The organism is Caballeronia sp. INML2, assembly GCF_023631365.1.
Classification (GTDB): domain Bacteria; phylum Pseudomonadota; class Gammaproteobacteria; order Burkholderiales; family Burkholderiaceae; genus Caballeronia; species Caballeronia turbans.
Genome location: NZ_JALQDH010000057.1, coordinates 1 through 111,762, shown reverse-complemented (window position 1 = coordinate 111,762; position 111,762 = coordinate 1). Strand labels below are relative to the sequence as shown.

The 111,762-nt window shown below is 64.5% G+C and carries 103 protein-coding genes; 51 read left to right on the top strand and 52 right to left on the bottom strand.

What is annotated here, in order from left to right; translation table 11 throughout:
• Position 1: 1 nt before the first annotated feature.
• Positions 2-895, bottom strand: coding sequence for a LysR substrate-binding domain-containing protein (locus NCT32_RS20635; RefSeq protein ID WP_061120474.1), 894 nt, complete (start codon positions 893-895; stop codon positions 2-4).
• Between the two features lie 134 nt (positions 896-1,029).
• On the opposite strand from NCT32_RS20635, the gene NCT32_RS20630 reads away from it, so the two are divergent.
• From NCT32_RS20630 to NCT32_RS20615, 4 genes are all read left to right on the top strand, one after another.
• Positions 1,030-2,211: a M20 aminoacylase family protein gene (locus NCT32_RS20630; RefSeq protein ID WP_061120404.1), complete on the top strand. Its 1,182-nt coding sequence runs from the start codon at positions 1,030-1,032 to the stop codon at positions 2,209-2,211.
• A 17-nt stretch (positions 2,212-2,228) separates the two neighbouring features.
• A complete protein-coding gene (locus NCT32_RS20625; protein ID WP_061120403.1) occupies positions 2,229-3,545 on the top strand; it encodes an MFS transporter in 1,317 nt (438 codons plus the stop codon).
• 141 nt (positions 3,546-3,686) lie between these two features.
• On the top strand, positions 3,687-5,399 hold the full coding sequence (locus tag NCT32_RS20620; protein WP_061120037.1) for an IlvD/Edd family dehydratase: 1,713 nt from the start codon (positions 3,687-3,689) through the stop codon (positions 5,397-5,399).
• A 13-nt stretch (positions 5,400-5,412) separates the two neighbouring features.
• Positions 5,413-6,333, top strand: a complete 921-nt coding sequence (locus NCT32_RS20615) for a dihydrodipicolinate synthase family protein (RefSeq protein ID WP_250477530.1) — start codon at positions 5,413-5,415, stop codon at positions 6,331-6,333.
• 1 nt (position 6,334) lies between these two features.
• On the opposite strand, the gene NCT32_RS20610 is transcribed toward NCT32_RS20615, so the two are convergent.
• Positions 6,335-7,309 carry a helix-turn-helix domain-containing GNAT family N-acetyltransferase gene (locus tag NCT32_RS20610; RefSeq protein WP_061120036.1) on the bottom strand — a complete coding sequence of 325 codons (975 nt, stop codon included), beginning with the start codon at positions 7,307-7,309 and terminating at the stop codon, positions 6,335-6,337.
• Between the two features lie 336 nt (positions 7,310-7,645).
• On the bottom strand, positions 7,646-8,035 hold the full coding sequence (locus NCT32_RS20605; RefSeq protein WP_143756383.1) for a hypothetical protein: 390 nt from the start codon (positions 8,033-8,035) through the stop codon (positions 7,646-7,648).
• A gap of 198 nt (positions 8,036-8,233) precedes the next feature.
• Here NCT32_RS20605 and NCT32_RS20600 point away from each other — a divergent pair, with 198 nt between their 5' ends.
• The 4 genes from NCT32_RS20600 (at position 8,234) to NCT32_RS20585 (ending at position 11,681) form a co-directional block, all read left to right on the top strand.
• The gene (locus tag NCT32_RS20600; protein ID WP_250490500.1) at positions 8,234-8,896 is read left to right on the top strand and encodes a response regulator; all 663 of its coding nucleotides are present in this window, start codon (positions 8,234-8,236) and stop codon (positions 8,894-8,896) included.
• Positions 8,893-10,272 carry an ATP-binding protein gene (locus NCT32_RS20595; protein ID WP_061120033.1) on the top strand — a complete coding sequence of 460 codons (1,380 nt, stop codon included), beginning with the start codon at positions 8,893-8,895 and terminating at the stop codon, positions 10,270-10,272. Before NCT32_RS20600 ends, NCT32_RS20595 begins: the two co-directional genes overlap by 4 nt.
• A gap of 80 nt (positions 10,273-10,352) precedes the next feature.
• Complete coding sequence (locus NCT32_RS20590) at positions 10,353-10,571, top strand: hypothetical protein (protein ID WP_061120032.1); 219 nt, start codon at positions 10,353-10,355, stop codon at positions 10,569-10,571.
• 63 nt (positions 10,572-10,634) lie between these two features.
• A complete protein-coding gene (locus tag NCT32_RS20585; RefSeq protein ID WP_061120031.1) occupies positions 10,635-11,681 on the top strand; it encodes a Gfo/Idh/MocA family protein in 1,047 nt (348 codons plus the stop codon).
• A gap of 59 nt (positions 11,682-11,740) precedes the next feature.
• Here the strand turns inward: NCT32_RS20585 and NCT32_RS20580 are convergent, their stop codons facing one another.
• Entirely contained in the window at positions 11,741-12,592 is an 852-nt protein-coding gene (locus NCT32_RS20580) for a class I SAM-dependent methyltransferase (protein ID WP_061120030.1), read from the bottom strand.
• A 173-nt stretch (positions 12,593-12,765) separates the two neighbouring features.
• Between NCT32_RS20580 and NCT32_RS20575 the strand changes: the two genes are divergently transcribed.
• Together NCT32_RS20575 and NCT32_RS20570 are read left to right on the top strand one after the other, a co-directional pair.
• Positions 12,766-13,794 (top strand): AraC family transcriptional regulator, encoded by a 1,029-nt coding sequence (locus tag NCT32_RS20575; protein WP_061120029.1) that lies wholly within the window; start codon positions 12,766-12,768, stop codon positions 13,792-13,794.
• A gap of 32 nt (positions 13,795-13,826) precedes the next feature.
• Positions 13,827-14,711: a helix-turn-helix domain-containing GNAT family N-acetyltransferase gene (locus tag NCT32_RS20570; RefSeq protein ID WP_061120028.1), complete on the top strand. Its 885-nt coding sequence runs from the start codon at positions 13,827-13,829 to the stop codon at positions 14,709-14,711.
• Positions 14,712-14,720: 9 nt separating this feature from the next.
• On the opposite strand, the gene NCT32_RS20565 is transcribed toward NCT32_RS20570, so the two are convergent.
• On the bottom strand, positions 14,721-15,635 hold the full coding sequence (locus NCT32_RS20565) for a LysR family transcriptional regulator (RefSeq protein ID WP_061120027.1): 915 nt from the start codon (positions 15,633-15,635) through the stop codon (positions 14,721-14,723).
• Positions 15,636-15,767: 132 nt separating this feature from the next.
• A complete protein-coding gene (locus NCT32_RS20560; protein WP_061120026.1) occupies positions 15,768-17,177 on the bottom strand; it encodes an MFS transporter in 1,410 nt (469 codons plus the stop codon).
• Between the two features lie 269 nt (positions 17,178-17,446).
• Between NCT32_RS20560 and NCT32_RS20555 the strand changes: the two genes are divergently transcribed.
• On the top strand, positions 17,447-18,214 hold the full coding sequence (locus tag NCT32_RS20555) for an IclR family transcriptional regulator C-terminal domain-containing protein (RefSeq protein ID WP_061120025.1): 768 nt from the start codon (positions 17,447-17,449) through the stop codon (positions 18,212-18,214).
• A gap of 262 nt (positions 18,215-18,476) precedes the next feature.
• Positions 18,477-18,650 carry a hypothetical protein gene (locus tag NCT32_RS20550; RefSeq protein ID WP_250477529.1) on the top strand — a complete coding sequence of 58 codons (174 nt, stop codon included), beginning with the start codon at positions 18,477-18,479 and terminating at the stop codon, positions 18,648-18,650.
• A 16-nt stretch (positions 18,651-18,666) separates the two neighbouring features.
• On the opposite strand, the gene NCT32_RS20545 is transcribed toward NCT32_RS20550, so the two are convergent.
• Entirely contained in the window at positions 18,667-19,356 is a 690-nt protein-coding gene (locus NCT32_RS20545; RefSeq protein ID WP_061120024.1) for a hypothetical protein, read from the bottom strand.
• Positions 19,356-19,838, bottom strand: a complete 483-nt coding sequence (locus NCT32_RS20540; RefSeq protein WP_061120055.1) for a glycoside hydrolase family 108 protein — start codon at positions 19,836-19,838, stop codon at positions 19,356-19,358. The genes NCT32_RS20545 and NCT32_RS20540 overlap by 1 nt, the downstream gene beginning before the upstream one ends.
• 424 nt (positions 19,839-20,262) lie before the next feature.
• Between NCT32_RS20540 and NCT32_RS20535 the strand changes: the two genes are divergently transcribed.
• The 3 genes from NCT32_RS20535 to NCT32_RS20525 are packed head-to-tail and all read left to right on the top strand — an operon-like array spanning position 20,263 to position 22,842.
• Positions 20,263-20,649 carry a TerB family tellurite resistance protein gene (locus tag NCT32_RS20535; protein ID WP_061120023.1) on the top strand — a complete coding sequence of 129 codons (387 nt, stop codon included), beginning with the start codon at positions 20,263-20,265 and terminating at the stop codon, positions 20,647-20,649.
• A gap of 31 nt (positions 20,650-20,680) precedes the next feature.
• Positions 20,681-21,268: a universal stress protein gene (locus NCT32_RS20530; protein WP_061120022.1), complete on the top strand. Its 588-nt coding sequence runs from the start codon at positions 20,681-20,683 to the stop codon at positions 21,266-21,268.
• Positions 21,226-22,842 (top strand): alkaline phosphatase, encoded by a 1,617-nt coding sequence (locus NCT32_RS20525; RefSeq protein WP_061120021.1) that lies wholly within the window; start codon positions 21,226-21,228, stop codon positions 22,840-22,842. Before NCT32_RS20530 ends, NCT32_RS20525 begins: the two co-directional genes overlap by 43 nt.
• A gap of 20 nt (positions 22,843-22,862) precedes the next feature.
• Here NCT32_RS20525 and wrbA read toward each other — a convergent pair whose 3' ends face one another.
• Positions 22,863-23,465: an NAD(P)H:quinone oxidoreductase gene (wrbA, locus tag NCT32_RS20520; protein WP_061120020.1), complete on the bottom strand. Its 603-nt coding sequence runs from the start codon at positions 23,463-23,465 to the stop codon at positions 22,863-22,865.
• Between the two features lie 182 nt (positions 23,466-23,647).
• Between wrbA and NCT32_RS20515 the strand changes: the two genes are divergently transcribed.
• Together NCT32_RS20515 and NCT32_RS20510 are read left to right on the top strand one after the other, a co-directional pair.
• Entirely contained in the window at positions 23,648-24,286 is a 639-nt protein-coding gene (locus NCT32_RS20515; RefSeq protein ID WP_061120019.1) for a LysE family translocator, read from the top strand.
• Positions 24,287-24,562: 276 nt separating this feature from the next.
• Positions 24,563-25,855 (top strand): FUSC family protein, encoded by a 1,293-nt coding sequence (locus NCT32_RS20510; RefSeq protein ID WP_061120018.1) that lies wholly within the window; start codon positions 24,563-24,565, stop codon positions 25,853-25,855.
• 27 nt (positions 25,856-25,882) lie between these two features.
• On the opposite strand, the gene zwf is transcribed toward NCT32_RS20510, so the two are convergent.
• From zwf to NCT32_RS20480, 6 genes are all read right to left on the bottom strand, one after another.
• Entirely contained in the window at positions 25,883-27,358 is a 1,476-nt protein-coding gene (zwf, locus tag NCT32_RS20505) for a glucose-6-phosphate dehydrogenase (protein WP_061120017.1), read from the bottom strand.
• 176 nt (positions 27,359-27,534) lie between these two features.
• On the bottom strand, positions 27,535-28,434 hold the full coding sequence (locus NCT32_RS20500; RefSeq protein WP_061120016.1) for a LysR family transcriptional regulator: 900 nt from the start codon (positions 28,432-28,434) through the stop codon (positions 27,535-27,537).
• Between the two features lie 90 nt (positions 28,435-28,524).
• Complete coding sequence (locus tag NCT32_RS20495) at positions 28,525-30,612, bottom strand: pyridoxamine 5'-phosphate oxidase family protein (RefSeq protein WP_061120054.1); 2,088 nt, start codon at positions 30,610-30,612, stop codon at positions 28,525-28,527.
• A 70-nt stretch (positions 30,613-30,682) separates the two neighbouring features.
• Positions 30,683-31,303: a glutathione S-transferase family protein gene (locus NCT32_RS20490; protein WP_061120015.1), complete on the bottom strand. Its 621-nt coding sequence runs from the start codon at positions 31,301-31,303 to the stop codon at positions 30,683-30,685.
• A gap of 159 nt (positions 31,304-31,462) precedes the next feature.
• Positions 31,463-31,765 carry a hypothetical protein gene (locus tag NCT32_RS20485; RefSeq protein WP_250490499.1) on the bottom strand — a complete coding sequence of 101 codons (303 nt, stop codon included), beginning with the start codon at positions 31,763-31,765 and terminating at the stop codon, positions 31,463-31,465.
• Positions 31,766-31,868: 103 nt separating this feature from the next.
• A complete protein-coding gene (locus NCT32_RS20480) occupies positions 31,869-32,051 on the bottom strand; it encodes a DUF1289 domain-containing protein (protein WP_061120013.1) in 183 nt (60 codons plus the stop codon).
• Between the two features lie 321 nt (positions 32,052-32,372).
• Between NCT32_RS20480 and NCT32_RS20475 the strand changes: the two genes are divergently transcribed.
• Complete coding sequence (locus tag NCT32_RS20475; RefSeq protein ID WP_061120012.1) at positions 32,373-34,373, top strand: AI-2E family transporter; 2,001 nt, start codon at positions 32,373-32,375, stop codon at positions 34,371-34,373.
• A gap of 12 nt (positions 34,374-34,385) precedes the next feature.
• Here the strand turns inward: NCT32_RS20475 and NCT32_RS20470 are convergent, their stop codons facing one another.
• The 4 genes from NCT32_RS20470 to NCT32_RS20455 form a co-directional block, all read right to left on the bottom strand.
• Positions 34,386-34,619 (bottom strand): hypothetical protein, encoded by a 234-nt coding sequence (locus NCT32_RS20470; RefSeq protein WP_061120011.1) that lies wholly within the window; start codon positions 34,617-34,619, stop codon positions 34,386-34,388.
• A 67-nt stretch (positions 34,620-34,686) separates the two neighbouring features.
• Positions 34,687-36,246, bottom strand: a complete 1,560-nt coding sequence (locus NCT32_RS20465) for a PAS domain-containing methyl-accepting chemotaxis protein (protein WP_061120053.1) — start codon at positions 36,244-36,246, stop codon at positions 34,687-34,689.
• A gap of 153 nt (positions 36,247-36,399) precedes the next feature.
• Positions 36,400-37,194, bottom strand: coding sequence for a 3-hydroxybutyrate dehydrogenase (locus NCT32_RS20460; RefSeq protein ID WP_061120010.1), 795 nt, complete (start codon positions 37,192-37,194; stop codon positions 36,400-36,402).
• 294 nt (positions 37,195-37,488) lie between these two features.
• Complete coding sequence (locus NCT32_RS20455; RefSeq protein WP_061120009.1) at positions 37,489-38,889, bottom strand: GntP family permease; 1,401 nt, start codon at positions 38,887-38,889, stop codon at positions 37,489-37,491.
• Between the two features lie 303 nt (positions 38,890-39,192).
• Here NCT32_RS20455 and NCT32_RS20450 point away from each other — a divergent pair, with 303 nt between their 5' ends.
• Both NCT32_RS20450 and NCT32_RS20445 read left to right on the top strand, forming a co-directional pair.
• Positions 39,193-40,647, top strand: a complete 1,455-nt coding sequence (locus tag NCT32_RS20450; protein WP_061120008.1) for a sigma-54-dependent Fis family transcriptional regulator — start codon at positions 39,193-39,195, stop codon at positions 40,645-40,647.
• A gap of 103 nt (positions 40,648-40,750) precedes the next feature.
• Positions 40,751-41,005: a hypothetical protein gene (locus NCT32_RS20445; RefSeq protein WP_061120052.1), complete on the top strand. Its 255-nt coding sequence runs from the start codon at positions 40,751-40,753 to the stop codon at positions 41,003-41,005.
• 4 nt (positions 41,006-41,009) lie between these two features.
• On the opposite strand, the gene NCT32_RS20440 is transcribed toward NCT32_RS20445, so the two are convergent.
• Positions 41,010-41,579 (bottom strand): lipocalin family protein, encoded by a 570-nt coding sequence (locus NCT32_RS20440; RefSeq protein ID WP_250490506.1) that lies wholly within the window; start codon positions 41,577-41,579, stop codon positions 41,010-41,012.
• 507 nt (positions 41,580-42,086) lie between these two features.
• Between NCT32_RS20440 and NCT32_RS20435 the strand changes: the two genes are divergently transcribed.
• On the top strand, positions 42,087-43,067 hold the full coding sequence (locus tag NCT32_RS20435; protein ID WP_086961371.1) for an AEC family transporter: 981 nt from the start codon (positions 42,087-42,089) through the stop codon (positions 43,065-43,067).
• Positions 43,068-43,177: 110 nt separating this feature from the next.
• Here the strand turns inward: NCT32_RS20435 and NCT32_RS20430 are convergent, their stop codons facing one another.
• Positions 43,178-43,417: a DUF4148 domain-containing protein gene (locus NCT32_RS20430; RefSeq protein ID WP_061120007.1), complete on the bottom strand. Its 240-nt coding sequence runs from the start codon at positions 43,415-43,417 to the stop codon at positions 43,178-43,180.
• A gap of 511 nt (positions 43,418-43,928) precedes the next feature.
• On the opposite strand from NCT32_RS20430, the gene NCT32_RS20425 reads away from it, so the two are divergent.
• Positions 43,929-44,480, top strand: a complete 552-nt coding sequence (locus NCT32_RS20425) for an NADPH-dependent FMN reductase (protein ID WP_061120006.1) — start codon at positions 43,929-43,931, stop codon at positions 44,478-44,480.
• A gap of 78 nt (positions 44,481-44,558) precedes the next feature.
• Here the strand turns inward: NCT32_RS20425 and NCT32_RS20420 are convergent, their stop codons facing one another.
• Positions 44,559-45,935 (bottom strand): hypothetical protein, encoded by a 1,377-nt coding sequence (locus NCT32_RS20420; RefSeq protein ID WP_061120005.1) that lies wholly within the window; start codon positions 45,933-45,935, stop codon positions 44,559-44,561.
• A 176-nt stretch (positions 45,936-46,111) separates the two neighbouring features.
• Entirely contained in the window at positions 46,112-48,373 is a 2,262-nt protein-coding gene (locus tag NCT32_RS20415; protein ID WP_061120004.1) for a hybrid sensor histidine kinase/response regulator, read from the bottom strand.
• A gap of 817 nt (positions 48,374-49,190) precedes the next feature.
• Between NCT32_RS20415 and NCT32_RS20410 the strand changes: the two genes are divergently transcribed.
• The 8 genes from NCT32_RS20410 (at position 49,191) to NCT32_RS20375 (ending at position 56,752) form a co-directional block, all read left to right on the top strand.
• Entirely contained in the window at positions 49,191-49,559 is a 369-nt protein-coding gene (locus tag NCT32_RS20410; RefSeq protein WP_014251608.1) for a response regulator, read from the top strand.
• On the top strand, positions 49,552-50,175 hold the full coding sequence (locus NCT32_RS20405; RefSeq protein WP_061120002.1) for a chemotaxis protein CheC: 624 nt from the start codon (positions 49,552-49,554) through the stop codon (positions 50,173-50,175). The genes NCT32_RS20410 and NCT32_RS20405 overlap by 8 nt, the downstream gene beginning before the upstream one ends.
• Positions 50,176-50,194: 19 nt before the next feature.
• The gene (locus NCT32_RS20400; RefSeq protein WP_061120001.1) at positions 50,195-51,136 is read left to right on the top strand and encodes a GGDEF domain-containing protein; all 942 of its coding nucleotides are present in this window, start codon (positions 50,195-50,197) and stop codon (positions 51,134-51,136) included.
• Between the two features lie 228 nt (positions 51,137-51,364).
• The gene (gene hpnD / locus NCT32_RS20395; RefSeq protein WP_061120000.1) at positions 51,365-52,213 is read left to right on the top strand and encodes a presqualene diphosphate synthase HpnD; all 849 of its coding nucleotides are present in this window, start codon (positions 51,365-51,367) and stop codon (positions 52,211-52,213) included.
• On the top strand, positions 52,213-53,490 hold the full coding sequence (gene hpnE / locus NCT32_RS20390; RefSeq protein WP_250477524.1) for a hydroxysqualene dehydroxylase HpnE: 1,278 nt from the start codon (positions 52,213-52,215) through the stop codon (positions 53,488-53,490). The genes hpnD and hpnE overlap by 1 nt, the downstream gene beginning before the upstream one ends.
• Positions 53,490-55,469: a squalene--hopene cyclase gene (gene shc / locus NCT32_RS20385; protein WP_061119998.1), complete on the top strand. Its 1,980-nt coding sequence runs from the start codon at positions 53,490-53,492 to the stop codon at positions 55,467-55,469. Before hpnE ends, shc begins: the two co-directional genes overlap by 1 nt.
• Entirely contained in the window at positions 55,466-56,152 is a 687-nt protein-coding gene (locus NCT32_RS20380) for a phosphorylase (RefSeq protein WP_086961369.1), read from the top strand. The genes shc and NCT32_RS20380 overlap by 4 nt, the downstream gene beginning before the upstream one ends.
• Positions 56,153-56,278: 126 nt before the next feature.
• Positions 56,279-56,752, top strand: coding sequence for an acyl-CoA thioesterase (locus tag NCT32_RS20375; RefSeq protein ID WP_061119997.1), 474 nt, complete (start codon positions 56,279-56,281; stop codon positions 56,750-56,752).
• A 70-nt stretch (positions 56,753-56,822) separates the two neighbouring features.
• Here NCT32_RS20375 and NCT32_RS20370 read toward each other — a convergent pair whose 3' ends face one another.
• Both NCT32_RS20370 and NCT32_RS20365 read right to left on the bottom strand, forming a co-directional pair.
• A complete protein-coding gene (locus NCT32_RS20370; protein WP_061119996.1) occupies positions 56,823-57,770 on the bottom strand; it encodes a VacJ family lipoprotein in 948 nt (315 codons plus the stop codon).
• Positions 57,771-57,817: 47 nt separating this feature from the next.
• A complete protein-coding gene (locus NCT32_RS20365; RefSeq protein ID WP_061119995.1) occupies positions 57,818-60,478 on the bottom strand; it encodes an MMPL family transporter in 2,661 nt (886 codons plus the stop codon).
• A gap of 261 nt (positions 60,479-60,739) precedes the next feature.
• Here NCT32_RS20365 and NCT32_RS20360 point away from each other — a divergent pair, with 261 nt between their 5' ends.
• Positions 60,740-61,357, top strand: a complete 618-nt coding sequence (locus NCT32_RS20360; RefSeq protein WP_061119994.1) for a phospholipid-binding protein MlaC — start codon at positions 60,740-60,742, stop codon at positions 61,355-61,357.
• A gap of 43 nt (positions 61,358-61,400) precedes the next feature.
• Here NCT32_RS20360 and NCT32_RS20355 read toward each other — a convergent pair whose 3' ends face one another.
• Positions 61,401-62,039: a response regulator transcription factor gene (locus NCT32_RS20355; protein WP_061119993.1), complete on the bottom strand. Its 639-nt coding sequence runs from the start codon at positions 62,037-62,039 to the stop codon at positions 61,401-61,403.
• Positions 62,029-63,456 (bottom strand): cache domain-containing protein, encoded by a 1,428-nt coding sequence (locus NCT32_RS20350; RefSeq protein ID WP_061119992.1) that lies wholly within the window; start codon positions 63,454-63,456, stop codon positions 62,029-62,031. The genes NCT32_RS20355 and NCT32_RS20350 overlap by 11 nt, the downstream gene beginning before the upstream one ends.
• A 148-nt stretch (positions 63,457-63,604) precedes the next feature.
• Between NCT32_RS20350 and NCT32_RS20345 the strand changes: the two genes are divergently transcribed.
• On the top strand, positions 63,605-65,689 hold the full coding sequence (locus NCT32_RS20345) for a carbon starvation CstA family protein (protein ID WP_061119991.1): 2,085 nt from the start codon (positions 63,605-63,607) through the stop codon (positions 65,687-65,689).
• A 9-nt stretch (positions 65,690-65,698) separates the two neighbouring features.
• The gene (locus tag NCT32_RS20340; RefSeq protein WP_061119990.1) at positions 65,699-65,893 is read left to right on the top strand and encodes a YbdD/YjiX family protein; all 195 of its coding nucleotides are present in this window, start codon (positions 65,699-65,701) and stop codon (positions 65,891-65,893) included.
• A gap of 237 nt (positions 65,894-66,130) precedes the next feature.
• Here the strand turns inward: NCT32_RS20340 and hpnH are convergent, their stop codons facing one another.
• Together hpnH and ispH are read right to left on the bottom strand one after the other, a co-directional pair.
• On the bottom strand, positions 66,131-67,285 hold the full coding sequence (gene hpnH, locus NCT32_RS20335; protein WP_061119989.1) for an adenosyl-hopene transferase HpnH: 1,155 nt from the start codon (positions 67,283-67,285) through the stop codon (positions 66,131-66,133).
• Positions 67,286-67,298: 13 nt separating this feature from the next.
• Complete coding sequence (ispH, locus tag NCT32_RS20330) at positions 67,299-68,261, bottom strand: 4-hydroxy-3-methylbut-2-enyl diphosphate reductase (protein WP_061119988.1); 963 nt, start codon at positions 68,259-68,261, stop codon at positions 67,299-67,301.
• Positions 68,262-68,651: 390 nt separating this feature from the next.
• On the opposite strand from ispH, the gene NCT32_RS20325 reads away from it, so the two are divergent.
• Complete coding sequence (locus tag NCT32_RS20325; protein ID WP_061119987.1) at positions 68,652-69,854, top strand: glycosyltransferase; 1,203 nt, start codon at positions 68,652-68,654, stop codon at positions 69,852-69,854.
• Positions 69,855-69,868: 14 nt separating this feature from the next.
• Here NCT32_RS20325 and NCT32_RS20320 read toward each other — a convergent pair whose 3' ends face one another.
• The 3 genes from NCT32_RS20320 to hpnA all read right to left on the bottom strand — a co-directional run bounded on the left by NCT32_RS20320 (position 69,869) and on the right by hpnA (position 74,129).
• Positions 69,869-70,399, bottom strand: a complete 531-nt coding sequence (locus tag NCT32_RS20320) for a hypothetical protein (protein ID WP_061119986.1) — start codon at positions 70,397-70,399, stop codon at positions 69,869-69,871.
• Between the two features lie 229 nt (positions 70,400-70,628).
• Entirely contained in the window at positions 70,629-72,875 is a 2,247-nt protein-coding gene (locus NCT32_RS20315) for an NADP-dependent isocitrate dehydrogenase (RefSeq protein WP_061120048.1), read from the bottom strand.
• 243 nt (positions 72,876-73,118) lie between these two features.
• Positions 73,119-74,129, bottom strand: a complete 1,011-nt coding sequence (hpnA, locus tag NCT32_RS20310; protein WP_061119985.1) for a hopanoid-associated sugar epimerase — start codon at positions 74,127-74,129, stop codon at positions 73,119-73,121.
• 173 nt (positions 74,130-74,302) lie between these two features.
• Here hpnA and NCT32_RS20305 point away from each other — a divergent pair, with 173 nt between their 5' ends.
• The 5 genes from NCT32_RS20305 to NCT32_RS20285 are packed head-to-tail and all read left to right on the top strand — an operon-like array spanning position 74,303 to position 80,419.
• Positions 74,303-77,455 (top strand): response regulator, encoded by a 3,153-nt coding sequence (locus tag NCT32_RS20305; RefSeq protein ID WP_250477522.1) that lies wholly within the window; start codon positions 74,303-74,305, stop codon positions 77,453-77,455.
• A gap of 17 nt (positions 77,456-77,472) precedes the next feature.
• Positions 77,473-78,309, top strand: coding sequence for a protein-glutamate O-methyltransferase CheR (locus NCT32_RS20300; RefSeq protein WP_061120047.1), 837 nt, complete (start codon positions 77,473-77,475; stop codon positions 78,307-78,309).
• 2 nt (positions 78,310-78,311) lie between these two features.
• A complete protein-coding gene (locus NCT32_RS20295; protein WP_061119983.1) occupies positions 78,312-78,908 on the top strand; it encodes a chemotaxis protein CheB in 597 nt (198 codons plus the stop codon).
• A gap of 25 nt (positions 78,909-78,933) precedes the next feature.
• Positions 78,934-80,073: a hybrid sensor histidine kinase/response regulator gene (locus tag NCT32_RS20290; RefSeq protein ID WP_061119982.1), complete on the top strand. Its 1,140-nt coding sequence runs from the start codon at positions 78,934-78,936 to the stop codon at positions 80,071-80,073.
• Between the two features lie 49 nt (positions 80,074-80,122).
• On the top strand, positions 80,123-80,419 hold the full coding sequence (locus NCT32_RS20285; RefSeq protein ID WP_061119981.1) for an acylphosphatase: 297 nt from the start codon (positions 80,123-80,125) through the stop codon (positions 80,417-80,419).
• 5 nt (positions 80,420-80,424) lie between these two features.
• On the opposite strand, the gene egtD is transcribed toward NCT32_RS20285, so the two are convergent.
• Positions 80,425-81,393: an L-histidine N(alpha)-methyltransferase gene (gene egtD, locus NCT32_RS20280; protein ID WP_061119980.1), complete on the bottom strand. Its 969-nt coding sequence runs from the start codon at positions 81,391-81,393 to the stop codon at positions 80,425-80,427.
• A gap of 376 nt (positions 81,394-81,769) precedes the next feature.
• On the opposite strand from egtD, the gene rarD reads away from it, so the two are divergent.
• Positions 81,770-82,747 (top strand): EamA family transporter RarD, encoded by a 978-nt coding sequence (rarD, locus tag NCT32_RS20275; RefSeq protein WP_061119979.1) that lies wholly within the window; start codon positions 81,770-81,772, stop codon positions 82,745-82,747.
• Here rarD and NCT32_RS20270 read toward each other — a convergent pair whose 3' ends face one another.
• Together NCT32_RS20270 and NCT32_RS20265 are read right to left on the bottom strand one after the other, a co-directional pair.
• Positions 82,748-83,251: a DUF962 domain-containing protein gene (locus NCT32_RS20270; protein ID WP_061119978.1), complete on the bottom strand. Its 504-nt coding sequence runs from the start codon at positions 83,249-83,251 to the stop codon at positions 82,748-82,750. It abuts the gene before it with no gap.
• A gap of 216 nt (positions 83,252-83,467) precedes the next feature.
• Entirely contained in the window at positions 83,468-84,136 is a 669-nt protein-coding gene (locus tag NCT32_RS20265; protein WP_250490498.1) for a hypothetical protein, read from the bottom strand.
• A 213-nt stretch (positions 84,137-84,349) separates the two neighbouring features.
• On the opposite strand from NCT32_RS20265, the gene NCT32_RS20260 reads away from it, so the two are divergent.
• Together NCT32_RS20260 and NCT32_RS20255 are read left to right on the top strand one after the other, a co-directional pair.
• Entirely contained in the window at positions 84,350-84,655 is a 306-nt protein-coding gene (locus NCT32_RS20260) for a hypothetical protein (RefSeq protein ID WP_061120046.1), read from the top strand.
• A 95-nt stretch (positions 84,656-84,750) separates the two neighbouring features.
• A complete protein-coding gene (locus NCT32_RS20255) occupies positions 84,751-85,146 on the top strand; it encodes a hypothetical protein (RefSeq protein ID WP_061119976.1) in 396 nt (131 codons plus the stop codon).
• A gap of 126 nt (positions 85,147-85,272) precedes the next feature.
• On the opposite strand, the gene NCT32_RS20250 is transcribed toward NCT32_RS20255, so the two are convergent.
• Positions 85,273-85,848, bottom strand: a complete 576-nt coding sequence (locus NCT32_RS20250; protein ID WP_061119975.1) for a transglycosylase SLT domain-containing protein — start codon at positions 85,846-85,848, stop codon at positions 85,273-85,275.
• A 106-nt stretch (positions 85,849-85,954) separates the two neighbouring features.
• On the bottom strand, positions 85,955-87,364 hold the full coding sequence (locus NCT32_RS20245; protein ID WP_061119974.1) for an MFS transporter: 1,410 nt from the start codon (positions 87,362-87,364) through the stop codon (positions 85,955-85,957).
• A gap of 517 nt (positions 87,365-87,881) precedes the next feature.
• On the opposite strand from NCT32_RS20245, the gene NCT32_RS20240 reads away from it, so the two are divergent.
• Both NCT32_RS20240 and NCT32_RS20235 read left to right on the top strand, forming a co-directional pair.
• The gene (locus tag NCT32_RS20240; protein ID WP_061119972.1) at positions 87,882-88,769 is read left to right on the top strand and encodes a PilZ domain-containing protein; all 888 of its coding nucleotides are present in this window, start codon (positions 87,882-87,884) and stop codon (positions 88,767-88,769) included.
• Positions 88,770-88,786: 17 nt separating this feature from the next.
• On the top strand, positions 88,787-89,365 hold the full coding sequence (locus NCT32_RS20235) for a LysR substrate-binding domain-containing protein (RefSeq protein ID WP_061119971.1): 579 nt from the start codon (positions 88,787-88,789) through the stop codon (positions 89,363-89,365).
• A 332-nt stretch (positions 89,366-89,697) separates the two neighbouring features.
• Here the strand turns inward: NCT32_RS20235 and NCT32_RS20230 are convergent, their stop codons facing one another.
• Positions 89,698-90,273: a phosphonate degradation HD-domain oxygenase gene (locus NCT32_RS20230; RefSeq protein WP_061119970.1), complete on the bottom strand. Its 576-nt coding sequence runs from the start codon at positions 90,271-90,273 to the stop codon at positions 89,698-89,700.
• Between the two features lie 103 nt (positions 90,274-90,376).
• Between NCT32_RS20230 and NCT32_RS20225 the strand changes: the two genes are divergently transcribed.
• Both NCT32_RS20225 and NCT32_RS20220 read left to right on the top strand, forming a co-directional pair.
• Positions 90,377-90,697, top strand: a complete 321-nt coding sequence (locus NCT32_RS20225) for a hypothetical protein (RefSeq protein WP_250477520.1) — start codon at positions 90,377-90,379, stop codon at positions 90,695-90,697.
• A gap of 87 nt (positions 90,698-90,784) precedes the next feature.
• The gene (locus NCT32_RS20220; RefSeq protein WP_061120045.1) at positions 90,785-91,378 is read left to right on the top strand and encodes a J domain-containing protein; all 594 of its coding nucleotides are present in this window, start codon (positions 90,785-90,787) and stop codon (positions 91,376-91,378) included.
• A 32-nt stretch (positions 91,379-91,410) separates the two neighbouring features.
• Here NCT32_RS20220 and NCT32_RS20215 read toward each other — a convergent pair whose 3' ends face one another.
• From NCT32_RS20215 to NCT32_RS20205, 3 genes are all read right to left on the bottom strand, one after another.
• Positions 91,411-91,659 carry a hypothetical protein gene (locus NCT32_RS20215; protein ID WP_061119968.1) on the bottom strand — a complete coding sequence of 83 codons (249 nt, stop codon included), beginning with the start codon at positions 91,657-91,659 and terminating at the stop codon, positions 91,411-91,413.
• A 347-nt stretch (positions 91,660-92,006) separates the two neighbouring features.
• The gene (locus NCT32_RS20210; RefSeq protein ID WP_250477519.1) at positions 92,007-92,378 is read right to left on the bottom strand and encodes a glyoxalase/bleomycin resistance/extradiol dioxygenase family protein; all 372 of its coding nucleotides are present in this window, start codon (positions 92,376-92,378) and stop codon (positions 92,007-92,009) included.
• A gap of 11 nt (positions 92,379-92,389) precedes the next feature.
• Positions 92,390-92,713, bottom strand: a complete 324-nt coding sequence (locus NCT32_RS20205) for a hypothetical protein (RefSeq protein WP_061119966.1) — start codon at positions 92,711-92,713, stop codon at positions 92,390-92,392.
• Positions 92,714-93,017: 304 nt separating this feature from the next.
• On the opposite strand from NCT32_RS20205, the gene NCT32_RS20200 reads away from it, so the two are divergent.
• The 4 genes from NCT32_RS20200 (at position 93,018) to NCT32_RS20185 (ending at position 98,246) form a co-directional block, all read left to right on the top strand.
• The gene (locus NCT32_RS20200) at positions 93,018-95,213 is read left to right on the top strand and encodes a SulP family inorganic anion transporter (RefSeq protein ID WP_086961373.1); all 2,196 of its coding nucleotides are present in this window, start codon (positions 93,018-93,020) and stop codon (positions 95,211-95,213) included.
• A gap of 4 nt (positions 95,214-95,217) precedes the next feature.
• Entirely contained in the window at positions 95,218-95,814 is a 597-nt protein-coding gene (locus tag NCT32_RS20195) for a DUF3280 domain-containing protein (protein ID WP_409219299.1), read from the top strand.
• Positions 95,815-95,987: 173 nt separating this feature from the next.
• On the top strand, positions 95,988-97,052 hold the full coding sequence (locus NCT32_RS20190; protein ID WP_061120043.1) for a beta-propeller fold lactonase family protein: 1,065 nt from the start codon (positions 95,988-95,990) through the stop codon (positions 97,050-97,052).
• 192 nt (positions 97,053-97,244) lie between these two features.
• Positions 97,245-98,246: a glycosyltransferase gene (locus NCT32_RS20185; protein ID WP_061119964.1), complete on the top strand. Its 1,002-nt coding sequence runs from the start codon at positions 97,245-97,247 to the stop codon at positions 98,244-98,246.
• 21 nt (positions 98,247-98,267) lie between these two features.
• Here the strand turns inward: NCT32_RS20185 and NCT32_RS20180 are convergent, their stop codons facing one another.
• The gene (locus NCT32_RS20180; protein WP_061119963.1) at positions 98,268-100,613 is read right to left on the bottom strand and encodes a TonB-dependent receptor; all 2,346 of its coding nucleotides are present in this window, start codon (positions 100,611-100,613) and stop codon (positions 98,268-98,270) included.
• Positions 100,614-100,788: 175 nt separating this feature from the next.
• On the opposite strand from NCT32_RS20180, the gene NCT32_RS20175 reads away from it, so the two are divergent.
• Positions 100,789-101,811, top strand: a complete 1,023-nt coding sequence (locus NCT32_RS20175) for an ATP-binding protein (RefSeq protein WP_250490497.1) — start codon at positions 100,789-100,791, stop codon at positions 101,809-101,811.
• Here the strand turns inward: NCT32_RS20175 and NCT32_RS20170 are convergent.
• The 10 genes from NCT32_RS20170 to NCT32_RS20125 form a co-directional block, all read right to left on the bottom strand.
• Complete coding sequence (locus tag NCT32_RS20170; RefSeq protein ID WP_061119962.1) at positions 101,739-102,440, bottom strand: response regulator transcription factor; 702 nt, start codon at positions 102,438-102,440, stop codon at positions 101,739-101,741. The genes NCT32_RS20175 and NCT32_RS20170 overlap by 73 nt on opposite strands.
• Complete coding sequence (gene pqqE, locus NCT32_RS20165; RefSeq protein WP_061119961.1) at positions 102,437-103,633, bottom strand: pyrroloquinoline quinone biosynthesis protein PqqE; 1,197 nt, start codon at positions 103,631-103,633, stop codon at positions 102,437-102,439. Before pqqE ends, NCT32_RS20170 begins: the two co-directional genes overlap by 4 nt.
• 4 nt (positions 103,634-103,637) lie before the next feature.
• Positions 103,638-103,946 (bottom strand): pyrroloquinoline quinone biosynthesis peptide chaperone PqqD, encoded by a 309-nt coding sequence (gene pqqD / locus NCT32_RS20160; protein ID WP_250477517.1) that lies wholly within the window; start codon positions 103,944-103,946, stop codon positions 103,638-103,640.
• On the bottom strand, positions 103,943-104,689 hold the full coding sequence (gene pqqC, locus NCT32_RS20155) for a pyrroloquinoline-quinone synthase PqqC (protein ID WP_061120040.1): 747 nt from the start codon (positions 104,687-104,689) through the stop codon (positions 103,943-103,945). The genes pqqD and pqqC overlap by 4 nt, the downstream gene beginning before the upstream one ends.
• Positions 104,690-104,718: 29 nt before the next feature.
• Positions 104,719-105,639: a pyrroloquinoline quinone biosynthesis protein PqqB gene (pqqB, locus tag NCT32_RS20150; RefSeq protein WP_061119960.1), complete on the bottom strand. Its 921-nt coding sequence runs from the start codon at positions 105,637-105,639 to the stop codon at positions 104,719-104,721.
• Positions 105,636-106,208: a cytochrome b gene (locus tag NCT32_RS20145; protein ID WP_061119959.1), complete on the bottom strand. Its 573-nt coding sequence runs from the start codon at positions 106,206-106,208 to the stop codon at positions 105,636-105,638. The genes pqqB and NCT32_RS20145 overlap by 4 nt, the downstream gene beginning before the upstream one ends.
• A 63-nt stretch (positions 106,209-106,271) precedes the next feature.
• Positions 106,272-107,105 (bottom strand): formylmethanofuran dehydrogenase subunit C, encoded by an 834-nt coding sequence (locus NCT32_RS20140; RefSeq protein WP_061119958.1) that lies wholly within the window; start codon positions 107,103-107,105, stop codon positions 106,272-106,274.
• Positions 107,102-108,043 (bottom strand): formylmethanofuran--tetrahydromethanopterin N-formyltransferase, encoded by a 942-nt coding sequence (fhcD, locus tag NCT32_RS20135; protein ID WP_061119957.1) that lies wholly within the window; start codon positions 108,041-108,043, stop codon positions 107,102-107,104. The genes NCT32_RS20140 and fhcD overlap by 4 nt, the downstream gene beginning before the upstream one ends.
• A 3-nt stretch (positions 108,044-108,046) precedes the next feature.
• Positions 108,047-109,741, bottom strand: a complete 1,695-nt coding sequence (locus NCT32_RS20130; RefSeq protein WP_250490496.1) for a formylmethanofuran dehydrogenase subunit A — start codon at positions 109,739-109,741, stop codon at positions 108,047-108,049.
• Entirely contained in the window at positions 109,738-111,000 is a 1,263-nt protein-coding gene (locus tag NCT32_RS20125) for a hypothetical protein (protein WP_061119955.1), read from the bottom strand. The genes NCT32_RS20130 and NCT32_RS20125 overlap by 4 nt, the downstream gene beginning before the upstream one ends.
• Positions 111,001-111,762: the final 762 nt, after the last annotated feature.

Sequence of the window (111,762 nt, the reverse complement as noted above, 5' to 3'; positions counted from 1 at the left end):
GTCACAGCGAACGCGCCGCATGTTGAAGGCATTCGAGCAACACCGTCGCGGCGGGCGTCAACGGACTGTCCCGCCGCGTCACGACGCGCACCGACACCGCGGGCAACGCATCGGCGATCGGAAAAACGGCGAGTCCTTCGCTGACCCACGGGTGTTCCAGCAACGCGGCGGGCATTGCGGCCAGCGCATCCGATCCGCGCAACAAGCCATGCGCGATGATGAAGCTCGGACACTCGATCACGCGCCTCGGCACCGCCAGACCGCGCTCGGCATACGAATCGAGCAGCGCCTGCGTCGAGCTTTCCGGCGACGGATTCAGGAGCCACTCCGCATCCGAGAGTTCCGCCAGCGACGTGCAGTGCCGCAACGGATGATCCGCCCGCCCGACGATCGCCGAGCGGCTCTCATACAGTTCGATGTGGTCGAACTCCGGCGCGAGATGCTCGGGCACGACCACCGCGACGACGAAGTCGAGCGAGCCGTCGCGCAAACGCGGCATCGCGACACCCGGAAAACCCTCGATGAAACTCACGCGCGCGTTCGGCATCTGTCGCCGGAACGCGCGATACGCCTGCGGCAGTATCGATAGCGCAGCCGTGGGCGTGACGGCCGCGCTCACACTTCCCGCACCCGCGCCTTTCATTTGCGTGATGTCGTCTTCGGCGCGGCGCATCTCGCTCACGATGAGATGCGCCCGCACGCGCAACTGCTGCCCGAATGCGGTCAACTGCACGCCGCGCGCGGTGCGTAGAACCAGCGGCACGCCGAGATCCTGTTCCAGCTCCTTGATTGCCTTCGTAAGCGCCGCCTGTGACAGATGAAGGCTGCGCGCGGCTGCACGGATGCTGCCTTGCTCGGCGGTCGTCAGAAACGCGCGCAACTGATGAATCTTCATGCTCATGAGCGACATCCTAGGGTTAGCACCGACAACCGATGGTATTCACGCAATAAATTTACCGTCTTTTGGTTTGCTTTTCGGCTTTATATGCTTGGGTTCACGTTGAATCCGCATCGAGCAAGGAGTGTCACATGCTGTCAGTCGAGCCCGTCATCCCCGGCATTGCCGCCATCGCAGCGCAATTCGTCGAAGTACGCCGGCGCATCCACGCGCATCCCGAGCTTGCGTACGAAGAAACGCAAACGAGCGATCTCGTGGCGGGACTGCTCACTCAATGGGGCTACGCCGTGCATCGCGGGCTCGGCAAGACGGGCGTCGTCGGCGTGTTGAAGGAGGGCGCGGGCAGCAAGCGCATCGGCCTGCGCGCGGACATGGATGCCTTGCCCATCGAAGAAGCGACCGGCCTGCCGTACGCCAGCAAGCACGCGCGAACGATGCACGCATGCGGCCACGACGGCCATACCGCGATGCTCCTGTGCGCGGCGCGCTATCTTGCCGAGAGCCGCCAGTTTTCCGGCACGCTGATCGTCATCTTCCAGCCCGCCGAGGAAGGCGAGGCGGGCGCGCGCGCGATGATCGAAGACGGCCTCTTCGAAAAGTTTCCGTGCGATGCCGTGTTCGGCCTGCACAACATGCCCGGCCTGCCCGCGGGCGACATGTTCTTCACGCCGGGCCCGGGCATGGCTTCGTCCGACCGCGTGAACATCACCGTGCGCGGCGTCGGCGGTCATGGCGCGATGCCGCATGTCGCATGCGATCCGATGCCGGCCGTCGCGTCGATCATGCTGGGCCTGAACAGCATCGTCGCGCGCGAAGTGGATGCGCAGAAGCCTGCCGTCGTCACCGTCGGCAGCGTGCAGGCAGGCGAGGCGTGCAACGTGATTCCCGAGACCGCGCTGATGAAGCTCTCGGTGCGCGCGCTCGACGCGGGCGTGCGCAAGCAGCTCCAGGAACGCATCACGGCGCTCGCAAATGCGCAGGCGCTTGCATTCGGCTGCACGGCGCAGATCGATTACGAACTCGGCTATCCGGTGCTCGTGAATCACGAAGAGCCGACCGCCTTCGCCACCGATGTCGCGACGAAGATGCTCGGCGCGCAGCGCGTCGAGCCGGCCGCGCGGCCGCTGATGGGCAGCGAGGACTTCGCGTTCATGCTCGAAGCCTGCCCCGGCACCTATGCGTGGATCGGCAACGGCGTCGGCTCGAAGGGCGGCTGCATGGTCCACAACCCGGCCTACGATTTCAACGACGACATCCTCGCTATCGGTGCGAGCTACTGGGTGCGCCTGGCCGAAGCCTGGCTCGCCGACTGATCCCTTCGGAGCACATCATGAACGCACCCACCATCGCCCGCGCGCCGGCGAATGTATCGACGCCCACGAGCCGCGCAGCGCGCACGCGGCTTGTCATGGCGGCGGCAGTCGGCAATGCGCTCGAGTTCTACGACTTCACGGTCTATGCGTTCTTCGCGCTCGTCATCGGCAAGCTGTTCTTTCCGGTGCACGATCCGGTCGGCCAGTTGCTCCTTGCCGTGGCGAGCTTCGGCGTCGGGTTCTTCACGCGGCCCGTGGGCGGCCTGTTGATCGGCATGTACGCCGACCGCGCCGGACGCAAGAAAGCGATGCTGCTCACGCTCGGCCTGATGGCGCTCGGCACCGCGATGATCGCGGCCGCGCCGACGTTCGCGCAGATCGGCATCGCCGCGCCCGTCATCCTCGTGATCGCGCGCCTGATACAAGGCTTCTCGGCGGGCGGCGAAGTGGGCGCATCGACCACGCTGCTGCTCGAACAGGCGCCGTCGAATCGACGCGGCTTCTACGCATCGTGGCAGTTCGCGAGTCAGGGACTCTCGGCGCTCGCGGGCGCGCTGACCGGCGTCGTGCTGACGGCATCGCTCACGTCCTCGCAACTGGAGAGCTGGGGCTGGCGCGTGCCGTTCATCATCGGCACCGCGATCGTGCCGGTCGGCTGGTGGCTGCGCCGCACGATGGAAGAAGCGCCGCGCGAAAGCGTGGCCGCCGCGCCGAAAGCGCCGAAGCTCCCGCTCGTCACCGTGCTTCGCGAGCATGGCCGCGCGGTGCTCAACGGTTTGGGTCTCACGATCGGCGGCACGTCGGCGCACTTCATCATCGTGTTCTATCTGTCGATCTACGGCGTGAAGACGCTCGGCCTGCCGGGCTGGACGTCGATGCTCTCCGGCTGCGTATCGGGCGCGATTCTCTTCATCGTTGCGCCGATCGGCGGGTATCTGTCGGATCGCATCGGCCGCAACAAGCTCGCGCAGACGACGCGCATCCTGCTCATGCTCGCGATCTGGCCGGCGTTCGCGCTCCTGAACATGTCGCCGACGACCGAAACGCTGCTCGCGGTCGTCACGGCGCTCTCGATCGTGCATTCGCTCAATGTCGGCCCGACCGGCGCGATGCTCGGCGAACTGTTCCCGCGTTCCGTGCGGGCGACGGGCGCGGCGATCGTCTACAGCCTGGGCGTCGCGATCTTCGGCGGCTTTGCGCAGTTTTTCGTGACTTCGCTCATCGTCATCACGAAGAGCGTGATGGCGCCCGCGTGGTACGTGATCGGCTGCGGCGTGTTCTCCGTGATCGCCGTGGCGTGCATGCGCGACAGATCGAAGGACGCGCTCGACTGATCGTCAAATCTTGCGCCTGACGCGCGCCGGATGCGAAGCGAGGTGTATAACTCGACGTATCCGGGTTTTGAAAAAGGCCGCTCGCGCGGTCTTTTTCACTGGATCCCACACTATGAAGAAAGCGCGATAAAGGGGACATCCATGCGCAAGCTACGCTCGCAAAGCTGGTTCGGCGGCAACGACAAAGACGCCTTCATCCACCGCTCGTGGATGAAAAATCAGGGCATCCCTCACGATCAGTTCGATGGCCGGCCGGTCATCGGCATCTGCAATACATGGTCGGAACTCACGCCTTGCAACGCGCATTTCCGCGAGCTCGCCGAGTATGTGAAGCGCGGCGTGCGCGAGGCGGGCGGCCTGCCGCTCGAATTCCCGGTGATGTCGCTCGGCGAATCGAATCTGCGGCCCACGGCGATGCTGTTTCGCAACCTCGCGTCGATGGACGTCGAAGAGTCGATCCGCGGCAATCCCATCGATGGCGTCATTCTTCTCGTCGGCTGCGACAAGACCACGCCGGCCCTGCTGATGGGCGCGGCGTCGTGCAATCTGCCCGCGCTCGCGGTATCGGGCGGACCGATGCTGAACGGGCGCTTTCGCGGCGGCACGATCGGTTCGGGCACGGGCGTATGGCAGATGTCGGAGGAAGTGCGCGCGGGCAAGATGACGCAGGAGGAATTCGTCGAAGCCGAATCGTGCATGAACCGCTCGCGCGGCCATTGCATGACGATGGGCACTGCGTCCACGATGGCGTCGATGGTCGAATCGCTCGGCATGGGCCTGCCGCACAACGCCGCGATTCCCGCCGTCGACGCGCGCCGTCAGGTGCTCGCGCATATGGCGGGGCGGCGCATCGTCGGGATGGTCAAGGAGGATCTCACGATGGACAAGATCCTCACGCGCGAAGCCTTCGAGAACGCGATCCGCACGAACGCGGCCATCGGCGGATCGACGAATGCGGTCGTGCATCTGATTGCGCTGGCGAAACGCATCGGCGTCGAACTGAAGCTCGAGGACTGGGAACTCGGGTCCGACGTGCCGTGCCTCGTGAACCTGCAACCATCGGGCGAGTATCTGATGGAAGACTTCTATTACGCGGGCGGCTTGCCCGCGGTCCTGCGTCAGCTCGGCGAGCAAGGCTTGCTGCATCGCGATGCGCTCACGGTGAACGGCCGGACGATCTGGGACAACGTGAGCGAAGCGCCCAACTACGACGATAAGGTCATCACCCGGTTCGAGAAGCCGTTCAAGCCGCACGCGGGCATCGCGGTGCTGAAGGGCAATCTCGCGCCGAACGGCGCGGTCATCAAGCCATCGGCGGCGACGCAATCCTTGCTGAAGCATCGCGGGCGCGCGGTCGTGTTCGAAAACGTCGAGGACTTGCACGCGAAAGTCGACGACGATTCGCTCGATATCGACGAGCACTGCATCATGGTCCTGAAGGGCGCGGGGCCGAAGGGTTATCCGGGTTTCGCCGAAGTCGGCAACATGCCGCTGCCGAAAAAAGTGCTGCAAAAGGGCATCACCGACATGGTCCGCATTTCCGATGGCCGCATGAGCGGCACCGCATACGGCGCGGTCGTGCTGCACGTGTCACCGGAGGCCGCGGCGGGCGGCCCGCTTGCGCTCGTGCAGACAGGCGACATGATCGAGCTCGACGTCGAGGCGCGCCGTCTGCATCTCGAAGTGTCGGACGAAGAACTGGCAAAGCGCCGCGCCGCATGGCAAGCGCCCGAGCTGCCGAGGCGGGGCTATTACCGCTTGTACGTGGAGCATGTCTTGCAGGCGGATCAGGGCGCGGACCTGGATTTCCTCGTCGGTTCGAGCGGCGCGCCGGTGCCGCGCGATTCACATTGAGCGGAGACGATCGATGTCACAACATCAAACGCCGCCGTCCGGCATGTGGCCGGTGCTCTACGCCTACTTCGACGCGCTGAACCGGCTCGACGGCGACGCCACGCGCAGACAGATCGACGCGACCATCGCGGCGGGCGCGCCCGCGATCGTCACGCTCGGTCTTGCAACTGAAGTGAATCGCCTGTCCGACGCCGAAAAGCGCACGATGATCGACGACTGTGCCGCGCACATCGCGGGCCGCGTGCCGCTCGCGGTCACGATCACCGGCGACAGCATCGAGCGCCAAGTCGCGCTCGCTGACTACGCGCTCGAACGCGGCGCATCATGGCTCATCCTTCAGCCGCCATCGATACGCGGCGAGCCCGAAGCCTTCTATTACGAGTTCTTCGCATCGGTGCTCGAACGAACCGGCGCGAACGCAGGCATTCAGAACGCGCCGGAATATCTCGGCGTTGGTCTGTCCGCCGAATCGATCGCCGCGCTCGCGGCCGAGCAGCCCAACTTTCGTTTGCTGAAAGGCGAAGGCCCGGCCGGGACGATCCGCGCGACCATCGAACGCCTGCGCGCGCTCGAACAGCCTCTCGCGGTGTTCAACGGACGCGGCGGTCAGGAACTCGTCGACAACCTGCGCGCGGGCTGCGACGGCCTGATCGTCGCGCCGGATGCGTTCGATCGCCAGGTGGCGATCCATCAGGCGTTCGTCGAAGGGCACGAGCACGACGCCGAATCGCTGTATGCACAAACGCTGCCGGAAATCGTCTTCGTGATGCAGTCCCTGGAAACGCTCACCTGTTACGGCAAGCGCATCGCGGCATGGCGCATGGGCTTCGATGTCGTGCACGATCGCGGCGCGCGACCGACCCCGTTCGGCATCGAATGCGCACGGCGGTTCGCGCAACGCCTCGGGCCGGCGTCGCGCGTTTTGCGTGGATGAATCATCGAACCGGGCGGCGCGCGAAGCGCTGCTCGATCACCGACGTCCCCCATTGCGTGCCTTCGGCTTCATCGGTCAAGGTGAAGCCGAAGGATTCGTACAGATGGCGCGCGGCGTCGAGGCTCTTGAAGGTCCAGAGATACGTCTCGTCGTAGTGGGCATCGACGAAATCCATCGCGCGCGCCATCAGTTGCCGGCCCACGCCGCTGCCGCGCAATGTATCGTCGATGATGAACCAGCGCAGATGCGCGACGCGCGTCTTCGCATCGCCGTCGATGGCGAGCGAGCCGAGCGTGCGTTCGCCGTCCATGACGAGCCACAGCGCCTTGCCGGGCGCGGGCAGGCTCTCGGCGAACGCGGCCAGTTCGGTGGCGACCTTGCGCTCGAAGTAGACGCCAAAGCCCGCATGATGCGCATAGAAGCGCGCGTGCAGGCTCGTTACATCGCCGATGCAGCCCGGCCGGTATCCCTCGACGACGCGCGCATTCGGCGCCTGCGCGGCGTGCGCCGTCTTGTGGTCGTGACCGTGCGCGAGCGCATCGGCGTAGAGCGCGAGCGAGCGCACGAGCGTCTGCTGATCCTCGGGCACCATGCGGCGCAGCGCATCGGAGACCTGATCGGTCGCGAACTTGTCGATCTTTCTGCGCAGCTTCTGGCCTGCCGCCGTGAGATAGAGCTCGGACGAGCGCGCATCATCGCTGGATGTTTGCCGCGTGACGAGCCCCGCCGCTTCGAGCCGCGCAATCTGCCGGCTCGCGTTGGACTTGTCCAGTCGCAAGATCTGCGCGATGTCGCGCGCCTGAATGCCGGGTGTCGCGCCGATCTCGATGATCGCGTGCACCGCTGACGGCGGCAGGCCGCTCTCGGCGAGCGTGTTGCGCATGAAGCCCAGTTCGCGCACGAGCTTGCGCGAGAACTCGCGCAATTCGAGGATCGTTTTATCGCGGGATTGAACGGGTGTGTCGATGAAATCCATGACGGCTCCATCGGTTGCAAAGCGCAACCATGTCCGTTCAATTTAGTTGCGGCATGCAACTTTCGCAAGAAAAATCGTGCTCCCGAAAATGCTCACCTTTAGCCGCGATCGCGTGCGAATGGATCTCCACAGTTGCCTTGCACAGCGCAGTGATTCGAATGCGTGTCGAGAACCGAAGCCTGCCTTCGCAAACCTTAAGAGATGCTTAGACAAGCGAACGCATGCGCATTGAAATTGCGATGAAAGGCATGTGTATCGTCGCGTGAGGAAACTACCGTGGACGAAAAAAAAACCCGGCGGAGAGGCCGGGCGAAGGTGGTCGGGCGAGTTCCGAGTTCACGCCCGACCGCGTGGCACTCTGCAGGACGCCGCGGCGCGCGGACAGGTCTGCGCGCCGCTGAGCCGGGAGCCGGCGGGATGAAGTTCCACATGAAGCTGCACGAGCCAGTCGCCCGGGCAGGCTCCGTCGATCACGAGCTTGTCCGAAGCCCAGGCGATGCGGCGTGCCGAACGGGCGGCATCGAATGCGAGCCTCGCAATGCGCCGCACGACGAGCACGATGCCCGCGGCGCTCGCGAGAGTCGCAAGGCGCACCGCGGTACTTCCGAGCGCATTCACGTGGCCCGCGCAGCCGCAGACCGTGAGCCACGCGGCATCCGACGCGGCGATGCACCAGGCGATCAGCACCGCATTCGCACGCAGGGAAGCAAGAGTGGACGATCGCATCGGCATCTCCGGGCCGCACGGCCGCGAATCGGCGCGCTCGACGGTATAGTGCGGGGACGAAGCTTATGCAATGCTTAAGCAGGACGCGCACGACGCCGATAACGGGGCCACGATGTGCGGCAGCGCGCAAAACTTAAGTGGCGCTTAAGCATGCAGGCCGGACAATCGGTGCGACCTGTTCGAGCCTGGAGAAAGCGCATGCGCCTGTTATTGGTGGAGGACGACGAGATGATCGCGGAAACCGTGCTCGCCGCGCTGCGTCGCGGGGGTTACACCGTCGACTGGGCGCAGGACGGCCGGGCGGCGGAGCTTTCGCTCGGCAACGGCGTCTACGACCTCGTGCTGCTGGACCTGAATCTGCCCAAGCGCGACGGTCTCGACATGCTCGCCACGTATCGCAAGAACGGCGGCGATGCGCCCGTGATGATCCTGACCGCGCGCGATGCCGTCGACGACCGCATCCGTGGCCTCGATGCCGGCGCGGACGACTACCTGATGAAGCCCTTCGATCTCGACGAGCTCGCCGCCCGCGTGCGCGCGCTTCTGAGACGCCGCACGGGCCACAAGCATCCGGTGTATTCGCACGGCGAGCTGACCCTCGATCCCGCCGCGCACGAAGCAGGCAAGGGCGGCGTCGCGCTCAACCTCGTGCCGCGCGAGTTCGCGCTGCTGCAGGCGCTGATCGAGGAGCCGTCGCGCGTGTTTCGCCGCTCGGAGCTCGAAGAAAAGCTGTACGGCTGGGGTGAGGAAGTCGGCAGCAACGCGATCGAAGTCCATGTGCACAGCTTGCGGCGCAAGATCGGCGCGGAGGAAATCGTGACGGTGCGCGGTGTCGGTTATCGCCTGAAGAGGATCGGATGACATCAATTCGCCGATGGCTGCTCGGATGGCTCTTATGCGGCCTCGGCGTCGCCTGTCTGATCGCGGGTATCGGCATTTTCAGCACGGCGCGGCTTGAAGCGGGCGAGCTCTTCGACTACGAGCTGCGCACCGTCGCGCTCTCGCTGCCGCACAACATCAACGCCGACGATGTCGCGCAAGGGCGCGATCACGAACTGCATGGCATTGCGGATGACAGGCTCGTCATCGACATTTGGGACCGGTCCGGCCGGCTCATCTATCACTCGCCTCACGAGCCCGCGCTGCCGCGTTTTGGCGTGGGTTTCGGCTCCGCCGAGCGCGAAGGCTATCGCTGGCGCGCGTTTGGCGTCGCGCAGCAAGACCGTTTCATCCAGGTGGCCCAGCCCTATTTCATTCGCGACGATCTCGCCATCTCGCTCGCGCTGCGCACGATCTGGCCGCTCGCCTTGCTCATTCCGGTGATCGTCGTGATCGTGCTCTTCGTCGTCGCGCGCGGGCTTTCGCCGGTGCGCTGGCTGTCGCACTCGCTCGCCGCGCGCTCGCCGGAATCGCTCAAACCCATTGCATTCGACAAGCCGATGCCCGACGAACTGCATCCCCTTGTCAACGCGTTGAATGATCTGCTCGGGCGCCTCGGTGACGCGTCGCAGGCGCAGCGCACGTTCGTCGCGGATGCGGCTCACGAGTTGCGCACGCCGCTCACGGCGCTCAAGCTGCAAATCCAGGGCGCGATCGGCGACGGTTCGCTTCAGGTCGATGCCGCGACGCTCGCGAAAATCGATGGCCGGCTGAATCGGCTCATCCATCTCGCGCAGCAACTGCTCAGCATGGCGCGCGAAGATGCCGCGCGCGAGGCGGCTATCGCGCCGATGAGCCTGCGCGCGCTGTGCGAACTCCGCGTGAGCGATTTCTCCTTGCTGGCCGAAGCGCGCTCGATCGATCTCGGCCTCGAGCTCGAACAGGCGCGGGACGAACACGACGCGTTCACCGTCATGGGCGACATGCACGCGCTCGCCGTGCTCGTGAACAACCTGCTCGACAACGCGATCCGTCATACGCCGCACGGCGGACGCGTCGACGTGACGTTGCGGCGCGAAGCGGAAGGCATCGCGCTGACCGTGCTCGATTCCGGTCCGGGCATTCCGGAAAGCGAGATCGATCGCGTCTGCGACCGCTTCTATCGCTGCGTGGGCACGTCGGGGCATGGCAGCGGGCTCGGCCTCGCGATCGCGCTGCGCGTCGCACAACGGCATCACGCGACGCTCGAAGTCACGAATCGCGACGATGCGAGCGGACTCATCGTCCGGGTGCGCGGCTTGCGCGCGGTTGCATCGGCGCCGCACGCGAAGGACATCGTCAGCGGAATGCATGTGTGAATGAAAGCGCAAGAAGCGGGGCGTCATCCGTTCCAGGCGCGACGATGCTTGTCGTTTCATCTCTCCATGCCGGGCCTATCATGAAGAAGCTCGTCCTTTGCGCATGTCTCGCATGGACCTGCGCCGTGCTTGCGGCCAATGTCGACGCGCCTGCTACCGCTTCGGCCGCGGCGTCCGAACCGAAGACGCTGAAAGAGCGCCTGGGCGACAAGGCAAGCGACGAGCAACGGGTCGACAATTGCCACGTCCCCGCCGATCAGCGCGGCACGAAGATTCGCCCCGACAGGTGCGCGCCCTGAAGCATGGGCGGATGTGTTACCTTTCGAGAATGAACCATTTGGTACAAACTCAAGGAGCCCGCCTTGTCTTCCACTCAAGCATCATCCGTCCTGCGCCTCGGCATTCTCGGCGGCGCGAACATCGCCAGGCAGTTCGCGCGTGACGTCAGGCCGAGCGAGCGCGTGCGCGTCGTGGCTGTCGCGAGCCGCAGCGACGAAAACGCGAAAGCCTTCGCGCAAGCGAACGGCATCGACACATGGTTCGGCAGCTATGATGCGCTGCTTGCGAGCCCGGATATCGACGCCGTCTATATTCCGCTGCCCAACAGCCTGCATGCCGAATGGGCGATCAAGGCCGCGGACCACGGCAAGCACATACTGTGCGAAAAGCCGCTTGCGCTCGACCGCGACGAAGCCGTGCGCATGTTCGAGGCCGCCGATCGCAACGGCGTGATGCTGCTCGAATCGTTCCCGTATTACTTCCAGCCGCAGACCGCCGCGATGATGGCGCTGATCGGCGAAGGCGCGATCGGCGAGGTGCGCGCGATTCAGGCGAGCTTCGGCTTCACGGTGGGCAATCCCGGCGCGAACATCCGCATGAAGCCCGAGCTCGGCGGCGGCGCGCTGCTCGACGCGGGCAGCTATCCGCTGAGCCTCATTCGCCTCGTGATGGGATGCGCCCCGCAACGCGTCGATGCAATCGCGACGTGGGCCGACAGCAAGGTCGACATCAGTCTCATGGCGACGCTCGTCTATGCCGATGGCCGCCGCGCGCAGGTCTCGTGCGCGATGGATGCGGCGAATCATCGTTACGCGACGATCATCGGCTCGCAAGGCACCATCGACACCGAGTATCTCAATCATACGAGCGCAGAAACGGCCGGCGACCAGTACGGCTATCTGCCGAGCCAGATGCGCGTGCGGCGCGGCATTCCGAATTCGGTGCCGTTCGAGCCGGTCGCATCCGATGTGGGCAGCGGCTTCTTCTTCGCGGCGGAAAGCTTCGCGCGCATGGTTGCGACGCGCGACGCCGCCGCGATCGAGTACTACGCGCAGGTGAGCCTCGACAATGCCGCGACGCTCGCGGCGATCAGCGAAAGCGCGCGCAGCGAGAAGCCCGTCACGCTTTGAGTGGCCGAAGCGATTCACGCGCCGGCCGGACGCGTGAATCGCGCGTCATGCGCCGCACATCAACGCTTGACGATCACCACTTCCATGTACTCGCTCGGCACCACGAGCGACGACGTTCCCGCCACATTGCAGCGTTCGAGCAGGCCGGTGATATCGCGTTCCAGTTCCGCCTGCTTCGCGGAATCGAGCGTGGCGAACGCGCGGTGCACCGGTCCGTAAAAATCGCGGAACACCTGAATCCAGTGCGCGCCCGATTCATAGCGCATGTTGAAGTGCTTGCGCACGCAACGAATGTCCGCCGCCTCCGACCCGAACAGCGCGACGAGATGCGGCTCGGTGCCCCAGAGCGCGGGCGATTGCAGGCCCGCGGGCGGCGGTACATAAGCGCCGATGATCTTGAACAACTGCCCGATGAAACCTTCGGGCGTCCAGTTCGCCATGCCGATGCGCCCGCCGCTCTTTGCCACACGAAGCATCTCGCTCGCGGGACGCTTGTGATCCGGCGTGAACATTGCGCCATAGGTGGACAGGACGACATCGAAGCTGCCGTCGTCAAAGGGCAGGTCTTCCGCATCGGCCACCTTGAAATCGACCGCGAGCCCTTCGGCCTGCGCGCGCGCCCGGCCCTTTTCCAGCAACGCGGGCACGTAGTCGGTCGATGTCACGTGAGCGAAGCGTCGTGCCGCGGCGAGCGTCGCGTTGCCGTTGCCGGCGGCGATATCGAGGACGCGTTCGCCGGCGCGCACGTCGACCGCTTCGGCAAGCATCTCGCCGACGATCTGCAACGTCGTGCCGATGACCGCAAAGTCTCCGCTTGCCCAGGTGGCCTGTTGCCGGGACTTGATCGCGGCGAAGTCGGGCTGCGGATTGATCGGCTCGTTGCGAACCGCGGATGTATTCAACGCATGCATGGTTCCTTCTCCAGATTCCAGATGATGTGTCGAGCAACGCCCTGATGGCGGGCAACGGCAGTATCCCGTTACCATCGCTTCGACGCCTGTCCGCGAGTCGCCGCGAATTGCCCATTCGTCCGCTTCGTCTTCGCGCCGCGTTCCGGCGATGCTTTCGAACGGCGGGAGCCGACATGAGCCACGACATCCTTTCCGATGTGCTGCGCACGGTGCGCCTGCGGGGCGCGCTCTTCTTTCACGTGAGCGGCAATCGAAGCTGGGCGGCGGAGGCGCCGCCCGCGCGCGACATCGCGAGCATCGTCATGCCGGAATGCGAGCACGTGATGGAATATCACGTCGTGACGCACGGCAACTGCTGGGGCGCGATCGTCGGGGAAGCGCCGGTGCGCCTCGCGAGCGGAGACATCATCGTGTTTCCGCATGGCGATGCGCATGTGATCTCCAGCGCGCCCGGCGTTCGCGCCGAAGTCGACGTGGCCGCGCTGTCGGCGAAGATCGATCAGTTGCCGTTCACGCTGACCTACGACGCGGTCGAAGCGCGCAACAATCCCTGTCCCGACGATCCATATGAAACGATGCTCGTATGCGGCTTTCTCGGCTGCGATCTGCGTCCGTTCAATCCGCTCATCGCCACGTTGCCGCGGCTTTTGCACCTGAAGGAGACGGGCACGCAGGGCTGGATCAATCACTTCATGCACCAGGCCGTGCTGGAATCGCGTCACAAGCGGCCAGGCGGCGAGGCGATGCTCGAACGCATGAGCGAAATGATGTTCGTCGATGCCGTGCGCCGCTACGTCGATGGACTGCCCGATGAAAGTCGCGGCTGGCTCGCGGGCTTGCGCGATCGTTTCGTCGGCCGCGCGCTCGCCGTCATGCACGACGCGCCCGCGCACGAGTGGACGGTCGAAGAGCTCGGCGAGCGGGTGGGTCTGTCGCGCTCGGCATTGCATGAGCGTTTCGTCGACATGATCGGGCTGCCGCCGATGCAATACCTCGTCAACTGGCGCATGCAGGTCGCGGCCGGACTGCTGCGCAACACGAACTCGACGATCGCGGCCGTGGCGCAGGAGGTGGGCTACGCATCCGAGGCGGCCTTCATTCGCGCGTTCAAGCGTCTCGTCGGCAAGCCGCCGGCAACATGGCGTCGTGAGAAGAGCCGCGCGGAAGCCGTGACCGAGGCCCCACACGCGAATTCGGATTGACGCGGCTGGAATCTCTGACTAACGTCAGAGATATGAACCCGACCGACATCAGCCAGATTCGCAGCTTCAATCGCACCGTTGCCGAGGGCATCGGCGCGCTCAACGATCATTTTCTCGGGCGCGGCCGTCCAATGGGCGAGTCTCGGCTGCTCTGGGAGATCGGAGCACAGGGCGTCGATCTTCGCGTGCTGCGCGAGCGCCTCGGTCTCGATTCGGGCTATCTGAGCCGCACGCTCACGGCGCTCGAGCGGCAGGGGCTCGTCACGGTCGAGTCTCGTCCCGAAGACCGCAGGGTGCGCCGCGCCAGTCTGACCGAAGCCGGTCGCGCCGAACGCGAGGAACTCGAACGGCTTTCCGATGCCGTCGCGGGCGGCATGCTGGCGCCTTTGAGCGAGGCGCAGCGCCGGCGGCTGATCGCAGCGATGGCCGAAGTCGAGCGCCTGCTGCTGCCTTCGCTGATCCGCTTCGCGATCGAAGATCCTGCGAGCGCCGATGCGCGATGGTGCATCGACCAATATTTCGCCGAGCTGAACGCCCGCTTCGATGCGGGCTTCGATCCGTCGATCAGCCTGTCCGCCGATGCGCGCGAATTGACCGCGCCGCAAGGCGCGCTGATCGTGGCGAGGCTTCGCGGTGCGGCGATAGGCTGTGTCGCCCTCAAGTTTCACGGCACGTCGCCGGCCGAGCTGAAACGGATGTGGGTGAGCGCCGACGCTCGCGGACTGGGCGTCGGACGGCGATTGCTCGAAGAGGCCGAAAGGCACGCGCGGCAAAGCGGCGCGAAGGTCGTGCGGCTCGAGACGAACAAGGCGCTCGCGGAAGCCGTCGGACTCTATCGGCGGTCGGGTTACGTCGAGGTCGCCGCGTTCAGCGACGAGCCTTATGCGGATCACTGGTTCGAGAAAGCATTGCGTTGACGCGTATCGTCAGCGCGTGCCCGTCAACGCGATGACGAGATCCAGGAACGCGCGCGTCTTCGCCGGCGGATGATGCCGCGACGGATAAAACGCATAGAGCGGAAAGCGCTCGTCGGGCCAGTCGGGAAAGAGGTCTACGAGCTTTCCATCGGCAAGCAGGTGCTCGTGGCCGAGCAGGAGTATCTGCGCGATGCCATAGCCCGAAAGAATCGTGCTCAGCATCGTGCCCGGATCGTTGAGTGTGAGGCGGCCGTGCGTCTGCACGCTCAGGCGCTTCTTCTTGCGATGAAACTCCCACGCGAACGGCCGTCCCGTTTCGGGATCGCGAAACTCGATGCACGTGTGCGTGTCGTCGGCGAGTGCCTGTGGCGTCGCGGGCTTGCCGTGCCGCTTGATATACGAAGGCGCGGCGACGGTGCGCACCGGCGTATCGAGCAGCTTGCGCGCGACGAGGCTCGAATCGCGCGGCTCGCCGAAGCGCACGGCGAGGTCGAACCCGTCCGCGATGATGTCGCCGAGACGATCGCTCGTGATGAGCTCCAGTTGCAGATCCGGATGCGCGTTCAGGAACGCATCGAGCTTCGGGCCGAGCAATAGCCGCGAGAAGATCGGATCGACGTTTACGCGCAGGCGGCCGCGCACGGCCGTTGCACCCTCCGATGCGGTGGCCGCGGCTTCCTCCAGTCCCGCGAGATGCGGCATGACGTGTTCGAAGAAACGGCGGCCGTCATCGGTGAGCGAGACGCTGCGCGTGGTGCGATCGAAAAGACGGATCTTCAGGCGCGCTTCGAGGCGCGCGATGGCGCGGCTCACGCCGGGCTGCGACATGCCGAGACGTTCGCCCGCCGCGGCGAAGGTGCCGGCATCGACGATCGCGGCGAACACGCTGATGCCGTTGAGGATGCGTTCGTTGAAGCCGGCCATTCATGCCTCCGCGTCATGGATAAAAGGGCATTCATGTTATCGCGATGCGGGGGAAGGAGCGAATGCCAGCCGGATCAGCAAAAAAAAAACGGGCCCCGAAGGGCCCGGCAAATCACTCCAATACGGTCAGCTTCATGCGTGGTGGGCCTTGGCGACCTTGTCCACGGACATCGAATCGGCGCGCAGACGCTCGTACTCTTGCTCGCTCATCGGCACGGCGTCCTTCTTGCCCAGATCGTTCAGACGGATGCGATACGTCTCACGCGCCGAGTACGCCGCAATCGCCGCGATGACCGTCACGCCGAAGGCAATGGCGCCGACCGTCAGCGGGATGTTGCTCGATCCCGGGGGCGCAACCGCCGCGAACAGGGCGGGCAGCAGCGCGGTGATCGTCGTGCCGATGTTCTGCGCAATCGCCATCGCCGAAACACGCGAGCGGGTCGGGAACAGTTCCGGATAGAAGCTCGGGAAGATCGCGTTGTAGCCCTGGTACACGACACCCCACATGAGCAGCGACATCAGGAATGCGAGCGGGACGCTGTGGATGCTGATCGCATAGAGATACGCGAAAGCCAGCAGACCCGAGATCAGCGAGCCGCCGATCATCATCGGGCGACGGCCGATCTTGTCCGACAGGTTGCCGACGAACGGAATCACCAGCACCGCGACGATGTTGCCGACCACCGGAATCCACAGATACACGCTCTTGTGGAAGCCGATGCCGTACGAAGACTGCACCGCATACGCCGCACCGAAGATCGTCGCGACGACGGGAATCACGTTCATCAGCGCCATGCAGACGACGCGGATCATGTCCGGCGTGCTGTTGGCGAACGCTTCCTTGATCGGCGACTTCGGCAGATCGCCGTGCGATTCTTCGGACGTGAACGCTGGCGTCTCATGCACTTCCTTCCGGATGATGTAGCCCGCAACCAGCACGAAGGCCGACAGCAGGAACGGCACGCGCCAGCCCCAGGAGTTGAACATGTCTTCCGGCATGAACGTGGCGAGCGGGAGGAACACGGCGGCCGCGAGAATCTGGCCGGCCTGCACGCCTTGCAGCGTGAAGCTCGCGTAATAGCCGCGACGTCCGAAGGGTGCATGCTCCAGAATCATCGAGCTGGCGCCGGAGATTTCACCCGCCACCGCGAAGCCCTGAATCAGGCGCAGCACGACGAGCAAGGCCGGTGCGAGCATGCCGACGCTGTGATACGTCGGCAGCAGACCAACGGCCATCGTCGAGAAACCCATCAGGAACATGCAGATGAGCAGCACGTTCTTGCGGCCGTGCGTGTCGCCCAGATGGCCGAGCACGAATGCGCCGATCGGACGGGCGACGTAACCCACGCCGTACGTTGCGAGCGACGCGATGATCGCCACCTTCGGATTGCCCGACGGGAAGAACAACTGCGGGAAAATGAGGGCTGCTGCCTGGGCGTAGATGAAGAAGTCGTAATACTCCAGCGCCGAGCCGATCCAGCCGCTCGCGGTCGCTTTTTTCGCCTGGCGGCCGCCGTGCGCGTCTTCCTTAGGGCTAGCCATAGAGATGTCTCCGAACAATGGGTTTATAGAGTTGAGCTTGATACCTGGTCGAGCGGCGGGGCATTCGGAAACAGCGGAATTGCGCGTCGCTCTGAAAGTGATTGGAGAATAAAAGCACAACCCCTTTGCATCAATGTTTTATGATTATTTTTGCGCGATTATCGCACGCAAGTGTCCGATAATCGGACGCTTTGGGGGTTAGCACTAGCAAATGGCTTTCGTCGAGCGCCGAAACATCACAATATCCATAACTAAACAGACATGTCAGCATGACTAAACCGGAACTCGACAAGCGCGACTGGATCGCCGGTCTCGAGAAGGGTCTCGCGATCCTCGAAGCCTTCGACGATCAGCACGCGCGCATGACGCCCACACAAGCCGCGATGCGCACCGGCCTCACGCGCACCGCGGCGCGCCGCTATCTGCTGACGCTCGCGCATCTGGGCTACGTCCAGACCGACGGCAAGCTCTTCAACCTCACGCCGCGCGTGCTGCGCATGGGCTGGTCATATTTCGAGTCGGCGCGGCTGCCGCGCATCGTGCAGCCCTACTTGCAGCAATTGAGCGCGTTGATCCACGAATCGGTGTACGTGAGCGTGCTCGACGACTGGGACCTCGTGATCATCGCGCGCAACGGTTCCACGCGCGTGATGACGACGGGCTTCGTGCTCGGCGCGCGCGTGCCGGCCGCGCTGATGTCGGGCGGTATCGCGATGCTCGCTTACATGGACGAGGCATCGGTGCGCGGATGGCTCGACGCGACCGAGTTCAAGCCCTTCACGCCGCTCACGATCACCAACAAGGAAAGGCTCTACGAGAAGATCCGGCAGGCGCGGATCGACGGCTACGTCGAGATCGAGCAGCAATTGCAGATGGGCGTGCGTGGCATCGCAGTGCCGATGAAGAACCGGCACGGCGAAGTGGTGGCGGCATTGTCGGCGAACATGCCGATCGGAAAGGAAACGGGCGAGGCCGCGCTCGCTCGCGTATTGCCGCCGTTGCAGGAGACCGCGTTGTCGATGTTGAACGTGATCTAGTTATGCCGTGCTGTGGGTAAAGGTGAGGGTTTTCGGGATCATGTGGTCTGGGCGCTCCCGAGGCCCGTATTCAAAGGCCTTTTTGCGAACGCGGACGGTTCAAAGGTGAGGGTTTTCGGGATCTTCGCTATTCGCCGTCGGCTGGAAGAGGACTACCGCTGATACGCGACGTGCGTGACTCGTCGGGCACACTCTCACTTCGGCTAATTCCGCGTCCCTACACGCCTTTCCATGGTTAATCGCCAAAGGAAAGGGGAACGAAATGACCCAGTTCAACGCATCGGCGAGCGCGCGCAAGGCACGGCGCAGCGGCTCGCTTCTCAGGCTTTCGGCGGTCACTGTCCAGAAGACCACCTTCAGCGATGCGATTCGCCCGCAGTTCGAGAACATCGCGCGTCATCCGGCGGGCCCCTATGATCCGAGGACGGGACTCTGACGCGCGCGGCTCAGGCTCACGCTCCGCCCGTGAAGATCGGCCCTTGTCCGCCCGGCATGAAAGCGCGCGGCGCATGATCGGCGTTCGCGCCTGACTGATCGCGCGTGGCCGCCGCCGGCGCGGGATCGCGCAGCGTGACGGCCGTCTCCGACGTAATCGGCACGCTCGGTTGCGCGAGCAGTTCGGTCTTGCGCATCGAGCCCGCCGACGTCCCGAAGTAATACCCGATGATGCTGATCCATGCGGTCCCGAGCGCGCCGACCACGACGTTTACGAGATCGCGATTCGCCTCGGGCAAGGCGCGCAGCGCCATCAACAGCAGGATGCCGAAGAAGCCGCCCGTGACGCACATCGCGAGGACCTTCGGCACCCAGTCCTTGTTCGCGATGCCCATTGCGCGCGCATCGGCGCGGTCGCCCGCCGCGATGCGCGCCATGTCCGCTTCGAACGACAGCCGCGCCTGCGCCGCCGCGACCACCAGTTGTTGCAACTGCAACGAGTTCGCGCTTTCCGCCTGCCTGATCTTGTCGAGCGCGGCGGGATCGTTGAGCGCGGTCTCGACGACATCCGGATCGCTCGGCGTGCCGAGCGCATGCGAGATGATCGCGGCGGCCGTCGTGACGCCGAGCCCGACCGGCCCGCCGATGAGACCCGCCAGAAGAGGCGCCTTCGCGCCGATCGCTGCCGCCACTTTGGTCCAGTCCATCATGCTGCTCCCAAGAGAAGATTCGTCGCCATGCGGTCGGTCCAGCCGCGGCTGAACGTCGGCCAGGCATGCAGGCCCTTCAGATAACGCAATCGATAGGCAATGAAACGCAGGACGAAGCGCATCGGATCGGCGGCTTTCACGGCATCGACGGTATCGGGGCCGAACTTGCCGTCTTCCTTCGCGCCCGATGCCTTCTGCATCCACAGCACGACGAGACCGCCGTTGTAGTTCGCATCGAAGATCTGGAAGGCGACGCGCGGATCGAATTCGTCGAGATGCAGCGGATCCCAGTACTTCTGCTTGGCGATGCGCTTGGCGAGTTCGAGCGGAAGGTCCTTCATCGCGCCGGCATAGCCGTAGCCACGCGCGACGCGCGCCGTCACGCCCCACATCGTTTCGCCGCCCGGGTCCGCCGGATGGAACGAGTAGCCGCCTTCGCTGCCGATCAGCGCTTCGAAGGCGTTATCGAAACTGTTCATGGTGATCTCCTTGGCGCCTGCGCGTGCCGCCGGTAGCTCGCGTGACGAACAGCGCGGCGCCGGAAGGAACGGGCCGGCGCACGAGGCGGCCGGCCCGGTCGCGTCAAACAGTGGCAGGCAGTCATGACGCGACGGCAATGCCATATGCATCGGCCGTGCCAGTCGATCGATGAAACGCGCCTAAGCCTTGTCCTGCAAGGCTCAGGTGGAGCACGAAGGCAAGCCGGGGAAAGTGAACTGTCGTGCGACGGCCAACGCTTTCAAGCGCAATTGTTCGGGCCGCTCAGACATCGGAAGTGCATACCGGCACGCTCATTCGATGCTCATTCTCCCTTCCTACGATGCAAAGCATCCAGGCGGCGCGGTCCCGATCGAACCTATCGCACTGCCTTTCGTTGACCACGTTTCATCGAGGAGAAATGCCATGCGTCACTATCCAACGGACAGTCCCCGCGCGGCCGCGCGCATCGTCGTGATGTCGCTGATCGCGGACGGCCATATCGGCAGTGCGGAAATCGAAGAGCTCGAACGGCGCGGATTCTATGCGCGGCTCGGGCTTCATGCAGGGGAGTTGCATGAAGTCGTGCGCGAGGTCTGCGAAGACCTCACGCGCTGTTCCTTTCTCACATGGGACGACGCGTGCCGGGTCGATCCACGCGTCATGCAACGGCTTGCGGAAGAAGTGCGCGACGAGCGCATGCGACGCGACGTGCTCACGCTCTGCGAATCGGCCGTCGTCGCGGACGGCGTGATGACCTGCACCGAAGCCGCCGTGATCGATGCGGTGAAGCACGCGTGGCGCGTGCATTGAAGCGCGCGAACCATCGAACGGAGACGACATCATGCAACAGCACATTCTCGTCGCAGTAGGCCCGGATAACAGCCATGCCGCGCTCGCGCTCGGCATCGCGCGGGCCCGCGAATGCAATGCGCGCCTCACGGCGCTTCATGTGGTGGACCGTACGCCATTCTGGGCGCTATCGTCCGCGCAGTACGACTTCGGCGCGGCGCTCGCGCACGTCGACGAACGCGCGCGAGAGATCGAGAAGCGCACGCTTCAGGCGATACGCGCGTCGAGCATCAACGGCGTGTGCGTGACGATGGACCTGCCCGCCGGCACGACGCTCGCGCGCGTGATCGCGCAGGCCGCGCGCGAGTTCGATGCGGACCTCGTCGTGATCGGCCGCACGAAGGCCACGCACTGGCGCTTCTGGGAAGAGCGCGTGTCGGATGCGGTGAGCCGTCACAGCAATCGTCGCGTGCTCATCGCATCGAACCGCGCGGACGATGAAGCGCCCGTTGAAACAAAAGCGACACCGTTACGCTTTACCATCGTCGATTCGACGCAGCGCGTCACCCCATCGTACAGCTCGAGAGGAAGCTCGCCATGCCGGATCGTATCGTCAAGCCGTCCCGACGCACCTTGCTGAAGGGTCTCGTTTCCGGCACGGGGCTCGCGCTCACGGGCGCGGGTCTCGCCGATGCCCTCGCGCAAGGCGTCGCGCCCGCCGTCGTCACCGCCGACAAGTTGCGTCCGCAACTACCCGGCGGCGTGATGAGCGGCGACGTCACGGCGACGAGCGGCATCGTATGGAGCCGCACGGACCGGCCGGCGCGCATGATCGTCGAGTACTCGACGAGCGAGCGCTTCGATACGTTCCAGCGCCGCATCGGGCCGGCCGCGCTCGACAGCAGCGACTTCACGGCACGCGTCGATCTGACCGGCCTGCCGCCGGGCGCCGACGTGTTCTATCGCGTACGCTTTCAGGATCTCGTCGATGGCAAGGCATACAGCGAGCCGATGACGGGACGCCTGCGCACGGCGTCGCTCGAGGCGAGCAAGCCGATCACCTTCGTCTTCTCCGGCGATGAAGCGGGGCAGGGCTGGGGCATCAACGAACGCTTCGGCGGCTATCGCATCTATGAGGCGATGCGCCGCGAAGCGCCGGACTTCTTCATCCATCAGGGCGATCAGATCTACGCGGACAGCGTGATCGAATCCGAAGTGAAGCTGCCCGACGGCACGCTGTGGACCAACATCGTCACCGAGGGCAAGTCGCATGTCGCGCAGACGCTCGACGACTATCGCGCGGCTTTCGCCTACAACCAGCTCGACAGGAACAAGCGCCGCTTTGCCGCGGAAGTACCGTTCCTCGTGCAATGGGACGATCACGAAGTGCGCAACAACTGGTATCCGGGCCAGAGAATCGGTGACGCGGAGAAGCGTTATCAGACGCGCGCGATCAACCTGCTCGAAGCGCGCGCGAGACAGGCGATGTTCGAGTACAACCCGTATCGCATCAATCAGCTCGATCCAGAGCAGGTCTATCGCGGCTTTCAGTTCGGTCCGCTGCTCGATGTCTTCATGCTCGACGAGCGATCGTATCGCGGCGCGAACTCGCCGAACCGGCAGACACGTCTCGATGCGGATTCCGCCTTTCTCGGCTCGCAGCAGACGGCGTGGCTGAAGGCATCGTTGAAGGCGTCGCGTGCGACGTGGAAGGTGATCGCGAGCGACATGCCGATCTCGCTCGTCGTCCCCGATGCCAACCCCGATGTGCCGAAAGGCACGTTCGAGGCATGGGCCAATGCGGAGAATGGTGCGCCGCTCGGGCGCGAACTGGAGCTCGCGGAGATCCTGCGCTTCATCAAGCAGGAAGACATCAGCAACGTCGTGTGGATCACGGCGGACGTGCATTACGCTCAGGCGACGCACTACGATCCCTCGCGCGCGAAGTTCGCCGAGTTCAAGCCGTTCTGGGAGTTCGTCGGTGGGCCGATCAACGCGGGCACGTTCGGGCCGAACGATCTCGACATGACGTTCGGTCCGGAACTGCGCTACGTGAGCGTGCCGAAGGACAACCCGCAGAACCGCTCGCCCGCGTCGCTGCAACAGTTCTATGGCCGCGCGAAGATCGACCCCGTCAGCCGCGCAATGACGGTCTCGCTGCACGATCTGGACGGCAAGTCGCTCTACGAAGTGAAACTCGAGGTCGAAGCCTGAACGCAGCGTCGATCGCGCGGCTATCCGGCGAGCTTCGTCGCCAGTCCGGCGACATGCTTGCCCTGATAGCGCGCAATGTCGAGTTCGTTCTGCGAAGGCTGGCGGCTGCCGTCGGCGGAGGCCATCGTGGTCGCGCCGTAGGGCGTGCCGCCTGAGATCTCGCTCATGTTCGTGAGCCCGGCGCATGCATACGGCACGCCGACGACCACCATGCCGTGGTGCAGCAGCGTGCTGTGAAACGACGTGATCGTGGTTTCCTGGCCGCCGTGCTGGGAAGCAGTCGACGAAAACACGCTGCCGATCTTGCCGACGAGCGCGCCTTTCACCCACAACCCGCCGGTCTGGTCGAGGAAGGTGCGCATCTGGCCCGCCATGTTGCCGAAGCGCGTCGGCGTGCCGAAGATGATCGCGTCGTAATCCGCGAGTTCGTCGACGGTGGCGACGCTCGCCTGCTGATCGAGCTTCACGCCGATCTTCGCGGCCTGGTCGGCGGGGATCGTTTCGGGCACGCGTTTGACCGTGACTTCCGCGCCCGCGACGCCACGCGCGCCTTCGGCTATCGCCTGCGCCATCGTTTCGACGTGGCCGTACATCGAATAGTAGAGAACCAGTACTTTCGCCATGATGTGTCCTTGTGTGAGGGTGCATCGGATGGAGACACGCGGCTGCCTGCGCGCACTCAAAGATAGCACCGCCGCGTCCATGCGCAATGAATTGGCCTGCCCGCGCGAGCGCCAGGCGTTCATGGACGTGCGCGGCTTTCTCCGCTCACAATGGCGGCAATTCAAACGGAGACACGACCGCCATGAACGGCCACGCCTTGCTCAGCGCGAATCTGCTCATCGCTTACTCGGCTTATTTCGTCGGCACGGCGAGCCCCGGGCCGAGCAATCTCGCGATCATGTCCATAGCCAGCACATCGGGCCGGCGCGCGGCATTCGCATTCGCGGCGGGTGTGATGTCCGGCTCGTTCTTCTGGGCGATGCTCGCGGCGCTCGGCCTTTCCGCCGCGCTGACCGCGTATTCGGGGTTTCTCATCGGCGTCAAAATCTGCGGCGGGTTATATCTGCTGTGGCTCGCGTTCAAATCGGGGCGCGCGGCGTTGAAGCCTCCGCTGCGGCGCTCGTCGGCGGATGCGCAGGGGCAAAGCGGCCGCAGGCTCTATGCGCGCGGCGCGCTCTTGCATCTCACCAATCCGAAGGCGATTCTCGTGTGGATGTCGGTGGCGGCGCTCGGCTCGTCGGCGGGGGAAGGGCCGGGGCATATGCTCGTGGTCGTCGCGGGATGTCTGTGCATCGGCGCGTGCGTGTTCGGCGGCTATGCCGCGCTCTTCTCGATGCCGTCCGCGCGGCGCATCTACATGCGCATCCAGCGCGGCCTCGATGCGTGCCTCGCGCTCGTGTTCGGCGCGGCGGGCATTCGCCTGCTGACTTCGCGGGTGTGATGCACGAACCGGCTCGCACGCGCAACGCTGCTTTCGGCCGAGTGGGCGTTCGTGTGGCTGACGCGTCTGCCGGCGCCCGTTCTCATCGCCGTCGAGCAGGAAAAGCGCGGCGCGCGGTTCCGGGTCGTGACGACCGTGCATGCGTTCTGACAACCTCATCGTGTCGTTCGCGCTCGCGCAGCGCGTGTAGCGGATTTGCCGCATCGCGCGCGGTTCGGCTTTGCATCCGGACGATCGGCGGCTACGCTCAAACCAGACGCCCCTATCGCCAGAACAATGCCGACCGACGATTCTTCCCGACGCGCCCGCCCGATTCCGCCCGAAAGCGCCGAAGCCGTGGTCGCGTATGTGCACATCATCCGCGACGCATTTGCCGCGCTCGGGCGCGAACTCGTCGCGATCAGACCGACGCCCGCCCGCGCGCTTTTCGCGACGCAGGCGATGCTGTCCGTCGGGCTCGCTGTGGCGCTCGCGTATGCGTTCCACCTGAGCAACATCTGGTGGGCGGCGATCAGCGGCTTCGCGGTGATGCAGTCGAAGTTTTCCGCGTGCGCGCAGCGCGGCGTGCAGCGGGTGGTCGGCACGGTCGCGGGCGCGATCATCGGCGCGGTGGCGGGCGTCATGGTCGGCGATGTGCCGTGGCTCTTCGTGCCGCTGCTCGGCGTGATCGTGGGCGTGTCGGTGTATCGCGCGCTCGTGTCGGATGCGGGCTACGCGTGGGTGCTGGGCGCGGTGACGTCGTTGATGGTGACGTTCGAGGCGCATCGGCTCGTCTCTGCCGCGGCGACGGCGTCGTTCGCGTTGCTGCGGGTCGCGGAAGTCGTCGTCGGGACGATGGCGTGCGTGGCCGTGTCGGCGCTTTTTCATGCGGGCGTGCAGCACTATCGCAAGTCGCGGGGCGCGCCGCCGGTGCCGCGCGCGCAGGCGGCATCCACGGTGGATCGCATCGATGGCGTCAACGCGCAAGCCGTCACCGTGATTCCGTCCGATGCCGCGCGGGCCGTGCAGGCGCTCGACGCGACGCACGTCGCCCGCGCCGAGCAGATCGCGCTCGCGATGCGCAAGCGCCTCGCATGGCAGGGCGCGTGGTCGGTGATGATCCTGGCATCGCTCGCGTACACATGGAATCTGAGCGGCTTCGCGCAGGCGATGGTGACGGCGGTCGCCGTGCTGATCCTGCCCGCATCGGCGCTCGGCAAGCCGACGCGCAAGCCGGTCGCCGAGCGCATGATCCAGCGCTTCATCGGCTGTCTGCTGGCGGGCGCGGTGAGTCTCGCGCTGCTGCCGTTAGTGGGCGATAACGCGCTCGCCTGCATGGTCGCGCTGTGCGCGGGCGTGTGGATGGGCTGTCACGTGCAGACCGGCACGCAAGGCGCGAGCTATGTCGGGCGGCAGTTCAGCATCGCGTTCATCATGGTGTTCGTGCAGGACCACCACTGGTCGTCCGACCCGATGCCGGCGCTGATGAGGCTCGTGGGGATTCTGGGCGGGATCGTGGTGTTGTCGGCGGTGATGGCGCTGGGCGCCGCGTGGGCCGCGAGACGAACGTCGCGCGTCGCGATGCGGTGACTCCAGCCAGCCGCATCGCGCGATGACTTAAGCCTCTTCCGCCCAGGCCTGATTTTCCCGCGCCATCAACGCGCTCGACGCCGCCGGTCCGAACGTCCCCGCCGTGTATCCGCGCGGCCGGTCGCCCAGTTCCTTCCAGCCGTTGAGAATTGGCTCGACCCACGTCCACGCGGCTTCCAGTTCATCGCGTCGCATGAAGTGCGTGAGCCTGCCGCGAATCACGTCGATCAGCAAGCGCTCGTAAGCCTCCGCGCGCCGTTGCGTCATGGCCTGTTGCAGATCGAGATTGAGCGTGACCGGCTGCATATGCATGCCGCTTCCCGGTTCCTTAGCCAGCATCTGCAACTGGATCGACTCTTCGGGCTGCAGTGTGATCGTCAGCCGGTTGCCGTAGTGACGCGGACCGTCCGGAATGATCGAGAACGGCAGATCCGCGAAATCGATGACGATCTCCGAGCGGCGATTCTGCATGCGCTTGCCGGTGCGCAGGAAGAACGGCACATTCGCCCAGCGCCAGTTGTTGATATGCGCGCGCAATGCGACGAACGTCTCCGCGCGGCTGTCGGGCGGCACGTTCTGTTCTTCGAGATAGCCCTTCACCGCCTCGCCGCCGACCGCGCCCGCCGTGTACTGGCCGCGCACCGTGTCGCGGGCGATATCGGCGACGGTCATCGGCCGCAGCGATTTCAGCACCTTCAGCTTTTCGTCGCGCACGGCGTCCGGATCGAGCGACACGGGCGGTTCCATCGCGACGATGCACAGCAGTTGCAGCAAGTGGTTCTGCACCATGTCGCGCAACGCGCCGGTGTGATCGTAGAAGCCCGCGCGGCTGCCCACGCCGACTGTCTCCGACACCGTGATCTGCACGCTCTTGATATACGGCGCCTGCCACAGCGGCCCGAAGATCGCATTGCCGAAGCGCAGCACCATCAGGTTCTGCACGGTTTCCTTGCCGAGATAATGGTCGATGCGATAAATCTGCTCTTCCTTGAAGTGCTTGCCGACGGCATCGTTGATCGCGCGCGCGGAGGCGAGATCGTGGCCGAGCGGCTTTTCCAGCACGACGCGCGCGTGATCGTCGAGAATGCCGGCGTTGTCGAGGTTTTCGCAGATGGTCACGAACAGTTCAGGCGACGTAGACAGGTAAAGCACGCGCTGCGAGCCGGGGCGCACCGCTTGCGCGAGACGCTCGAAATCGCCGGGATTCTCGATGTCGACGCGCACGTAGTCGAAGAGCGCGAGGAATTTGTCCCACGACTGCGCATCGAAGGCTTTGGCGTCGATGAACGGACGCGCCTGTTCTTCCATGAAATTCTTGAGGTAGTCCTCGCGCGTCCAGTCCTTGCGGCCAATCGCGAGAATGCGCGTGTCGGCGGGCAGGTTGCAGTGCATGTGCGCCATGTAGAGCGCCGGCAGCAGCTTGCGCGCCGCGAGGTCTCCGCCGCCGCCGAAGATGATCATGTCGAGCGGGCGTTCGTTTGAGGGAGAAGTTGGATTCGTCATGGTGCGTGAGCCGGTAAAGGTTCAGGAAAGCCGAAAGCGCGCCGATCGGTGCGATCGTTCGAGACAGCTATGTTGCATGTTTTGCCGGCACTTTGCACGGCAGTCGTGCTAACGGGCGTTCGATTCGCCGGCCGGTGGACGAAATGTCACCGACAGTGCGTAATGTTTAGCGCGGGTTAGCGCAACGAAACGTCCGCGCGCAGCGTCGTCACGGCGAGGTCGAGGAACGCACGCACCTTCTGCGTGACATGACGTCCTTCGCGATGCACGAGATGGATCGGCAAGGGCGGCGGCTCGAATTCCGGCAGCACGATCGCGAGACGCGCGTCGGCGACATGCCGTGCGACCTGATACGACAGGAGCCGCGCCATGCCGAAATCCGCGAGCGCGGCGGCGATCGCGGAATCATTGGTCGTCGTCGTGAAGCGCGGATGTGCGCGCACGAGAAACTGCCGCTCGCCGTCGTGCAGGCGCCATTCCGGCGGCGACGACGAGCCCGTCGACGCGATGATCACATGTTCAGCGAGATCGTCCGGATGACGCGGCGTGCCGTGCTTCTCGAGATAGGCGGGCGATGCGCACAGCACGCGCCGCACGCGCCCCACGTTGATCGCCTGCAACGATGAATCCGGCAATTGCGCGATGCGCACCGCCACGTCGATGCCCTCGTCGACGAGATTGACCACACGATCGACGAACCAGCAGCTCGCATCGGCTTCGGGATAACGGCGCAGATAGTCGAGCACGATCGGTGTGACGTGCAGCCGGCCGAACATCACCGGCGCGGTGATCGAGAGCAGGCCGCGCGGCGACGAATGCGTGCCCGTCGCGGAGAGCTCGGCGATATCGATCTCGCCGAGGATGCGCCGGCAATCCTCGAAATAGCCGCTGCCGGCATCGGTGAGACGCACGACGCGCGTCGTGCGCGTGAGCAGGCGCACGCCGAGACGCTCTTCGAGCTCGGTCACGACACGGCTCACGACCGACGGCGAGACATCGAGCTTGCGCGCCGCCGATGCGAAGCCGCCGGTCTCGACCACCGTGACGAAGGTCGTCATTGCCTGTAAACGGTCCATGAGAAAACACGAGGCACGCGAGCATGAAGATGCCGTGCATTCTCGGGGATATGTGCGCGGGGCACAATCCACGACCGCTTGACGTCCTGGTCAAAGGTCGAGTTCCAGCTTGCCGCCGTCGTCCGCGGCGGGCATTGCGCAGCAGATCAGCGCTTCGTCGTCGGCGACGCGGAAAGCCGGCTCGCTTTCATACGACACCGCGCCCTGCACGATGCGCGTTCTGCATGTGCCGCACGTTCCACCCCGGCAGTTGAATTCCGGCGAAAGGCCGTTCGCTTCCGCGAGTTCGAGCAAGGTGCCCGCACCGGGTTTCCATTGCGCGTCTTTGGCCGACTTCGAGAAACTGACTTTCACCGGCTCGGTCGCGGCGGGGCGCATCGGCTTCACGTCGGCGCCGCGATCCGCCGTGCGCTTGAGCGCCGAAGGACCGAACGCCTCCGCATGAATGCGCCCGTCGGAGACATTGAGCGCGCGCAGCCTGTCGTAGATCGACTGCATGAACGCGCCGGGGCCGCACAGATAGAAGTCGTAGTCGTTGAAGGGCATGCGGCTCGTCAGCAGGTCGATGTCGATGCGCCCCGATGCATCGTAGTCGCGCCCGAGCTCTGCGCCGTTCGTGTCGCTCAGCACGCGGATCACGTTCACCGCACCGCCCGCTGCTTGCGCGAGCGCTTCGATTTCCTGGGCGAACGCGCGGCTCGCGAGCGAATGCGCCGATACGATCATCCACACCGGACGAACGCGCCGCTTTCTCAGCCCTTCATACACCACGTGCCGGAGCATCGCGAGCATCGGCGTGATGCCGACGCCCGCCGCCATCAGCACGGCCGGACGATGCTCGAACGGGTCGATCGTGAAGTCGCCGGCGGGCGAGCGCGCTTCGATCACGTCGCCGACTTTAAGCGTGTCGTGCAGATGCCCGGATACGCGTCCCTCGCGCTTCACGCTGATGCGATACCGGCCGTCCGATGGCGCGACCGAAAGCGTGTACGTGCGGATCAGCGGTTTCGCCTCGCCCGGCGGCGTAACGCGAATCGGCAGATGCTGGCCGGCCTGGTGAGGAACGATGCCCGCGCCATCGGCCGGTTCGAGATGGAAGGAGCGGATCGCGTTGCTTTCATCGACGATCTTGCTCACGCGGAAGGTTCGCCACGCATTCGCGAGCGCGGCCGCCTTCAGGCGCTCGGCCGCCTGCTCCCAGTCGCCCGTCATCAACGAATTGGGCGACGCGCCCTCGCTGCGCGCCTTCCACCGCAACGGCAGCGCGCCCGCACGATACACGATGCGGCGCGGCGTGAAGCGCCACAGCCGCTCCGCGCCCTGGAACGCGGCGGTTTCGTGGGAATCGAGCAGTACTTCGGCGTCGCCCGCGAGCTGCAAGACGTCGCCGGTCTCGAAGTCGGCGAAGACGAGTCCCGCGCGGCCGTTCACGAGAATGTTGCCGAGCGTGTTGAAGAAGAGATTGCCCGCGAAATCCGGAATGGTGAGCGAGCCGTCGTCGGTCAGGCGCACGAATCCCGGCTTGCCGCCGCGATGCGACACGTCCACCTGCCGATGCCCGTCTTCGCGATCGAAATACGACGCGACGAAGAACGTGTCCGCGCCCGCGATCATCGCTTTGGCGCGCGGCGAAAGCGCGTCGGACATGACGGGCTGCACGGGCGAGGGCACGGCCGGATCGCGCACGAACTCGAAATCGCGCAACTGGATGTACTGCGGGCAATTGCCGAAGCTGTGCTCGACGGCCACATCGAACCCGACGTTCGCGCCGTCGCGACGGATCGCGCCGTTCATGCGGTTGCGGCGGCGCGTGTGCAACTCGATGCCGAGCAGGCCGATCGACGCGCCATCGTTCATGCCGGCATCGGCGGGATCGAGCGGATCGCGCGCGCGGCTCATCGACAAGGTTTTCGCATCGGGCGCGCGCATGAAGCCGGGCGGCCCCGCGAGCAGCGTTGCCCACGGATCGCCGCGCTCGTCGACCGCGCCCGCCACGACGAACGGCAACTGCGCGAAGAACTGGCGATGCTGCTCCGGCATGTGATCGCGCACGACGCGCCGCCCGACGCCGTCCATGCGCTCATCGACGCCGAAGGCTTTCTGAATGGCGATTTCGCCCGGATGCCACGGCGAAGGCGTGGCGGCAGATGGAACAGCGGAGAGCGCTGAAGCGGACATGATCGGATGCCTCTTCGATTCGGGCGCGGCGGCAGAGCGCAATGCAAGACGCGAAGCCGCCGCGCTCACTTTACGCCGCGAGACCCGCGGCTGTCTTCTGGAAGGGAACGAAGCCGGGCAACGCCTCGACGCGCGCGAGCCACGCATTCACATTCGCGTAGCCGGAGATATCGACATTGCCTTCGGGCGCGCTCGAGATGTAGCTGTAGAGCGCGACATCCGCGATGCTCGGGTGCGTCGCGCCGATATCCGCGATCCAGTCGCGCTGCGCCAGTTCCGAATCGATCACCTTGAGCACGTTGTGCGCGCGGGCGATGACTTCCTGCGCATCGAATTTCGCGCCGAACACGGTGATGAGACGCGCGGCGGCGGGTCCGAACGCGATCTGACCGGCCGCGACCGACAGCCAGCGCTGCACGGCGGCGGCTTCGGCGGGCGTGTCGGGCAGCCATTTCGTGTCGCCGGCTTTCATCGCGAGATAGACGAGGATCGCGTTCGAGTCGGCAATGACGATATCGCCGTCGACGAGCACGGGAATCTGGCCGAAGCGGTTCAGCTTCAGATAGTCGGGCGTCTTGTGCGCGGCGGCCGCGAGATCGACGAATTCTGCTTCGTGGTCGACTCCGAGCAGGTTCAGGAAGAGACGTGCGCGGTGCGCATGACCGGACAGCGGATGGTGATAGATCTTCACGGCAGATTTCCCTGATTCGGTTGATGGCCGGGAGAAGTCCCGTCCTGCGAATCAAGTATCGGTTCTTGCCGTGAGAAGGAGAATAGCGGCGGATTTCAAATCACTATTCTCGTATCGAGAACGGTGAGCGCGCGCGTCGTGCGTCCGCTCACGCAGCGCTCACTCGCCGCGCGGCACGTTCGCCTTGTTGCCCGCGAGCGGCGAGCCGTAGCCGCCGCTGTTGGCGTTGTTCGGAAGACCGTTGACGAGCTGCGCGCGCGGATCGCTCGGATTGAGATTGAGTTCGCCCGCCTGCGCGTTGCCGTGCGTCGGATATTGACTGCCGAGCGGCGCGTCCGGCATGAGCTTCGTGCTGTTCTGCGGCGCGTACATGTCGGTTTCGACGCTCGGATGCAACTGCGCGAAAGCCGATGTGGCGGCAAAGGCCGATGTGAAAACAAACGCGGCACAAGTCACTTTCATGGCTGACTCCCTGCAAAAGTCCCGTTCAGTGTAGTCCGCGAGCGGGACGAAAGACGCCATCACCCTTTCGCCGACCAGTCCAGCGTTTGTTCTCTCACAACGCCTACTTCTTGTGTTTTTTGAGCTTTGCTTTGCGCTTGGGCCGTTCATCGATGATGCGCGCTCGATGCTTGTCCTTCATCTTCTTCCATTGCTTGCATTCGTTCTTCGTGCGCAGACAACCGATGCACAGGTCGGTCTTTTCATCGAACTTGCAGATGCCGATGCAGGGTGAATCGACTGCCATGATGTCCTTTTCAATGAGCCGCGGCTTTCGCCGATGAACCGCGGCGAAACGTCAATGTCGCACGCGCGACGTTTGCGCATCCAACTGATTGTTCCGATCATGGCGATAGAGCACGGCGCGGCCCGCGCTGCTCCCGTATCTCCTCACCGTTGAACCGATTGCAGGGGAATTCGGCTCCCGAATAGACTCACCTCAATGGCGACGGGCGCGACGCGCACGGCACGCGCCTTGCTTGACCGTCGCTGCTCCCGCGCACAAGCCGGCGCGCCAGCAACACGCCGTGCGCCGCCCGACTTAAATACAGAAAGCGAGCCATTCCCCATGCCGCAAGCACCCGGGCCGCGCCGGCCACCCGCGAAGATCCTGCCGCCCGAAGCGCCCGGCGTGCGTGCGCTGGCGTCACTCGTGACGGGCGTCGTCATCATTTGCGCGCTGTATTTCGGCCGCGCGGTGATGATCCCGATCATCCTCGCGATCCTATTGAGCTTTTTGCTCGCGCCGTTCGTCGACTTCCTGCGGCGGCTGCGCTTCGGTCAGGTGCCGTCGGTGATCGTCGCGGTGGTGATCGCGCTGTCCGTGCTGACTGCGGTCGGCGCCTTGATCGGCGCGCAGGTCGCGCAGCTCGCGAGCGATCTGCCGAAGTATCAGGTCGCGGTCGAGCGCAAGATCGAAAACGTGCAGCGCATGACCGTCGGCCGCGCCGACGAGTTTCTCGGCCGCGCATCCCGTGCGTTGAAGCGCATTTCGCCCGCGCGCGAGCAGGAGCCGAAGAACGAGGACAACCCGGCCGCGTCGCCGATCGATCAGCCGATGCCCGTCGAAGTTCACGAGCCCACGCCGACGCCGCTGGAGCTGGCGCAGCGCTTTCTGTCGCCGATCATCAGTCCTCTGGAAACCACGGGCATCGTGCTCGTCGTCGCGGTGTTCATCCTGTTGCAGCGTGAGGATCTGCGCGACCGGCTGATACGGCTTTTCGGCTCGCGCGACCTGCATCGCGCGACCACGGCGATGGACGAGGCCGCCCGGCGTCTGTCGCGCTACTTCCTCGCGCAGCTCGGCATCAACGCGAGCGTGGGGATCGTCATCGCGATCGGGCTTGCGATCATCGGCGTGCCGGGCGCGCTGCTGTTCGGCGTGATGACCGCACTCCTGCGCTTCGTGCCTTACGTCGGGACGTGGATCGCGGCGATCGTCGCGGTCGTGTTCGCGGCGGCGGTCGGCCCCGGCTGGGCGATGCTCGTGTGGACCATCGTCCTGTTCGGCGTGACGGATATTCTCGCGGGTCAGGTCGTCGAGCCGCTGCTGTACGGGCACAGCACGGGATTGTCGCCGTTCGCGGTGATCGTCGCGGCGATCTTCTGGAGCTGGATCTGGGGGCCGATCGGCCTCGTGCTCTCGACGCCGCTTACTCTGTGCCTCGTGATTCTCGGCCGCCACGTCGATCGGCTCGAATTTCTCGATGTGCTCTTCGGCGACCGCCCCGCGCTCACGCCCGCCGAGAACTTCTATCAGCGCCTGCTCGCGAACGATCCCGACGAGGCGCTCGTGCAGGCCGAGACGCTGCTCAAGGAGCGCTCGCTGATCGCGTATTACGACGAGGTCGCGCTGGAAGGCCTGCGCTACGCCCACAACGACGTGCTGCGCGGTGTCGTGACCGCGGATCAGCTGCGGCGCATCAACGAATCCGCGCTCGACATCATCGAAGGACTGGAGGACGCAGAAGATACCGCCGTGACCGTCGAGCGCAAGGAAGAGCTGCCCGCGAGCTTCGATTCTGTCGACAATGCGCAAGGCCTGGCGCACGAAACCCCGCCCGCGCGCTTCGATGCCGAGAAAGAAGGCCACACGGCGTCGGTGCTGTGCATCGCGGGGAGAAGCGAGCTGGACGATCTCGCGGCGACCATCGCCGTGCAGCTCTTTCGCAAGCACGGCCTGTACGCGGATCTCGCGGGCTACGAGCGCTTCTCGCGCGGACGTTTCGGTGAAGTCGATCTCGCGGGCGTGTCGATCATCTGCGTGGTGTCGTTCGATGCAGCCGAGTCGCCGCCATATTTGCGCAATCTGCTGCGGCGCCTGCATCAGCGTGCGCCATCGGCCGAGCTGATTGTCGGGCTGGTGTTCCCCGAAAGCCCGTTGCAAGGTGAAGTGCTTGTGCGCACGAGCTCGGCGGCGGTGTCGTTCCGGGAACTGGTCGAGGCATGCGTGGCAGCCGCGCGCCGCCAGTCGAGCGACGGCGTGCCGTGGGCCGGTCTCGGCGACACGGGCGGCGAAGCCGCTTTGAGCGGGCCGGGCGAGGACGTGCCTGAATTGCGGAACGCGTGACGCGTGACGCGCTTACCGGTTCCCGTCGAACAGATCGTTGAGCATGGTATCGAAGGCGGCTTGCGCGTCTTCGAGTTCCTGAAGCGCGGCATCGAACGTCTGCAGCGCCATCTGCGACGGCCGGCCGTCGCCTTCGGGCGGAAACTGCGTTTGCAGCGCCAGGAAGGCGGACTGAACCTGACGCGTCGCGTTGACGATACGTTCCATCGCTCGCGCTTCTTCCGCGCGATTGTTCTCAGCGGTCATCGGACACACTCCTCGTTGGCAATGTCCCGATAGTACCAAGCGATGCGCTCTTCGACGCTGCCCGATCTCAAGCTTTCGCGACCGTGAAGAGCCGCACGGCTTCGTCGAGCACCACGGCGCGTTGCGCGAGGCGCTGCGCGGTAGCCGCCGCCTGCTCGACGAGCGCGGCGTTCTGCTGGGTCGAGTCGTCGAGATGCGCGACCGCCTGATTCACCTGCGCGATGCCCTCGGCCTGCTCGCTGCTCGCCTTCGCCACTTCCATGATGATCGTCGACACGCGGTTCACCGCTTCGTCGATGGCGCGCATCTGGCTCGTCGTGCGCGTGACGAGGCTCGTGCCTTCCGCGATTTGCGCGACGCTCGTCGCCACCACGCCTTCGATTTCCTTCGCCGATGCCGCGCAGCGCTGCGCCAGATTGCGCACTTCGGTCGCGACGACCGCGAACGAGCGGCCCGCTTCGCCCGCGCGCGCCGCCTCGACGGCCGCGTTCAGCGCGAGGATGTTGGTCTGGAACGCGATGCCGTCGATGACATCGGTGATGTCCGCGATGCGCCGCGACGCCGCCGTGATGCCCGCCATCGTCTGCTCGACCTGGCTCGCGATGCGCCCGCCGTCATCCGCCGCGGCCTGCGCTTCCCTGACGAGTTCGAGGGCGCGCACGGTGGCGTCGGCGTTGCCTTGAACGGTGGTGGTCAGCTGATCCATCGTCGCGGCGGTCTGTTCGAGCGACGCCGCCTGCATTTCCGTGCGGCGCGACAGGTCCGTGTTGCCGCTCGAAATCTCGGTGGCGGCTTCGAGCATGCCGCCGATCTGCCCGCGCACGTCGAAGACGATCGCCGCGAGATTCGCCTTCAGCTGGCCGAGCGCGCGCTGCACATCGCCCAGATCGTCGTGGCGCGCGTCGGGCATGTCGACGGTCAGATCGCCCGCCGCCATGCGCGCGGCGAAACCGGACATCGTCCGCACGGGTGCATCCACCTGACGCGACAGCGCGAGCCAGCCCGCGAAGCTCGCCGCCGCGCCGACGGCGAGCGCGATCCAGAACGGCAACGGCGGCGCGCCGCGCCAGCCGGCCAGTGCGGCGATCGACATGCTGACGGGCACTGCCGCGAAAGCCGTACCCAGACGCGCGCTGACCGGCATGTTCGCGATCGCGGCGAGCTTGCCGGCGATGCCGTGTTTCACGAGCGCGCCGCGCACGAGCTTGTGCGACGCGTTGCCGGTCTTGATCTGCGCATAGAGCGCCGTTGCCTCGCGCACTTCGTCCAGCGTCGGCTTCACGCGCACGGAGAGATAACCGACGACCTTGCCGTGCTCCATCACCGGCGTCACGTTCGCGCGTACCCAATAATGATCGCCGTTCTTGCGCCGGTTCTTGACGAGCGCGGTCCACGAGCGGCCGGCGCGGACCGTCGCCCAGAGATCGGCGAAAGCTTCGCGCGGCATGTCGGGGTGACGAATGATGTTGTGCGGCTCGCCGATCAGCTCCTCGCGCGAGAAGCCTGACACTGACACGAACGCCGGATTGCAGTACTGGATGTTGCCGGAGAGATCGGTGGCGGAGACGAGCATCTCCGAGGCGGGGAATTCGAACGCTTGCTGGGTGACGGGCTGGTTGTTGCGCATGATGTCCTTGCTTCTTCCGATTCGCGCGCCGCCTTCGGGAAGGCGGCGCACGCCTGATTACAAGGACATAACGGCCAGAACCCCCACGATCTTTAGGGGATTCCGAGTGAAACACTCAAGTGTGGCGGAATGTCGCCGATAGACGCGCGTCGCTCACTGCGCGCTCCATCCTCCATCGATCTGCAGCGCCGAGCCGCGCATCTCGCTTGCGGCATCGGAGCAGAGAAACACCGCCATGTCGCCGATCTGCTGCGCGGTCACGAACTGCGCGGACGGCTGTTTGTCGCCGAGCAGCTTTGCGCGGGCGGCATCGGGCGTGAGCGAGTCGCGCGCGGCGAGATCGTCGATTTGCTTCTGCACGAGCGGCGTGAGCACGAAGCCCGGGCAGATCGCGTTGACGGTCACGCCGGTGCGGGCGTTTTCGAGCGCGGCGACTTTCGTCAGCCCGAGAATGCCATGCTTGGCGGCGACATAAGCCGACTTGCCCGCCGAGCCGACGAGCCCATGCACCGACGCGATGTTGATCACGCGGCCCCAGTTGCGGGCGCGCATCTGCGGCAGCGCGACGCGCATCGTGTGGAACGCCGAGCTCAGATTGATCGCGATGATGGCGTCCCAGCGGTCGACCGGGAATTCGTCGATGGTCGCGACGTGCTGGATGCCGGCATTGTTCACGAGGACGTCGACGGCGCCGAATGTTTCGTTCGCGAAGGCGATCATCGACTCGATTTCTTCGGGCTTCGTCATGTCGGCTGCGTGGTGGACGGCCTTCGCGCCGGTCGCTTCGATTTGCTTCAGGGCGCCTTCGATATCGCCGAAGCCGTTTAGCACGAGATTCGCACCGGCTTGCGCGAGCGCCGTGGCGATGGCGAGGCCGATGCCGCTCGTCGAACCGGTGACGAGGGCCGTTTTGCCGGCGAGCGATTTGTTCGATGCGGTTTGGATCATATGCGGTGCGTTCCTTTGGCTTGGGTTTTTTATGGCCTTTGAATGGCCGGCGCTTTTTTGTCCTGCTTCTGGGGCTTGCGTAGAGTTTGGCGTGCTGTCGCCATTGGCGGAATTGGGGTTGGCGCTGGCTTTCGGTTTGTTTTTGCTTTGGCTTTCGCTTTTGTTTTCGCCGGATCCCGTTTTCTTTTTGGTTTATTAGCGTTGCCCCCGCGTGGGGCAGTGCCAGTAGACCGACACGAAATCAGGATTCCGCGCGAAAAGAAGGCCCACCGGCACCGCCTCAAGCAAGACGGATCAAACGATCCCCGTCAGGTAATACACCGCGATAACAAAGAACACAGCGAGCGTCTTGATAACCGTCACCGCGAAAATATCGCGATACGACTCCCGATGCGTAAGCCCGGTCACCGCGAGCAGCGTAATGACCGCGCCGTTGTGCGGCAGCGTATCCATACCGCCGGAGGCCATCGCCACCACCCGATGCAGCACTTCGAGCGGAATATGCGCCGCCTGCGCCCCAGCGATAAACGTATCGGACATCGCGGCGAGCGCGATACTCATGCCGCCCGACGCCGAACCGGTGATCCCCGCGAGCGCACTCACGGAAATAGCCGCATTGACGAGCGGATTCGGAATGCTCTTCAGCGCATCGCTGACCACGATAAAGCCCGGCAAAGCCGCGATCACACCGCCGAAGCCATACTCGGAAGCCGTGTTCATCGCCGCGAGCAACGCGCCCGCGACAGCCGCACGTGTGCCGACCGCGAACCGCTCCTTCACACGCGGGAACGCCGTCAGCAAGACGAGCACGATACCCAGCAACAACGCACCCTCGACCGCCCAGATCGCCACGACGGTCTTCACAGCCGTGGTCACCGGCGCATGCACGCCCGGCAGCACCTCCGGCGGCACCGTGTAACTCGCGCCGTACCACGTCGGAATCCACTTCGTCAGCGCGAAGTTCGCCACGCCGACGAGAATCAGCGGCGCAATCGCGAGCACCGGATTCGGCAGCGACGTCGATTCCACGCGCTCCGGCTCGTTCACGAGCGAGGTGCCGTAGCCTTCACCCTTGGCCATCGCCGAGCGGCGGCGCCATTCGAGGAACGTCAGGCCGACCACGATGATGAACACCGAGCCGATCACGCCGAGCCACGGCGCGGCCCAGCCGGTCGTCTTGAAGAACGTCGTCGGGATGATGTTCTGGATTTGCGGCGTGCCCGGCAGCGAATCCATCGTGAACGAGAACGCGCCCAGCGCAATCGCGCCCGGCATCAGGCGCTTCGGGATATTGCTCTGCCGGTACATCTCCGCCGCGAACGGATACACCGCGAACACGACGACGAACAGCGACACGCCGCCATAGGTGAGCAGAGCGCACACCGCGACGATCACCGCATTGACGCGCGACTTGCCGATATAGCGAATGGCGGCAGCGACGATCGACTCCGAGAAGCCCGACAGCTCGATGACTTTCCCGAACACCGCGCCGAGCAGGAACACCGGAAAGTACAGCTTCACGAAGCCGACCATCTTCTCCATGAAGATGCCGGAGAACACGGGCGCGACGGCGGCGGGATCGGTGAGGAGCACGGCGGCGAGCGCCGCGATCGGGGCGAAAAGAATGACGCTGTAGCCGCGATAGGCGGCAAGCATCAGGAACGCCAGGGCGGCGAGCACGATGAGGAACGACATTGAGTCTCCGTGAGTGGTTGTTCTTTGAAACGTTGTGCGCGTCTTCTGGAAGCGCCACCGGCGCGTCGATAACGCACCGCGCGGGCACAATGCAGGTTCCGTGCCAAGAAGCCGAAACGCAACGCTGACGGGCATCGGGCCAGCATGCCATCGCAACGTTTCAGTCCGATGTCTCCGGATCGAGACATTGCAAAGGCATCGCGCAGCCATGCAACTCGTCAAGACTAGTACAGATGCGGATTGCCGGCGCGTCTCCGAATGGAGATATTTGTCTCGGTTTAGAGAATTGGAGACCTGGGCGCCATGCGCAACGACTGGATCAACGTGCCCCTCGACTATAGCGACGTCATGCGTCGCGCGATGGAGTCGCTTTTCAAAACCTTCGAGAATCTGAGCGAGGGCACTTTCATCGTCGATGCCGATGCGCGCGTCGTGTGGATCAACAAGCGCTATGCGGCGCGTTTCGGATTCGACGATCCGCTCGACGCGATCGGCCTCGACTGCGAAGCGGTGATTCCAAACAGCCTGATGCGCGAAGTCGTCGCTACAGGCAAGCCGATTCTGCTCGACGTGCTGGAAACCGATCGCGAGCCGCTCGTGGTCACGCGCCTGCCGCTCAGGGACGAGTCCGGCGCGATCATCGGCGCGATCGGTTTTGCGCTGTTCGACGAGATGAAGGCGCTCACGCCGCTTTTCGCGCATTACTCGCGCGTGCAGCAGGAACTCATCGCGACGCGTCAGTCGCTCGCGCAGGCGCGACGCGCGAAATACACGTTTTCGAGCTTCGTCGGCACGAGTCCGGCCAGTCTCGAAGTGAAGCGCCAGGCGCGGCGGGCGGCGCTCGTCGATTCGCCGGTGCTCCTGCTCGGCGAGACCGGCACCGGCAAGGAACTGCTCGCGCATTCGATCCACGGCGCATCGACGCGCGCCGGCAAGCCGCTTGTAACGGTCAATGTCGCGGCCATTCCCGACACGCTGCTCGAAGTCGAATTTTTCGGCGCGGCGGCGGGCGCATACACCGGCGCCGAGCGAAAGGGCCGCGTCGGCAAGTTCGAGCTGGCCGACGGCGGCACGCTCTTTCTCGACGAAATCGGCGACATGCCGCTGCCGTTGCAGGGCAAGCTCCTGCGCGTGCTGCAGGACAAGGAGTTCGAGCCGCTCGGCTCGAATCGCATCGTGCGCGCGGATGTGCGCATCATCGCGGCGACGTCCGCCGATCTGCCCGCGCTCGTCGCGGCGGGCCGCTTTCGCGCGGACCTGTTCTATCGCCTGAACGTGCTCACGATTCACGCGCCGCCGTTGCGCGACCGGCTCGGCGATATCGAGGCGCTTGCCTACGCGATTCTCGAAGATCTGTCCGCCGACACGCGACCAGGGCATGTCGGCCATTTCGTGCTGCATAAGGACGGGCTGCAACTTCTCGAGGCGTATTCCTGGCCGGGCAATGTCCGTGAGTTGCGCAACACGCTCGAGCGCGCGCTGATGCTTTCGGAAACCGAGCACATCGACGCCCGCGCGTTGAGCGCGTTCATCGACGCGGGGCGCGTTGCGATCGCGGCCCAGGCGGAACCGGCGGCGCAGGAAGCGGGCGGCCCGCCGAGCCTGTCCTATGCGGACGCGATGACCGATTTCGAACGGCGCTTTCTCTCCGATGCCTTGCGCGCAAGCGGCGGACGCGTCGCGGATGCGGCGGAGAAAATCGGTATCGGGCGGGCGACGCTGTACAAGAAGATCGCGGCGCTCGGCATCGCCGTCTGAAGGGCTTTTGCGCACCGGCCAAACGGCGCGAAAGCTTCGCGTGGCATACTCCCGAAATCGAAAATAACGACCAGAATCAAAGGGGTACGGGATGAAGCGCGGGATGAGAATCGGCAGGGCAATCGGCCTTTCAGTCATGCTTGCGGGCAGCGCGTGGGCGCTTGCCGGATGCAGCAGCGCACCGCCGCTTTTTTCCGCCGATGGTCGCCCGACACAGCAGATTCAGTGCCCCACTTACAGCGGCTGGAGCAACTGCACCGACAACGCGAAGGCGCTCTGCCCGAGCGGTTATGACGTGCTCGGGCAGTCGACCGAGAACAATCAGAACGCGCTGCTCATCGCCTGCAAGGGAAGTTGACCGCTCAGCCTTGCTGCGTCTCGCGCAGCATCGTGACGTCGTACCCGAGCGCGCGCGCGCGCTCGATGAGCGTGCGGCGCAACTCGGCCGAAGGCTTCGCCTCGCGCGTCAGGATCCAGAGATAACGCCCGGTGGGCTCGCCGACGATGGACCACGTGTAATCGTCGGCGTGATCGAGGATCCAGTAGTCGCCGACATAGAACGGGCCGAAGAACGACACCTTCAACTTCGTCCCGTTCGATCCCGGGACGATCTTCGCGCGCCCCTCCGCCGAGCGGTACGGACCGTTCACGTCGCCTTGCCTGCACGCGTTGACGACGGATATGAGCCCGTCCTCGCGACGCGCGTAATTCGCCGTGACGGCTTCGCAGTTGCGTTCGAAGCGGTTCTCGTAGCGCGCGAACTCGTGCCACTGACCGAGATAGCGGTCGAGATCGACGGCCTTCGACGGTTCGGGCACATCGTCGTTGCCGCTCTTGCGCGCTCCGTTCGATGCGCACGCAGCGAGCGTGACGATGCCGCCGATCAAAGCCAGCGCCGCCGCGCCGTATGCCCAGGGTCTTCCGATTTTCATGTCGCCGATGAGTGAGAAGTGCGAGGGCAGAACGAGCAGCAAGCTTCGTTCCGTCCATATGTGACTCCCGAATTTCCTCACCGTCCGCCGCGTATCGTGTCGTGGGCGAACATCGGCGCGAGGCGCAAGTGGCTGTCCTGATTGGGTTTTATTCGATAGCCGCGACCCAGCGATAACGCATTGGCGCGGCTCCCGAATCACCTCACCTTTGGCAAAGCATGCCGATATCTCTGCAAGCTACGCCGGTTTTTGAAGACCGGCCGCACGGTGCGCCGGATACAGACCGCTGCGACCTAGAGAAAAGCCGAATGCGTTAAAGAACAATGACTTGCATCGTCCACTTGATACTGTGAATGAGCTGCTGGAAATGCTTCGCGGTCCGGATGATCCGGCCAAGAGTGAGCCACGCGTTCACACAGCGGCTCACCGTCGCCACACTCCCGAAACCTCTCACCTTTTTGTCCCGGGGTATCCTCTCGCTCTTCATACGCCCAAAGCAGCCGCCTCATGTCTTCGACGGTTTCCTTGCCTCAAGCATTCGTATCACTGCCTTCGCTGCTTACTCCTCTCGTCACGATCATCCTGCCGGTCTTCGGTCTCATCTTCGCGGGCTACGCCTGCCGCAAGCTGAACAAACTCGGGCCGGGCGCCGCATCCGAACTGAATCGCTTCGTCGTCTATCTGGCGTTGCCCGCGCTGCTCTTCGACACCATGGCGAAGACGCCGTGGAGCATGCTCGATCAGCCTGCGTTCATCGCCGCATTCGGCATCGGCTCAGCGGTCATCTTTCTGCTGACGCTCGTCGTGCGGCTGATGCAGTCGCGTCATCTCGCCGATGCGAGCATCGACGGATTGAACGCGGCGTATCCGAACACCGGTTTCGTCGGCTTGCCGCTTTGCCTGCTCGCGTTCGGCAAGGAGAGTCTCGCGCCGGCCGTGATCGCGACGATCATCACCGTCTGCGTGCTGTTCTCGGTGGCGATCGTGCTGATCGAGCTCGGACTGCAAAAAGAGAAGCACATCGGCGCAACGCTCGCGCATGTGGCGAAGTCGCTGGGGAAGAATCCGTTGTTGATCGCGCCGGTCGCTGGCGCGTTGTTGAGCGGTTCGGGCGCGCAGGTGCCCGAAGGCGCAGAAGCGCTGCTCAAGTTGTTGGGCGGCGCGGCGAGTCCTTGCGCGCTCGTCGCGCTCGGTCTTTTTCTCGGCGCGAAAGGCGAGGCGCGCGCCGTCGGCACGACGAGCGCGCTCGTGGCGCTCAAGCTCGTCGCGCAGCCGCTTTTGACATGGTGGCTGGCCTTCCATGTATTCAACTTGCCGCCGCTCTGGGCGAAGACCGCCGTGATTCTGAGCGCCCTGCCGACCGGCACCGGCCCATTCATGCTCGCCGAGTTTTATCGACGCGAAGGCGGGGTGACGTCGAGCGCGATTCTCTTCTCGACCGTGGCTTCGCTCGTCACGGTGACGCTTTGTTTGACTCTGATGCTCTGAGCATGCAAAAAAACGCCCGGCGCGGGGCACCGGGCGTAACCACCTTCTGTTCGACGGTGGAGGAGGACCAGTTCAGACTGCTTCCTCTGATTCCTTCAAGTTGCCGCTGGTTACCGCGTGTTGCTGCCGCCGTGAGCGTCGGCGCGCAGTTGTGCATGCCGTTCCTGATACGGACGCAACTGCGGGTAGCTCAGCGAATTCACGGCGTCGAGATCGCCCGCACGACGCGCGCTCGCGAGTTCCGCCTTCACTTCCGCGCGAGACTTGCCCACCGATGTCGTCTGAGCGAAAGCGGGTGCGGTAGGGAGAAGCGCGGACAGAACCAGACCGCCGAGCAATGCGTTTTTCATTTGAAGCCTCCTGAATGCTTGCGCGTCGACCCCGACGCTTGAAGGGCAGTCTAGGAGCATTCCTATTGGACAAAAATACCGATTGAGCCAACACATTGTTGTCAAGAGTGGATGAATGCTGGTCCTTAACACCAATTAAACGTTGGCTTCACACGGCGGATTGTTACGATATCGACAAGAAAGCCGCCACGATGCCTGCTTTTACGGACATTTGGCGCGCACCATGTTTCGTGTACGAATCAAAAACTGAACGGAATGGGAGTTACTCTCGACTTATCCACAATTTCTGTGGATAACCGTGGGGATAGGTCACCGCGAACCGCATGGCGTCGCGGCGAAAGGTAGATTGCTCGATTCGTCGCAAAAATAGTCCGTAACGTGTCGGCGGGCGTCGAAGACTGTAACCTTGCGATGCGCCTGACATGTGCACGCGTGTCGTTTCGAGAGCGGCGCTTCCGGACCGTTCATCGTCCGGTCCGTCTATTTTTCATCCTTTCACGGGGAAGATTTCATGGCCTTGAAGATTGCGGTGGTCGTTGGCAGCCTGCGGCGGGAGTCGTTCAACAAGCAGCTCGCGCATGCGCTCGTCTCGCTTGCGCCGAGCGATTTTTCCTTCGAGTTTCTCGACATCGGCACGTTGCCGCTCTACAGCCAGGACTACGACAGTGACTTCCCGGAAGTCGCGCGCGCGTTCAAGCAGAAAATCGCCGATGCCAACGGCTTGCTGATCGTGACGCCCGAGTACAACCGCTCGATTCCCGGGGTCTTGAAGAACGCGCTCGACTGGGCCTCGCGTCCGTGGGGGCAAAGCGTCTGGGGCGGCAAGCCGGGCGCGATCATCGGGACGTCGGTCGGGGCCATCGGCACGGCCATCGCACAGTCGCATTTGCGCGGCGTGTGCGCGTATCTGGACATCGTGCTGATGAATCAGCCGGAGATGTACATCAAGCACGATGAGAAGCGCATCGACGCGAGCGGCAATATCGTGAGCGAGGACACGCGCAAGTATCTGCAGACGTTCATGGACAAGTACGCCGCATGGGTGCGTGATCGGGCGGCGTAAGCGCTCACCTTTCCCGATGCGACTACGGCCCGCTGAGAGCGGGCCGTAGTCGTTTGCTGCTGTTTCACATGACGAGACTCAGACGTGATGATGTCCCGTCACGCGATCCCATCCGTGGCGGATGGCGGCCTTGAAGCGGTCCCACGTATCGCCTTCGGGATGCTTGCTTTCCCAGTCGCGACGCGTTTCATATTCCATCTGCTCATCCCACGCGCGGCTGCGGAAGCGATCGTCGTTGCCGAGCGTCGCGCCGTAGCGATACGCACCCTGATAGTCCTCATAAGGCTCGCCCGTCGCCGAGTACTTTGATTCGTAATCGGCGCGGAAGTCTTCTTCGTACTCCATGTACTCGTTGGGCACCGTTGCCGGACCGGCTGTGGGCGCACCCACCGGACCGGCGGCTTGCGTGCCCGCCGAAGCGACCACCGGATCAGGCGACGATCCCGCCGCGCGCGCCGCACCGGGCTGATAGGGCGCCGCCGGTTCGTCGAGCGGTCCGAGCGGTTCGACCGAGCGCCATTCCGAAGCCGTGTCGGTGCGCACGCCGGGTAGCGGGTCACGTTCGGACGCAGCCGCGCCCGTCGTGCGAAGCGGATCACGGCCGGCAAGCGCGTCGCGTTCCGATAGCGATTCGCCCGTGAGTCCGTCGCGCGCCGCGAGCGGATCGGCGGGCGTGCCGGCGAGCGGATCGGCAAGCGGGTCGATGCCGGTCGTCGCGTACGGATCGCGGCCCGTTACGGGATCGCGTCCGGCGAGCGGATCGCGCGTGGTGCCCGCGGCTTCGCTCATCGTCGACTGGGACTGCGACTGTGACTGCGATTGCATGCCGCTGCGCGGCATCAGCGGATCGTCGGCGGGATCGCTGACGTAATCGCGCGGCGTCAGGGCAGCCGGATCGCCGACGTCCGCGTGCGGATAGGCGCGCGCGCGCATCGGCGTCGTGTCCGGACCATTCACCGGCTCGCGTCCCGGCACGGCGCTGCCGCGTCCTAGGCCGAGCTCGTCGAGCACCGAATGGTCGCGGTCGTCGGCGGCCGTCGCGGACATGCCCGGCGTGCCGTGTTCGAGCGTCGTCCAGCTCGCCGCGCGTTCGTCGATATCGATCGCGCCCTGGTCGCTCAGTGTCGCGCGCGCGACGTCGGCCTGCTCGGCGCTCGGTGTATCGACGGCAACGAGGATCGCGCCGCGCCGCACGGCCTCCGAATAGTGCGCGACTTCCGGCGGGTGATCGCGCCCGCCGAAGAGCATGCTGAAGAAACGCTCGATGTTCGCGAGCATGCCTGGTTCCCGATGCGTGACGGCGTCGGGCATGTCGGATTGCGCGGCTGCGTCGTCGCGTTTGGGATTGGCCTGCAGTTCGATATCCGCGCGCGGGAAGCCAGCGGCGATCAAAGCCGAGCGTGCGTCCTCGGCTTGCGCAAAGGTATCAAAAACTCCGATGACGGTGTGTCGCATGTACGCCTCCTGCGGTGGGCGGATTCCGGAAATCGGCGACGTCGTCGCCGCGCCTGGAGGCAATTACGCAACTCGCGTGCCGGATGCGTGCGGGCCGTCGGGCGCTGGAGAGCATGTGACCGGATGGCGGCGCTTTTACAAACGGGCGTGCAAAAGTCGATCGGATTGCGGGCGCTTCAACGATCGGAGGAACGCGCCGCATGCATATCGCGCGTGGCGTCCACGCGCTCGCGGATCGCGCGCAGGAGCGAGTCGAGCAGCGCGATATCGAATGGCTTCGACAGCACGCGCGCGCCCATTTGCCGCGCGCGGTCGAGTTCTTCCGCGTAACCCGTGACGAGAATCACCGGAATGTGCGGCTCGAAGCGCTGCAACATCTCGGCGAGATCGATGCCGTTCATCTGCCCCGGCATGTGGATGTCGGACAGCACGACGTCGAAGGGGAAGTCGGTGGCGGCGTCGGCGCGCGCGGCTTCGAGCACGGTGGCGGCGGTATCGGCGTTGAAGACATAGGTGACGTGGTGGCCCATCATCGTGAGCAGGGCCTCGGTGCCGGCGGCGACTTCCTCATTGTCTTCGACGAGCAGCACGCGCAAGCCGTCCGCCTCTCCCGCCGCGGCCTGTTCTTCCGCCACGGCCGCGCCCGGTGCGCCCGCCGCGCGCGGCAGATACAGGCGCACCGCCGTGCCGGCGCCGATCGCGCTGTCGATGGTCGCGAGCCCGCCCGCACGTTCGCAGAACGCAAAGACCTGCGGCAGGCCGAGGCCCGTGCCCATGCCCTTCGGCTTGGTCGTGAAGAGCGGTTCGAACGCGCGCCCGAGCACGTCGGAACTCATGCCGGAGCCGTTGTCCTCCAGCATGATCTGCACGAATTCGCCGGTGATCGGAAAGCCGTCTTCGTGGCGAAAGCGCACGTTGTCGGCGCGCACGGTGAAGGTGCCGCCGTTGGGCATCGCGTCGCGCGCATTCACCGCGATGTTGATGAGCGCGAGTTCCAGTTCCGCCGGATCGACGCGGATCGCCCACACGTCCGGCGCGACCTCGACGTTGAGCGCCACCTTCGCACCGAGCGACGCGCGCAGCAGCTCGCGTCCCGCCGGCACCCATCTGCCGATAGCGATGATCTCGCTTCTCAACGGCTGCTTGCGCGCGACGCCGAGCAACTGCCGCGTCAACGACTGGCCGCTCTTCAACGCGCGTTCCATCGCCGTCAGCTCGCGGTCGAGGCCGGGCGCGCCGCGCCGCCGCGCGATCTGCACATTGGTCGAGACGATCATCAGGAGATTGTTGAAATCGTGCGCTACGCTGCCCACGAGATTGCCGAGCGCTTCCATCTTGCGCGCCTGGCGATACGCGGATTCGATCGAACGGCGCATCGACGCTTCCGCCTGCCAGCGCTCCCACGCGTCTTCTTCGGTCGCGAGCCGCCGCAACGATTGCGCGATCACGCCCCACAGCACGACGCACGGCGCGAATATCGAGAGCGCCAGCACGCTCAGATGCTTCCACCAGGCGGACCAGATCGTCGCGATCGGATAGCCGCTCGACACGTAGACCGGATAGGCGCCGACGCGCCGGAACGCGACGATCTTCAATTGATTGTCGAGCCCGGACACCATCTTCACGACGCCGCTGCGGCGCCCCTCGACGTACGCTTCGCGCAACGGCGAGCTGGCGGCGAGCGCCATGCGCTCGGGCGGGCGCGGCGGATACCAGGCGAGCACTTCGCCATCCGAGCGTGATAATCCGAGCGAGACGCTCGGGTTGTCGCCGATGAGCTCGCGGTAGAACGCGCCGAAGTACGCGGGCCGCAACGCGATCGACACGATGCCGTCGAACTTGCCCGACGCCGTGCGGCGCGCGACCGCCGTGTTGAACACCTGCTCGCCGGCGACCCGTCCCACCATCACGCGGGAAATCTGTTCGATCTGCTGGCCGGCGCGCAAGCCGCCGAAATCGTCCCGGTCCGCGACCGAAATGTCGGGCGCCGGCCAGGTGCGGCTCGTCGCGAGCAGCCTGCCGTCGGAACCGAACACCGAAGCCGCCGCGACCTGCTGATAGCTGCTGCTGATCGTCCTGAGACGTTGATGAATCGTGGCGCTCTCGCGACGGATGGCGGCGGCGTCGAGGTCGTCGAGCAGATCGACGATGCGCTCGTTGAGCGTCACGTTCAGATCGAAGACCTTGAGGGCGTGCTCCTCGGCGACGCGGGCATTGCGCGCGACGAGATCGGAGGCATCCGCGACGCGCGCGTGGTAATCGGTGAAGGCGGTGACCACGACGTATACGCACGGCAGCACGATCGCGGCGACGAGGAGCGCGTAGAGCGTAAGCCGCTGCGCGGCGAAGTTGCGTTCGGGAACGACCGGAAACGGCGGTTCTTCCTGCCATGATTCCCCGGCAGGATCGGCGTTGGACTCCTCACGTTGCAGCGTCATTTTTGGCAGCGAATTGGAAAACTTACTCGACGCCTGCGCCAGGCGCCCGTCGTGACGGGCGCGTGGTAGGAAGTTGCCGAGCCTGACCGGTGCAACCGCAAGTAGAACGCATGAAGCATGCCGATCGGGGAGTCAAGCTGCACGCGACACGTGGAGGAAAACCTCGGTCACGCGCGAAGTTAGCGAGATTATCGGAAGCGCAAACGTACACAAAAGCAAGAGAACGTATCACAACAGAAGGTGGGGCGTAGAATCTTCCTGATTAACGACTGTTTTAATCATATTAATTCTCGCTTCGCACCTCTCGCGAGTTGCTTTGACATTCTGATGGGCAGACAATGCAATCCTCCGACCTGATACGCCACTTAGAAGCGTCGGCCGGAGGATACAAGCAGCCTTGCGGCGCGCGCCGGGGAGCAGTACCGCTTGTCCGGCCAGTCGCCGGCGGGCAGCGCGACCAAGCGAGGATAAGAAGGCCACGGTCCGGAACTTTTTTCGGACCACGCACGGGGCAGTCAACATGACGCCGATCGAGAGCCAGCATGCATCGCGCGGAGTGCGCACGCTGATCACCCAGCGCTCGCCCGCGGGTTGGCGCGCCTTCGTCCACAAGCGCCGCGCCTGGCTCATCGCCGCCGAGCTGCATCTCCGACAGCGCCCGCATTCCCGCCGGGCGAGAGGGCTCGTACCGGTTCTGCCGTGAAGATCGCTTTAAAGATCGCCGCGCGGATGCCGTAATCAAATACGAGAGCCTGCCGTGTCTGCCGACGCGCCGCCGCCCTCAGCCCGAAAACAGCCCAAAAAGATCCTGCCGACCATGCCGTTGCCGATTGTCATTGCCGATGATTCCCTGCTCGCGCGCAAGGTGCTGACGCGCGCGCTGCCCCCGGACTGGGACGTCGAGATCTCCTATGCGACCAACGGGCGCGAGGCGCTCGAGCATTACCGGGCCGGCCGCGCCTCGGTGATGTTCCTCGATCTCACGATGCCCGACATGACGGGCTATCAGGTGCTCGACGCCTTGCAACACGAGGACCTGAACACGTTCGTGATCGTCGTGTCGGCCGACGTGCAGCCGATGGCCCAGGAGCGGGTGCGCGCGCTCGGCGCGATCGCGTTCCTGCCGAAGCCGGTGACGCCCGAAGCGCTGCGTCCTGTTTTGAAGGAGTACGGACTCCATGGTTGAACCCGCCCTGAACGAAGATCAGCGCGACGCGCTGCAGGAAGTCGCCAACATGGCGATGGGCCAGGCCGCGACCCGACTCTCGAAGCTGCTCGGCACATTCATCGAGCTGTCGGTGCCGCGCGTGCGCGTCGTGAGCGTGGCCGAGGCATCCGCGGCGCTCGCCGAGATGACCGGCATCACCGATACCGTGACGGCCGTGCGCCAGGGCTTTCGTTCCGACATCAAGGGCGAGGCGATCGTGCTGTGCAAGAGCGGCAGCGTCGATCAGCTGTGCGCGCTCGTTGACGATCCGTACACGAAATCCACCTACGAGGCGACGACGCGCACCGAACTCGTCTTCGACGTCGCGACCGTGCTGATGGGCGCGTGCGTGTCGTGCATCCTCGACCGACTCGGCCGCTCGCCCATCTTCTCGCCGCCTGGCATGCTCGGCTCGGAAATCGGGCTCGACGAGGTGTTTCAGCCGGCGATGCTCGCCTGGAAGACCGCACTCCTGCTCGAAGTGAATTTCGCGCTCGAGGACCACAGCTTCCGCGCGCATCTCGTGATGCTGATGGCCGAAGACGCCATCCCGCATCTGAACGAAGCGCTCGACGCGCTTCTGTCGAGCCTCTGAACGGGACGCCATCGTGAGCATGGACGAACTGCGCCACGCGCTCTCCGAACTCGTGATCGAGCGCGTGGGTTTCGGCATTTTCGTGCTCGATCGCGATCTGAACGTGCTGATGTGGAACCGGTTCATGCAGGACCACAGCGGCAGGACGGCCGAACAGGTGATCGGCAAATCCATCTTCGCGAGCTTCCCCGAACTGCCGCGCGTCTGGTTCACGCGCAAGGTCGAGAGCGTGTTCCAGCTCGGCAGCTTCGCGTTCAGCTCGTGGGAGCAGCGGCCGTATCTCTTCAAGTTCGACCACGATCGGCCGATTACCGGCGGCGTCGATTTCATGCAGCAGGACTGCACCTTCATGCCGCTCATGCTCGAGCGCGAGGTGCGCGCCGTCTGCGTGACGATTTCCGACGCGACGCACGCGAGCATGATGCAGCGCGCCCGCGACGAAGCGGTGGCGAAGCTGCAGGAATTCGCGGACCGCGATGGTTTGACCGGCATCGCCAACCGGCGCTACTTCGAATTGCGCCTGCGCGACGAATTCTCGCGCTGGCAGCGCTACGGCGGCGAGCTGTCGATGCTCCTCTTCGATCTCGACCACTTCAAGCGCATCAACGACGACCTCGGCCACCTCGTCGGCGACACGGTTTTGCGCGTGATGGCCGAGCGCGTCGCGAAGAGCGTGCGCGTGCAGGACGTGTTCGGGCGCTTCGGCGGCGAGGAATTCGCGCTGCTTCTGCCGTGCACGAATTTCGAGGACGCGATGATCGTCGCGGAGAAGGTGCGCCGCGAGATCGGCGAGACGCCCATCGACGTGCAGGGCGCACGCGTGCCGGTCACGGCGAGCGTCGGGGCGGCGCGTGCGCGGACCGGCGTGACGTCCTCGTACGAGGCGCTCATCAACGAGGCCGATGCGGCGCTTTATACGGCCAAGCGTGAGGGGCGGAATCGGGCAGTGGGCTTCGCCTGAATCGCCGCTCGATACGCCGGGCCTTGCCCCGCGCGGCTCCGGCGCAATCGGGCAAAGTATTGATATACTCTTTGCCGCTTCCGGCGCAGTCACAGCCGGCTCGCGCGCCGCCTTTCCTCCTCGGTCGTCCCGCTCAGCGCCACGTGGTTCCGCGCGCACCGGCGGCATCGGGACCGGCGCCCGATCTCTTACAAATTTGCCCTTGGGGGCGCCACAGCGGAGTTCGTCTTGGCTGTTTCCAATATCATCGCTGACGATCCTGCTCCAGACGCCGCCAAGGCGTCGTCGGGAAGTTCGTTTTATCTCGCGATGCGCATCCTTCCCGCCGAGCAGCGGGACGCGATGTACCAGATCTACGCGTTCTGCCGGGCGGTCGACGATATCGCCGACGAAGGCACCCTGCCGCGCCGCGAGCGCGCGCTCGCGCTCGATCAGTGGCGCGAGGACATCGACGCGTGCTACGCCGGCAAGCCGAAGAAATCGCTCGAAGCGCTCACCCGCCACATCCAGGCTTTCCAGCTTTCACGCGACGACTTCCAGGCCGTGATCGACGGCATGGCGATGGACGCCGCCGGCGATATCGTCGCCCCCGACGAAGCCACGCTCGACCTCTATTGCGACCGGGTGGCGAGCGCGGTCGGGCGGCTGTCGGTGAGAATATTCGGGATGCACGAGGACGCCGGACGGCGGCTCGCGCACCATCTCGGCCGCGCGCTGCAACTGACCAACATCCTGCGCGACATCGACGAAGACGCGGAAATCGGCCGCGTGTACCTGCCGCGCGAACTGCTCGCGCGCGAAGGCATTTCTACGAGCGATCCGGCGAGCATCGTCGGCGATGCCCGCCTGCCGCGCGTGTGCGCCGTGCTCGCCGAGCGCGCGAAAGGCCATTACGCCCAGTCCGATGCGATCATGGCGGCGTCGCCGCGCGCCCAGGTGCGCGCCCCGCGCATCATGTCGGCGGCGTATCGCACCGTGCTCGACGCCAACCTGAAACGCGGCTTCGACCTGCCACGCACGCGCGTGCGCACGCCGCGTGCGCGCCTGCTGTGGATCGTGGCGCGCAACCTGATCTGATGTCCCGGCGTGTCTTCGTCGTCGGTGCGGGCGTCGCCGGCCTCGCCGCCGCGGTCGAGGCGCAGCGCCGCGGCGCGCGCGTCGTGCTGCACGAGGCGGCGCCTCACGCGGGCGGCCGTTGCCGCTCCTTCTTCGATGCAAAGCTCGGTGTCACGCTCGATAACGGCAATCATCTGCTGCTATCAGGCAATCAATCGACGATGGCCTATCTGCGTGCGATCGGCGCAACCGGCACGCTGATCGGTCCGACGCAGCCCGAGTATCCGTTCTTCGATGTCGCGACCGGCGACGCCTGGACCGTCCGCATGTCGCCGGGGCGCTTGCCGCGCTGGATCTTCGACGCCGAGACGCGTGTGCCGGGCACGCAGCCCGCCGACTACCTGCCGTACCTGCCGCTCTTCTGGGCTAAGCCGGGCCGCACGATCGAGGAATCGGTGCGCCGGAAGGATCGCGTATGGAGTCTTCTCGTGCGTCCGCTCCTGCGTGCGATGCTCAACGCCGATCCGTCCGAAGCGAGCGCGGAGCTCGCGGCCGGTTTGCTGCGCGAGACGGTCGCGCAGGGCGGTCAGGCGTGCCGTCCGCTGATCGCGAGAAGCGGGCTGTCGCATGCGTTCGTCGAGCCGGCGTTGCGGCTTTTGCAGTATGGCGGCGCGGAGATCCGGCTCGGTTCGCGCGTCGCGGGCATCGGGGTTTCGGGCACGGATTCGAAGGAGCGTGTAAGCTCGCTGGCTTTCGAAGGCGCGGCGGAGCCCGTCACGCTCGGCACGGGCGATGGCGTCGTGCTCGCCGTGCCGCCCGACGCGGCGCGCCGGCTGGTGCCGGACCTGACCGCGCCGGATGCATCGCGCGCGATCATGACCGTGCACTTCGCTGTGGACGCGCCGACGGGCTTTCAGCCGCTGACCTGCGTCGTCAACGGCATGTCGGACTGGATCTTCGCCGCCGACGGCCGGCTCTCGGTCACGCTCGCAAGCGCCGGCCGATGGCTCGCGACGCCGCACGAAGAACTCGCGCAGGCGGTATGGCTGGAGACGGCGAAGGCGGTGCGCATGCCCGCGGTGCCGACGCCGCCGTGGCAAGTCGTCGCCGAGGAGCACGCGACGTTTGCCGCCGTGCCGTCGCAGGAAGGCCTGCGGGCCGCCACGCGCACGCGCTGGCACAATTTCACACTCGCGGGCGACTGGACGGCGACCGGCCTGCCCGCGACGATCGAAGGCGCAATCCGCTCCGGCCAGAAGGCGGCGGACGCGCTGTTGAACCCATCGATGGAACGCTGATGAACGATTTATCCCTGTCGGCCGTGGGCGTGCAGGTTTCGGGCGCCTCGCTCGACGCTGCCGTCCACCGCGCCACCGATGCGCTGCTCGCGGCGCAACATCCGGAAGGCTACTGGCTCTACGAACTCGAAGCGGACGCAACCATCCCGGCTGAATACGTGCTGCTCGTCCACTATCTCGGCGAGACCGCCGACGAGAAGCTCGAAGCGAAGATCGGCCGGTATCTGCGCCGCATTCAACGCGCGGACGGCGGCTGGCCGCTCTTCACCGACGGCGCGATGGACGTCTCCGCGACCGTGAAGGCGTATTTCGCGCTGAAGATGATCGGCGATTCGGCCGACGCCGAACACATGCAGCGCGCCCGCCGCGCGATCCTCGCCGCGGGCGGTGCCGAGAAGGTGAACGTGTTCACGCGCATCCTGCTCGCGCTTTTCGGCGTCGTGTCGTGGCGCGCGGTGCCGATGATGCCCGTCGAAATCATGCGCCTGCCGATGTGGTTCCCGTTCCATCTGTCGAAGGTGTCGTACTGGGCGCGCACGGTGATCGTGCCGATGCTCGTGCTCAACGCGAAGCGCCCGCGCGCGCGCAATCCGCGCGGCGTGCGCATCGACGAGGTGTTCACGAATCCGCCGGTCAATACCGGCATGCCGTCGCGTTCGGGGCATCAGAGCCGCGGCTGGTTCGCGTTCTTCCGCGTCGTCGATTCGATCCTGCGCGTCGCCGATCCGCTGCTGCCCAAAGCCGGCCGCGAACGCGCGATCGATGAAGCGGTGCGCTTCGTCGACGAGCGCCTGAACGGCGAAGACGGCCTTGGCGCGATTTTTCCGGCGATGGCCAACTCGGTGATGATGTACGACGTCCTCGGCTATCCGCCCGAACATCCGAATCGCGCGATTGCGCGCAAGTCGCTCGACAAGCTCCTGATCGTCGACGACGCCGACGATGGCGAGGCGTATTGCCAGCCGTGCCTGTCGCCGGTGTGGGATACATCGCTCGCGGCGCATGCGCTGCTCGAAACCGGCATGCCAAAGGCGCGCTCGGCGGTGGCGCGCGGCCTCGAATGGCTCGTGCCGCTGCAGATTCTCGACGTGCGCGGCGACTGGATCTCCCGCCGTCCTGACGTGCGGCCGGGCGGGTGGGCATTCCAGTTCGCGAACCCGCATTATCCCGATGTCGATGACACGGCCGTCGTCGCGATGGCGATGGAGCGTGCCGATCGCGAGAACGGCACGGCGATGTACGGCGAGTCGATCGCGCGCGCGCGTGAGTGGGTCGTCGGCATGCAGAGCAGCGACGGCGGATGGGGCGCGTTCGAGCCGGAAAACACGCAGTACTACCTGAACAACATCCCGTTCTCGGATCACGGCGCGCTGCTCGACCCGCCGACGGTCGATGTCTCCGCGCGCTGCCTTTCGATGCTCGCGCAACTCGGCGAGACGTCGCTCAACAGCGAGCCCGCGCGTCGCGCGTTCGACTACATCGTGCGAGGCCAGGAGCGCGATGGAAGCTGGTACGGCCGCTGGGGCCTGAATTACATCTACGGCACCTGGTCGGCGATGTGCGCGCTGAACGCCGCCGGCGTCGCACCGACGGACCCGCGCATGAAGCGCGCGGCGGACTGGCTCGTCGGCATCCAGAACAGCGACGGCGGCTGGGGCGAGGACGGCGAGAGCTACAAGCTCGACTATCGCGGTTACGAACAGGCGCCGAGCACCGCGTCGCAGACGGCGTGGGCGCTGCTCGGACTGATGGCGGCGGGTCTGGTCGAGCATCCGGCGGTCGCGCGAGGCGTCGATTATTTGCTCAGGACGCAGCAGGCGCACGGCCTGTGGGACGAGACGCGCTTCACGGCGACAGGCTTCCCGCGCGTGTTCTACCTGCGCTACCACGGCTATCGCAAGTTCTTCCCGCTGTGGGCGCTCGCGCGCTATCGAAACCTGACACGCGACGGCCTCACGCGCGTGACGGCGGCAATGTGAACGCGCCCGTCGTCGCCGTGACCGGCATGGCGTTCGAGGCGAAGATCGTGCGCGGGCGGGGCGTCGATGTGGTGTTCGCGGCGCGCGCCGACTGGCTGGAGCGCGCGTTGTCCGATGCGATCGCGCGCGGCTGCTCGGGCATCATCAGCTTCGGCACGGCGGGCGGACTCGCGCCGGATATCGAGCCGGGCGAGTTGATCGTCGCCGAGAGCGTGTGCGGTCCGTTCGGCGAGTTGCATACCGATGCGGCGTGGTCGGCGCGCATCGTCGATGCGTTCGCGGGCACGCCTGTCGGGCGCGTCGTGCGGCGCGGCAGGATGGCGGGCGTCACCGCGCCCGTCAAGACCGAGGCGGAGAAGCGCTCGCTGCATTCGTCGACCGACGCGCTGGCCGTCGATATGGAATCGCATATTGCCGGGGCGATCGCGACGGCGCGCGGCTTGCCGTTCGCGGTGTGCCGGGCGGTCGTCGATCCGGCCTGGCGAACATTGCCCCCTGCCGCGACGGCCGGTTTGCGCGACGACGGCACGACGGCCATCGGTCCGATTCTGCGGGAATTGCTGCGCGATCCGGCGCAACTGGGCGCGCTGTTGCGGCTCGCGTCCGACGCTCGCGCGGCCCGCGCGACGCTCGTCCAGGCGCGGCATGCGCTGGGATCGGCGCGGGCTCTGGCGTTTGGCTGATCATTTTGTTCTCCCCTTGCTTTCTGCGGGTTAACCCTCACTTCGTTATAATCAGGGAAAACCCTTACCCAGCGCGCGTCTCTTCTCTGCACTTCGACGCGCGGTAAAGAAAGCGAGGTACCGCAAATGAATTTCCACACCCGTAAGTGGGTCAAGCCCGAAGATCTGAATCCGAACGGCAGCCTGTTCGGCGGGAGCCTTCTGCGCTGGATCGACGAAGAAGCCGCGATTTACGCGATTTCGCAGCTGGGCAATCAGCGCGTCGTGACCAAGTTCATGTCCGAAATCAACTTTGTGAGCTCGGCGCGTCAGGGCGACATCATCGAGCTGGGCATCACCGCGACGCATTTCGGCCGCACGTCGATCACGCTGCGCGCGGAAGTCCGCAACAAGATCACGCGCAAGAGCATTCTGACCGTCGAGAAGATGGTGTTCGTGAACCTCAACGAGCAGGGCGAGCCCGTGCCGCATGGCCGCACGAAGATTCGCTACGCCGACGAACTGTTCGAGGCGTATCGCCGTGATCAGGGCGGGGTGGAAGCGCCGAAAGTTTCCGACGACGATCTGATGGAGGAAGTGGCGGAAGAGGCCGCGCATTGATAGCGCACCCGCACACTAAAGACAAAACGGGCGCTCGGGCGCCCGTTTCCTTTCCGGCTTCGAGACCTGCCTACTTCCCCGCTGGCTGCGCCGCCGGATCGTCATACTGCGGCAATCCCTGAGCCTTGCTCGAGCTCGGCGACGGCTGCGCCTTCGGCGCGTTCTCCTCGGGCGCAGGCGACTTTCCGCCGACCCCACCCGCAGGCGATGCCGCCGCGCCCGGATCGACATACGTCGGCAAGCCTTGCTCCCTGCTGCCGCCGCCGCTTGAGCCTTCCGGCGCGCTGGCTCCCTCCGGCGCGCTCGCGCCTTCGGGCGCCGATGCGCCTTCATCGCCGTAATCGGGCAGCGAGCTCGCGCCGCCGCCGGTCAGCAAATATTGACGCCGCTGCGTGTATGCGTCGCGCACAAACGCGTATTTGTCGAGCGCGGCGGCCGAAAGCAGGTCGGTCGCGCCGATCAGGTCCGCACGCGCGCTCACGAAGTTCACGCCATAGAGCGGCCAGCGGATGCCCGCATCGGCATAACTGACGGGATTCACGCGCCAGTCGACGAGCCAGGTCGTCGAATCGCGAAACGAGCTCGGGCCGAGCAGCGGCAGCACCAGATACGGCCCCGACGGCATGCCGTAGTGCCCGAGCGTCAGGCCGAAGTCCTGATGGTGCTTCGGCAAGCCGGCGGGCGACGCGATATCGATCAGGCCGCCGATGCCGAACAGCGAGTTCATCGCGATGCGCATCAGATCCTGCGTCGCATCGGTGATCTTCAACTGCAGCAGGTTGTTCGCGAAGTTCGAGAAATCGCCCAGATTCGAGAAGAAATTGCTGACCGCGGTGCGGAACGGGCTCGGCGTGTAATCGACATAGAACTGCGCGACGGGCTTGGCGACGTAGGTATCGAGCGTGTCGTTGAACGTGAAGATCTTGCGGTTCATTGGCTCGAGCGGGTCTTTCGCATTGCGGTCCGGGCCGGTCGCGCAGCCCGTTGTTGCGAGCGCGCCCGCAATCGCCAGGCTCATCCCAAATCTGCGCAGTGCACGAGCGGTCACAGCCGTCGATCCCCACTTCATTCTTCAATTCCTCTTAGGTTGTCATGTCGTTGCGCCGCCCTGAGCTTCGCGCGGGCGGCCGCGCGCACCTTGCGCGGTTTGCCCATCAGGACGGGCTGGAAGACCACCGCGCCGATGAGCGTGCAAAAGAGCGACAGCGCCAGCAGCCGCCCCATGCTGGACGTGCCCGGATGATGAGAGAACCACAGGCTTCCGAACGCCGTCGCCGTCGTGGCCGCACTGAACATAACGGCATGCGTGAGGCTGGACTGAAGCAACCGCGTCTGCCCGGAACGCCACGCCATCACGAAATAGATCTTGAACGCCACGCCGACGCCCAGCATCAGCGGCAGCGCGATGATGTTCGCGAAGTTGAGCGGCATCCTGAAGACGACGCACAGTTCCAGCGTGACGATCGCGGAGACGAGCAACGGTACCAAAGTTCTCAAAACGTCGCCAAAACGGCGCAGCGCGATCCACAGCAGCACGGCGATCGCGATGAGCGAGTAGAGCGCCGCCTGCTCGAACGCCTTGATGATCGTCTCCGCCGAATGGCGCACGGAAATCGGCCCGCCGATCGCGTCGGGCGCGGCCTTCTGCACTGCGTCGGCGAAGCGGGCGAGGAGCGCGTCGTCGTTGGGATCGACCCCGGGCGGGATCCTCGGCGCGATGTCGACGAGCGCTTCGCCCTGCGGCGTCACGAACGACGCGACCATCTGCGGCGGCAGCGTGTCGCGCGTGATTTCCGCAGGCGTCAGGAGCGCGCGCAACTGCGCGAGCGCGAGGCGCAGCGGCTCGGCCATCGCGTGCTCGGCGCGGTCGCGCGTCGCGGCGTCGGCTTGCGCCAGCTTTGCGAGCGTCTCCGAAAGATGCTTCGCTTCCTTGTCGCCGGGGCCGGGATGCTCGTCGGCGGCGAGCGAAAGCTGGTTCGACACGCGTTTGAGCGCCGCGACGCGCACGGCGTCCGTCACGGGCGCTGCCGTCTGCTGATCGAGCGCGGGCAGCAGTTGATCGGCGGCGGCCTTGATGAGCTCGAGTTTCTTCGGCTGATCGGACGGGATGAGCGAGGAGAGCGTCGTCGCGCTCCCGACTTCCGGCAGTTTCCGCAGTTTCGCCGCGATGCCGTCGGCGTCGGCGAGCGAGGGCGCGAGCACCGCGACATCGTTCACCGCGCCTTCCGGCGAGTCCTTGAGCGCGATGAGCGTCGCCATCGACTCGGTATGCGGGTCTTTCAGATGCAGCGGATTGAAGTCGAAGCGCAGATCGAAGAGCAGCGGCAGCGCGCCGATGACGACCACGAGCGTGCCGATGAGCACCGGCTTGCGATGCCGGTCGAGGAACTCGTCGACGGGCGCGAGCACCGGAAAGCCCGGTGACTGCGCTTCGCCCGGCGGCGCGAACACTTTGATGAGCGCGGGCAACAGCGTCATGTTGGTCGCGTAGGCCACGAACATGCCGACGCCCGCGATCAGCCCCAGCTCCGAGACGCCGCGATACGCGGTCGGCAGAAACGAGAAGAAGCTCGCGGCGGTCGCGGCGGCGGCGAGCGTGAGCGGCACGGCGACATGGCGCGCGGTTTCCGCGAGCGAGACGTCGAGCCGCTTGTGCCGGTAACGCTCCTCGCGATACTTCACGCCGAACTGGATGCCGAAGTCCACGCCCAGGCCGACGAACAGCACCATGAACGCGACCGAGATCATGTTGAGCGCGTGGACCATCATGAGGCCGAGCGCGGCGGTGATCGCGAGCCCGACGAAGAGCGTGATGAACACCGCGAGGATCATGCGCTTCGAGCGCAGCGCCACCCAGAGGATCATCAGCACGACGAGGAAGGTCAGGGCGCCATTGAGCACGGCGCCGTCCTGCACGGATGCGAATTCCTCGTCGGCGAGCGGCTGTGCGCCCGTCAGATGCAGCGTCGCCCCATACTTTTTGTCGATGCCGAGCTCGGCGGCCTTCGCGCGAATCTCTTCCGATGTCCCCGCCGCCGCCTTCAGCGCATTGAAGTTCAGTTCCGGCAACACGGTGACGAACGCACGCCCGGGCGCCGCGCTGTTTGGCGAATCCGCGAGGCCGCGCCAGGAGAATGCGGCGGGCTGATTCGCGAGCACGCGGTCGAGCACGGCCGCGCTCCTGCCGAGCAGACCCGCCATCTGGCCGAGGCTGACCTGTCCGAGCGTCAGCGGCAGATTGAGCGTCGTGTTGAGGGTCTGCGCGAGGCCGGTGAGCGTCGGGTCGTGCGCGAGCGTGTTGATGAGCGGGCGCGCCTCTACGAGCTGCTTCGTGACCTGTTCGACCTTGTCCGTCGGCAGATAGAGCAGGCCGTTGTGCTCGAAGAACGCGCCGCCCTCGGGCTGCGACACCGACCTGAAGCGCTCCGGCTCTTTCGCGAGCGCGGCGGCGAGCTCGTTCGCGGCGGCATCGGCGAATTCCTGCGCCGGCGCCTGAACGACGATCAGCAGCGCCGCGCCGCGCTGCGGAAACGCCGCGTCGATCGCCTTGCTGCGCGCAGCCCACTCGGGCTCCGTCTCGATCAGCTGGCTGACATCGGTGCTGATTCTGAAGTGATGGACGACATAAATCGTGGAGAGCACGCCGAGCAGCAGCGAAACGGCGATAATCCACGCCGGCCGGCGGATGGCGAGGGTGACGAAGCGAGTAATGTTGGACGTCAGCATGAAGACGCTACCTGGTGTGCCCTGTTATCTTTTGTGCGTGCGAACGCGCGAATTGCATGATGCCGACCGCCGGGATCCGGATCACTCCATGAAACGACGTGGGAAGCCGCGCAAGTATACCGGGCGCACCGCAACACTCCATGCTTGAACTGTTGCGGCGCGGCGGTGTCGATATACTGACCTCGCAGCCAGCTGGCCGCCGCTGCAATGTCCGAAGGCCGCACAACCCGCGCCACCAAACCTGATTAGAGAACGGGTGCCATGAAACGCTATCTGTCTATTTGCTTCGCTTTCCTCCTAGCCTCGCTGTCCTTCGCGGGCGAGGCACTCGCACAAACGAGTCCCGATGCCGTCGTGAAGAGCGCCGTCGAAGGCACTGTCAACGCGATGAAGGCCGACCCGCAGGCGCGCGGCGGCGACATGGCGAAGATCACGCAGCTCGTCGAAACGCGCTTCCTGCCCGCTACCGACTTCCAGCGCACCACGCGCATCGCGGTGGGCAAGGCCTGGGCGAGCGCCACGCCCGAGCAGCAAAAGCAGCTTTACGACCAGTTCCAAACGCTTCTGGTTCGCACGTATGCGGCCTCGCTCTCGCAATTGCGCGATCAGGACGTGAAGTTCAAGTTCGATGCGCCCAACATCGATGCCAACACGAAAGACACAGTGGTCGAATCGCACGTCATTTCCACGGGCGGCGACAACCCCGTGCGCTATCGTCTGGAGAAGACGCCGCAGGGCTGGAAAATCTACGACATCGACATGATGGGCGCGTGGCTCATCCAGGTCTACCAGCAACAATTCGCCGGCCAGTTGCAAAAGGGCGGCGTCGACGGCCTCATCAAATTCCTTTCCGAGCACAACGCCCGGTCCGCAGGCTGAGTCGCGTCTCGTCGCGCTTCGTGTCTTCCGCCGAGGCCGGGCGTCACGTTCGGCGGTGCTCCACCGCGAACTTGATCAGCTCGGCCTGTCCGTCGATATCCAGTTTGCGCTTCAAATTCAGGCGATGCGTTTCCACCGTGCGCACCGACAGCCCGTGCTGCTGCGCGATCTGCTTGCTCGATAAGCCCTCGGCCAGCGCGTCGAGGACGTCGCGCTCACGCGGCGTCAGGCGTTCGAGCGGCGTCTGCATCGACTGTGCCTGAATCATGCGTGCGGCGAGCCCGGCGCTGAAAAAGGTCTTTCCGGCGAGCACCGCGTCGATCGCCTGAAGGATCTCCGCGGCGGGCGAATCCTTCAGCACGTAGCCGCTCGCGCCCGCGCGCACCGCCTGCTTCACGTACTCCACGTTGTCGTGCATCGACAGCATCAGCACGCGGATGCCCGGATGCCGCTCGTGAAAAAGCGCCGCCAGCTCGATGCCGCTCATGCCCGCCATGCCGACGTCCATCAGCGCGAGATCGGGCGGATTCGATTCGTCGGCGGCGAGCGCGAGCGCTTCTTTTGCGTTGCCCGCCTCGCCGGTCACGCAAAGACGCGGCACGGAGTCGAGTCGGGCGCGCAAGCCGTCGCGCACGAGCGGGTGATCGTCCACGAGAATGATGCGGGCGGGTTCAGCGCTCATCGGTAAGTCCTTGAAGATTGGGTGCGGCGAGCGGCAGCGGCACGCTCGCGGTGATCGACGTGCGGCCGAGTTGCGAGCCGATCGCCAGCGTGCCGCCGAGCGTGTCGAGCCGCTCGCGCATGTTGCGCAGTCCGACGCCGCTCGCCGGATCGGAGAGCGCGCCATGCGCGTCGAAGCCGCGGCCGTTGTCGGTGATGTCGAGCGTGACGGCGTGCGCGGCGATATCGAGCGTGATCACCGCGCGCGATGCCTGCGCGTGCCGCGCGATGTTGGTCAGCGCTTCCTGCGCGATGCGAAAGAGCACGGTGTTGACGGGATCGGGCAGCGTCGTGCGCTGCGTCGCACAGGGCTTGCCGTCGTCCATCGATTCGAAGCGCGCCTCGATGCCGTCCTGGCCGTCGAATTCGCGCACGAGCTGCTCCAGCGCCGCGGCGAGACCGAGGTCGTCGAGCATCGCGGGGCGCAGCGCATGCGAGATGCGGCGCACTTCGCGCAGCGTGCCCGAGAGACGTCCGAGGCTCGTCGCGAGCGCGGCCTCCGCGGTCGGCTCGCGCGCCGTGCCATGCTCGAAACGCGCGAGCGCCGATTCGAGCAGCAGCTTCACCGAGACGAGCATCTGGCTGATGCCGTCGTGCAACTCGCGCGAGAGCCGCGCGCGTTCCTGTTCCTGCGAATCCACCACTTGCCGCGCGAGGCGCTTCAGCTTCGCATCGGCGCTTCGATGCTCGCTGATGTTGAGCACCGCGCCGCACACCGCGATGATCGCGAGCCCGGCGAGCGCGATCGCGCCGATCCACATCAGCGTGCGCTCGATATTCGTGGCCGCCTGCGAGTCGATGCGCGCAAGCGTCGTCTCGACATCCTCCAGATAGATGCCCGTGCCCATCATCCAGCCCCAGCGCTCGAGCGGCACCACGTAACCGAGCTTGGGCGCGATCAGTCCGGTGGACGGCCGCCGCCAGACGTACCGGACGTAGCCGCCGCCTTTCGATGCCTGTTCGATGAGTTCCTGAATGGTCAGCGCGCCGTTCGGGTCGCGCATCAGCCAGAGGTCGCGTCCGACGAGATCCGGCTGGCGCGGATGCATGAGCGATGTGCCGTGCATCGTGTAGACGAAAAAGTAGCCGTCCTGTCCGAAATCGAGCCGCTGCAGCGCGTCGAGCGCGAGGCGGCGGCGTTCGTCGTCGCTGCGCGGGTCGGTCGCGGGAGCATCATAGTATGGCGCGATCGCGCTCTTCGCGATCTCGACGTAATGCCGCAGCTCGATCTCCTTGCTCGCCATGTAGGCGGCCTGCGTCGTCTCGTGCTGCGCCTGCGCGAGCGACTGCGCCTGCTGGCGTACACCGTAGGTGATTCCACCGATCGCCAGCGCGAACGGCACGATCGCAAGCAGGAAGATCTTTGCCTTGAGATTCATTGATACAGGGTTTTCCGCTACGTGAAGCCACGTAGTACGCATACGTAGTTATGCGCTTGTAAGCGCCCGGGCGAAAGCGAATACTACCGCCCAATGCGCTATCACGGCGCATCCATCGACCTGACGGGTCAATAACTAAGGAGACGCCATGAATCGGGCTTCCGGATTCCTGGTCTGGATCGCGCTCGCGCTATTGGGCGCGTTCGCATTCGGCACCATTGCACTCGCGCACGGCGAGCGTATCAGCGCACTGTGGATCGTCATCGCGGCGGTCTGCGTCTATCTCATCGCTTATCGGTTCTATTCGCGCTTCGTTGCGGCGAAAGTGCTGCAACTCGACGGCCTGCGCATGACGCCGGCCGTTCGTCATAACGATGGCCTCGACTACGTGCCGACGAACAAGTACGTGCTCTTCGGCCATCACTTCGCCGCGATCGCGGGCGCGGGCCCGCTGGTAGGCCCTGTGCTGGCCGCGCAGATGGGCTACACGCCCGGCATGCTGTGGATACTCGCCGGTGTGGTGTTCGCGGGCGCGGTGCAGGATTTCGTCATCCTGTTCATCTCGACGCGACGCGACGGCCGCTCGCTCGGCGATCTCATCAAGATGGAGCTGGGCACCGTGCCCGGCGTGATCGCGCTTTTCGGCGCGTTCCTCATCATGGTGATCATTCTCGCGGTGCTCGCGCTGATCGTCGTCAAAGCGCTGACCAATTCGCCGTGGGGCACGTTCACCGTCGCGGCGACCATTCCGATCGCGCTCTTCATGGGCGTCTATACGCGCTACATCCGTCCGGGGCGCATCGGCGAGGTGTCGATCATCGGTTTCATCGGCCTGATGCTCGCGATCGTGTACGGCGGCCAGGTCGCGGAATCGGCGACGTTCGCGCCGTATTTCACGTTCACCGGCGTGCAGCTCGTGTGGATCCTGATCGGCTACGGTTTCGTCGCGTCGGTGCTGCCGGTGTGGCTGCTGCTCGCGCCGCGCGATTATCTGTCGACTTTCCTCAAGATCGGCACGATTCTGGGTCTCGCGGTCGGCATTCTGATCGTCGCGCCCGAACTGAAGATGCCGGCGTTCACCAAGTTTGTCGATGGCAGCGGGCCGGTGTGGTCGGGCAACCTGTTCCCGTTCCTGTTCATCACGATCGCGTGCGGCGCGGTGTCGGGCTTCCATGCGCTCATCTCGTCGGGCACGACGCCCAAGATGATCGATAACGAAGTCAACATGCGCTTCATCGGTTATGGCGCGATGCTGATGGAGTCGTTCGTCGCGATCATGGCGCTCGTCGCCGCCTGCGTGATCGAGCCGGGCGTGTACTTCGCGATGAACAGCCCCGCCGCGCTGCTCGGCTCGACGCCCGAAGCGGTCGCGCAGACCGTCTCGAGCTGGGGCTTCGCGCTGACGCCGGACATGCTGACGGCGACGGCGAAGGCGGTCGGCGAGACGACCATCGTGGCGCGTGCCGGCGGCGCGCCGACGCTCGCGGTCGGCATGGCGCAAATTCTTCATCAGGTGATCGGCGGCCCGGCGATGATGGCGTTCTGGTATCACTTCGCCATTCTGTTCGAAGCGCTCTTCATCCTGACCGCGGTCGATGCGGGCACGCGCGCCGGCCGCTTCATGCTGCAGGATCTGCTCGGCACGTTCCATCCGGCGCTGCGCCGCACGGAGTCGCTTCCGGCCAACCTCATCGCGACGGGCCTGTGCGTCGCCGCGTGGGGCTACTTCCTGTATCAGGGCGTGGTCGATCCGTTCGGCGGCATCAACACGCTGTGGCCGCTCTTCGGCATCTCGAATCAGATGCTCGCGGGCATCGCGCTGATGCTCGGCACCGTCGTGCTGTTCAAGATGAAGCGCGAGCGCTACGCGTGGGTCACGCTCGTGCCGACGATCTGGCTGCTCATCTGCACGTTGACGGCCGGCTGGCAGAAGATTTTCGACGCGAATCCGAAGGTCGGCTTCCTCGCGCACGCGGGCAAGCTGAAGGACGCGTACGACGCGGGCAAGGTGATGGCGCCGGCGAAGTCGCTCGCGGAGATGCAGCGCATCATCTTCAACGATTACGTCGATGCGGCGCTTGCCGGGTTGTTCATCTTCGTGGTGGTGAGCATCGCGGTGTACGGCGTGCTGGCCGTGTTGCGCGCGCGTCGCGAAACGAAGCCGACGGTGCGCGAGACGCCATTCGAGGCGATGCCCGCCGGCGCGGGCGCAGCGGTTCGTTCGGGCCACTAGGAGCGCACGATGTTCACCGATCTTCGGCAAGCAGGACGCTATCTCGGCCAGACGATGCGTCTGATGGTCGGAATGCCTGATTACGACGCTTATGTCACGCACATGCAGACGACGCATCCCGACAAGCCGATGATGAGCTATGCGGAGTTTTTCCGTGAGCGTCAGGAGGCGAGGTACGGATCGGGAGCGGGGAAGTGCTGCTGAGCTGATGCGGCTTAGCAGTGGTTGACGAGAACGCGACGGCGAGAGCCGTCGCGTTTTTTGTGCGTGTAGAAATGGCAATGTTCGATCTCGCCGCTCGAAGCGTTGCCGATCCGATGGAACCCGTCGCCGTAGATGATCGGGAGGCCCTCAAAGATCAAGGGCGGCGAACATGAAAGCAAAAAGGGCGGGTGACCCAAGTCACCCGCCCTTCGCATTTCCAAACGTCCGATAAGCGCCTCAGTTCACCGCCGCCGCCGTCTTCGAACCCTTGTTCTTCTGCATGCGGCCGATCTCTTCCAGCTTGATTTCGACGTGCTTCGAGAACACGTATTCGGCCGGACGCTGCTTGTCGATCGGCAGGTCCTTGGCGAATGCGCCCGTCGTGCGCGGACCCGAAAGGGCGATCTTCGCGGCCTTGAGCGGATGCGCCACCGTATCCATCACGGCCGTCGCCTCGAAGCCGCAGTGGACCATGCAGTCCGCGCACTTTTCGTACTTGCCGGTGCCGTACTTGTCCCAGTCGGTGGTTTCCATCAGTTCCTTGAAGGTCTTCACGTAACCTTCGCCGACCAGATAGCAGGGCTTTTGCCAACCGAACACCGTGCGTGCCGGGTTGCCCCACGGCGTGCACTGATACGTCTGGTTGCCCGCGAGGAAGTCGAGGAACAGCGTGGACTGGCTGAACGACCAGTTCTTGCCGTTGTTGCCGCGCTTGAAGATTTCGCGGAACAGATTCTTGGTCTTTTCGCGATTCAGGAAGTGCTGCTGATCCGGCGCGCGCTCATACGCGTAGCCCGGCGAGACGGTGATGCCATCGACGCCGATCGGGCCGAGCGTGTCGAAGAACTTCGCGACGCGCTCGGGTTCGGCATCGTTGAACAGCGTGCAGTTGATGTTTACGCGAAAGCCGCGGCGCTTCGCTTCCTTGATGGCGGCGACGGCCTTGTCGTAGGTGCCCGGCTGCGAAACCGAGTGATCGTGCGCCTCGCGGTCGCCGTCGAGGTGCACCGACCAGACGAAGTACGGGCTCGGCTCGTAATCGTCCATCTTCTTTTCCATCAGCAGCGCGTTCGTGCAGAGATACACGAACTTCTTGCGCGCCATGATGCCCTTCACGATCTGCGGCATTTCCTTGTGCAGCAAAGGCTCGCCCCCCGCGATCGACACGACCGGCGCCCCGCATTCGTCGACGGCGCCGAGACACTCTTCCAGCGACAGGCGCTGGTTCAGGATCGGATCCGGATAGTCGATCTTGCCGCAGCCGTTACAGGCGAGATTGCAGCGGAAGAGCGGTTCCAGCATCAGCGCGAGCGGGTAACGCTTGTTGCCCGTCAGGTGCTGCTTGAAGATGTAGGCGCCTACGCGGGCCTTCTGGAGCATCGGGATAGACAATTGCGTCCTCTCCTTATTCTTCGCGAATCGCGGTTGCCGCAACGGCGGCGACCGGCTGAGTGAGCTTCGCGGGAAGTTTGAATTCGACCTTCTCCTCGCGGCCGTTCATCGTCGTGACTTCGACGTTTCCGAACGCGCGCAGGGCATCGATCACATGTTTGACCATTTCCTCGGGCGCCGAAGCGCCCGCGGTGATGCCGACCGTCTGCACATTGGCAAACCACTCCGGCTTGATCTCTGAACCGTCCGCGACGAGGTAGCTCGGAACGCCGGTCTCGGCGCCGATTTCCCGCAGGCGGTTGGAATTGGAACTGTTGGTCGCGCCGACCACGAGCAGCACGTCCACCTGGCTCGACAGCTCGCGCACGGCGGCCTGGCGGTTTTGCGTCGCGTAGCAGATGTCGCGCGTGTCCGGGCCGACGATATCCGTGAAGCGGCGCTGCAAGGCATCGATGATGCCGCGCGTGTCATCGACCGAAAGCGTGGTCTGCGTGACGTAGGCGACGGGCGTGTCCGGCGCGAGCGTCATCTTTTCCACTTCGGCCTCGCTCTGCACCAGCACGACTTCGGCCGGAATCTGCCCGATCGTGCCCTCGACTTCCGGATGACCCGCGTGGCCGATCAGAATGAGCGTGCGTCCCTGCGATACGTACTGCCGCCCCTGCACATGAACTTTCGTGACGAGCGGGCAAGTGGCGTCCAGCACGTCGAGCCCGCGCGTCTGCGCATCCTTTTCGACGCTCTGCGCGACGCCGTGCGCACTGAAGATCGCGACCGCGCCGTGCGGCACTTCATCCAGTTCCTCGACGAAACGCGCACCCTTGCTGCGCAGGTTGTCGACGACATGACGGTTGTGAACGATCTCGTGACGCACATAGACAGGCGCGCCATGCCGTTCGAGGGCCCGATCGACGATTTCGATCGCACGGACCACGCCCGCACAAAAGCCGCGGGGTTGAGCAAGGATGATACGCATATTCGAACGAACTCCGACTGACGCGGGTTTCGGGATAGCCGGCGCGAAGCTCGCGCTTTCCGTTGATTCGGCGTTCGTGACGTCTCGGAAACGTCAGGAGAGCGCCAGGAAAGCAGACCGGAAAAAAAGACACGGTGATTGTGGTCTGCGCGCCGAAGTTGACCGCGTATTCTAACCCGTTCCCTTTTTGGGTGCTCAATGGCCGCTTCACTGCACAGCCCGTCGCGCGCGTCAGTACGACAATTTTGAGAAGCCAGTAAACTGTCGCGTCTTGCCGTCATGCGGTCCGGGGCGTTCGCCCTACGGCGTTCATCCGTGTCTATTTCCCGCAACGCGCCGTCGACCGCACCTTCCGGCTGCGCCACCGTTTCCAAGCTAATCGTTTATTTCATGCTACTGATCGCCTGGCTGTCTTTTTTGATCTGGATTGTGCTGCTGTTCGCACGCGGCGGCTTCTGGCGCGCGGAACCCGCGCCGGCGCTGTCCGATACGACGGTCCACGCCGTCGGCAACGCGGAGATCGCGCGCCGCGGCGCATGGCCCGCGCTCGTGGCCGTCGTACCGGCGCGCAACGAGGCCGACGTCATCGGGCGGGCGGTTGGCTCGCTGCTGAAGCAGGACTACGCGGGCGCGTTTCATGTGATCGTCGTCGATGACCACAGCACCGACGGCACCGCGAGCGTCGCGCTCGCCGCCGCCCGCGATCTCGGGCTCGAAGATCGTCTGACCGTGCTGACCGCGCAGCCGCTGCCGCCGGGCTGGTCGGGCAAGGTGTGGGCGCAGTCGCAGGGCATCGGCGCGATCGATTCGCTTGGCCTGCCCGCCGAGTTCCTGCTCCTGACCGACGCCGACATCCATCATCCGGCCGATGCCGCGACGCAACTCGTCGCGCGCACGATTCTCGAAGACCGCGATCTGGTCTCGCTGATGGTGCGTCTGCGTTGCGATTCGCTCTGGGAGAAGGTGCTGATTCCGGCATTCGTGTTTTTCTTCGCGAAGCTCTATCCGTTCGCCTGGGTCAACGACGTGAAGAAGCCGACGTCCGGCGCGGCGGGCGGCTGCATGCTCGTGCGCCGCTCGGCGCTCGTGGAGGCGGGCGGGATCGAATCGATCCGTCAGGAACTGATCGACGATTGCAGTCTCGCCGCGCGCATCAAGCATCGCGCGGGCCGCAACGACGCGCGACCCATCCGGCTCGATCTCGCCGCGCGCAGCGAATCGCTGCGTCCTTACGAAAGCTGGCGCGATATCTGGAACATGATCGCCCGCACGGCGTTCACGCAACTGCGCTATTCGCCGCTGCTGCTGGCCGGCACGGTGCTCGGCATGGCGCTGATCTATCTCGCGCCGCCGGTGCTCGCGCTCGTCTACGGCGCGCGCGCCTGGCCCGCATGCGCCGCGTGGGCGATCATGTGCATCGCCTATGGTCCGATGCTGCGCTATTACGGCAGGTCGCTCTTATGGGCGCCGCTCCTGCCGCTCGTCGCGTTGTTCTACGTGAGCGCGACGATCGGCTCGGCCGTGCGTTACTGGAGCGGGAAGGGCGGGCAATGGAAGGCGCGCGTGCAGGCGCCGACTCAGGAGGGTTCGTAAGCGGCAGTTCGCGCTTATTTCTTCGTCAACATGGCATACAGCTCGATGACCATGTTCGGCGAAAACGTGAACGGCACCCAGCCGTGGCCGCTGTGACGCAGGACCAGCAGCCGGTCGCCGTTCGCGTGTTTCTGCGTCGCCATGACCGGATTTTTGGTGGCCGCGAAGCGCCATCCGGGCGGGATGCCCGTCGGCTGCTCCACCGTCATCGACGCGCGCACGTTCGACAATTGCTCGATCAGCTCCGACACGCCTTCCGGGCTCAGCTTCACCGTCTTGCCCGCAATCGTCATTTCGACCGCGTTGCGCTCCGGTCGCGAGACGACGAGCGTGGGCGGCTCGTTCAGGCCGGGCGGTTCGGCGGGCGCAGCGGAACCGTCCGGTTCGCGCACGTTGCCCAGCGCGGGCGGTTCGTCCGGCGAAACTTCACTGGACGGCGTCGCGGCTTCGGTCGATTCAACGGATGTTCGGACAGATGCGGCTGCGGTCTGGAGGAGCGTGTCGAGGCTCGACTCCAGCGCGCCGAGCTGGTCTTGTAGATTCATGCGAGTGTGTCTGTGTCTGGCAAGCGGGCGGCGAGGCAACGATTCTACCCGCTCGAATTTGGCGAGGTCGGCACAGGTTGTAACCAATTGCACCGAGCGTGCGGATTACACGACAGATTTCTTCGATGCCGATGGCGGCATCGTGCGATGCGGCGGCTCAAAAACAAAACCGGCATCCCCGAAGAGATGCCGGTCGATCGGGGCGCGCATGACGCGCCCGTACCGCGCTTTACTGCGCGCGCACTTGCGCGAGCGCGGCGTTGAACGTCTTGCTCGGACGCATCACCGCTTCGAGCTTCTTCTCGTCCGGCTTGTAATAGCCGCCGATGTCGGCCGCATTGCCCTGCACGGCGGCGAGTTCGTCGACGATCTTCTGCTCGTTCTCGGCGAGCGTCTTCGCGAGCGGCGCGAACAGTCCGGCGAGTTCCTTGTCGTCCGTCTGCGATGCGAGCTCTTGCGCCCAGTACATCGCGAGATAGAACTGGCTGCCGCGATTGTCGAGCTGGCCGGTCTTCGGCGACGGGCTCTTGTTGTTGTCGAGCAGCTTGCCGGTGGCGGCGTCGAGCGCCTTCGCGACGAGCTTCGCACGCGCGTTGTCGTTCTTGATGCCGAGCTCTTCGAGCGACACCGCCAGCGCGAGGAATTCGCCAAGCGAGTCCCAGCGCAGGTGGTTCTCCTGCACGAGCTGCTGCACGTGCTTCGGCGCCGAGCCGCCCGCGCCGGTCTCGTACAGGCCGCCGCCCGCCATCAGCGGAACGATCGACAGCATCTTCGCGCTCGTGCCGAGTTCCATGATCGGGAACAGGTCGGTCAGATAGTCGCGCAGGATGTTGCCGGTGACCGAGATCGTGTCCATGCCGCGAATCACGCGCTCGAGCGTGTAACGCATCGCGCGCACCTGCGACATGATCTGGATGTCGAGGCCCGTGGTGTCGTAATCCTTCAGGTACGTCTCGACCTTCTTGATGAGTTCGGCTTCGTGCGGACGATACGGGTCGAGCCAGAACACCGCCGGCGTGCCCGAGTTCTTCACGCGCGTGACGGCGAGCTTCACCCAGTCCCGGATCGGCGCGTCCTTCACGAGGCACATGCGCCAGATGTCACCCTTCTCGACTTCCTGCGTGAGCCCTTCGATGACTTCGTTCGTCGCGTTATCGACGATACGCGCCGTGCCGTCTTCCGCGATCTCGAACGTCTTGTCGTGCGAGCCGTACTCCTCGGCCTTCTGCGCCATCAGGCCGACGTTCGGCACCGTGCCCATGGTCTTGGGATCGAACGCGCCGTTCGTCTTGCAGAAATTGATGATTTCCTGATAGATGCGCGCGAACGTGCTTTCCGGAATCAGGCACTTCGTGTCTTGCGGACGGCCGTCGGCGCCCCACATCTTGCCGCCGGCGCGGATCATCGCGGGCATGGAAGCGTCGACGATCACGTCGTTCGGCGCGTGCAGGTTCGAGATGCCCTTGGCCGAATCGACCATCGCGAGCGCCGGGCGGTGCTCGTGGCACGCGTGCATGTCGCGGATGACTTCGTCGCGCTGCGATTCCGGCAGCGCCTCGATCTTCGTGTACAGATCGACGAGGCCGTTGTTCACATTGATGCCGAGCTCTTCGAAGAGCTTCGCGTGCTTCGCGAACGCGTCCTTGTAGAACACCTTCACGGCGTGGCCGAAGACGATCGGGTGCGAGACCTTCATCATGGTCGCCTTCACGTGCAGCGACAGCATGACGCCGGTCTTGCGCGCGTCTTCCATCTGCTCTTCGTAGAATTCGACGAGCGCCTTCTTGCTCATGAACATGCTGTCGACGATCTCGCCTTCCTGCAGCTTGACCTTCGGCTTGAGCACGATGGTTTCGCCGCGCTTCGTGACGAGTTCCATGCGCACTTCGCGGGCGCGGTCGTTCGTGATCGACTTTTCGCCGTGATAGAAGTCGCCGTGCTTCATGTGCGCGACGTGCGTGCGCGAGGCCATGCTCCACTCGCCCATGCTGTGCGGATGCTTCTTCGCGTAGTTTTTCACGGCGAGCGGCGCGCGGCGGTCCGAGTTGCCTTCGCGCAGCACCGGGTTCACGGCCGAGCCGAGGCACTTTCCATAGCGCGCGCGAATGGCTTTCTCTTCGTCGTTCTTCGGCTCTTCGGGATAGTCGGGCAGTTTGTAGCCCTTCGACTGGAGTTCCTTGATCGCGCTCGTCAACTGGTGCAAGGACGCGCTGATGTTCGGCAGCTTGATGATGTTGGTGTCGTCGAGCTGCGTGAGGCGGCCGAGCTCGGCGAGGTTGTCGGGGACCTTCTGCTCGTCGGTCAGGAATTCGGGGAATTCGCCCAGAATGCGCGCGGCGACGGAGATGTCGCTCGTCGCGACATTGACGCCCGCCGGCGCGGTGAATGCACGGATGATCGGCAGAAAGGCGCTGGTCGCGAGCAGCGGAGCTTCGTCGGTCAGGGTGTAGATGATGGTGGGTTGCTGATTACTCATCGCTTGTCTCGACATCCGAAAACAGGTTGGAAAAAACCGCCGGCCTCGGCACCCCTCCGGCAACAAAGCGCTATTCTGCCTGATTTTGCGAGGCGCGCGTGTGAATTTCGCCATGCGCGAACGGCCAAAACGGACGTTTATCGTGCTATATCAATAACTTAACTTTTTTCAAGTCTTATACAAGAGTTGCGCGCCGGCGCGCCATTGCGCCGCGCGGAACGTTTCACGAAATGATTTGGTGCTTCACGTGACGAGATACCCGTTTGCCCGGAACCAGTCGAGCGCATCCTTCAATCCTTCCCGATACGGCCGCGCGCTGTAGCCCAGCACGCGTTCGGCCTTGGCCGATGTGAAGTACATCTTGTTCTTCGACATGCGCAGTGCATCGACGGTCACGAACGGCTCCTTGCCGCTCACCTTGGCGAACAGTTCGGCGCCGACCGCGAGCGGATAGAGCGGCCCGCGCGGCAGCCTGATGGTCGGCGGCTTGCGCCCGACGAATCCGGCGATGTCCGCGAGCATCTGCTGCAAGGGCAGGTTCTCGCCGCCGAGGATGTACCGCTCGCCGGTCTTGCCACGTTCCAGCGCGAGGAAGTGTCCGTTCGCGACGTCGTCGACATGGACGAGATTCAGGCCCGTATCGACGAAGGCGGGAATCTTGCCCGTCGCCGCTTCGACGATGATGCGCCCGGTCGGTGTCGGACGCACGTCGCGCGGGCCGATCGGCGTCGACGGATTGACGATCACCGCGGGCAGCGCGTTCCGCGCGACCATGCGCTCCACGGCGCGCTCGGCGAGCACCTTGCTGCGCTTGTACGCGCCGATCGTGCTTGCCGCGTCCGACGGCTTCGTCTCGTCGACGATCACGCCCGAACTCGTCACCTTCAGGGTCGCGACGCTGCTGGTATAAACGATGCGCTCGACGCCTTCGGCCAGCGCCGCGCGCATCGTCGCCTCGGTGCCTTCGAGATTCGCGCGCTCGATTTCGCTCGGGTCGGGCGCCCAGATGCGGTAATCGGCCGCGACGTGGAACAGGAAGCGCACGCCCTTGAGCGCCGCGCGCATCGACGCTTCGTCGCGCATGTCGCCGACGACGATCTCCGCATTCAGCGATTCGACGTTCTTGCGCGGGCTGGTCTTGCGCACGAGCACGCGCACGTCGAAACCGCGTTCGATGGCGAGCCGTGCGACCGCGGACCCGACGAACCCCGAGGCGCCCGTGACGAGCACGCGAGAGCCGGAAAAATCAGTCATTCTTACCTCGTTAAAAACGCTGGCGCGGCCGTGTTTCGTAACAACTGCCGCGCGGGAAAGCATGCGCCGATCGGCTGCAAAGCCCGATGTGACAAGGGCTTGCGGCTCATGCTAAGGTCCGTGCCTGCTGCCGGCGCGAGACCCGCGCAAAACATGAACAGACCCGGTGGACGATGCCTCAAGACTCTAAAACACTACGCTCCTGGATTTATCTCGCCATCGCGCTCGCGCTCGCCGTCGTATTCAGCATCGATGTGCTCACGCCGATGCGCGTCGCGATCTGGGTCTTTTACGTGCTGCCGGTCGTGCTGTGCGTCTGGGCCGACCGGCCGTCGGTGCCGATCGTCACCGCGGGTGCATCGGCCGCGCTGATGATCGCAGGCTACGCACTCGCCACAGGCGATCCCGGCACGAGCAGTGCGGTGCTCCAGGTCAACCGCGTGATGGGCATCGTCGTGCTGATCGTGCTCGCGGCGGTGGCGCATCTGTATATCAAATCGCGGCTCGCCATACAACGCACGACCTGGCTGCAGCAGGGCATCGTGCAGGCGGGCGTCAAGCTGCGCGGCGAGCAGTCAGTGGCTTCGATCGGCGTGAGCATTCTGCGTTCGATCATTCCGTATGTGGACGCGAAAGTCGGCGTCGTCTACGCGCTCGAAGGCGATGTGCTCGTGCGCGTCGCGGCCTGGGCGCTGCCGGACGAGGGCGGCGCGCCGGCCAGGATCGGGCGCGGCGAAGGGCTCATCGGCCAGGCGATCGAGGAAGCGCGTGTGCTCGAACTGCGCGACGCATCTTCGCATTATCTGAAAGTCGGCTCCGCGCTCGGATCGGCGACGGCGTCGCGCGTCCTGATTGCGCCGCTTTCTGCCGATGGCGATATCGTCGGCGCGATCGAGCTCGGCTTCGTCGGCAGCGAGGGACGTTTCGGCGATGCCCGCGCGCTGCTCGAGCAGGCGTCGGAACCGATCGGCATGGCGCTGCGTTCGGCGCGTTATCGCGCGCGTCTCGTCGAGCTGCTCGAAGAAACGCAGCGCCAGAGCGAGGAATTACAGGTGCAGCAGGAAGAGCTGCGCGTCTCGAACGAGGAGCTCGAAGAGCGCGGCCGCGCGCTGCAGGATTCGCAGGCGCGTCTCGAACAGCAGCAGGCGGAACTCGAACAAACCAATGTCCAGCTCGAAGAGCACACGCAGCATCTGGAGCGGCAGAAGGCCGAGCTTCTGCAGGCGCAGCAGGAGCTGACCGCGAACGCACTGGAAATGGAGCGCGCGAGCCAGTACAAGTCGGAGTTCCTCGCGAACATGTCGCACGAACTGCGCACGCCGCTCAACAGTTCGCTGATCCTCGCGAAGCTCCTGCAGGACAACAAGCAAGGCAACCTGACCGACGAACAGGTGCGCTACGCGGCGACGATCCATTCGTCGAACAGCGATCTGCTTTCGCTCATCAACGACATCCTCGATTTGTCGAAGGTCGAGGCGGGGCAGATGGACGTGCAGTTCGCGCCCACGTCCGTCGATTCGATTTTGCAGACGCTGCGGCAGTCCTTCGCGCCCATCGCCGGGAGCAAGGGTGTGGAATTCGTCACGGAGCATGGCGAGAACGTGCCGCAGTATTTCGTCACCGACAGCCAGCGGCTGCTGCAAGTGCTGCGCAATCTGCTGTCCAACGCGTTCAAGTTCACCGAGCGCGGCCGGGTGACCGTCGCGGTCGAGCGCGCGGGCGACAATGCGCTGCGCTTCGATGTGCGCGACACGGGCATCGGCATCGCGCGCGAGAAGCAGGACATGATTTTCCAGGCCTTCCAGCAAGCCGACGGCACGACGAGCCGCAAGTACGGCGGCAGCGGCCTCGGGCTGTCGATCTCGCGCGAGTTCTCGCGCCTGCTCGGCGGCTCGGTGTCCGTGTCGAGCGAACTCGGCCAGGGCAGCGTATTTTCGGTGACGCTGCCTATCGCCGTGCGCGAAGGCACCGTCACCGCGAAGCTCGATACGATCGGCACGATGAGCGAGCCGGCGCCGGCCGCCGCGCCCGCGTCCGTACCCGCACCCGCACCCGCGCCGCCGCCCGTGCAGCCGTCGCCCGTTCAGGCACCGGTCGCGATGCCCGAGCCGATGGCCATCGCCGATGATCGCGCCGACCGCAAGCGTCCGGATCGCGTGATTCTCGTCATCGAGGACGATCAGCCGTTCGCCGGCATTCTCTACGATCTCGCCCACGAACTCGACTTCGACTGCGTGCACGCTGCCACCGCCACGCAGGGCGTCGAGCTCGCGCGTTCGCTTCAGCCGAACGGGATTCTGCTCGACATCGGCTTGCCGGATCAGTCGGGTCTCACGGTGCTCGAATGGCTGAAGCACGATCCGCTCACGCGCCACATCCCGATTCACGTCGTCTCCGCGACCGATCACGCCGACGTCGCGCTGCACCTGGGCGCGATCGGCTACACGCTGAAGCCGGGCGCGCGCGACGATCTCGCCCGCGCCATCCGCAAGCTCGAAGCGCGCTCGGCGCAAGGCATGCGCCGCGTGCTCGTCGTGGAGGACGATCCGGCGCTGCGCCAGAGCATTCATGCGCTGCTCGCGAGCGAGACGGTCGGGATCGTGGAGGCGGGATCGATCGCGGAGGCCATCGAGGAGATGCAGCGCGCGCCGTTCGATTGCGTCGTGATGGATCTCGCGCTGCCCGACGGCTCCGGCTACGAACTGCTCGAACGCGTGTCGGCGGGCGGAGGGCAGGCGTCGCCGCCCGTCATCGTCTATACCGGACGGCTGCTGTCGCAGGAAGAGGAGCAGCGCCTGCGCCGATACTCGAAATCGATCATCATCAAGGGAGCGAAATCGCCGGAGCGCCTGCTCGACGAAGTCACGCTGTTCCTGCATAGCGTGGAAAGCGCGCTGCCGCCCGAGCAGCAGCGCATGCTGCGCGCGGCGCGTCAGCGCGACGACGTGTTCGAGGGCCGCACGATCCTGCTCGCGGAAGACGACGTGCGCAACATCTTCGCGCTCTCGCGCGTGATCGAGCCGCTCGGCGCCACGCTCGAAATCGCGCGCAACGGACGCGAGGCGCTCGAAGCGCTCGCGCGGCGCAGCGATATCGACCTCGTGCTGATGGACGTCATGATGCCCGAGATGGACGGCCTCACCGCGATGACCGAAATCCGCAAGCGCGCGGAATTTGCGCGCCTGCCGATCATCGCGCTGACGGCGAAGGCGATGCCGAGCGATCGCCAGAAATGTCTCGAAGCGGGTGCGGACGACTACATATCCAAACCCATCGATGTGGATAAGCTCGTGTCGCTGTGCCGCGTATGGCTGCGCCAGCGATGAACGGACCCATCTCCCAGATGAATGACGCCCGGCACGACGAAGAAGCGACGTTCGACATCGAACTGAAGCTGATACTCGAAGCGATCTACCTGCGCTATCAGCACGACTTCCGGCATTACTCCGTGAGTTCGCTGAGGCGCAGGCTCGCGCAGGCCGTGCACGATTTCGGCCTGCCGACGCTCTCGCATCTTCAGGAGCGCATTCTGCGAGACCCGGCGCTGTTCGCCCGGCTCTTTCAGTACCTCACGGTGCAGGTGAGCGAGATGTTCCGCGACCCGCAGTATTTCCGCGCGATCCGCGAGCAGGTCGTGCCTATTCTGCAGACTTATCCGTCGATCAAGGTGTGGGTCGCGGGATGCAGCAGCGGCGAGGAGCTGTGGTCGCTCGCGGTGCTCTTTGCCGAAGAAAAGATCGCGGACCGCACGGTGTTCTACGCGACCGACATCAACGCCGAGGCATTGCGTCAGGCAGAAAGCGGCATTTATCCGCTGGAGCGCATGGCGGGTTTCAGCCAGAACTATCTGGCGGCGGGCGGCAAGCGTTCGCTGTCGGACTACTATCACGCGGCCTACGGCGCGGCGAAGTTCTCGCAGACGCTCAAGTCGCGCGTGGTGTTCGCGGATCACAGTCTCGCGACGGACAGCGTGTTTCTCGAAGCGCATCTGGTGTCGTGCCGCAATGTGCTGATCTATTTCGATCGCGCGCTACAGGATCGTGCCCTCGGCCTCTTCAGCGATTCGCTCGTGCGGCGCGGGTTCCTCGGTCTCGGCAGCAAGGAGAGCCTGCGCTTTTCCACGTATGCAGACCGTTTCGCGGACTTCAATCCGCGCGAGCGGCTTTATCAGAAGGTGTGACGATGTTCGACGCGGACCGCATCGGGGCAGTCGTGATCGGCGCATCGGCGGGCGGCGTCGAGGCGCTCAATCAGTTGCTGCCCGGCTTGCCGAAGGCGTTCGCGCCGCCGGTGCTCGTCGTGGTGCATGTGCGGCACGGACAGCCGAGCCTCTTGCCCGGATTGTTCGCTTCGCGCTGCGAGCTTGCCATCGAGGAGCCTTTCGACAAGGACGAGATCGCGCCGGGCACCGTATATTTCGCGCCGCCGGGCTATCACATGCTCGTCGAGGCCGAAGGCGGCGCGACGCCGGCGATCGCGCTGTCCGTCGATCCGCCCGTGCGCTTTTCGCGGCCATCGGTGGATGTGCTGTTCGAATCGGCGGCGCATGCTTACGGCGAGCGCCTGCTCGGCATCGTGCTGTCGGGCGCGAACGACGACGGCGCGCGCGGCGCACGCGCGATCCGCGATGCGGGCGGCGCGTGCTGGGCGCAGGACCCGGCGACGGCGACCGCGCCCGCGATGCCGCTCGCGGCCATCGCGCAAGGCGCGGTGAACGAAGTGCTCACGCTGGATCACATGGCGATGCGGCTCACCCAATGCATCGGCTACAGGCAATGAAAGAAGCAAGGCAAGGAGTCACCAGATGACGCAACCCATCCACGTGCTGATCGTCGACGACATCCGCAATAACATCACCGCGCTCGAAGCGTCGCTCGCGCGGCCGGATCTGTCGGTGCTGAAAGCCGAATCGGGACCGGCCGCGCTCGAGCTTCTGCTCAAGCACGAGGTCGCGCTCGCGATTCTCGACGTCAACATGCCCGGCATGGACGGGTTCGAACTCGCCGAGCTGATGCGTGGCAGCCCCCGCACCGCGCACGTGCCGATCATCTTTCTGACGGCGACGGCGCAGGACGCGAGCCGCACCTTTCGCGGCTATGAAGCGGGCGCGGTGGATTTTCTCTACAAGCCCTTCGATTCGCGCATCCTCAATTCGAAGGTCGATGTATTCATCCAGATGGAGCGCCAGAAGCAGCAGCTCGCGACGCAACTCGCGACCGTGCAGCAACTGCTCGATGCGAACGAGATGCTGATGGCCGTGCTCGGCCACGATCTGCGCACGCCGCTGTCGGCGGTGATCGCATCGGCGGAGTATCTCGCGCGCTTCGTGCAGGACGAGAACGTCGCGAACATCGGCACGCGCATCAAGTCGAGCGGCATGCGCATGGTGCGCATGGTCGATCAGTTGCTCAATCTCGCGCGTCTGCGTGGCGGGCGCGTCACCTTGCAGCCGCGTGCGGTCGAGTTGATGACGCTCGCGAAGAATATCGTCGATGAATACGAGGCGCGTTTCGGCAAAGGGCGCATCTTCGTGCTGCGTCAGGGCGATACGCTCTTGCAAGGCGACGGCGATCTGCTCTCGCAAGTGTTCTCGAATCTCATCGGCAATGCGCTGCAGCACGGGCTGGAAGGCTCGGCGATCCAGGTGCGCCTCGACGGCAACGCCGACCATGTGACCATCACCGTGCAAAACGCGGGCGAGATTCCCGCCGACGTCCTGCCGACGATCTTCGCGCCGTATCGCTCGGGCCAGCGCCAGCATGAATCGAGCGGCCTGGGGCTCGGGCTCTACATCACGCGCGAGATCGCGCAGATGCACGGCGGCGACGTCACGGTACGCTCGGCAGCCGAATCCGGCACGGTGTTCGAAGTGACGCTGCCGCGCGTGCCGCATCCGCGTTCGGGCGAGCGCGCCGACATGGCGCAACCTTTCCGTCTGAGTTGAAGCGCGTGTCTACAATGCGGCGTATGGACGTCTGAAAGGAGAAAGCACGATGCCGGGCCCGGATCTGGATACGAGAATCGAAACCTATTACGTGCGTGTGCGCGGCGTCGTGCAGGGCGTCGGCTTCAGGCACTACACGGTGAGAAAGGCGCATGCGCTCGGCGTGCGCGGCTGGGTCGCCAATCTCGATGACGGCTCCGTCGAAGCCATCGTGCAGGGCGCGGCCAATCAGGTCGACCTGATGCTCGAATGGCTGCGACGCGGGCCGCCGCATGCCCGCGTCACCGAGTTTCACAGCGAAGAGCGCCACATCGAGAAGCGCTACGAGCGCTTCGAGCAGCACTAGCTAGTTCATCGCGCGACCAGCAGGCTCTCCGCGAACTGCCATTCCTCGTCGCGCCACTGATGCGTGCATTCGAAGCCCGCATCGGCGGCGATCGGCGCGACTTCATCGGCCGCGTATTTGTGGCTGCTTTCCGTCCAGATCGTCTCGCCTTCGCGGAAGTCCACGCGCAGGTCCGCGCCGCGCACGCGCACGGACAGCGCGCGCTTCGCCCGCAAGTGCATTTCGATGCTGCGCGCATCCGGATTGAAACGCGCGACGTGCTCGAAGGCTTCGAGCGGAAAGTCGCCGGCGAGTTCGCGATTGATGCGCGCGAGCATGTTCAGATTGAACGCGGCCGTGACGCCGATCGGGTCGTCATACGCCGCGATGAGCACCGGCAGCGGCTTGATGAGATCGGTGCCGAGCAACAGCGCGTCGCCGGGCTGGAGCATGCCGCGAATCGAGCGCAGGAACTTCGTCGCCGCGAGCCGCGCGAAATTGCCGATGGTGCTGCCGAGAAACAGCACGAGCAGTCGTTCGCCGTCCTTGCGCTTCGAACTGACTTCCGACAATCCCGCGAGGTAATCGCGCTCGTGTCCGACGATCGACACGCGCTCGATATCGCTCAATTCGCGACGGCACAACTGCAAGGCGGTGCGCGAAATTTCAATCGGATGGTAAGCAGTGGGCTGCTTTTTACACAGCGCCTCAAGAATGCGGCGCGTCTTGCGGCCACTGCCGCTGCCGAGTTCGGCGACCTGGATGTCGCCCGGCATGGCCGCGACGATGTCCGCCGCGTGATCCTTCAGCACGCGCTCCTCGGCGCGCGTCACGCCGTATTCGGGCAGCGCGGTGATCACTTCGAAGAGGGCCGAGCCCACTTCGTCATACAGATACATCGAAGGCAGTTCTTTTTGCGGACGCTTGCTGAGTCCTACGTGCACGGCCTCTGCAAAGGCGTTGGAAAAGCGGGGCGACAGGGCTGGTTGAGTCATGACGTCTCCATCGATGCGGCGTTTTCTTCGCGTGCCATCGTCGACGTGACGGCACGGCGCGTGTTGCTGCGGATGCAATGACGTGAGCGGCAGGTGTTCGTACGGGGCGCCGCCCGGACTTCAGGACCGGACCGGCAGTAATGCCGGACCGACAAGGGTCGCCGATCATCGTGACCGGCAAAAGACAACCGCAAGTGACAGCGATCATGCGGTGGAGTTCACGCCGAAATGCGAAGCATGAACGAAGCAAAAAGCGGGCACGTCCGGGGAAACTGATTGAAGCGGGTTTTGAAAATGGTGCGCGCTGCGCGTTTAGAATGCGCGTTCCACGTTTCATTCGGCTTGCACTCACCTACCGCGCGCAGCGCCTCTTTCGATGAATCAGCATGACCTGGGACGCGGCATTGCGCTGTCCGTCGCCGCATCCGCGCTATTCGCGCTCATGTCGGGCTATACGAAATGGCTCGCGCCGCTCGACGGGCTCGACATCTTCGCGTGGCGTATCGTATGGACATTGCCGGGTGCGCTCGCGCTCGTCGCGCTGCGCAAACGCTGGCCGCAATTATGCGCGCTCATCGCGAGGCTCGCCAAAACGCCGCATCTGCTGCTGATGTCCGCTGCCGCCGCCGCGCTGCTCGGCGTGCAGTTGTGGATCTTTCTCTGGGCGCCGCTGCACGGGCGCGCGCTCGAAGTATCGCTCGGCTATTTCCTCCTGCCTCTTGCGATGGTGCTGCTCGGCCGCTTCCACTACGACGAGCGTCTCGACGGTTTCCAGTGGGCGGGTGTCGCCGCGGCGGCCGTGGGCGTGGCGCATGAGCTCGTCATCACGCATGCGTTCGCGTGGCCGACGCTCGTCGTGATGCTCGGCTATCCGCCTTACTTCGTGTTGCGTCGCCGGCTGAATGCCGATCCGCTCGTGTCCTTCGCCGTTGAAATCATGCTGATCGCGCCTGTCGCCGTGATGATGCTGATCGTGCGCGGTTCGTTCGCGGATGTCGTCGGCGAGCCGCGTCTCGCGCTGCTGCTTCTGCCCGGACTCGGCGCGTTGAGCACGATCGCGCTGGCGTCGTATCTGCGTGCGAGCCGTCATCTGCCGCTCGCGCTCTTCGGCATTCTCGGCTACGTGGAACCGGTGCTGCTCGTCGGCGTCGCTGTCCTGTTGCTCGGCGAGCCGTTTTCAGCGCGGCAACTCGGCACTTATGTGCCGATCTGGATGGCCGTCGTGCTGACCGGCGTGCACAGCGCGCGTCTTCTGATGCGCGAACGCTCGGAGAAGCAGGCATTGCCGACGAGCGAACATCACGCGAGCATCGAGCATGAAACGGTCGCGGAGGAAATCGAGCGCGTGGACTGATCAGCGCGCGGCGCGCGTTTCGATAGCGTCGTGCAGTTCGCGCATGAGACCGAGGCCGAACAAGAGTTCGACGAGAATGAAGAGCGGCCCGATCAGCAAGCCGATGATATCGTCGGCGAAAGCGGGCTTGCGACGTTCATAACGCATATGCCCGATGAACTGAAACACCCACCCGATCACGAACATGCCGACGCCGATCGCGAGCCAGCTCCACGTAGTGTGCGATGCAGCCCACTGCCCGAACGCCGCGCTGAGCGCGGACACGATACCCATGCCGATGCCGAGCGGCACGTCGAGCCAGAGATAGTAGAGCGTAGCGAGCGCGAACAGCACCCATGCGGGCGTGAGCAGACATGCGCCCGATAACACGGGCCATGCGGGACGGCTCAGCAATGCGGCGATCGCGAGGACGATGAGCGGAATGCCTACGAAGTGCGTGGCGATATTGCGCCTGTCGCGATGATAGTCGGCGTACTGCGACAACTGATCGGTCAGTGTGCGCATGTCGGGCGTCTCCTTTCGTGTTTTTTGTTTCACGAATGATAAGCCGCACAACGATATCGGCAAGTGGAACATGTCCTTTAGCGGGCGCAAATCATTCGATCAAAGGACATGCAAAAAGGACATGCAAAAAGGCGAGCCCGAAGGCTCGCCTGAATTGAACGCACTGGTTTGTTTATATGCAACGCCCAGTGCGCGATGCGATGACGCTGGCCTCCCTTACTTCTTCGCCGCGTCCACCTTCGCATCGGCGGCCGTCTTGTTTGCGTCGCTTTGCGCCTCGACTTTTTCCTTGTCGGCCTTCGCTTGCGCCACGTTGGCATCCTTCGCTGCGTCCTGCTTCTTTTGATCGGCCTTGGATTGTGCAGCATGCTTCTTCTTGTTGGCTTTCGCCTGTGCCTTCGTGGCGTCACCGCGAGCGTCGGAAGCCTGTTCCGGCGTGGTCGCCTGCGCTACCTTCGCGGCTTCCTTGTTGGCGTCGGCTTGCGCCGATGCCTTGTCCTCGTTCGCCGATGCCTGCGCCTTCGCGGCATCGTGCTGCGCTTCCGCCTTCTTCTTGTTGGCGGTCGCCTGAGCCTCGGCTTTTTCGTTGTTGGCCTTCAATTGCGCTTTGCCGGCATCGGTTGCGGCCGTTTGCGCGAATGCGGTGGTGACGAGCATGGCGGATGCGAGAGCAGCGACGATCTTCTTCATGGTTTGAATCTCCCTTGATTCTTTCTTCGAGGACACGTGGCGCGCAATGCGCCGCGTTGACGATGAAAACGCCCCGCCCGTCGATATAGTTGACGTCGATCTGGTGACAAACAGTAACCAGTGGCGAGCAAATGAAACCGCGTGCGGTAAAACCGGCGGCGTTGACCGATAGCGAAGAGACGCTTTACCGGACAAGTCGCTAAATCTGTTACGGACGAGCGAAATCAATTCTGTTTGTAACCGCGCTCAGGGTAATTCGTTATCCGAATCGAAGGACGACTTTGAAGAAACGTGTAGCGGGCGATTTGTAATCGTTGAAATGCGCGGTTACCAACTACTGCAGTTATTTCTTAGCTGTCTGCTTAAGATGATCTCCATGAACCCGGCAAACGGGAAATGGAGAAGCGCATGAAACGCGCAGCACTTGTCTTGTTGATGATCGGTAGTTTGACGGCGGCGGGCCAGGCATCGGCGCATGGGCATGGCGGCGGTCATCGCGGCGGTGGCGGGGATGGCGGAGCGATCGTCGGCGCGCTGATCGGCGGCGCGGTGCTCGGCGCGCTGGTGACGTCCGTCGCGAGTGCACAGCCGACGTATGCGCAACCCGTCTATCAACAACCCGAGTACGCGCAGCCGGTCTACGCACAACCGGCGCCGCCGCCTGGCTACTGCTACGACAACTACCGTGGCGCGTATGTGCCTTGCGGTTACTGATTGCGCGTGACTCGCGGCACGCCCCTTGCGCTGATGCGGACACGGTCGTTGCATCCAATGCGCGACGACCGACACGCAAACTTGGGAGACTCGCAATGAACGCAACGACGAAGAAGCTGGTGATTTCCGCGCTGGTGCTGGGCCTGTCCGGCGGTGTCTATGCGCAAGCAGGCGGCGGCGGTGGTGGCGGCGCAGGCGGTGCAGGCGGCGGCGCTGCTGCGGGCGGTTCGGCAGGCGCAGGCGGCAATGGTTCGGCGGGCGCCGGCTCGGCGGCCGGCGGTAAGGGCGGCGGCGTAGGCATGGGCGGCGCCGGGATGGGCGGCTCGGCGGACGGCTCGACCGGCACCGGCGCGAAGAGCGGCATGAGCAACGACGCGACCAACGGCATGAGCCAGGATCAGGGTACCGCCACGCGCAGCGCGCCGAATAACGGCAACATGAATTCGGGCGGCATGAAGTCGGACGGCACCGGGACCAAGAAGGCATATTGAACGATGCCAGCGCGCTTTGCGGGTGCGATCGCCGCGGCGTCATCGAGACGCGAGAGCGGCATCCGCCTGGCGGCGGTGCGCGTTATCAAAGAAACTCCGCCCGGACGGGCGAGTGAAAAGTGACTGTTATTGCCCGCCCGCCGATGCCGCATCCGCCGATGCGGCCGGCTCGAACGTCTTTACGCGCAAGCTGACCTTCTCGGCGTAGGCGCGCGATCCGCCGTAGTTCTTCAGCGCGGCGTCAACATCGCCCTGAGCGGATTTCACATAGCCGTGAAGGATCGCGGAGCCGGTTTCGATGTTGTCTTCCGGGTCCGTCAGGTCTACGTTGCGCACGAGCTTCTTGTGCGCCGACGGCACCACCTGCATCAGACCCGTCGCATTGTTCGGCCCTCTGGCCGTTTCCTTGAAGCGCGATTCGATCGAAATGATGGCGAGCAAAAGCGCCGGTGGAAGCGAATACTTCGATGCCGACGACATGACTGCCGCCGCGATGGTCTGCGCCTTTTCACGCGCCACGCCGAATTTTCGCGTGAGCATGTCCGAAATCTTGTGACTCGCCTGCTCCGTCTTCGGGTCTGGCTGCGCGGCGGACTGCGCGGCCGCCTCGCTTGCTGCGAGCGGGTTTTCCTGCGCGAGCGCGGTCTGCGCTGCGCTCAGTGAGACGGAAAGGGCGACAAGGATAGGGAGGAAACGACGCATCGGACAGAGAGATCAAAGCGGAATCGCATTATAGCCACATAAAAAGTCCTTGTGGATCATGTACTTGTCTTAAATATGATGTTTTCTTTTCACAAATCGGAACGAATTACGTGCGTTCGGCGCGCTTCGCGGAGCGCGCTGAAATGCCCTCGCCGGCGTCATCCGAGAGGCGCGCGAACATCGGCAGCGAGGCCAGGACGACGAGCGCCGTCACGATGAATCCGCAGGCGAGTTGCCAGCGCTCGGTGTGCGCGCTTCCGGAAACGAGCATCGTCGCCTGGATCGTGCCGGCCGCGACCGTGACGCCGACCGCCTTCATCAACTGCTGCGCGGTGCCCTGAAACGAGGTCGCGGCGGCGAGGCGCGGCTTGGGCACATCGGCGAATGCGAGCGCGCCCATCGTCGCGAAACTGAGCGAGCGGCCGAGTCCGCCCAGCAGTAAAAGCAGAAAGATCGCGACGGCGGGCCATGCTTGCGACATCGTCGAGCAGACGAGCAGCACGGCCGCGAACACGACGCTGCCCGTGCACAGGACGTTGCGGACCGAGAAGCGCCGCAGCGCGAGCGCCGTCATCGGACGCATGCAGAAGGAGCCGAGCGCGCTCGCGAATGTGACGAGACCGCTCGCCGTCGCGCTGTAGCCGAAGCCCGTCTGAAGCGTGAGCGGCACGAGAAACGGCAGTGCGCCCGCGCCGGCGCGAAACAGGCTGCCCGCGACAGTCGCCGCATGAAAAGTGGGAATCGACAGGAGCGAGAAGTCGATGGCGGGATTCGGCACGCGGCGGCAGTGCAGCACCGTCACGCGAAAGAGGAGCAGGCCGGCCGCCACGCAGATCCACGGCACGCCGATGGGCAGCACGCCGCGCCCCGCGCTCTCGATGCCGATCATGAACAGACTGAGCGAGGCGCCCGACAGCAGCATGCCGCGCAGATCGGGCGACGTCCGGTCCTCGGGCGGCGACGGCGGCAGCAGCTTCCACGTGAGCCACAGGCCCACGATGCCCACCGGCACGTTGACCCAGAAGATGCTGCGCCACGAGAGCGTGTCGGTGAGAAAGCCGCCGAGCGGCGGTCCGAGCAAGGGACCGACGAGCGCGGGCATCGTGAGCCACGTCGTCGCCTGGAGGAGTTCTTCGCGCTTGACGCCGCGAAACAGGATCAGGCGACCGACGGGCACCATCATCGCGCCGCCGAGACCCTGGACGACGCGCGCAGCCAGCAATTGCGGCAGATTCATCGCGGCGGCGCACGCGACGGACGCGAGCGTGAACGTCGTGATCGCCCACATGAACACGCGGCGCGCGCCGAAGCGGTCGGCGACCCACCCGCTCGCGGGAATGAACACGGTCAGCGCGACGAGATAAGCGGTGATCGCGCTGGATAGATGGACGGGGTCGACCTGGAGGTCGCGGGCCATCGTAGGGATGGCGGTGGCGACGATCGTGCCGTCCATGTTCTGCATGAAGAGCGCGCTCGCCACGACGGCGGCGGTGATGCGAAAGTTGCCGCCTTTCACGATGCGTCGCTCGCTCGCGCGGTGAAGGCTTGCTGCAAGGCGTATCGAAATGGGAAGGATTGCATGGCGCACAGTCTAGCGCGATACGCCAGTCGGCGTTTCCGTTCGCGGCATGAATGTTCATCCGAGCGGCATGTTCGGTTCGAGACCCACCTGACGCTCAATCCGCGCTTATCGGCCATAGCGGACGGTGGTCAACCGCGACGCCAGCGCGCCTCTTCCGGCAATTGGCCGACAACTCGCTTGTGCAGATCCATTTGGAGGATGCGGCGATGGAGAGCTTGTCGATCTTCGCGGTGATGCCCGAGCAGGCCATACGTTCCGAATAGGGTGAATGCCTGTTTGCGCGCGCTTCAAAGCGACGAATTCTGGCCGAAACCGGGTCCAATCCGGCCGCAACATTTTTGTCTGATCAATGAGCGGAAACGCACTTCTGCGACGCCATCAAATCCGTAAATTGTCGAAAAACTAAGCAGGCTCATCACTGTGGGCCTTACGGACGACGGGGAAGATCGACATGGCGCTTGTCAGAATCGCGGAAAAGGATTTGAGGGTGGGTGCGCCACTAGACTTCGCTGTCTACACCGCAACAGGGAAACTGCTGATCAACCAGGGTGGCTGCATTCGGTCCGAAAACCAGCGCGACAGGCTCGTTGCGATGGGCGGTTTTCGAGACGCCGAATCTGCTCAGCCCGGCAAGCGAGCGCCCGCACAGGAAAGCCTCATTGTGTCCACCGCGAGCCATGATCGAGCCATTGCCGATGCCCGGCCCGTGGCAGCGCCGTCAGAGATCCTTCCAAAGAATCTTGAGAGGTTGCAGCTAACCGTTGTCGCCAGGCCGGACGCCGCGTTGCAAGTCGAGTTCGTGGGTTCGATCTCCGGGACTGCACTGGTCGTCGCGGTCTTGACCGGGTTTGAGTTCCTCGAGCCGGAAGTCGAGGTCGAGTGCAAGGCTCTCCTCGGTCGGAAGATTTATCGCTTTCACACAGTCGTCACCGGACGCAACCAGTCACCGGCGCAGGTTGTCTATCTCGCGCATCCCGATGCCGTCACGGCCCACGTCGTACGCAAACACCCGCGCATCGCAACAAGCATGGCCGCGCGGCTCATCAGAAACGACTGTATCGCTGCGGGCTTCGATGTCACGGTGGTCAACGTCAGCATGGGCGGGGCCTCTTTGCGCGCCTCCGATCGGTATCTGAAAATTGGCGAGCACTTCAAGCTGGCCCTGCGTGTTCGCGCCGAAGGCAAGGTGCACGCCGTTATGTTCAACTGCATTGCAAGGAACTCGCGGCCTACGGACGGCGGCGTATTGATCGGCGTCGAGTTCAGCGGCTTTCCCAACGACGCCCGCTCATTGCTCAAGACGCACATGTTCGAGACAGCGACGAGCAGCCACCTGTGACGAGCGCCGGCTAGTTTGTGCGCGGCCTGCTACCCGAGTTCCTGGAGGCCAACCCTGGCGCACAAGTCGAATTGATCATCAGCAATCAATCGATCGACCTCGGCAAGAGCGAGGCGGACGGGGCACTGCGCCTCGGATCGCCCGGCCAGGACTCTCTATATGCGACCAGAGTAGCGAGCGTTGGATTTGGGCTGTACGCGTCGAAGGAGTACGTCCGTCTATACGGGCTACCCGAGAATGACGCAGATCTGCTGAAGCATCGCTTCATAGGGATGTCCGGCAAGCTTGCCAGATTCGAGCCATCTGTCTGGTTGAATGATTTCGCGCCGCACGAATGTATGGCGATATCGTCCGACAGCCTGGGCTTCGGCTATCTCGCGGCTGAGAATGGGCTCGGTATTGCACTTCTGGCCTGTATCGTAGGTAACAGCTCGGCCAACCTTGTGCGTGTACCGATTACGACCAAAGTGCCCGTGCTGCCTCTATGGCTGGTCATGCACGAAGCTACCCGAAAGTTGCCCGGCGTCAAGGCACTGGCGCAGTACATTCGAACACAGGCGCACCATAAGGCCGCTGACTTCGGCGGCAGCCACTGAGTATGGCGTGGGGAAAGTCGGAATCGGTCGGCATGATTCGCATTGGCGTAGTGCCGGCATCGATCGATTAACGCACGCGTGCAGCGATCTCGTCGCGCTGTCGTGCGAGACGCATCGGCGGCGACGCGGGCGCTGATCTCTTAACGAAGGGCAGGCGTAGTCCTGCGGATTCGACGACCGCCTCTTCATCGCGCAAGTAACGCGTCGCGCACGAGCGTCTGGTCCTCGTTTACCGCCTCATCGCACGAGTCACCTCAACCGCTGCGCTGTTGCCCAGGAAAATCATGCTTTCCTGCACGTGCGTCGGCAAAGTAGCGCTGGGTTCAGCCAGTCTATTCACAGGTCGAAGTTAGCGAGCGCGTCACGAGCGCAACGCTTGCGGCCATATCCATGAAATGCGGCAGCGCGGGCGTGACGCGATGCGCGTCCTTCGCTTCGTCGTCCCAGCGGCGCAGAGCGATCGCGTCGTGTGCATAGGGCTTCGCCAGAAACGCTTGCGCGGCTTCATCGTCGAATATGCCGCCTTGCAGTTGCAGGCTTCGCACCGAATCCGCGGACAGTCGCGCGTGATACGACGTGTCGATCGCGCACAGGCAGCGCTTCGCATCGACGTGCAGGCGGATCGGCTCGAGCACGGCGTCGGAGAAGAGCGGGCGCAGGAACGGCAGCGCGAAGTACTGGTGCAGATCGTCGATGCCGCGCTCGGTCGGCGTCTCGCCCTGCAGATTCAGCAAGTGCCCGAGGTCATGCAGTAATGCCGCGACGATCAGCTCGGGGCGCGCGCCCGCCGCCTCGGCCAGCGTGGCGCTTTGCAATGCGTGCTGCAATTGGGTGACCGGCTCGCCGCTGTAGGCGAGCGAGCCGTGCGTGTCGAAGAGATGCCGGATGTCGGCGAGTGTCAGCGCCATCGTAAGGAAAGGGTCGAGCGGGTATGCTGGAGCGCGAAAACGCGCAATGGTCGCAGGCTTTTGTGACGCGACGATGGCCGCGCGCAGAATGGAACCGACGCTCATGCCCTTCTTCTTCAGCCGACGCCCCGAACTCGCCGGACTCGATCGCTCCGCACGCCGCGACGTGCGCCGCCTCGCGTGGCATTTCGCGCAGCGACACTGGACGCTGCACGCGCCGGCGTTCGCGTGGGTCGTGTTCGTGCTGCTGCACACGCGCTATCACATCGTCCCGGAGCGGCGCGATTATCTCTTGATCACGCTCGCGATTTTCGTGCTGGCGGTGGTCAATATCCGGCTTCATATCTCGCGCTATTTGAAACCCTCCCGCGCCATTTTCGACGCGCTCGGGAGCGCGGCCGCACGCAGGATCACGGGCCGCTAGGCGCGTGTTGCGATGCCGCATCTTGCGAAAAGACCCCGTTTTTCGCGTGTTACGATGCTCGGCGACCCGTATCCAACCGAAGGCAAGATGGCGACGCTATACCAGACCCTCGGCGTGGACGAGCACGCCACCGAAGAAGAAATCAAACGCGCGTATCGCAAAGCCGCGATGCGCTGCCACCCCGATCGCAATGTAGGCAACGAAGACACTGCGCGCGCGAAGTTTCTGGAGATCAAGGAAGCCTACGCGATTCTCTCCGATCCCGCGCAGCGCGAAGTGTACGACCGTATTTACGCTGAAGAGATGCGTCGCTTCGAAGAGCGCGTGCGCCGGGAAGAAGCCGAACGCGAGGCGCGTGAGGCGAAGGAGCGCGAGGCGCGCGAGGCGCTCTATGCGAAGCGCGTATCGCTCGCGATGCGCTTCGCATCGAAAGGCCATAACCGCGATGTCGTGTTCGGCGTGCTGCTCGGTGCGCAATGCGGCGAGCCTGAGGCACGTCAGATCGCGGACAGCGCAATTGCGCTGCATGAATCCAGACAGGCCAGCAAAGACAGAAAAGAGCGAGAGGAAGCACGCGCTAAGGACGAGAGAGAAGAGCAGGAGCCTGTCAGCGACAGCGCCGGCGCGGCGAATCCGCTCGGCGCAATGTGGTTCCAGTTCCTCAACAACCTTCGTTTCTGATTGCCACCCCGGGGCGGTGAAACAAGACTGGCTCAGGCGACCAGTCTTTCACCGCGCATGTTGCTTTGCTTCGGTGCGGGCGGATAGACGCACCAGTGACCGTCGTCGTGACGAAAGAAGAACAGCGCTCTCGCCGCCGCGCCGTGCAGCGCCTCGACACAAACATATCGGCGCCTGTCAGAACGCGTGCGGCTGAACTGCCGTACATGCACGGGCATGCTGCCCGGCGCGAGCCATTTTTCGACCTGATAACGAAGGGACCGCTCGTTCACGCATTTCATTTTCAGTCTCCTGCGGCATTCATGATCGGGTTTACGGTCGAGGCTGCCGATCTTTAAGTCCCGCTCAATGAAAACCCTGCCGCAATGCACCACGTTCTTGATAAAACACTTGAACTCTACGCCCGGAATTACTGGCAGTGCCCGTTTTTGCGAAATAGCAACAGCGAGCAACAGCGAGCTTTTACGCGTCTTCCCCATGCCCCGTTCATTCAAAACGCGTACGCCGATGAGTTCATCGTCGTGCAACGTGATGCAGGGGTATGTGCGCGATCGGTCATATGAAATGGCCGATGCGTACGCTACCCGTCACTGGATGTTAAGCGAATGTCGTGCCTGAGACGCACGAATCATAGCGGACGCGCAAAACTCAGCTCGTGGCCGTCCGGATCGGTGAGATGGAAATAGCGCTCGTTCCAGGGCGCATCGCGCGGCGCGAATTGCGGCTCGATGCCGTGCGCCTGCGCTTTCCGGTAGAACGCGTCCACATCGGACACGTAGATGATCACGCGGCCCCAAAACTGAATCGGGCCGTGCGTCTCGCTGGTGAGATTGAGAAATGAACTGCCGAGCGCGAACGAAGTGAAGGCCTCGTTTGCGCCGCCATACAGGAGGCGAAAGCCGAGCGCTTCATAGAAGCGCACCGCGCGCGGCATGTCGTGCGTCGCGAGCGTGATCGCGCTCAGGCCTTCGACATGCGCGTCGTCTTCTCGCGATCCCATGCTCTCGTTCGTCATCCCGGATGATGCTGATGCGACACCAGCGGCAGCACCGAAAGATCCGGATGCGTGCCATCGACGATGCTCTTGCCGATATGCCGCGCATCGTCCACGGCGTCCTGTGCGCTCTTGTATGCGTCTTCGCCGTCGGCGTGAAAATGCACCGCTTCGCCGGGTATCTCCGCGTTCGCGCCGGGCCTGCACACATGTCCGATATACACGTAGCGATCCGCCTTGCCGGGCGCCGCGTGTTCGGGCGTCGGCTTCAATTGCGGCTGCACGTGGATCTCGAAACCTTCGTAGTCGAAAACGTGCCACTGAGCGGGATCGTCGGGCATGATCGCCTCCTTGGTGTAGTGTTCGCTCGCAAGTCAACGTTACTCCAGTTGACGCGATGAATCCACCGCGAAGGGTATTCACGTCAGATGAAAGCCGCGCTCGCATCGGCGCGTGCGGCAGGTCACGGGAAAATTGACATCGTTCTCGCGCGCAGCGGATACTTTTCGGCGCGCTTTGCGTTCGAGCGGGTTCGAGCGGGTTCGAGCGGGTTCGAGCGGTTCGAGCGCATACGTCTGCCGTTTTCCCGCATCGGGAGGCGCCGTGAAGCCAGCCACGACACATCGCACGGTTCTCGCGCGCGCCATGCCGCGCGCCGCCGCGCTCGTCGGCGATATCACCGCCGGCACCGTGTCCACGCTCATGATGCTCTGCTACGCGATGAGCCTCGGCACGCTCATCTTCAGCGCCGATCTTGCGCGCTATGCCGAGCTCGGCGTCCCGACCGCGCTCGTGAGCTGCATCGTCACCGCGTTCGTCATCGCGCTGACGAGCTCGATGCGCATGAACATCGGCGGCCCGGACAGCAATGCGACTGCGTTTCTCGTCGGCGTCGCGGCGGGCGTCGCGAGCAGCGTGCGCGCGAACGGCGGATCGCCGACGGAAATCCTGCTGACGGTGCTCGTCGCCATCGCGCTGTGCTCGCTCGTCACGGGAGTCATTCTCTTCGCGATCGGTTCATCCAGACGCAGCCGCTCGCTGCAATTCCTGCCATATCCCGTGATGGGCGGCTTTCTCGCCGGGACCGGCTATCTGCTGATCGCGGGCGCGTTTCGCGTGCTGACGGGCGTCGCACTCGACTGGCACACGCTGCCGCGGCTCGTGCAACTGCACTGGCTCGCATGGGCGCCCGCGCTCTTCGTCGGCGCGCTCGCGACGATCCTCGCGCGCACATGGCGGCACGCGGCCGCATTGCCGATCACGCTCGCCATCGGCATCGCGCTCTTCTATGCGCTGCTGCACGTCGCCGGCATTTCGCCCGATGACGCGCGCAACATGGGCCTCCTGCTTCAGCATGTGCCGATGCACGCGCTGCACATCCCCGAGCTGCACTTGCCGTCGTCGCTCGCGCACGGCGAGGTCGACTGGCGTGCGATCGTCGCGCACCTGCCCGAGACGCTTATCGTCACGTCGGTGTCGGCGATCACGATCATCATGAACTCGACCGCGATGGGCGCGGCCACCGGGCAGGACATCGACCTGAACCGCGAGATGCGCGCTGCGGGCCTCGCGAATATCGCGAGCGGTCTCTTCGGCGGGATGGTCGGCTATCAGTCGTACAACCGCTCGATGCTCAACGCGCGCGCCGGCGCGACGAGCCGCGCGGCAGGTGTGTTCGCCGCGCTCGCGTGCCTCTTCGTGCTGATCGCCTCGCCCGATCTCGTCTCGCTGTTCCCGGTGCCGGTGCTCGTCGGCATGCAGATCTACATGGGGCTGCGGCTCATGATGGACTGGCTCGTCGGCGCGTATCGCAAGCTCACGTGGCACGAATATTTGCTCGTGCCGCTGATTCTCGCGGTGATCGCGTTCTATGGCGTGATCGCGGGCGTCGTCGCGGGCGTGGTCGCGGCATGCGTGACGTTTGCGCTGCTCTACGGACGCGCCGGCTGCGTGCGCATGGAGTTCGACGGCCGCACCCGCACGTCGAACGTCGAACGCAGCATCGAGGAGACACGCTTTCTGATGGATCGCGGCGATGAAATCTGCGGCGTCTGCCTGCAAGGTTTCCTCTTCTTCGGCTCCGCGAACTCGATGCTCCAGCGGGTGCGTGAACGCATTCGCTCGCATGGTCCGCGACCGGTGCGTCACGTCGTGCTCGATTTCGCCTGGACCAACGGCATGGACGCGTCCGTGTCGCTCGCGTTCGTGAAGCTGCGCCAGGCGTGCGCGGCGATCGGCGCGGATCTCGTGCTGACCGCGCTGCCGCGCAACTCGCGCGTGCTGCTCGAGCGCACGGGCGCGCTCGCGCTCGGTATCCGCGAGTTCGACACGCTCGACGCGGGCCTCGAATGGATTGAAGCGCAGCAGCTCGCCGCATCGACGCGCACGCGCGAACCGCGCGTGCCGGCCGGCGATTTTCGGGCGATGCTCGCGCCGCACTTCACGCCGCGCGCGCTGGAAGGGCTGGCTAATCTGCTCGACGTATGCGCTATCGGCGCGGGCGAGGCGCTCTTTCGCCGGGGCGATGCGGGCGATGCGCTCTATATCGTCGAGGAAGGGCGCGTGACCGTGTCGCTTCCGCTCGCGAACGGCCGCTCGGTGCGGCTGCGCTCGTTCGGGCCGGGGACGATCATCGGCGAAATGGCGGTGTATACGAATGCGCCGCGAAGCGCGGATGTCTTCGCCGACGAGCCCGCGCGCCTGCGGCGTCTCACGCTCGCGGCGTTGCGCAAGCTCGAACTCGACGATCCGCTGACCGCGCAGGAATGGCATCGCTTCGTCGTGAAGATGATGGCGTCGCGGCTCGCGGTAGCGGACGAAGCGTTGCGCGCGTCGTCGTGAGCACGTGTCGCTTGCCCGTCTGCGCGATCACCGGTATGGTCGCGTGCAGATGCTCATCATCGAGGCCGACGCCATGATCCACTCGCTTCGCGCGCTGCTCGCGATCACGCTCGCCATCGTCATGAGCGGCGCGCTCGCGCAGTCCGCGCCGCAATCCATCGCGATGCTCGATTGCACGCTCATCGACGACAACGCAGCCTACAACGATGCCGAGATCAATCGCATTCAGACGGAGCGCCTCGCGATGGTGAGCGGCGCCTTGCGCGATGACCTGCGCGAACGCGCGCTCTTTCGCGTCGCCGACAACGCGCAGGCGGGCGATCTGATCGCGTCGCTGAAAAGTGCGCAGGACATGAGCGCGTGCAACGGCTGCGAACTGCGTGTCGCAAAAGAGCTGGGCGCGTCGCGGGTCGGCGTGTGCTGGGTGCAGAAGATCAGCAATCTCATTCTCAACATGAACTTGCGTGTCGAAGATGCCGACAGCGGCGCGATGCGCTTTCAGCGCTCGGTGGACATACGCGGGAACACCGATTTGTCGTGGAAGCGGGGGGCGAAGGCGCTCGTCGATCTGCTTGCAAGCGATCCCTCCGCGACGCGCTGACTCCGCGCGACGCGTCTTTCCCGTCGAATTCGGGAATTTCTCCCGGCCGATGCCGTTGCCACTGCGCCGACGATTGCGCTAAGTTGGACTTGCAGGCACGCGCGACGTGCGATTTCGCCGCGCGCGTGCGTCAAACGAACTCGAACAAGCCAACGAAACCGCTGGAGACGACCATGCAAGTCAGATTCAAGGCGGCGCGCATCGCCTGCGCGTCGGTGTTCGCGCCATCGCTCGCACTCGCCGCGAGCTTCGCGCACGCCGCCGCGCCGACCGCCTACGTGACGACCGAGAGCGCCGGCGTCGGCGTGATCGATCTCGACAATCTCTCGCTCGCGAAGACGTGGGATGTCGGCAAGGACGGCCCGCGCGGCCTTTCGCTGAACAAGGATGGCACGCGTCTCTATGTGGCGAACAAGACGACGGGCGACCTGTCCGAGATCGACACATCGTCGGGCAAGGTCGTGCGGCGCGTGAAGATCGGCAAGAATCCGGAATTCGTGCGCGTGTTCGGCGGCTATGCCTATGTGACGTACGAGCCGGGGGAAAGCGGCGGCCCGCCGAAACCTGGCCAGCCGGAAAAGGATGACGACGACGCCAACTCGCCGCCCGCCGAAATTGCCATCATCGATTTGAAGACGATGAAGGTCACGCATTCGGTCAAGAGCGGCCACGAGACGGAAGGCGTCGAGTTTTCCCCCGATGGCAAGCTGATCCTCGTGACCAACGAAGGCGACGACACGGTGTCGGTGTATCGCGTCGGGACGGGCAAGCCGGTGCGCACGGTGAAGCTCGACAAGGGTTCGCGTCCGCGCGGCATCAAGGCGTCGCCGGACGGCAAGCAATATGTCGTCACGCTCGAGAACGCGAACAAGTTCGTCGTGCTCGATGGCACGAGCCTGAAGACCATGAAGACCGTTGATACGAAGACGGGCCCGTATGGCGTCTCGTTCGATCCGTCGGGCAAGCGGCTGCTGATCGCGGCATCGCGCGACAAGACCTTGCAGGTGTTCGATGGCGCGACCTACGAGCACATGCAGGACGTGCCCGTGGGTCAGCGCTGCTGGCACTTCAGCTTCACCCCCGACGGCTCGAAGCTGCTGCTCGCGTGCGGGCGCTCGAACGCGGTCTATGTGCTCGACGGCGCCGATTACAAGGAGATCAAGCAGATCGGCGATCTGCCGCTCGCGTGGGGCATCGTCACGTATCCGGCGAGCGCGGGGTCGATCGTCGGGCGTTGAACGGAACGTTGTTCTCGTTCGGCAGACGGCCGCCTTGCGCGGCCGTTTCGTTCTGCGCGGTCCGTCGTTGCGCAAGCCAGAACGCTTCGCCGTTTCGATGCCTGATAGCATCGGGGAAAGACGTTCTATGACATCTCGCCCGGGCAGCTGGCGGACAATGCACGGCTTCATCCGCCCGGAGAGGCTGACGCCATGCCGAAAATTTCCGTAGTCGTGCCGACTTACAACGCGCAAAAATACATCGTCGAGACCTTGCACTCGTTGCTGCGTCAGGACGCGGACTTCGAGCTTCTCGTTCTGGACGACGCCAGCACCGACGCGACACTCGATCTCGTGCGCGGTCTGAACGATTCACGAATCCGCGTATTCGCGCTCGAACACAATCAGGGGCGGCCCGCCAACGCGAATCGGGCGTTCAACCTGTGCCGCGGCGAATACATCGCGCGCATCGATCACGACGACATCGCCGAGCCGGACCGGTTGAGAAAGCAGAGTGTGTTTCTCGATGCGCATCCGGATATCACTGTCGTCGGCACGCAAATCCGGCATTTCGACGAAGACCATTTCACGAGCGACTTTCCGCTCGACGACGCGAACATCAAGGCGCGCTTTACGGTCGGTGGAGCGTACCTGGCCAATCCGAGCACCATGTTCCGGCGTGAGTTCGTGCAGCAGCATGGCATCCGCTACGATCCCAACCTCGACATCGTCGACGATCTCGGCTTCTGGTTCGACTGCATGCTTCATGGCGCGCGTTTCGCGAATCTGCCGGAAGCGCTCACGCTGTATCGCGTGCATAGCGGCATGACGTCGCTCAACCTGGATAGCGCGAAGCTGTATGAAGCGAAGATCCGGCTCTACGCGCGCATGCTCCCGGCGTTCTACCCGCGCATGACAGGACACGACGTCGCCAACATAAACAAGCTGTACGCCCATCCGATCGAGATCGAGATGAGCATGGACGATGTGCTTGCATTGCATCGCTCCGTGGGCGTGGCGCTCTCCGAAATCGATCTGCGTTGGGGTGCGGACCCGGCGCAACTCGAAGGCGGGCTTCTCGGCATGCTCGGTCACAGGATGAACCTGCGCAATCAAAAGCATCCGCGCAGCGAGGAAGATCTGCATCGCTGCAACGTCGCGCTTTGGGAGGGCCTCGAGTCGCGCGGCATTCCGTGGAAGTCGTATCAGGAATAGGCCGCGCGCATTCGCGCCGCGTCACTTCCACGCATACCGCATCCCCACCCACACGCCGCGCGGCGCACCCACGCCGAGGAACTGCTCGTTGACGGTGTCGCCGCCGTTGAACGTATGGTTCGGCCCGTTGAAGAAGTTCTCGCCGAGAATCGCGAAGTTCGCATAGCGCTTGTTCAACAGGTTCTTCACCGTCGCATAGACCTGCAGTTGCTTGGTCACGTTGTAGGTCGTGTCGAGGTCGATCAGGAAATAACCCGCGACGCTGCCGTTCACGTCCTGATTGTTCTCGTCGCCCCGCGCGAAGATGCTGCTGCGATACGTAAGATTCGCGCCGATGTTCCAGCGCGAAATCGGGTTGTAGTCGAGGCGCATCTTCACCGTGTTCGCCGGAATGCCCGGAATGCGGTCGCCCGAATGCACGGTGATGTTGCCGTCGTCGGCGCTCGAATTGCTTGCGCTGCTTTCGCTCCACGTCGAGCGATACGTCGCGTTCACATAGCTATAGCTCGCCGCGACGCCCAGCGGCCCCCATTGCGTGCGGCCCGCGAGTTCGAAGCCTTGCCGCCGCGTCTTGCCGACGTTCTGGAAATACCCGAGCGTGCTCGCCGCGCCCTGACTGCTGACGAACTGGATATCGTCGGTAAGCGTCGTGCTGTAGGCCGCCGCGCTCCACGTCGTATGGTTGCCGATGCGCCCGCGCGCGCCGATTTCGAATGTCTTCGAGATCACGGGCTTCAGATCCGGGTCCGCGATGAAGTCGTTGGGCAGCGAGCAGGGCGCGGCCGGGTCCGCGCACGCGAGCTCGATGGCGGTCGGCGAGCGCATGCCTTCGTTATACGTCGCGTACGCCGTGAAGTAAGGCGTCGGATTCCAGTTGAAGCCGATGGCCGGATTGAAGCGCGAGAACGTGTGATTCCCGTCGAGCAGCGGCTGCACGCCGCTTTCATCGCCGATGGTCGCCTTCGCCCAGTTGTAGCGGCCTGCTAGCGTCATCGACCATTGCTCGTTGAAGGAGAACGTGTTTTCGAAGTAGATGCCCAGATTCGCATTGTGCGTCTTCGCGTCCGTGGTCGGCGCGAAAGGACCGGTGCCGATGGTCGCGCGGTTGTCCTCGAAGACGGCCGGCTGCTCGGCTTGATTGAAATGCGAATTCGCGAAGTCGCCCGCCGCGCCGATGATCAGCTGATTGTCATGGCCGAACAGCCTGTTGAGCAGCGTGAGTTGCAGACTCGCGCCGTAGCTGTCCGTCACGATGACCGACTGATCGTTGAAGGCTTGCGTGAGTTCGTCGGCATCGTCGCCGTTCGGATCGAAATCTTCGTTCACGTTGGAACTCACGTTCTTGTTGCGATAGTGGCGGTAATACACGTTGCCGCTCAACTGCACGTTCGGCGTGATGTAGTGCTCCGCGTTGATCGTCAGATAGCCGACCTGGTTCTCGTTCGTATCGGGGAACGTGTAGGCCTGACGGAAGTTGTCCATGAACGAGCGCGGGATCGTCTGCGAGCCGTTCAGCGTGTTGTCCGCGCCGCCCATCGATACGGAGATCGTCGTATCGGCATCGGTATAGCGGATCTTGCCGAACGCCTGTCGCAACTTGCTCGCGTTGTGATCGGCCCAGCCGTTGTCGTTCGTGATGTTGGCGGTGAAGTAGTAATCCAGATGATCGCCGATCAAGCCGCCTTGCTCGATTTGCGCATACTTGCGCCCGAACGAGCCGAAGCCGACATCCACATTGCCGCCGGGATTGCTGCGGCCGTTCTTGGTGGTTACGGCGACCGCGCCGCCGAGCGTGTTCAGGCCGAAGGTCGGGTTCGAGCCGGGGATGATCTGCATCGTCTGGATCGCGGCCTGCGGAATCAGGTCCCAGTTGACGACATCGCCGAAGGGCTCGTTGATGCGCACGCCGTCCATGAACACCGACAGCCCTTGCGGCGTGCCGAGCAGCGGCGAAGCGGTAAAGCCGCGATAGTTGATGTCGGTCTGCCACGGATTGCCCTGGGCATCGTTGGTATCGACGCTGACGACGTTCTTTTCCAGGTAGTTGGCGATCGTGGGCGTATGCTGCGCCTCGATCTCCGAGCCCTTGATGGTCTGCACGTTCGCGGGCACCTTTTCGAGCGGTGTGCCGACGCCGACGAGCGGCGTGGTGCCGACCACGACGATCGTGGGCAACTCCGTGTCCGGCGGCGTTTGCGCCTGCGCTGCCGAGGCAGCGGGCGGCGCTTCGGCCGCATTGGTCGATGGAGGCGTTTGCGCCCACGCAGCCACGGTGATGCTCGCGAACGCGCCGCCGAAGATGAGCCGCAGCCCTGCTCGGGGTTTGAACGGATGCGCGGGCGCGGGCAGGCGCGGCATGCTCCTCATCGGTCGTCTCCTCTTATCGTTCGATCCACGCGTCGGGATTGTTCTCTCAATGAAAGCGTCGCATAAGAATGAACGGATGGACCGGGAGGTTTTCCCGATCGCGCAGGGAAGCGTTCCCAAATGCGTTCCCGCTACCGCACCGCGCGATGACGCCGTGCGTAGAATGCATTCCGTGATGCCATCCGAATCCTTGCCCTCTCTCGCGAAAGACGCCGACCGTCGCGCGCCGCGCTCGCCGGCATGGCGCGATCTGGCCTGCGTGATCGCGAACACGCTCGTCGCCGCCGCGCTCTTCGCACGCTTTGACTTCAGCGAGTACGCGTTTCGCCTGACGCGCAGGGCCGAGCGCTTCCAGCTCGACGAATTGCCGCCGACGCTCGTCGTGCTCGCGATCGGCTTCGCGTGGTTCGCGTGGCGCCGCTATCGCGAGGCGCAGTCGGAAGTGCGCCGGCGACGCGTGCTGGAAGAAGAGGCCGAGCATCTGCTCGCGGAGAACCGGCGGCTCGCGAGTCAGGCGATCGCGGCACAGGAAACCGAGCGTCGCCATCTCGCGCGCGAATTGCACGACGAGCTCGGCCAGTATCTCAACGCCATGTCGCTCGATGCCGGGCGTATCCGCGACCTGTCGGCGGGGCGCGAGGCGGAGGTGCATCGGCTGTCGCTGTCGCTGATGCACAGCGCGACGCACGTGTATCGCGAGATCGGCGGGATGATTCGCAGGCTGCGTCCCATCGGGCTCGATGAATTCGGTTTGCCGACCGCGCTCGAACATTGCGTCGATGGCTGGCGCGAGCGCTTGCCCGATGCGACATTTACGCTCGCCGTCGAAGGCGACTTCGACAATCTGAGCGATGCGCTCAACATCACGCTGTACCGGCTCGTGCAGGAAGGGCTTACGAACGTGTCGAAGTTCGCGCGGCGCTCACGCGTGGAGATTTATCTGGCGCGCGCGCCGCAGGAAATCGTCGTGACGATGGCCGACGACGGGCCGGGCGTTGATCTCGCGAAGCCGCGCAACGGGCTCGGTCTGATCGGCATGCGCGAGCGTGTCGAAGCGCTCGGCGGGACGCTTCAGATCGCGAGCGAGCCGGGCGGCGGCTTCCTTTTTTGCGCGCGCGTGCCGGCTCAGGCAGGACTGCCGTTGCCGACTTCGGGGCCGAACGACGCAGCGGCGGACGAAGCGAAATCGGCGAAGTGAAGGCCCAGGCGATTCGCGATCTGCGCAAGTTGCACGCCGTTGTCCGCGCCGAACTTTTGGCGGATCACCGATTGATGATTCGCGACCGTCTTCTGACTCAGGCCCAGCTTCTCCGCGATGCTCGGCAGCGTATAACCCTGCACGAGCAGACGCAGCACTTCGAACTCGCGCGCGGATAACTGCCGTCCCGGGGGGCCTTCCTGAATCGTCGCGCGCAAGGCCAGCGCCTGCGAAATATCCGGACTCAGATAGCACGCGCGGCGCGCGACGGATCGCACCGCTTCGACGAGCACGTCAGGGGCGCTCGCCTTCGTGACATAGCCGCGCGCTCCGGCATCGAGCGCGCGCCGCACGAAGATCGCTTCCTCATGCACGCTGAAGATCAGCACATGCGCATGCGGCTCGCGCGCCAGCATGCGCCGCATCGCCTCGATGCCGCTCGCGCCGGGCAGCGCGAGATCCATCACCACGACATCCGGCTGCAACGCGCAAAACTTCTGGTAAGCCTCGGCCGCATCCGCCGCTTCGCCCGCGACGCTCACGTCGGGACTCAGTTCGAGCAGACGCTTGTAGCCTTCACGCACGACGGCGTGATCGTCCACGAGCAGCACGGAGATGTCGGCAATCATGGCTTGTCTTCTCCTTCTTCTGAACCATTATCGCGAGCAAGCGCCGCGATGCGTTTCGAGTTCGCATCGTTGCGAAAGACGATGGGTTGCTCCTGCGGTTCCTGCCTCGCCGATGCCGCGCGCACCACTTCGATCACGCGCTCGTGATGCGGGGACTTGTCGCACACCGGGTCCGCATTCGCGGGGTCCTGCGTCAACAGATACGCCTGACAGCGGCAGCCACCCATGTCGATGGCTTTCTCGTCGCAACTGCGGCACGGCTCCTTCATCCAGCCGAAGCCGCGAAAGCGATTGAACGCATCGCTCTCGTACCAGATGTCCTTGAGCGGCATCTCGGTGACGTTCGGAAACGTGAGGCCCGGCAGCGAGCGCGCGGTGTGGCACGGCAGCGCGGCGCCATCGGGCGCGATGCCGAGAAACACCGAGCCCCAGCCGTTCATGCAGCGCTTGGGCCGGCGTTCGTAGTAATCGGGCACGACGAAAAAGATCTTGCACCTGTCGCCGATCTCCTTGCGATAGCGCTCGACCACGGCCTCCGCTTCGTCGAGTTGCTCTTTCGTCGGCATGAGCTGCGCGCGGTTCGCATGCGCCCAGCCGTAGTACTGCGTGTTCGCGAGCTCGAGATATTCGGCGCCCATCGCGAGCGCCATGTCGATGATGCGTCCGATATGCGGCAGGTTATAACGATGCAGCACGCAGTTGAGCACCATCGGAAAGCCATACGCCTTGATGAGCGTCGCGACGCGCTTCTTGTAGTCGAAGGTCTTCGTGCTGGAGAGAAAGTCGTTGAGTTCCTGCGATGAATCCTGAAACGAAAGCTGGATGTGATCGAGCCCGGCTTCCTGCAGCGCGCTGATGCGCTTCTCCGTCAGGCCAATGCCCGACGTGATGAGATTCGTATAGAAACCCAGCTTGCGTGCTTCACCGACGAGCGTTTCGAGATCGTCGCGCAAGAGCGGCTCGCCGCCGGAGAAGCCGAGTTGCGCCGCGCCCAACGCGCGCGCCTGACGCAATACGTCGATCCATTGAGCGGTATCGAGCTCGCGCGTATGGTCGGCGTAATTCACGGGGTTGTAGCAGAACACGCAATGCAGCGGACAGCGATACGTCAGCTCCGCGAGCAGCCACAGCGGCGGCGCAATCGGCGCGCCTTCGTGCTCGGGTTTCGCGATCGGTTCGGACAAGTCGGTCATGACGCTACTCCAGCCAGCCGCGCGCACGCGCCCCGGCGATGAACGCGCGCACGTCGTCGCCGAGGCCGGACGCGTTGAACGCCTGTTCCAGATCCGCGACGAGCGCGGGGATATCGCGCGTGCCGTCGCAACGCAGAAGAATCTGCGCGGCGCTTTGATTGAGCTTCACCATGCCTTCGGGATAAAGCAGCACATGCGCATCCTGCGCCGGCTCCCATTGCAGTCGAAAGAGGCGTTTTAGCTTCGGATGCAACGAATCGTCGGGCGCTTCGACGGCTTCTTGCTTGCGTTGCGTCGGATTGATGTCGCTCATTGCGGGAAAGCCTTTTCGATCGAATCGAGCATGGTCCAGAGAATGTCGAGCTTGAATTGCAGGATATCGAGCGCGCGTTGCTGCGCCTGACGCGTCGTGAAATGCGCGAGCGTCACTTCGAGACCGTGCTCGACGTCGCGCTGGGCAAGCGACACGCGCGAGCGGAAATACAAAAGCCCTTCCGGCTCGATCCACTTGTAATGCTCGGGCCACGTCGCGAGACGATCCTTGTGAATCTGCGGCGCGAACATCTCGGTGAGCGACGAGCACACCGATTCCTGCCACGGCGCGCGCCGCGCGAAGTTCACGTACGCATCGACGGCGAAGCGCACGCCCGGCGTCACGAGCTTCAGCGACCATAGATCGTCGCGGGACAGGCCCACTGCGTCGCCGAGACGCGCCCATGCCTCGATGCCGCCCGGCTGATCGCCGTAGCCGTCGTGATCGAGAATGCGCAACACCCAGCGTCGGCGCGTTTCGCGATCGGGACAATTCGACATCACCGCCGCATCCTTCAGCGGAATGTTGATCTGGTAGTAGAAGCGGTTCGCGACCCAGCCGCGAATCTGTTCCTTCGAAGAGCCGCCGCTATTCATCGTCACGTTGAATGGATGATGAATGTGATACGCCGTGCCCTTCGCGCGCAACTGCGCTTCGAATTCCTCGCGCGTCCACGCGGGCCCGTCGTCCTTCACCGCGGTGAAGATCGGGCCTGTGGTCGGGTTGAGCATCGGATCGAACATCGGGCGGTCTCCAGTATCCAGTGCGAGTGTCATAGCTCGAAGCTCATGCCGTCGTGCGCGACTTCGATGCCGTGCTCCGACAGAATGCGTCGTTCGGGTCCATCCTCGACGAGGATAGGGTTCGTGTTGTTGATGTGGATCAGCACCTTGCGGACGTCCGCGCGATCGATCGAATCCAGCACTTCGATCATGCCGCCCGCGCCGCTCTGCGCGAGATGGCCCATGTCCCTGCCGGTCTTCTTCGTGAGCTTCAGCGCGATCATTTCGTCGTCGGTCCACACGGTGCCGTCGACGAGCAGCAGGTCCGCTTCGCGCATCGCATCGAGCACGTGCGGTTCCAGTGCGCCGAGACCCGGTGCATAGAACGCGCGCCTGCCTGTGGCCGTATTCGTGAACATGAGGCCGATGTTATCGCCCGTTTCCGGCGCATCGCGATGCGGCGAATAAGGCGGCGCCTTGCTCGACAAAGGCAACGCGTCGATGGCGACGCGCGGCAGTTCGGGTACGGAGAACGATGCGCCATCGAGCGCGATGCGCCTGTGCTCCACACCGCAGTAATGCGACAGAATCGACGTGACCGGAAAGCCCGTCGAGAGGTCTTGCCACACGGCGTCGGTCGTATAAAGCGGCAAGGGCGCGCCGCGCTCGCGCAGCATCAGCAGGCCCGTGACGTGATCGATCTGCGCATCCATCGTGACGACGGCCGCGATGCCGGTATCGCGCACACGGCGCGCGGGCTGCAGTTCGGGATTCGCCGCGATCTGCGCCAGGATATCCGGCGATGCGTTGACGAGCAGCCAGTCCTCGCCGTTATCGGTGACGGCAATGGACGACTGCGTGCGCGCGCGCGCCGCGATCGTCCCGCGCCGCACGCCGTCGCAATTGCGGCAGTTGCAGTTCCATTGCGGAAAGCCGCCGCCCGCCGATGAACCGAGCACGCGTATTTTCAAGGCAACATCCTCCGCAAGAGACCGTCGCGGTCGATCAGTTGATGCTTCATCGCGCCGAGAAAATGCAGGATGACCAGCGCGGCCATGATCCACGCGAGATATCCGTGGATGCCGAAAAAAATCTCCCGAAGGTGCTTGTCGTCCCAGCCCCATTGCGGCAGCGCAATGCCCCAGAGCTTCGTGCCGAACTTGTTGAACGACGAGCCGAGATATCCGGTGAGCGGCATCGCCACCATGCCTGCATATAAAAGAGCCTGCGTAATGCTCGCGGCGGCGCGTTGCCACGTTCGCATCGGCGGCAGAGGCGGCCGGCCATAAGCCAGGCGTACCAGGATGCGGATCAGCACCAGCAGGAAAGCGGTGATTCCAAGCGACTTGTGGAAGTTTATGAGGTCCGACTTGAACGGCAGCCCGCGCGGCAGACCGACCATATAGAAGCCGATGCACAGCATCGCGATGATCGCAATCGCCATGAGCCAGTGCAATGCGATCATCGGGCGCGCGTAACGCTCGCCAGCGGCATCGATGCTGCCGTCGCGCGAGGTCGCGGTTGTCCGCGCGGTGCTCATGCCCTGCCTCCCGTGAAAATGGTTTTCGTTTCCGACGATTCAATCTGCATTTTTCTCGCCTGTCTAAGAATTGGCGATCAGCAATTCCCCCCGTCCATCCACGGCGAGGTCGCCGGCGTAGCGTCGCGGCAACACATCGCCGGCCAATGCCGCGAATGACGCAAGCCCGCGTGTGCGCTCGCGCGCGAGCATCCGCGTGAAGAGCAGCCAGAACACGTCGAAGCCGCGCCCGCCCTCGGTGAAAGTCGGCGGAATGCGAGATGGCGCATGTGTCAGTAACACCGTGCCGCGCCGCATGCCGTATCCCAAGTGTGCGCCCACTTCCCCTCCGACGCAGACCGATCCCGCGATCAGCCGCGACGCCGCGAAATCGCCTGCATCGCCCGCGACGAGCACCGTCCCGCGCCGCATGCGGTCCGCGAGGCGCGCGCCCGCGTTGCCGTGAATCGCGAGTGTGCCGCCCGCCATGCCTTCCATGTCGCCGGGCAGCGCGCCCGCCGCGAAATCGCCCGCGTCGCCGTGAATCGACAGACGGCCGCCTTGCATCTCGCACGCGGCGAAAGCACCTGCATCGCCCTCAATGTGCAACTCGCCGCCGGACATCTTCAAGCCCGCGTAATCGCCTGCGTTGCCCTGCACCGTGAGCGTGCCTTCGGTCATGTTCGCGCCGATGCGATCGAGCCAGCACGCGTCGCCTTCGATCGTGAGCGAGGGCTTGTCATCCTGCGTCAGCGCGATATCGAAGAGATCGCCGAGCGCGCACGTTTCGCCGGCGCCTTGCAGGACGACGCGAGGCAAGTCGGCCCGCGAAGCAGCCGCAAGTTCGACAGGCAGTAATTTCGACCCGTCGACGCGAAAGCCCGGCGCATTTTTTACGCGCAACGTGATCGCGTTCATGCGCGGCTCCCGTCGATATCTTTAGACAGCTCGTGCAGCTTGAAGTGATAGGGCCCGAGCTTGCCGCCGTAATTGCCTGCGGAAATGCGCAGGACGCCGCCCGCGCGGCCGATGTTCGTTGCGGCCGCGATGCCGGCTGTCATCGCGGCGCCGACATCGGCGTCGGTGAGGCCGTCGATCACGATTTCGAGCACGCACGCGACGTCCGGCGTCAGCTCGCTTTTCTTCGACAAACCGACGAGCGTCGGACAGAACGCATCATTGGTCGATGCGGCCGCGCCCGCGTATTTCGAGCCGATCTTGGAGCCCGAGCGCACGACGCCGCCCGGAAACGGGGTGATGACGTTCGGCAACCGATGCATCGCGGCGACGGCGGACTCCGCAGCTTGCAAGGCGCTGTCGATATCGCGCGCAAGAAACAGCAGGTTGCCGCCGCCGACCGCCTTCACGGTCGCGGTAAATTCCTCGCAGACGAACTCGCCGTCCATCACCGGCACGCGCCAGTAACGCGTGCCGTCGAGGACTTTCGAGATCTGATGGCCGTCGCCGAAAAAGCGCAGGCCAGCGCCGAGCGGCGCATTGTCGGAGAGCGGTGCGCGCGTGTTGGCGGGATCGATGCCGCCATAGACCGCCGTCGTCGGGCATGTCAGCACGCATTGGCCGACACGCCGCGCGATCTGCTTGGCCAATTCCTTCGACGATATCGCGAAGATCAGGACCGAGATGCCCGGCCTGCCATCGGGCGTTTCATCGCCCGTGAGATCGCGTTCGATGCCCGCCTCGCAGCCGCAATCGATGACGGACGTAGCGAACCCCGTCAGCGAATTGGCCGCATGGCGCGCCCACGTCGGCGTATGCGCGGTGATGACGAGGCGGGTCGCCTTCATCGGGAAGGCTTCGGCAAAGGTGTCGTCGATCTGCGTATCGTTGATGCGCATGCGTCAACTCCCGCTCGCCGCGAAGCACGCGACGGGCAAGAGCCGCCCGCCGTTGCAGCATGCGCAGATTTCGTCGTCGCCGATCGCGATATTTTCGAAGCGTGTCGCGAGATTCTTCTGCGCGAAATCTCGCACGCGCTTTTCGATCGCGCGGTCGTAGTCCGGGCTCACGTAATGAATGCCGCCGGTCGGCGTCGCGAGCAGCGTGCCGTCGCGCGCGATCAGTTCGCCATCCTTGAACACATAAGCGGGCGATGTGAACATGCGCTCGCGATCGGCGTCGTCGCGATATACGGCGATATCCGCCGCCGCGCCTGCGCCGAGATGACCGCGATCTTTCAAACCGAGCAGTTTCGCGGGACCGGCGCGCGTAATGATCGCGATCTCGTAGAGCGAGAATTCGCGCGTGATTTCGGCGAGCGCGGTCGTGGTCTTCGCATCGGCGTGCAGCGTGTCGAGTTGCGCGTCGCGAAAGGACTTGTCCATCAGCAAGCGGATCAGATGCGGATAGCTCGTGAAGGGCGCGCCGTTCGGATGATCGGTGGTCATCGATACGCGCCACGGATCGTCGACGAGCAGAAAGATTTCCAGCCCGATGATCCATTGCAGCGCGTTCACAAAGCTCTCTTCGCGATACTTGAACGGCACGACGCCGCAGCCCGCATCGCATTCGATATCGCCGAGGGCCCATTTTCGCGGCCGGGCCATCGGTGCGTTCTTGAACTGCATCATCGTGTCGCCTGATGCCGTGACCGTCTGACCGAAGATGATCTGGCCGACATCGATCGTCACATTGGGCCGCGCGTTCACCGCTTCGGCGATCGCCCGCGCGCCCGACGAGAACTTGCGCGGGCCTTCGGTGCCATAGCTATGGAACTGGATATGCGTCAGATGAATGGGCAGGCCTTCGGCGGTATCCATCGTTCGGATCGTCGATTCGATATTGCCCGGCACGCCGAGATTGCTTGCATGCACATGCAGCGGATGCGGCACGCGCAGATCGGTCAGCGCGCGTGTGAGCGTCTTCAATACATCGCGCGGCGTGATGCCGTAGTGCACGTGTTTTTCATCGACATCGAGCGAACGCTGATTGAATTTGAACGCCGAAATGCCGCCGGGATTCACGACCTTCACGCCGAGCGCCTTGCTCGAATTGATCGTCCAGCCGACGTAATCGCGCAGGCGCTCGAAATCTTCGTTGGCGGCGAGCATCTGAAGGAAGAGCTCGTCATTGCCCATCATCACGTAGGCGCCGTGATCGATGATCGGCGTGTCGCCCATTTCCAGATGCGCATGCCGCGCGTTCGAGGCGATCATCGCCGGTTCGAACGCGGCCGTATAGCCCATTTCCGCATAGCGATAACCTGCGGCGAGCGTGCCCGGCGCGCACACACCGCATGAAGGCAGGCGCATGTAGCGGCCTTCGTTCGGGCGATCGGGCACGGCGCGCGGATCGTCGCGATGATCTTCCGGCAGCAACAGGCGCGACAGATTAGTCTTGCCGCCGCCGATATGCGAATGCAGGTCGATGCCGCCCGCCATCACGATCATGCCGTTGGCATCGAAATCACGTTCGATGCTTTCTGCTTGCGCATGATCGACGATGCGTCCGTCGCGGATATAGATGTCGCGCTTCTCGCCATTCACGCCGTTCGCCGGATCGTAGAGCGTGCCGCCCTTGAGACGCGCGAGGCTCATGATGGCCTCCGTGCCTGCGCGAGTTGCGAAGCGATCGAAGCGACCGTCGGCAAGACGACACTGCGCGCGGCGGCGAGCGGCGCGACCACGGACGTATCGACGCGAAACAGATGTCCGCCGCTGTCGATGCCGGGCGTCGCGACCGGAATGAACACGGTCGGGCCTTTGCGCGCGGGCGTTTGCGTCGATGGATGGCCGAGGATGATCGCGGGCACGTCGTCGGCGAGGGAGGCGGGCAGCGGCTCGGGCGCGAAGCTCGAGACCCAGAGCAGCGCATCGATTTCACCGCGGCGCAGGAGCGTTTCAGTGCGATAGCGATGCGTATCGTGATCCAGCGGCATGCCGTATGCGACGCGCGTGCGCAGCGGAAAGCCCGAGAGCCATGTGATCGCCTGATTGACGGAGGCGGCGCCGTCGTCGCCGGTCAGCGCGAGCGCGCCGGCGCGCGCGGTGCGGTTGATTGCTTTCACGATGCGTTGCAGCGCTTCGATTGCAAGCGCCGCATGAGGGCCGGCGAATGCCGATGGCTCGTAGACGAAGGCCGTATAGTGCGCCGTCTTGATGCGCTCGGTCAGCGCGACGAGATCGGGTGTCGGAATCGGGCGGCCGCCTTCGACATGCGCGGACCACAGCGCGAGCGTATCGAAGGGATCGGTGTCGCGCAGAATCGCTTCGGCGCGTGCATGCGCTGCTTCATCGATGTCGCATCCGACGAATACGATGTTCACGTCGCGTCCTTCGCCGATGGCGCGTTCGTAGAAGCGCGGATAGCGTTGCGAGGGCCTGCATGCGAACACGATGACGAGATCGGCGCGTGAGCGCACTTCCGATAGCGTCGTGAAGAAGGAACCGCGGTCTTGCAGGGCGCGGTTGCTATCCGCGAGCGTATCGCCGTGCAGATGATCGAGGATCGCGCCGCACTGCGCGCAGAGTTCATAGAGCGCGCGTGCGCCGGCCACGTCGGTCGCGAGTCCGCCGAAGAGCGGCCGACGTGCGCTCGATAGGATCGCCGCGGCCTGCGAGAGCGCCGACGCGAGATCGGTGGGTTGCCCGTCGATCGCGGGGTGGCGGTTTGCGTCCTGCGGACCGAAGTGGGCAAGCGACGCCTCGAGCCTGGTGCAGGCGGTGTGCGGCGCTGCGAGCCGCTGGTCGCCGGTTGGTGCGAGCGTGATGTCGTCGCATAGCAATGGGCAGAATGGACAGGTCCAAAGGTTTGCGCCTGCGGCCTGGGCGTTCGATGTTGTGGGGGAATCGGGCATGGTCGTGCTTTGGAGCAAGGTTTATGCCGGTTTTCTTTTTGCTTTTTGCGGTTTTTTTCGCTGGATCCCGTATTCTTTTTGGTTTATTAGCGTTGCCCCTATGCGGGGCGGCAGTCACTTTCTTTGCTGCTGCAAAGAAAGTAACCAAAGAAAGCAGCTCGAGACGCCCGCGGTCACACGCAGATTGGCCACGCGTGCCAGGCGATCGTGGGCTGCCTAAGTGTCGCCCTCATAGGACTAACCCGGCTTGGATCGCGCACGGTCTGTCGCCTCGCACCGCTTGACTCACTGGCTCAGCGCCAAATGGCTCCGGCCCGCTTCGCGGCCGATGGGTCAATCGGGTCTGCTCGTGCTTCCTTACTAGCGCCTCGATCTCACTGCATTGGTTATCCGTTGGTTTCCCTTGTTGACCCGGCGGCAGCGCGTAGCGCTGTGCCGGAGCTATTTGGTGCTGAACCAGCTTCTTTTGAGTACTAGCTAGTCAGACCGTGCGCGATCCAAGCCCGGCGGGTCCTTTGAGGGCGACACTTAGGCAGCCCACGGTCACATGGCAAGCATGGCTAAACTGCGTGTGACCGCGGGCGTCTCGAGCTGCTTTCTTTGGTTACTTGTATATTGACTCCAAGTATTCGGAAACTATCTTTCCACTTACTCGAAGCGGTAGCCCGTTTGTGTTACATGGGCTCGCAGCCCGAAAGAAAGCTGGTGGCGCCGCTTCTCCTTACCGCTTTGAACCCGAACAGTTGACTGAGCCTCGAGCTC

What these genes read in the sequence shown, in the direction of transcription:
- NCT32_RS20600 (WP_250490500.1), top strand. Translation starts at nt 8,234, where the DNA reads ATGCGCCTGTTATTGGTGGAGGACGACGAGATGATCGCGGAAACCGTG.
- NCT32_RS20470 (WP_061120011.1), bottom strand. Translation starts at nt 34,619, where the DNA reads ATGACCGCTGAGAACAATCGCGCGGAAGAAGCGCGAGCGATGGAACGT.
- NCT32_RS20525 (WP_061120021.1), top strand. Translation starts at nt 21,226, where the DNA reads ATGCCGGATCGTATCGTCAAGCCGTCCCGACGCACCTTGCTGAAGGGT.
- NCT32_RS20635 (WP_061120474.1), bottom strand. Translation starts at nt 895, where the DNA reads ATGAAGATTCATCAGTTGCGCGCGTTTCTGACGACCGCCGAGCAAGGC.
- NCT32_RS20320 (WP_061119986.1), bottom strand. Translation starts at nt 70,399, where the DNA reads ATGAATCTACAAGACCAGCTCGGCGCGCTGGAGTCGAGCCTCGACACG.
- NCT32_RS20345 (WP_061119991.1), top strand. Translation starts at nt 63,605, where the DNA reads ATGAATCGGGCTTCCGGATTCCTGGTCTGGATCGCGCTCGCGCTATTG.
- NCT32_RS20355 (WP_061119993.1), bottom strand. Translation starts at nt 62,039, where the DNA reads ATGAGCGCTGAACCCGCCCGCATCATTCTCGTGGACGATCACCCGCTC.
- NCT32_RS20375 (WP_061119997.1), top strand. Translation starts at nt 56,279, where the DNA reads ATGAATTTCCACACCCGTAAGTGGGTCAAGCCCGAAGATCTGAATCCG.
- NCT32_RS20285 (WP_061119981.1), top strand. Translation starts at nt 80,123, where the DNA reads ATGCCGGGCCCGGATCTGGATACGAGAATCGAAACCTATTACGTGCGT.
- egtD (WP_061119980.1), bottom strand. Translation starts at nt 81,393, where the DNA reads ATGACTCAACCAGCCCTGTCGCCCCGCTTTTCCAACGCCTTTGCAGAG.
- NCT32_RS20485 (WP_250490499.1), bottom strand. Translation starts at nt 31,765, where the DNA reads ATGAAAGTGACTTGTGCCGCGTTTGTTTTCACATCGGCCTTTGCCGCC.
- NCT32_RS20170 (WP_061119962.1), bottom strand. Translation starts at nt 102,440, where the DNA reads ATGATTGCCGACATCTCCGTGCTGCTCGTGGACGATCACGCCGTCGTG.
- NCT32_RS20530 (WP_061120022.1), top strand. Translation starts at nt 20,681, where the DNA reads ATGCAACAGCACATTCTCGTCGCAGTAGGCCCGGATAACAGCCATGCC.
- NCT32_RS20510 (WP_061120018.1), top strand. Translation starts at nt 24,563, where the DNA reads ATGCCGACCGACGATTCTTCCCGACGCGCCCGCCCGATTCCGCCCGAA.
- NCT32_RS20595 (WP_061120033.1), top strand. Translation starts at nt 8,893, where the DNA reads ATGACATCAATTCGCCGATGGCTGCTCGGATGGCTCTTATGCGGCCTC.
- NCT32_RS20130 (WP_250490496.1), bottom strand. Translation starts at nt 109,741, where the DNA reads ATGAGCCTCGCGCGTCTCAAGGGCGGCACGCTCTACGATCCGGCGAAC.
- NCT32_RS20605 (WP_143756383.1), bottom strand. Translation starts at nt 8,035, where the DNA reads ATGCGATCGTCCACTCTTGCTTCCCTGCGTGCGAATGCGGTGCTGATC.
- shc (WP_061119998.1), top strand. Translation starts at nt 53,490, where the DNA reads ATGAACGATTTATCCCTGTCGGCCGTGGGCGTGCAGGTTTCGGGCGCC.
- NCT32_RS20440 (WP_250490506.1), bottom strand. Translation starts at nt 41,579, where the DNA reads ATGAAAATCGGAAGACCCTGGGCATACGGCGCGGCGGCGCTGGCTTTG.
- NCT32_RS20620 (WP_061120037.1), top strand. Translation starts at nt 3,687, where the DNA reads ATGCGCAAGCTACGCTCGCAAAGCTGGTTCGGCGGCAACGACAAAGAC.
- NCT32_RS20590 (WP_061120032.1), top strand. Translation starts at nt 10,353, where the DNA reads ATGAAGAAGCTCGTCCTTTGCGCATGTCTCGCATGGACCTGCGCCGTG.
- NCT32_RS20570 (WP_061120028.1), top strand. Translation starts at nt 13,827, where the DNA reads ATGAACCCGACCGACATCAGCCAGATTCGCAGCTTCAATCGCACCGTT.
- NCT32_RS20270 (WP_061119978.1), bottom strand. Translation starts at nt 83,251, where the DNA reads ATGCGCACACTGACCGATCAGTTGTCGCAGTACGCCGACTATCATCGC.
- NCT32_RS20225 (WP_250477520.1), top strand. Translation starts at nt 90,377, where the DNA reads ATGCCCTTCTTCTTCAGCCGACGCCCCGAACTCGCCGGACTCGATCGC.
- NCT32_RS20425 (WP_061120006.1), top strand. Translation starts at nt 43,929, where the DNA reads ATGGCCTTGAAGATTGCGGTGGTCGTTGGCAGCCTGCGGCGGGAGTCG.
- NCT32_RS20420 (WP_061120005.1), bottom strand. Translation starts at nt 45,935, where the DNA reads ATGCGACACACCGTCATCGGAGTTTTTGATACCTTTGCGCAAGCCGAG.
- NCT32_RS20480 (WP_061120013.1), bottom strand. Translation starts at nt 32,051, where the DNA reads ATGGCAGTCGATTCACCCTGCATCGGCATCTGCAAGTTCGATGAAAAG.
- NCT32_RS20325 (WP_061119987.1), top strand. Translation starts at nt 68,652, where the DNA reads ATGCTACTGATCGCCTGGCTGTCTTTTTTGATCTGGATTGTGCTGCTG.
- ispH (WP_061119988.1), bottom strand. Translation starts at nt 68,261, where the DNA reads ATGCGTATCATCCTTGCTCAACCCCGCGGCTTTTGTGCGGGCGTGGTC.
- NCT32_RS20435 (WP_086961371.1), top strand. Translation starts at nt 42,087, where the DNA reads ATGTCTTCGACGGTTTCCTTGCCTCAAGCATTCGTATCACTGCCTTCG.
- NCT32_RS20405 (WP_061120002.1), top strand. Translation starts at nt 49,552, where the DNA reads ATGGTTGAACCCGCCCTGAACGAAGATCAGCGCGACGCGCTGCAGGAA.
- NCT32_RS20370 (WP_061119996.1), bottom strand. Translation starts at nt 57,770, where the DNA reads ATGAGCCTGGCGATTGCGGGCGCGCTCGCAACAACGGGCTGCGCGACC.
- NCT32_RS20260 (WP_061120046.1), top strand. Translation starts at nt 84,350, where the DNA reads ATGAAACGCGCAGCACTTGTCTTGTTGATGATCGGTAGTTTGACGGCG.
- NCT32_RS20300 (WP_061120047.1), top strand. Translation starts at nt 77,473, where the DNA reads ATGAATGACGCCCGGCACGACGAAGAAGCGACGTTCGACATCGAACTG.
- NCT32_RS20415 (WP_061120004.1), bottom strand. Translation starts at nt 48,373, where the DNA reads ATGACGCTGCAACGTGAGGAGTCCAACGCCGATCCTGCCGGGGAATCA.
- NCT32_RS20540 (WP_061120055.1), bottom strand. Translation starts at nt 19,838, where the DNA reads ATGAACAGTTTCGATAACGCCTTCGAAGCGCTGATCGGCAGCGAAGGC.
- NCT32_RS20575 (WP_061120029.1), top strand. Translation starts at nt 12,766, where the DNA reads ATGAGCCACGACATCCTTTCCGATGTGCTGCGCACGGTGCGCCTGCGG.
- NCT32_RS20610 (WP_061120036.1), bottom strand. Translation starts at nt 7,309, where the DNA reads ATGGATTTCATCGACACACCCGTTCAATCCCGCGATAAAACGATCCTC.
- NCT32_RS20360 (WP_061119994.1), top strand. Translation starts at nt 60,740, where the DNA reads ATGAAACGCTATCTGTCTATTTGCTTCGCTTTCCTCCTAGCCTCGCTG.
- NCT32_RS20180 (WP_061119963.1), bottom strand. Translation starts at nt 100,613, where the DNA reads ATGAGGAGCATGCCGCGCCTGCCCGCGCCCGCGCATCCGTTCAAACCC.
- NCT32_RS20630 (WP_061120404.1), top strand. Translation starts at nt 1,030, where the DNA reads ATGCTGTCAGTCGAGCCCGTCATCCCCGGCATTGCCGCCATCGCAGCG.
- NCT32_RS20125 (WP_061119955.1), bottom strand. Translation starts at nt 111,000, where the DNA reads ATGCCCGATTCCCCCACAACATCGAACGCCCAGGCCGCAGGCGCAAAC.
- NCT32_RS20515 (WP_061120019.1), top strand. Translation starts at nt 23,648, where the DNA reads ATGAACGGCCACGCCTTGCTCAGCGCGAATCTGCTCATCGCTTACTCG.
- NCT32_RS20290 (WP_061119982.1), top strand. Translation starts at nt 78,934, where the DNA reads ATGACGCAACCCATCCACGTGCTGATCGTCGACGACATCCGCAATAAC.
- NCT32_RS20350 (WP_061119992.1), bottom strand. Translation starts at nt 63,456, where the DNA reads ATGAATCTCAAGGCAAAGATCTTCCTGCTTGCGATCGTGCCGTTCGCG.
- NCT32_RS20500 (WP_061120016.1), bottom strand. Translation starts at nt 28,434, where the DNA reads ATGGACCGTTTACAGGCAATGACGACCTTCGTCACGGTGGTCGAGACC.
- pqqD (WP_250477517.1), bottom strand. Translation starts at nt 103,946, where the DNA reads ATGAGCGACATCAATCCGACGCAACGCAAGCAAGAAGCCGTCGAAGCG.
- NCT32_RS20240 (WP_061119972.1), top strand. Translation starts at nt 87,882, where the DNA reads ATGGCGCTTGTCAGAATCGCGGAAAAGGATTTGAGGGTGGGTGCGCCA.
- NCT32_RS20175 (WP_250490497.1), top strand. Translation starts at nt 100,789, where the DNA reads ATGCCATCCGAATCCTTGCCCTCTCTCGCGAAAGACGCCGACCGTCGC.
- NCT32_RS20145 (WP_061119959.1), bottom strand. Translation starts at nt 106,208, where the DNA reads ATGAGCACCGCGCGGACAACCGCGACCTCGCGCGACGGCAGCATCGAT.
- NCT32_RS20550 (WP_250477529.1), top strand. Translation starts at nt 18,477, where the DNA reads ATGACCCAGTTCAACGCATCGGCGAGCGCGCGCAAGGCACGGCGCAGC.
- NCT32_RS20565 (WP_061120027.1), bottom strand. Translation starts at nt 15,635, where the DNA reads ATGGCCGGCTTCAACGAACGCATCCTCAACGGCATCAGCGTGTTCGCC.
- NCT32_RS20450 (WP_061120008.1), top strand. Translation starts at nt 39,193, where the DNA reads ATGCGCAACGACTGGATCAACGTGCCCCTCGACTATAGCGACGTCATG.
- NCT32_RS20475 (WP_061120012.1), top strand. Translation starts at nt 32,373, where the DNA reads ATGCCGCAAGCACCCGGGCCGCGCCGGCCACCCGCGAAGATCCTGCCG.
- NCT32_RS20545 (WP_061120024.1), bottom strand. Translation starts at nt 19,356, where the DNA reads ATGGACTGGACCAAAGTGGCGGCAGCGATCGGCGCGAAGGCGCCTCTT.
- NCT32_RS20460 (WP_061120010.1), bottom strand. Translation starts at nt 37,194, where the DNA reads ATGATCCAAACCGCATCGAACAAATCGCTCGCCGGCAAAACGGCCCTC.
- NCT32_RS20455 (WP_061120009.1), bottom strand. Translation starts at nt 38,889, where the DNA reads ATGTCGTTCCTCATCGTGCTCGCCGCCCTGGCGTTCCTGATGCTTGCC.
- NCT32_RS20625 (WP_061120403.1), top strand. Translation starts at nt 2,229, where the DNA reads ATGAACGCACCCACCATCGCCCGCGCGCCGGCGAATGTATCGACGCCC.
- NCT32_RS20305 (WP_250477522.1), top strand. Translation starts at nt 74,303, where the DNA reads ATGCCTCAAGACTCTAAAACACTACGCTCCTGGATTTATCTCGCCATC.
- NCT32_RS20230 (WP_061119970.1), bottom strand. Translation starts at nt 90,273, where the DNA reads ATGGCGCTGACACTCGCCGACATCCGGCATCTCTTCGACACGCACGGC.
- NCT32_RS20295 (WP_061119983.1), top strand. Translation starts at nt 78,312, where the DNA reads ATGTTCGACGCGGACCGCATCGGGGCAGTCGTGATCGGCGCATCGGCG.
- NCT32_RS20615 (WP_250477530.1), top strand. Translation starts at nt 5,413, where the DNA reads ATGTCACAACATCAAACGCCGCCGTCCGGCATGTGGCCGGTGCTCTAC.
- fhcD (WP_061119957.1), bottom strand. Translation starts at nt 108,043, where the DNA reads ATGCGCATCAACGATACGCAGATCGACGACACCTTTGCCGAAGCCTTC.
- hpnA (WP_061119985.1), bottom strand. Translation starts at nt 74,129, where the DNA reads ATGACTGATTTTTCCGGCTCTCGCGTGCTCGTCACGGGCGCCTCGGGG.
- NCT32_RS20190 (WP_061120043.1), top strand. Translation starts at nt 95,988, where the DNA reads ATGCAAGTCAGATTCAAGGCGGCGCGCATCGCCTGCGCGTCGGTGTTC.
- rarD (WP_061119979.1), top strand. Translation starts at nt 81,770, where the DNA reads ATGAATCAGCATGACCTGGGACGCGGCATTGCGCTGTCCGTCGCCGCA.
- NCT32_RS20315 (WP_061120048.1), bottom strand. Translation starts at nt 72,875, where the DNA reads ATGAGTAATCAGCAACCCACCATCATCTACACCCTGACCGACGAAGCT.
- NCT32_RS20185 (WP_061119964.1), top strand. Translation starts at nt 97,245, where the DNA reads ATGCCGAAAATTTCCGTAGTCGTGCCGACTTACAACGCGCAAAAATAC.
- pqqE (WP_061119961.1), bottom strand. Translation starts at nt 103,633, where the DNA reads ATGACCGACTTGTCCGAACCGATCGCGAAACCCGAGCACGAAGGCGCG.
- NCT32_RS20560 (WP_061120026.1), bottom strand. Translation starts at nt 17,177, where the DNA reads ATGGCTAGCCCTAAGGAAGACGCGCACGGCGGCCGCCAGGCGAAAAAA.
- NCT32_RS20250 (WP_061119975.1), bottom strand. Translation starts at nt 85,848, where the DNA reads ATGCGTCGTTTCCTCCCTATCCTTGTCGCCCTTTCCGTCTCACTGAGC.
- hpnE (WP_250477524.1), top strand. Translation starts at nt 52,213, where the DNA reads ATGTCCCGGCGTGTCTTCGTCGTCGGTGCGGGCGTCGCCGGCCTCGCC.
- NCT32_RS20210 (WP_250477519.1), bottom strand. Translation starts at nt 92,378, where the DNA reads ATGGGATCGCGAGAAGACGACGCGCATGTCGAAGGCCTGAGCGCGATC.
- NCT32_RS20365 (WP_061119995.1), bottom strand. Translation starts at nt 60,478, where the DNA reads ATGCTGACGTCCAACATTACTCGCTTCGTCACCCTCGCCATCCGCCGG.
- NCT32_RS20215 (WP_061119968.1), bottom strand. Translation starts at nt 91,659, where the DNA reads ATGAAATGCGTGAACGAGCGGTCCCTTCGTTATCAGGTCGAAAAATGG.
- NCT32_RS20205 (WP_061119966.1), bottom strand. Translation starts at nt 92,713, where the DNA reads ATGCCCGACGATCCCGCTCAGTGGCACGTTTTCGACTACGAAGGTTTC.
- wrbA (WP_061120020.1), bottom strand. Translation starts at nt 23,465, where the DNA reads ATGGCGAAAGTACTGGTTCTCTACTATTCGATGTACGGCCACGTCGAA.
- NCT32_RS20430 (WP_061120007.1), bottom strand. Translation starts at nt 43,417, where the DNA reads ATGAAAAACGCATTGCTCGGCGGTCTGGTTCTGTCCGCGCTTCTCCCT.
- NCT32_RS20140 (WP_061119958.1), bottom strand. Translation starts at nt 107,105, where the DNA reads ATGAACGCGATCACGTTGCGCGTAAAAAATGCGCCGGGCTTTCGCGTC.
- NCT32_RS20410 (WP_014251608.1), top strand. Translation starts at nt 49,191, where the DNA reads ATGCCGTTGCCGATTGTCATTGCCGATGATTCCCTGCTCGCGCGCAAG.
- NCT32_RS20445 (WP_061120052.1), top strand. Translation starts at nt 40,751, where the DNA reads ATGAGAATCGGCAGGGCAATCGGCCTTTCAGTCATGCTTGCGGGCAGC.
- NCT32_RS20495 (WP_061120054.1), bottom strand. Translation starts at nt 30,612, where the DNA reads ATGTCCGCTTCAGCGCTCTCCGCTGTTCCATCTGCCGCCACGCCTTCG.
- NCT32_RS20580 (WP_061120030.1), bottom strand. Translation starts at nt 12,592, where the DNA reads ATGCATGCGTTGAATACATCCGCGGTTCGCAACGAGCCGATCAATCCG.
- NCT32_RS20340 (WP_061119990.1), top strand. Translation starts at nt 65,699, where the DNA reads ATGTTCACCGATCTTCGGCAAGCAGGACGCTATCTCGGCCAGACGATG.
- pqqC (WP_061120040.1), bottom strand. Translation starts at nt 104,689, where the DNA reads ATGTTCGATCCGATGCTCAACCCGACCACAGGCCCGATCTTCACCGCG.
- NCT32_RS20200 (WP_086961373.1), top strand. Translation starts at nt 93,018, where the DNA reads ATGCCGCGCGCCGCCGCGCTCGTCGGCGATATCACCGCCGGCACCGTG.
- NCT32_RS20220 (WP_061120045.1), top strand. Translation starts at nt 90,785, where the DNA reads ATGGCGACGCTATACCAGACCCTCGGCGTGGACGAGCACGCCACCGAA.
- NCT32_RS20535 (WP_061120023.1), top strand. Translation starts at nt 20,263, where the DNA reads ATGCGTCACTATCCAACGGACAGTCCCCGCGCGGCCGCGCGCATCGTC.
- NCT32_RS20555 (WP_061120025.1), top strand. Translation starts at nt 17,447, where the DNA reads ATGACTAAACCGGAACTCGACAAGCGCGACTGGATCGCCGGTCTCGAG.
- NCT32_RS20400 (WP_061120001.1), top strand. Translation starts at nt 50,195, where the DNA reads ATGGACGAACTGCGCCACGCGCTCTCCGAACTCGTGATCGAGCGCGTG.
- NCT32_RS20465 (WP_061120053.1), bottom strand. Translation starts at nt 36,246, where the DNA reads ATGCGCAACAACCAGCCCGTCACCCAGCAAGCGTTCGAATTCCCCGCC.
- NCT32_RS20255 (WP_061119976.1), top strand. Translation starts at nt 84,751, where the DNA reads ATGAACGCAACGACGAAGAAGCTGGTGATTTCCGCGCTGGTGCTGGGC.
- zwf (WP_061120017.1), bottom strand. Translation starts at nt 27,358, where the DNA reads ATGACGAATCCAACTTCTCCCTCAAACGAACGCCCGCTCGACATGATC.